Source organism: Pseudomonas sp. CFBP 13710, from assembly GCF_014842235.1.
Taxonomy (GTDB): domain Bacteria; phylum Pseudomonadota; class Gammaproteobacteria; order Pseudomonadales; family Pseudomonadaceae; genus Aquipseudomonas; species Aquipseudomonas baltica.
Genome location: NZ_JACYVJ010000002.1, coordinates 519,045 through 632,061 on the forward strand (window position 1 = coordinate 519,045; position 113,017 = coordinate 632,061).

The 113,017-nt window shown below is 57.6% G+C and carries 104 protein-coding genes, 5 tRNA genes and 5 pseudogenes (2 of these 114 only partly in view); 57 read left to right on the forward strand and 57 right to left on the reverse strand.

The window, feature by feature from the left end; translation table 11 throughout:
* From IFT44_RS06955 to IFT44_RS06980, 6 genes are all read right to left on the reverse strand, one after another.
* Positions 1–420, reverse strand: the 5' portion of a protein-coding gene (locus tag IFT44_RS06955) for an ABC transporter permease (RefSeq protein WP_192053784.1). The gene continues 309 nt to the left of window position 1, outside the view; only the first 420 of its 729 coding nucleotides appear in the window; the start codon lies at positions 418–420; the stop codon falls past the left edge of the window.
* Positions 421–489: 69 nt separating this feature from the next.
* Positions 490–1,272 (reverse strand): transporter substrate-binding domain-containing protein, encoded by a 783-nt coding sequence (locus IFT44_RS06960; RefSeq protein WP_192053787.1) that lies wholly within the window; start codon positions 1,270–1,272, stop codon positions 490–492.
* Positions 1,273–1,528: 256 nt separating this feature from the next.
* The gene (locus tag IFT44_RS06965) at positions 1,529–3,238 is read right to left on the reverse strand and encodes an ATP-dependent DNA ligase (RefSeq protein ID WP_122479259.1); all 1,710 of its coding nucleotides are present in this window, start codon (positions 3,236–3,238) and stop codon (positions 1,529–1,531) included.
* Positions 3,235–4,245 (reverse strand): ligase-associated DNA damage response exonuclease, encoded by a 1,011-nt coding sequence (locus tag IFT44_RS06970; RefSeq protein WP_192053789.1) that lies wholly within the window; start codon positions 4,243–4,245, stop codon positions 3,235–3,237. Before IFT44_RS06970 ends, IFT44_RS06965 begins: the two co-directional genes overlap by 4 nt.
* A 144-nt stretch (positions 4,246–4,389) precedes the next feature.
* A tRNA-Asn gene (locus tag IFT44_RS06975) sits at positions 4,390–4,465 on the reverse strand.
* A 60-nt stretch (positions 4,466–4,525) separates the two neighbouring features.
* Positions 4,526–5,722, reverse strand: a complete 1,197-nt coding sequence (locus IFT44_RS06980) for an amino acid aminotransferase (RefSeq protein ID WP_192175641.1) — start codon at positions 5,720–5,722, stop codon at positions 4,526–4,528.
* A gap of 288 nt (positions 5,723–6,010) precedes the next feature.
* Here IFT44_RS06980 and uvrB point away from each other — a divergent pair, with 288 nt between their 5' ends.
* The 9 genes from uvrB to IFT44_RS07025 all read left to right on the forward strand — a co-directional run bounded on the left by uvrB (position 6,011) and on the right by IFT44_RS07025 (position 12,641).
* A complete protein-coding gene (gene uvrB / locus IFT44_RS06985; protein ID WP_122479256.1) occupies positions 6,011–8,026 on the forward strand; it encodes an excinuclease ABC subunit UvrB in 2,016 nt (671 codons plus the stop codon).
* A gap of 219 nt (positions 8,027–8,245) precedes the next feature.
* The gene (gene gltX, locus IFT44_RS06990; protein ID WP_122479255.1) at positions 8,246–9,724 is read left to right on the forward strand and encodes a glutamate--tRNA ligase; all 1,479 of its coding nucleotides are present in this window, start codon (positions 8,246–8,248) and stop codon (positions 9,722–9,724) included.
* A gap of 242 nt (positions 9,725–9,966) precedes the next feature.
* Positions 9,967–10,042, forward strand: a tRNA-Ala gene (locus IFT44_RS06995).
* A 69-nt stretch (positions 10,043–10,111) separates the two neighbouring features.
* A tRNA-Glu gene (locus IFT44_RS07000) sits at positions 10,112–10,187 on the forward strand.
* A gap of 53 nt (positions 10,188–10,240) precedes the next feature.
* Positions 10,241–10,316 (forward strand) — tRNA-Ala (locus IFT44_RS07005).
* Positions 10,317–10,359: 43 nt separating this feature from the next.
* A tRNA-Glu gene (locus tag IFT44_RS07010) sits at positions 10,360–10,435 on the forward strand.
* A 122-nt stretch (positions 10,436–10,557) separates the two neighbouring features.
* Complete coding sequence (locus IFT44_RS07015; RefSeq protein WP_122479254.1) at positions 10,558–10,995, forward strand: acyl-CoA thioesterase; 438 nt, start codon at positions 10,558–10,560, stop codon at positions 10,993–10,995.
* 102 nt (positions 10,996–11,097) lie between these two features.
* Positions 11,098–12,042, forward strand: a complete 945-nt coding sequence (locus IFT44_RS07020) for a tRNA dihydrouridine synthase (protein WP_122479253.1) — start codon at positions 11,098–11,100, stop codon at positions 12,040–12,042.
* A 152-nt stretch (positions 12,043–12,194) separates the two neighbouring features.
* Positions 12,195–12,641 carry an Hsp20 family protein gene (locus IFT44_RS07025; protein WP_192175642.1) on the forward strand — a complete coding sequence of 149 codons (447 nt, stop codon included), beginning with the start codon at positions 12,195–12,197 and terminating at the stop codon, positions 12,639–12,641.
* Between the two features lie 71 nt (positions 12,642–12,712).
* Here IFT44_RS07025 and IFT44_RS07030 read toward each other — a convergent pair whose 3' ends face one another.
* Positions 12,713–13,798 (reverse strand): ABC transporter ATP-binding protein, encoded by a 1,086-nt coding sequence (locus IFT44_RS07030; RefSeq protein ID WP_192175643.1) that lies wholly within the window; start codon positions 13,796–13,798, stop codon positions 12,713–12,715.
* Positions 13,795–14,715: an ornithine carbamoyltransferase gene (gene argF / locus IFT44_RS07035; protein ID WP_192057556.1), complete on the reverse strand. Its 921-nt coding sequence runs from the start codon at positions 14,713–14,715 to the stop codon at positions 13,795–13,797. Before argF ends, IFT44_RS07030 begins: the two co-directional genes overlap by 4 nt.
* Positions 14,716–14,994: 279 nt before the next feature.
* Between argF and IFT44_RS07040 the strand changes: the two genes are divergently transcribed.
* The gene (locus tag IFT44_RS07040) at positions 14,995–15,288 is read left to right on the forward strand and encodes a hypothetical protein (RefSeq protein ID WP_122479249.1); all 294 of its coding nucleotides are present in this window, start codon (positions 14,995–14,997) and stop codon (positions 15,286–15,288) included.
* Positions 15,289–15,422: 134 nt separating this feature from the next.
* On the forward strand, positions 15,423–15,764 hold the full coding sequence (gene grxD, locus IFT44_RS07045; protein WP_043187303.1) for a Grx4 family monothiol glutaredoxin: 342 nt from the start codon (positions 15,423–15,425) through the stop codon (positions 15,762–15,764).
* A 102-nt stretch (positions 15,765–15,866) separates the two neighbouring features.
* Here the strand turns inward: grxD and bfr are convergent, their stop codons facing one another.
* From bfr to pyrC, 4 genes are all read right to left on the reverse strand, one after another.
* The gene (gene bfr / locus IFT44_RS07050; protein ID WP_122713240.1) at positions 15,867–16,343 is read right to left on the reverse strand and encodes a bacterioferritin; all 477 of its coding nucleotides are present in this window, start codon (positions 16,341–16,343) and stop codon (positions 15,867–15,869) included.
* A 199-nt stretch (positions 16,344–16,542) separates the two neighbouring features.
* Positions 16,543–16,764, reverse strand: a complete 222-nt coding sequence (locus IFT44_RS07055) for a bacterioferritin-associated ferredoxin (protein ID WP_122479247.1) — start codon at positions 16,762–16,764, stop codon at positions 16,543–16,545.
* A gap of 153 nt (positions 16,765–16,917) precedes the next feature.
* Positions 16,918–17,592: a ribonuclease T gene (gene rnt, locus IFT44_RS07060; RefSeq protein ID WP_122479246.1), complete on the reverse strand. Its 675-nt coding sequence runs from the start codon at positions 17,590–17,592 to the stop codon at positions 16,918–16,920.
* The gene (gene pyrC, locus IFT44_RS07065; RefSeq protein WP_122479245.1) at positions 17,589–18,635 is read right to left on the reverse strand and encodes a dihydroorotase; all 1,047 of its coding nucleotides are present in this window, start codon (positions 18,633–18,635) and stop codon (positions 17,589–17,591) included. The genes rnt and pyrC overlap by 4 nt, the downstream gene beginning before the upstream one ends.
* Positions 18,636–18,765: 130 nt before the next feature.
* On the opposite strand from pyrC, the gene IFT44_RS07070 reads away from it, so the two are divergent.
* A complete protein-coding gene (locus IFT44_RS07070; RefSeq protein WP_122479244.1) occupies positions 18,766–19,689 on the forward strand; it encodes a flagellar protein MotY in 924 nt (307 codons plus the stop codon).
* 96 nt (positions 19,690–19,785) lie between these two features.
* The gene (locus tag IFT44_RS07075) at positions 19,786–21,003 is read left to right on the forward strand and encodes an argininosuccinate synthase (RefSeq protein WP_122479243.1); all 1,218 of its coding nucleotides are present in this window, start codon (positions 19,786–19,788) and stop codon (positions 21,001–21,003) included.
* Positions 21,004–21,056: 53 nt separating this feature from the next.
* Here the strand turns inward: IFT44_RS07075 and IFT44_RS07080 are convergent, their stop codons facing one another.
* Positions 21,057–21,605: a hypothetical protein gene (locus tag IFT44_RS07080; RefSeq protein ID WP_122479242.1), complete on the reverse strand. Its 549-nt coding sequence runs from the start codon at positions 21,603–21,605 to the stop codon at positions 21,057–21,059.
* A 470-nt stretch (positions 21,606–22,075) separates the two neighbouring features.
* Here IFT44_RS07080 and IFT44_RS07085 point away from each other — a divergent pair, with 470 nt between their 5' ends.
* A complete protein-coding gene (locus IFT44_RS07085) occupies positions 22,076–22,702 on the forward strand; it encodes a response regulator transcription factor (RefSeq protein ID WP_122479241.1) in 627 nt (208 codons plus the stop codon).
* Between the two features lie 21 nt (positions 22,703–22,723).
* Here IFT44_RS07085 and IFT44_RS07090 read toward each other — a convergent pair whose 3' ends face one another.
* The 4 genes and pseudogenes from IFT44_RS07090 to metG all read right to left on the reverse strand — a co-directional run bounded on the left by IFT44_RS07090 (position 22,724) and on the right by metG (position 26,669).
* The gene (locus IFT44_RS07090; protein ID WP_192175644.1) at positions 22,724–22,903 is read right to left on the reverse strand and encodes a PA3496 family putative envelope integrity protein; all 180 of its coding nucleotides are present in this window, start codon (positions 22,901–22,903) and stop codon (positions 22,724–22,726) included.
* A 106-nt stretch (positions 22,904–23,009) separates the two neighbouring features.
* Positions 23,010–23,648 carry an endonuclease III gene (gene nth, locus IFT44_RS07095; RefSeq protein WP_192175645.1) on the reverse strand — a complete coding sequence of 213 codons (639 nt, stop codon included), beginning with the start codon at positions 23,646–23,648 and terminating at the stop codon, positions 23,010–23,012.
* A gap of 34 nt (positions 23,649–23,682) precedes the next feature.
* Positions 23,683–24,510: pseudogene (locus IFT44_RS07100) on the reverse strand (RnfABCDGE type electron transport complex subunit B); the annotation flags it as partial.
* 107 nt (positions 24,511–24,617) lie between these two features.
* Positions 24,618–26,669, reverse strand: a complete 2,052-nt coding sequence (gene metG, locus IFT44_RS07105; protein ID WP_192175647.1) for a methionine--tRNA ligase — start codon at positions 26,667–26,669, stop codon at positions 24,618–24,620.
* Positions 26,670–26,859: 190 nt separating this feature from the next.
* Between metG and IFT44_RS07110 the strand changes: the two genes are divergently transcribed.
* The gene (locus IFT44_RS07110) at positions 26,860–27,186 is read left to right on the forward strand and encodes an aspartate-semialdehyde dehydrogenase (protein WP_122479237.1); all 327 of its coding nucleotides are present in this window, start codon (positions 26,860–26,862) and stop codon (positions 27,184–27,186) included.
* Positions 27,187–27,246: 60 nt separating this feature from the next.
* Positions 27,247–27,411, forward strand: coding sequence for a hypothetical protein (locus IFT44_RS07115; RefSeq protein ID WP_163007605.1), 165 nt, complete (start codon positions 27,247–27,249; stop codon positions 27,409–27,411).
* Positions 27,412–27,418: 7 nt separating this feature from the next.
* Here IFT44_RS07115 and IFT44_RS07120 read toward each other — a convergent pair whose 3' ends face one another.
* Positions 27,419–27,889 (reverse strand): MaoC family dehydratase, encoded by a 471-nt coding sequence (locus IFT44_RS07120; RefSeq protein WP_043187336.1) that lies wholly within the window; start codon positions 27,887–27,889, stop codon positions 27,419–27,421.
* Between the two features lie 164 nt (positions 27,890–28,053).
* Between IFT44_RS07120 and fadD2 the strand changes: the two genes are divergently transcribed.
* From fadD2 to IFT44_RS07140, 4 genes are all read left to right on the forward strand, one after another.
* Positions 28,054–29,739 (forward strand): long-chain-fatty-acid--CoA ligase FadD2, encoded by a 1,686-nt coding sequence (gene fadD2, locus IFT44_RS07125; protein WP_192136913.1) that lies wholly within the window; start codon positions 28,054–28,056, stop codon positions 29,737–29,739.
* Between the two features lie 270 nt (positions 29,740–30,009).
* Positions 30,010–31,707 carry a long-chain-fatty-acid--CoA ligase FadD1 gene (gene fadD1, locus IFT44_RS07130; RefSeq protein WP_122479235.1) on the forward strand — a complete coding sequence of 566 codons (1,698 nt, stop codon included), beginning with the start codon at positions 30,010–30,012 and terminating at the stop codon, positions 31,705–31,707.
* Positions 31,708–31,808: 101 nt separating this feature from the next.
* On the forward strand, positions 31,809–35,720 hold the full coding sequence (gene hrpA, locus IFT44_RS07135) for an ATP-dependent RNA helicase HrpA (protein ID WP_192175648.1): 3,912 nt from the start codon (positions 31,809–31,811) through the stop codon (positions 35,718–35,720).
* Between the two features lie 76 nt (positions 35,721–35,796).
* Positions 35,797–36,918, forward strand: coding sequence for a beta-ketoacyl-ACP synthase III (locus IFT44_RS07140; RefSeq protein WP_192175649.1), 1,122 nt, complete (start codon positions 35,797–35,799; stop codon positions 36,916–36,918).
* Positions 36,919–37,000: 82 nt separating this feature from the next.
* Here IFT44_RS07140 and IFT44_RS07145 read toward each other — a convergent pair whose 3' ends face one another.
* Positions 37,001–38,284, reverse strand: a complete 1,284-nt coding sequence (locus tag IFT44_RS07145) for a putative porin (protein ID WP_192053818.1) — start codon at positions 38,282–38,284, stop codon at positions 37,001–37,003.
* A gap of 278 nt (positions 38,285–38,562) precedes the next feature.
* On the opposite strand from IFT44_RS07145, the gene IFT44_RS07150 reads away from it, so the two are divergent.
* The gene (locus tag IFT44_RS07150; protein ID WP_192175650.1) at positions 38,563–39,687 is read left to right on the forward strand and encodes a GNAT family N-acetyltransferase; all 1,125 of its coding nucleotides are present in this window, start codon (positions 38,563–38,565) and stop codon (positions 39,685–39,687) included.
* Between the two features lie 318 nt (positions 39,688–40,005).
* On the opposite strand, the gene IFT44_RS07155 is transcribed toward IFT44_RS07150, so the two are convergent.
* From IFT44_RS07155 to IFT44_RS07165, 3 genes are all read right to left on the reverse strand, one after another.
* The gene (locus tag IFT44_RS07155; RefSeq protein WP_122479715.1) at positions 40,006–41,835 is read right to left on the reverse strand and encodes an ABC transporter ATP-binding protein; all 1,830 of its coding nucleotides are present in this window, start codon (positions 41,833–41,835) and stop codon (positions 40,006–40,008) included.
* 61 nt (positions 41,836–41,896) lie between these two features.
* Positions 41,897–42,460, reverse strand: a complete 564-nt coding sequence (locus IFT44_RS07160; RefSeq protein WP_122479230.1) for a peptidylprolyl isomerase — start codon at positions 42,458–42,460, stop codon at positions 41,897–41,899.
* Positions 42,461–42,614: 154 nt separating this feature from the next.
* On the reverse strand, positions 42,615–43,556 hold the full coding sequence (locus tag IFT44_RS07165; RefSeq protein ID WP_122479229.1) for a LysR family transcriptional regulator: 942 nt from the start codon (positions 43,554–43,556) through the stop codon (positions 42,615–42,617).
* 212 nt (positions 43,557–43,768) lie between these two features.
* On the opposite strand from IFT44_RS07165, the gene IFT44_RS07170 reads away from it, so the two are divergent.
* From IFT44_RS07170 to IFT44_RS07190, 5 genes are all read left to right on the forward strand, one after another.
* On the forward strand, positions 43,769–44,635 hold the full coding sequence (locus IFT44_RS07170) for a carboxylate/amino acid/amine transporter (protein WP_192175651.1): 867 nt from the start codon (positions 43,769–43,771) through the stop codon (positions 44,633–44,635).
* Positions 44,635–45,825: a sugar transporter gene (locus IFT44_RS07175; RefSeq protein WP_122479227.1), complete on the forward strand. Its 1,191-nt coding sequence runs from the start codon at positions 44,635–44,637 to the stop codon at positions 45,823–45,825. Before IFT44_RS07170 ends, IFT44_RS07175 begins: the two co-directional genes overlap by 1 nt.
* A 239-nt stretch (positions 45,826–46,064) precedes the next feature.
* Positions 46,065–46,577, forward strand: coding sequence for a sigma-70 family RNA polymerase sigma factor (locus IFT44_RS07180; RefSeq protein ID WP_122479226.1), 513 nt, complete (start codon positions 46,065–46,067; stop codon positions 46,575–46,577).
* Complete coding sequence (locus tag IFT44_RS07185; RefSeq protein WP_197979685.1) at positions 46,574–47,521, forward strand: FecR domain-containing protein; 948 nt, start codon at positions 46,574–46,576, stop codon at positions 47,519–47,521. The genes IFT44_RS07180 and IFT44_RS07185 overlap by 4 nt, the downstream gene beginning before the upstream one ends.
* Before the next feature lie 167 nt (positions 47,522–47,688).
* Entirely contained in the window at positions 47,689–50,019 is a 2,331-nt protein-coding gene (locus tag IFT44_RS07190; protein WP_244652125.1) for a TonB-dependent receptor, read from the forward strand.
* Between the two features lie 155 nt (positions 50,020–50,174).
* Here IFT44_RS07190 and IFT44_RS07195 read toward each other — a convergent pair whose 3' ends face one another.
* Positions 50,175–52,118 carry a methyl-accepting chemotaxis protein gene (locus IFT44_RS07195; RefSeq protein ID WP_192057544.1) on the reverse strand — a complete coding sequence of 648 codons (1,944 nt, stop codon included), beginning with the start codon at positions 52,116–52,118 and terminating at the stop codon, positions 50,175–50,177.
* 252 nt (positions 52,119–52,370) lie between these two features.
* Here IFT44_RS07195 and IFT44_RS07200 point away from each other — a divergent pair, with 252 nt between their 5' ends.
* Entirely contained in the window at positions 52,371–53,255 is an 885-nt protein-coding gene (locus IFT44_RS07200; protein ID WP_244652107.1) for a hypothetical protein, read from the forward strand.
* 163 nt (positions 53,256–53,418) lie between these two features.
* Positions 53,419–53,700 carry a hypothetical protein gene (locus IFT44_RS07205; protein ID WP_122479223.1) on the forward strand — a complete coding sequence of 94 codons (282 nt, stop codon included), beginning with the start codon at positions 53,419–53,421 and terminating at the stop codon, positions 53,698–53,700.
* A gap of 59 nt (positions 53,701–53,759) precedes the next feature.
* Here IFT44_RS07205 and IFT44_RS21320 read toward each other — a convergent pair whose 3' ends face one another.
* The 4 genes and pseudogenes from IFT44_RS21320 to IFT44_RS07220 all read right to left on the reverse strand — a co-directional run bounded on the left by IFT44_RS21320 (position 53,760) and on the right by IFT44_RS07220 (position 57,470).
* Positions 53,760–54,545, reverse strand: a complete 786-nt coding sequence (locus IFT44_RS21320; protein WP_425311994.1) for a methyl-accepting chemotaxis protein — start codon at positions 54,543–54,545, stop codon at positions 53,760–53,762.
* Between the two features lie 69 nt (positions 54,546–54,614).
* Positions 54,615–56,057, reverse strand: a pseudogene (locus IFT44_RS21325) (HAMP domain-containing protein); the annotation flags it as partial.
* A 104-nt stretch (positions 56,058–56,161) separates the two neighbouring features.
* A pseudogene (locus IFT44_RS07215) lies at positions 56,162–56,725 on the reverse strand (mechanosensitive ion channel family protein); the annotation flags it as partial.
* 283 nt (positions 56,726–57,008) lie between these two features.
* The gene (locus IFT44_RS07220; RefSeq protein ID WP_192175653.1) at positions 57,009–57,470 is read right to left on the reverse strand and encodes a helix-turn-helix domain-containing protein; all 462 of its coding nucleotides are present in this window, start codon (positions 57,468–57,470) and stop codon (positions 57,009–57,011) included.
* A gap of 130 nt (positions 57,471–57,600) precedes the next feature.
* Between IFT44_RS07220 and IFT44_RS07225 the strand changes: the two genes are divergently transcribed.
* The 3 genes from IFT44_RS07225 (at position 57,601) to IFT44_RS21135 (ending at position 58,960) form a co-directional block, all read left to right on the forward strand.
* A complete protein-coding gene (locus IFT44_RS07225; protein ID WP_192175654.1) occupies positions 57,601–57,996 on the forward strand; it encodes a DUF6957 family protein in 396 nt (131 codons plus the stop codon).
* Positions 57,997–58,042: 46 nt separating this feature from the next.
* Positions 58,043–58,486 carry a hypothetical protein gene (locus IFT44_RS07230; protein ID WP_192175655.1) on the forward strand — a complete coding sequence of 148 codons (444 nt, stop codon included), beginning with the start codon at positions 58,043–58,045 and terminating at the stop codon, positions 58,484–58,486.
* 90 nt (positions 58,487–58,576) lie between these two features.
* Positions 58,577–58,960, forward strand: a complete 384-nt coding sequence (locus tag IFT44_RS21135; RefSeq protein ID WP_244652126.1) for a hypothetical protein — start codon at positions 58,577–58,579, stop codon at positions 58,958–58,960.
* Between the two features lie 62 nt (positions 58,961–59,022).
* Here IFT44_RS21135 and IFT44_RS07240 read toward each other — a convergent pair whose 3' ends face one another.
* The 5 genes from IFT44_RS07240 to IFT44_RS07260 all read right to left on the reverse strand — a co-directional run bounded on the left by IFT44_RS07240 (position 59,023) and on the right by IFT44_RS07260 (position 65,974).
* Positions 59,023–59,829, reverse strand: a complete 807-nt coding sequence (locus IFT44_RS07240; protein ID WP_154972624.1) for a hypothetical protein — start codon at positions 59,827–59,829, stop codon at positions 59,023–59,025.
* A 29-nt stretch (positions 59,830–59,858) separates the two neighbouring features.
* Positions 59,859–61,571, reverse strand: a complete 1,713-nt coding sequence (locus IFT44_RS07245) for an ATP-binding protein (protein ID WP_090206230.1) — start codon at positions 61,569–61,571, stop codon at positions 59,859–59,861.
* Positions 61,572–61,814: 243 nt separating this feature from the next.
* Positions 61,815–64,391 carry a DEAD/DEAH box helicase gene (locus IFT44_RS07250; RefSeq protein WP_192175657.1) on the reverse strand — a complete coding sequence of 859 codons (2,577 nt, stop codon included), beginning with the start codon at positions 64,389–64,391 and terminating at the stop codon, positions 61,815–61,817.
* Positions 64,392–64,481: 90 nt separating this feature from the next.
* The gene (locus IFT44_RS07255; RefSeq protein ID WP_090206237.1) at positions 64,482–65,462 is read right to left on the reverse strand and encodes a HamA C-terminal domain-containing protein; all 981 of its coding nucleotides are present in this window, start codon (positions 65,460–65,462) and stop codon (positions 64,482–64,484) included.
* 179 nt (positions 65,463–65,641) lie between these two features.
* A complete protein-coding gene (locus IFT44_RS07260; protein ID WP_192175658.1) occupies positions 65,642–65,974 on the reverse strand; it encodes a hypothetical protein in 333 nt (110 codons plus the stop codon).
* 247 nt (positions 65,975–66,221) lie between these two features.
* Between IFT44_RS07260 and IFT44_RS21230 the strand changes: the two genes are divergently transcribed.
* Both IFT44_RS21230 and IFT44_RS07265 read left to right on the forward strand, forming a co-directional pair.
* The gene (locus IFT44_RS21230; RefSeq protein WP_256898782.1) at positions 66,222–66,350 is read left to right on the forward strand and encodes a hypothetical protein; all 129 of its coding nucleotides are present in this window, start codon (positions 66,222–66,224) and stop codon (positions 66,348–66,350) included.
* Between the two features lies 1 nt (position 66,351).
* Entirely contained in the window at positions 66,352–66,504 is a 153-nt protein-coding gene (locus IFT44_RS07265; protein ID WP_172833024.1) for a hypothetical protein, read from the forward strand.
* Between the two features lie 45 nt (positions 66,505–66,549).
* Here the strand turns inward: IFT44_RS07265 and IFT44_RS07270 are convergent, their stop codons facing one another.
* Positions 66,550–67,671 (reverse strand): hypothetical protein, encoded by a 1,122-nt coding sequence (locus tag IFT44_RS07270; RefSeq protein ID WP_342214273.1) that lies wholly within the window; start codon positions 67,669–67,671, stop codon positions 66,550–66,552.
* Between the two features lie 89 nt (positions 67,672–67,760).
* Positions 67,761–68,555, reverse strand: coding sequence for an NYN domain-containing protein (locus IFT44_RS07275; protein ID WP_192175660.1), 795 nt, complete (start codon positions 68,553–68,555; stop codon positions 67,761–67,763).
* Positions 68,556–68,726: 171 nt separating this feature from the next.
* Between IFT44_RS07275 and IFT44_RS07280 the strand changes: the two genes are divergently transcribed.
* The 3 genes from IFT44_RS07280 (at position 68,727) to IFT44_RS07290 (ending at position 71,870) form a co-directional block, all read left to right on the forward strand.
* Complete coding sequence (locus tag IFT44_RS07280; RefSeq protein WP_192175661.1) at positions 68,727–69,857, forward strand: hypothetical protein; 1,131 nt, start codon at positions 68,727–68,729, stop codon at positions 69,855–69,857.
* A gap of 50 nt (positions 69,858–69,907) precedes the next feature.
* Positions 69,908–70,942, forward strand: a complete 1,035-nt coding sequence (locus tag IFT44_RS07285; RefSeq protein WP_192175662.1) for a hypothetical protein — start codon at positions 69,908–69,910, stop codon at positions 70,940–70,942.
* 67 nt (positions 70,943–71,009) lie between these two features.
* Positions 71,010–71,870, forward strand: coding sequence for a DUF5677 domain-containing protein (locus tag IFT44_RS07290; protein WP_192175663.1), 861 nt, complete (start codon positions 71,010–71,012; stop codon positions 71,868–71,870).
* A 188-nt stretch (positions 71,871–72,058) separates the two neighbouring features.
* Here IFT44_RS07290 and IFT44_RS07295 read toward each other — a convergent pair whose 3' ends face one another.
* The 3 genes and pseudogenes from IFT44_RS07295 to IFT44_RS21140 form a co-directional block, all read right to left on the reverse strand.
* Positions 72,059–73,096, reverse strand: a complete 1,038-nt coding sequence (locus IFT44_RS07295) for a hypothetical protein (RefSeq protein WP_192175664.1) — start codon at positions 73,094–73,096, stop codon at positions 72,059–72,061.
* Positions 73,097–73,160: 64 nt separating this feature from the next.
* Complete coding sequence (locus IFT44_RS07300) at positions 73,161–73,484, reverse strand: hypothetical protein (RefSeq protein WP_192175665.1); 324 nt, start codon at positions 73,482–73,484, stop codon at positions 73,161–73,163.
* 222 nt (positions 73,485–73,706) lie between these two features.
* Positions 73,707–73,887 (reverse strand): annotated as a pseudogene (locus tag IFT44_RS21140) (DUF7693 family protein); the annotation flags it as partial.
* A gap of 95 nt (positions 73,888–73,982) precedes the next feature.
* Between IFT44_RS21140 and IFT44_RS07305 the strand changes: the two are divergent.
* The gene (locus IFT44_RS07305) at positions 73,983–74,741 is read left to right on the forward strand and encodes a hypothetical protein (RefSeq protein ID WP_192175666.1); all 759 of its coding nucleotides are present in this window, start codon (positions 73,983–73,985) and stop codon (positions 74,739–74,741) included.
* A gap of 15 nt (positions 74,742–74,756) precedes the next feature.
* Here the strand turns inward: IFT44_RS07305 and IFT44_RS07310 are convergent, their stop codons facing one another.
* The 6 genes from IFT44_RS07310 to IFT44_RS07330 form a co-directional block, all read right to left on the reverse strand.
* On the reverse strand, positions 74,757–75,311 hold the full coding sequence (locus tag IFT44_RS07310; protein WP_192175667.1) for a DUF5677 domain-containing protein: 555 nt from the start codon (positions 75,309–75,311) through the stop codon (positions 74,757–74,759).
* 6 nt (positions 75,312–75,317) lie between these two features.
* The gene (locus IFT44_RS07315; RefSeq protein WP_192175668.1) at positions 75,318–75,560 is read right to left on the reverse strand and encodes a hypothetical protein; all 243 of its coding nucleotides are present in this window, start codon (positions 75,558–75,560) and stop codon (positions 75,318–75,320) included.
* 404 nt (positions 75,561–75,964) lie between these two features.
* A complete protein-coding gene (locus IFT44_RS21145; protein ID WP_244652109.1) occupies positions 75,965–76,558 on the reverse strand; it encodes a hypothetical protein in 594 nt (197 codons plus the stop codon).
* Between the two features lie 139 nt (positions 76,559–76,697).
* Positions 76,698–77,246, reverse strand: coding sequence for a GntR family transcriptional regulator (locus IFT44_RS07325; RefSeq protein ID WP_163005556.1), 549 nt, complete (start codon positions 77,244–77,246; stop codon positions 76,698–76,700).
* Between the two features lie 83 nt (positions 77,247–77,329).
* Positions 77,330–77,464: a hypothetical protein gene (locus tag IFT44_RS21235; RefSeq protein ID WP_258347475.1), complete on the reverse strand. Its 135-nt coding sequence runs from the start codon at positions 77,462–77,464 to the stop codon at positions 77,330–77,332.
* Positions 77,465–77,701: 237 nt separating this feature from the next.
* Entirely contained in the window at positions 77,702–77,974 is a 273-nt protein-coding gene (locus tag IFT44_RS07330; RefSeq protein WP_192175669.1) for a hypothetical protein, read from the reverse strand.
* A gap of 296 nt (positions 77,975–78,270) precedes the next feature.
* Here IFT44_RS07330 and IFT44_RS07335 point away from each other — a divergent pair, with 296 nt between their 5' ends.
* From IFT44_RS07335 to IFT44_RS07345, 3 genes are all read left to right on the forward strand, one after another.
* On the forward strand, positions 78,271–78,777 hold the full coding sequence (locus IFT44_RS07335; RefSeq protein ID WP_054091178.1) for a 3'-5' exoribonuclease: 507 nt from the start codon (positions 78,271–78,273) through the stop codon (positions 78,775–78,777).
* Positions 78,767–79,153, forward strand: coding sequence for a hypothetical protein (locus tag IFT44_RS07340; protein ID WP_038857953.1), 387 nt, complete (start codon positions 78,767–78,769; stop codon positions 79,151–79,153). The genes IFT44_RS07335 and IFT44_RS07340 overlap by 11 nt, the downstream gene beginning before the upstream one ends.
* Positions 79,154–79,244: 91 nt before the next feature.
* A complete protein-coding gene (locus IFT44_RS07345; RefSeq protein ID WP_122503020.1) occupies positions 79,245–79,613 on the forward strand; it encodes a histone-like nucleoid-structuring protein, MvaT/MvaU family in 369 nt (122 codons plus the stop codon).
* A 300-nt stretch (positions 79,614–79,913) separates the two neighbouring features.
* Here the strand turns inward: IFT44_RS07345 and IFT44_RS07350 are convergent, their stop codons facing one another.
* A complete protein-coding gene (locus tag IFT44_RS07350) occupies positions 79,914–80,516 on the reverse strand; it encodes a histidine phosphatase family protein (RefSeq protein WP_192175670.1) in 603 nt (200 codons plus the stop codon).
* A 141-nt stretch (positions 80,517–80,657) separates the two neighbouring features.
* Between IFT44_RS07350 and IFT44_RS07355 the strand changes: the two genes are divergently transcribed.
* The 6 genes from IFT44_RS07355 (at position 80,658) to IFT44_RS07380 (ending at position 86,510) form a co-directional block, all read left to right on the forward strand.
* Positions 80,658–80,960, forward strand: a complete 303-nt coding sequence (locus IFT44_RS07355; RefSeq protein ID WP_122503022.1) for a nucleotidyltransferase family protein — start codon at positions 80,658–80,660, stop codon at positions 80,958–80,960.
* Between the two features lie 414 nt (positions 80,961–81,374).
* Entirely contained in the window at positions 81,375–82,544 is a 1,170-nt protein-coding gene (locus IFT44_RS07360) for a restriction endonuclease (protein ID WP_122503023.1), read from the forward strand.
* A 5-nt stretch (positions 82,545–82,549) separates the two neighbouring features.
* Entirely contained in the window at positions 82,550–83,020 is a 471-nt protein-coding gene (locus IFT44_RS07365; RefSeq protein ID WP_192175671.1) for a RusA family crossover junction endodeoxyribonuclease, read from the forward strand.
* A complete protein-coding gene (locus tag IFT44_RS07370; RefSeq protein ID WP_122503025.1) occupies positions 83,020–83,730 on the forward strand; it encodes a hypothetical protein in 711 nt (236 codons plus the stop codon). Before IFT44_RS07365 ends, IFT44_RS07370 begins: the two co-directional genes overlap by 1 nt.
* Before the next feature lie 271 nt (positions 83,731–84,001).
* Positions 84,002–84,568, forward strand: coding sequence for a DUF6630 family protein (locus IFT44_RS07375; protein ID WP_122503026.1), 567 nt, complete (start codon positions 84,002–84,004; stop codon positions 84,566–84,568).
* Positions 84,569–85,199: 631 nt separating this feature from the next.
* The gene (locus tag IFT44_RS07380) at positions 85,200–86,510 is read left to right on the forward strand and encodes a hypothetical protein (RefSeq protein WP_192175672.1); all 1,311 of its coding nucleotides are present in this window, start codon (positions 85,200–85,202) and stop codon (positions 86,508–86,510) included.
* Positions 86,511–86,720: 210 nt separating this feature from the next.
* Here the strand turns inward: IFT44_RS07380 and IFT44_RS07385 are convergent, their stop codons facing one another.
* From IFT44_RS07385 to IFT44_RS07415, 8 genes and pseudogenes are all read right to left on the reverse strand, one after another.
* The gene (locus IFT44_RS07385; protein ID WP_192175673.1) at positions 86,721–87,323 is read right to left on the reverse strand and encodes a hypothetical protein; all 603 of its coding nucleotides are present in this window, start codon (positions 87,321–87,323) and stop codon (positions 86,721–86,723) included.
* A gap of 15 nt (positions 87,324–87,338) precedes the next feature.
* A complete protein-coding gene (locus IFT44_RS07390; protein ID WP_192175674.1) occupies positions 87,339–87,632 on the reverse strand; it encodes a hypothetical protein in 294 nt (97 codons plus the stop codon).
* Positions 87,633–88,049: 417 nt separating this feature from the next.
* Complete coding sequence (locus IFT44_RS07395; RefSeq protein WP_192175675.1) at positions 88,050–88,472, reverse strand: hypothetical protein; 423 nt, start codon at positions 88,470–88,472, stop codon at positions 88,050–88,052.
* A gap of 9 nt (positions 88,473–88,481) precedes the next feature.
* Positions 88,482–90,530, reverse strand: coding sequence for a hypothetical protein (locus tag IFT44_RS07400; protein ID WP_192175676.1), 2,049 nt, complete (start codon positions 90,528–90,530; stop codon positions 88,482–88,484).
* Positions 90,527–92,419 (reverse strand): hypothetical protein, encoded by a 1,893-nt coding sequence (locus IFT44_RS07405; protein WP_192175677.1) that lies wholly within the window; start codon positions 92,417–92,419, stop codon positions 90,527–90,529. The genes IFT44_RS07400 and IFT44_RS07405 overlap by 4 nt, the downstream gene beginning before the upstream one ends.
* Before the next feature lies 1 nt (position 92,420).
* Positions 92,421–93,767, reverse strand: a complete 1,347-nt coding sequence (locus IFT44_RS07410) for a site-specific integrase (protein ID WP_192175678.1) — start codon at positions 93,765–93,767, stop codon at positions 92,421–92,423.
* A 1,139-nt stretch (positions 93,768–94,906) separates the two neighbouring features.
* Positions 94,907–95,392: a DUF6650 family protein gene (locus tag IFT44_RS21330; protein ID WP_446730943.1), complete on the reverse strand. Its 486-nt coding sequence runs from the start codon at positions 95,390–95,392 to the stop codon at positions 94,907–94,909.
* Positions 95,393–96,256: 864 nt separating this feature from the next.
* Positions 96,257–96,961: pseudogene (locus IFT44_RS07415) on the reverse strand (mechanosensitive ion channel domain-containing protein); the annotation flags it as partial.
* Positions 96,962–97,144: 183 nt separating this feature from the next.
* Between IFT44_RS07415 and IFT44_RS07420 the strand changes: the two are divergent.
* The 4 genes from IFT44_RS07420 (at position 97,145) to IFT44_RS21270 (ending at position 100,453) form a co-directional block, all read left to right on the forward strand.
* Positions 97,145–98,488, forward strand: a complete 1,344-nt coding sequence (locus tag IFT44_RS07420) for a DEAD/DEAH box helicase (protein ID WP_163007604.1) — start codon at positions 97,145–97,147, stop codon at positions 98,486–98,488.
* Positions 98,489–98,629: 141 nt separating this feature from the next.
* Complete coding sequence (locus IFT44_RS07425) at positions 98,630–99,022, forward strand: transcriptional regulator (RefSeq protein ID WP_192175679.1); 393 nt, start codon at positions 98,630–98,632, stop codon at positions 99,020–99,022.
* 229 nt (positions 99,023–99,251) lie between these two features.
* Positions 99,252–100,178 carry a DMT family transporter gene (locus IFT44_RS07430; protein WP_122479219.1) on the forward strand — a complete coding sequence of 309 codons (927 nt, stop codon included), beginning with the start codon at positions 99,252–99,254 and terminating at the stop codon, positions 100,176–100,178.
* A 149-nt stretch (positions 100,179–100,327) separates the two neighbouring features.
* Complete coding sequence (locus tag IFT44_RS21270; RefSeq protein WP_286916280.1) at positions 100,328–100,453, forward strand: PA1414 family protein; 126 nt, start codon at positions 100,328–100,330, stop codon at positions 100,451–100,453.
* A 67-nt stretch (positions 100,454–100,520) separates the two neighbouring features.
* Here the strand turns inward: IFT44_RS21270 and glpD are convergent, their stop codons facing one another.
* The 4 genes from glpD to IFT44_RS07450 all read right to left on the reverse strand — a co-directional run bounded on the left by glpD (position 100,521) and on the right by IFT44_RS07450 (position 105,579).
* Positions 100,521–102,059 (reverse strand): glycerol-3-phosphate dehydrogenase, encoded by a 1,539-nt coding sequence (glpD, locus tag IFT44_RS07435; RefSeq protein ID WP_192175680.1) that lies wholly within the window; start codon positions 102,057–102,059, stop codon positions 100,521–100,523.
* Positions 102,060–102,300: 241 nt separating this feature from the next.
* Positions 102,301–103,056 carry a DeoR/GlpR family transcriptional regulator gene (locus tag IFT44_RS07440; RefSeq protein WP_043187404.1) on the reverse strand — a complete coding sequence of 252 codons (756 nt, stop codon included), beginning with the start codon at positions 103,054–103,056 and terminating at the stop codon, positions 102,301–102,303.
* Positions 103,057–103,181: 125 nt separating this feature from the next.
* Entirely contained in the window at positions 103,182–104,684 is a 1,503-nt protein-coding gene (gene glpK / locus IFT44_RS07445; protein ID WP_122479712.1) for a glycerol kinase GlpK, read from the reverse strand.
* Between the two features lie 55 nt (positions 104,685–104,739).
* Positions 104,740–105,579 carry an MIP/aquaporin family protein gene (locus tag IFT44_RS07450; protein ID WP_185793885.1) on the reverse strand — a complete coding sequence of 280 codons (840 nt, stop codon included), beginning with the start codon at positions 105,577–105,579 and terminating at the stop codon, positions 104,740–104,742.
* 296 nt (positions 105,580–105,875) lie between these two features.
* Between IFT44_RS07450 and ybaK the strand changes: the two genes are divergently transcribed.
* Positions 105,876–106,346, forward strand: coding sequence for a Cys-tRNA(Pro) deacylase (gene ybaK / locus IFT44_RS07455; protein WP_122479216.1), 471 nt, complete (start codon positions 105,876–105,878; stop codon positions 106,344–106,346).
* A 93-nt stretch (positions 106,347–106,439) separates the two neighbouring features.
* Complete coding sequence (locus IFT44_RS07460; RefSeq protein ID WP_192136902.1) at positions 106,440–107,234, forward strand: PhzF family phenazine biosynthesis protein; 795 nt, start codon at positions 106,440–106,442, stop codon at positions 107,232–107,234.
* On the opposite strand, the gene IFT44_RS07465 is transcribed toward IFT44_RS07460, so the two are convergent.
* The gene (locus IFT44_RS07465) at positions 107,211–108,122 is read right to left on the reverse strand and encodes a LysR family transcriptional regulator (protein ID WP_185793883.1); all 912 of its coding nucleotides are present in this window, start codon (positions 108,120–108,122) and stop codon (positions 107,211–107,213) included. The two genes, IFT44_RS07460 and IFT44_RS07465, sit on opposite strands and share 24 nt — an antisense overlap.
* Before the next feature lie 136 nt (positions 108,123–108,258).
* On the opposite strand from IFT44_RS07465, the gene leuC reads away from it, so the two are divergent.
* The 5 genes from leuC to asd form a co-directional block, all read left to right on the forward strand.
* Positions 108,259–109,692 (forward strand): 3-isopropylmalate dehydratase large subunit, encoded by a 1,434-nt coding sequence (leuC, locus tag IFT44_RS07470; RefSeq protein WP_192175681.1) that lies wholly within the window; start codon positions 108,259–108,261, stop codon positions 109,690–109,692.
* Positions 109,689–110,330: a 3-isopropylmalate dehydratase small subunit gene (gene leuD, locus IFT44_RS07475; protein ID WP_192175682.1), complete on the forward strand. Its 642-nt coding sequence runs from the start codon at positions 109,689–109,691 to the stop codon at positions 110,328–110,330. The genes leuC and leuD overlap by 4 nt, the downstream gene beginning before the upstream one ends.
* A gap of 121 nt (positions 110,331–110,451) precedes the next feature.
* Positions 110,452–111,210 carry a class I SAM-dependent methyltransferase gene (locus IFT44_RS07480; protein ID WP_192175683.1) on the forward strand — a complete coding sequence of 253 codons (759 nt, stop codon included), beginning with the start codon at positions 110,452–110,454 and terminating at the stop codon, positions 111,208–111,210.
* Between the two features lie 58 nt (positions 111,211–111,268).
* Complete coding sequence (gene leuB, locus IFT44_RS07485; RefSeq protein WP_192175684.1) at positions 111,269–112,351, forward strand: 3-isopropylmalate dehydrogenase; 1,083 nt, start codon at positions 111,269–111,271, stop codon at positions 112,349–112,351.
* Between the two features lie 66 nt (positions 112,352–112,417).
* A protein-coding gene (gene asd, locus IFT44_RS07490; RefSeq protein ID WP_122479209.1) for an aspartate-semialdehyde dehydrogenase crosses the window boundary here: on the forward strand, positions 112,418–113,017 show its 5' portion. The gene runs 513 nt beyond the window's last position; 600 of the gene's 1,113 nt are visible here — the first part of the coding sequence; the start codon lies at positions 112,418–112,420; its stop codon lies beyond the right edge, outside the window.

Consider the following 113,017-nt stretch of genomic DNA (forward strand, 5'->3'; position numbering starts at 1 on the left):
CGCTTCGAGTTGCCCGCGCGGTACTGCCAACATGGCACCGCGAAAGGTCTCGGTGAAATAGGCGCCGTAGATGAAACCCAGGGTGATGACCCCAGCGGCGAAAGGATCGATTTCGATGTAGTCCCATTCCAGCGCTTCGGTAATACCGGTCAGCCAGGTTTGCAGGCTGTAGAAAATCAGCAGCATCAGCACCAGGTCGGGCACGCCGCGAATCAGGGTGGTGTAGAGCTGCGCAGGCACGCGCAGCGCCGCAGCGCCGGACAGCTTGGCGCTGGCGCCGAGCAGGCCCAGCACCACGCTGACCAGCAGCGAGAGCAGGGAAAGCTTGATGGTCATCCAGGTGCCCTCGAGCAGCAACGGGCCGAAGCCCTTCAAGCTGAACGCAGACAACCCGAGGTACTGCAAAAGGTCATCGAACATGAATCTGGCCTTTGCCGATCAAAAAAACGCCCATCCCCGAGCGGGAATGGGCGCTGTCACAGCGGGGATTTATTTACCGCTGTACAGGTTCAGCTCACCGAAGTGTTTCTTCTGGATTTCGCTGTAGGTGCCATCATCATGTAACGCTTTGATACCTTTATCGATGAACGCCTTGAGTTCCTTGTTACCTTTGGCGATACCCACGGCCGTCTTGGCCGGCAACAGCTCGCTGTCGATAGCCTCGCTGACTTCATAGCCAGCACCCTGTGGCGACTTCAGGAAGCCAAGCTCGGCCTGCAGCATGTCTTGGATGGATGCGTCGAGACGACCCGAGATCAAGTCGGCGTACACTTGGTCCTGATTTTGATAGGCCTGGGTTTTCACCCCAGCCTTGTCGAGCACGGCCTTGGCGTAGGCTTCCTGGATGGTGCCCTGCTCGTAGCCGACGGTCTTGCCCTTGAGCGACGCCAGGTCGGTGCTCAGGCCTGCACCTTTCTTGAACACCAACGAAGTCGGGCCCGAGAACAGTTCGTTGGAGAAGTCGATGACTTTCTCCCGCGCCGGGGTGACGGTCATCGAGGAAATCACGCCATCGAATTTCTTCGCCTTGAGCCCGGGAATCATGCCGTCGAAGTCGCTTTCGACCCACTTGCAGGTCACTTTCAGTTCCTTGCAGATGGCATTGCCCAGATCGATGTCGAAACCCACCAGGCTGCCGTCGGCGGCCTTGGATTCGAACGGTGCGTAGGAAGGATCGACCCCGAAGCGCAACTCCTTGTATTCCTTGGCCATTGCGCTGCCGGCCGAAAACGCCAGGGCCAGAGCAGAAAGGGTCAGCAATGCTTTTTTCATCGTGCAGTCCTTAAAACCAGTTGAATGCGTTGGTGAGGGCGATGTGCGTTACCGGCAAGTGCCAGACATCATTTTGATAGCAATTTCCGCACCATAGTCCCAGTGCAGACCGCTCTGAGCAAGGTTGTGTCGCGTGGCAGCAAGTTTCGCCATGGCCCGAGTGACCCTGGATGTCCGCGCTGCGCGTCATTGGTACAGCAATGCCCTGAAATAATCCACGGCAAAAAAATGCACCTCGACGGTGCATTCAGAAGGGTCAGGCCAACAGGTCCTGCAGGGTCGCCAGGCTGTCCGCTTCTGCCACCGGTTTGTCGTGGCGCCAGCGCAACATGCGCGGGAAGCGCACCGCAATACCGCTTTTGTGGCGCTTGGACAAGGCAATGCCCTCGAAGCCCAATTCGAAGACCAGCGTCGGGGTCACGCTGCGCACCGGGCCGAACTTCTCCACGGTGGTCTTGCGAACGATCGCGTCGACCTTGCGCATTTCTTCATCGGTCAATCCGGAATAGGCCTTGGCGAACGGCACCAGCGTTCGCTCGGACGCTTCGGGTGGGCCATCCCACACGGCGAACGTGTAATCGCTGTACAGGCTTGCCCGGCGCCCGTGGCCGGCCTGGGCATAGATCAATACCGCGTCGACGCTGAACGGGTCGACCTTCCATTTCCACCAGGTGCCCATGTCCTTGGTGCGGCCGACGCCATACAGCGAATCGCGGGCCTTGAGCATCATGCCTTCCACACCCAGCGCGCGCGACGCTTCGCGCTGTCGGCCGAGGTCTTGCCAATCGTCGCCGGTCAATACCGGCGAGGGGCGCAGCACGGGGTCGGCGGCCTGCGCGATGACCTGTTCCATCCGCGTGCGACGTTCGTGCTGCGGGCGGTTGCGCCAGTCTTCCCCTGCCCATTCGAGCAGATCGTAGGCGAGCACCACCACCGGAATCTCTTCAAGGATTTTCTTGCTCAAGGTTTTACGGCCGATGCGCTGCTGCAGCAGGGCGAACGGCTGCACGGCGGGTGCATCGGCCGACGCACTCGATGACTCGTCCAGGCTGAAATGTTCAGGTGCCACATCGGTTGCTGGCGGGGTTTTCCAGACCACGATCTCACCGTCGATGACCGTACCGTCAGGCAGGCTCGCGGTCAGTGAGTGCAGCTCCGGGAAGCGATCCGATACCAGTTCCTCGCCGCGCGACCAGATCCACAGGCGCCCCTCGCGCTTGACCAGCTGGGCGCGAATCCCATCCCACTTCCATTCCACCTGCCAGTCGCTGCTGGGGCCCAGCAAGGTGTCGAACTGATCGACCGGTTGCTGCAGAGAGTGGGCGAGGAAAAACGGGTAGGGCTGGCCACCCCTTTGGGCATGTTCGTCCGCCGATTCCTGGGCGATGAGCTTGAGGTAACTTTCGGCGACCGGACGGTGCGACAGGTCGGTGTAGCCCACCAGGCGCTGGGCGACGCGCTTGCTGTCGATACCGGCCATCTGCGCCAGCGCGCGGGTGACCAACAGCTTCGACACACCGACGCGAAAGCTGCCGGTGATCAGCTTCAGGCACAGCATCAGGCTGGCCCGATCCAGCTGCGCCCACAGCGGCGGCAAGCGCGCGTGGAGCTCCTCGGGCGGCAGCCCGCGCAGGGGCAACAGGGCGTTTTCCAGCCACCAGGCCAGGCCTTCGTCGCTGCTTTGCTCAGCTTCGGGCAGCAACAGCGAGAAGGTCTCGGCCAGGTCACCTACGGCTTGATAGCTTTCTTCGAACAACCACTCGGGCACGTTCGCCAGTTTGATCGCCAGCTCGCGCAGGATCTTGGTCGGCACCAGCTGCCGTGGACGGCCACCGGAAAGGAAGTACACCGCCCAGGCAGCATCGGCCGGTTGCGCCTGACGGAAGTAATCTTCCAGAAACTGGCGCTTGGCATTGGTCGAGGTGGTTTCGTCGAGATTGGCATACAACTGCGCGAAAGCTTTCAAGACGCGACCTCCTGAGGTTCCTCTTCATTGCCGTACTCAGTGGTGAACCCCTGTGCGTCCAGGCCGATGTCTCGCAGATAGCGCACCAGCACCTCTACCGAGCCGTGGGTGACCATGACCCGCTCGGCTCCGGTCTGCTCGATGGCCCAGAGCAGGCCTGGCCAGTCGGCATGGTCGGACAGCACGAAGCCTCGATCCACACCACGGCGGCGGCGGGTACCGCGCAGACGCATCCAGCCACTGGCGAAGGCGTCGCTGTACTCACCAAAGCGGCGCATCCAGGTACTGCCCCCGGCCGAGGGCGGGGCGATGATCAACGCGTTGCGCAGTGCCGGGTCGGTTTTCTTGAAGTCCCCGGCGTATTGGGTTTCCGGAATATAGACACCGGCATCGCGGTAGACGCGGTTCAGCGGTTCGACCGAGCCGTGGGCCAGAATCGGTCCGATGCTGGCGTCGATGCCATGCAGCAAGCGCTGGGCCTTGCCGAAGGCGTAGGCGAACAACACGCTGGCCTTGCCTTGCTCGGCGTTGGCTCGCCACCACTGGTTCACTTCCTCGAAGATCTCCGCTTGCGGCTGCCAGCGATAGATCGGCAGGCCGAAGGTCGATTCGGTGATGAAGGTGTGGCAGCGCACCGGCTCGAAGGGCGCGCACGTGCCATCTGGCTCGACCTTGTAGTCGCCCGAGGCTACCCACACCTCACCTTTGTATTCCAGGCGGACCTGGGCCGAGCCCAGTACGTGTCCGGCAGGATGGAAACTCAAGGTCACACCGTTGTGTTGCAGGACTTCACCGTACTCGAGCAATTGCAGATTTATCTCCTGGCCCAGGCGAGTGCGCAGGATGCCTTCGCCGGGTGCTGCGGCCAGGTAGTGTTGGTTGCCCGTGTGCGCGTGGTCGCCGTGACCATGGGTGATCACCGCGCGCTCGACGGGCTTCCATGGATCGATATAGAAATCCCCGGCGGTGCAATACAGACCTTCGGGACGAGCGACGACAAGATCCATGGCAGGTCGGCCAGGTAATGGGTGTGTTGTTATGAGGGGGTGGGGCAGGGGAAAGTTCGAAGGCATACGCCTTGACGAGCGCTGCACGTGGCCCGTGACGCAGGCATGAAAAAGCCCCTACGATGAGGGGCTTGTTTCAGAATCTGGCTCCACGACCTGGACTCGAACCAGGGACCCAATGATTAACAGTCATTTGCTCTACCAACTGAGCTATCGCGGAATCTGCTGCGTATGTTACTGATTGCTAAGGGGAAGTCAAGCCTTCCCCTTAGCAAGGTTGTTACAGCACTTTGACGATGGCCTTGATCACGCCGTCGATATTGCTTTGGTTCAAGGCGGCCACGCAGATGCGCCCGGTATCCAGCGCATAAATGCCAAACTCGCTGCGCAGGCGACCGACCTGCTCGGCGCTCAGCCCGGAATACGAAAACATCCCCGCCTGGCGAGCGACGAAGGTGAAGTCACGGTTGGCGCCCTGGGCAGCCAGGCCCTCGACCATTTGCAGGCGCATGCCGCGAATGCGCTGGCGCATCTCGCCCAGCTCAGTTTCCCACATGGCTCGCAGCTCGGGGCTGTTGAGCACGTTGGCGACGATCATGGCGCCATGGGTCGGCGGGTTGGAGTAGTTGGTACGAATGACCCGCTTGATCTGCGACAGCACGCGCGCGCGCTCGTCGCTCGACTGGGTGACGATCGACAGCGCGCCCACCCGCTCGCCATACAGCGAGAACGACTTGGAAAACGAACTGGAAACGAAGAAGCTCAAGCCCGACTCGGCGAACAGGCGCACGGCCGCCGCGTCTTCCTCGATGCCGTCGCCAAAGCCCTGATAAGCCATGTCGAGGAACGGCACGTGGCCCTTGCGCTTGACCACATCCAACACGTTGACCCAGTCCGCCGCGTTGAGGTCGACCCCGGTGGGGTTGTGGCAGCATGCATGCAGCACGACGATGGAGCCTGCGGGCAAGGCGTCGAGGTCTTCGAGCATGCCTGAACGGTTCACGTCGTTGCTGGTCGCATCATAGTAACGGTAGTTGCGGACGCCGAAGCCTGCAGCTTCGAACAGCGCACGGTGGTTTTCCCAGCTCGGATCGCTGATCGCGACGACCGCATCGGGCGACAGCTGCTTGAGGAAATCTGCACCGATCTTCAGGGCGCCGGTACCGCCAACGGCCTGCGTGGTGACCACACGGCCCGCTGCCAGCAGGGGCGACTGGGCACCGAATATCAAGGTCTGTACGGCCTTGTCGTAGGCAGCGATGCCGTCGATGGGCAGATAGCCACGGGCCGCGTGCTGTGCAACGCGCTGCGCTTCGGCTTCGATCACCGCGCGGAGCAGGGGAATTCGCCCCTCTTCGTTGCAGTACACGCCCACACCCAGGTTCACCTTGTCGGTGCGGGTGTCGGCGTTGAATGCTTCGTTGAGGCCCAGGATAGGATCGCGGGGTGCCAATTCGACAGCGGAAAACAGGCTCATTTTTACCGTAGCTCTGATCGGGAGTAAGGAAGGGTGCACGCTTCATCCATGCTGCGCGAAGCGGTGCGCGAGTGGGATGTCAGTATAAAGACGCTTGGCTGACGGGGCGACAGGTTGCACCTGGTTTTACCTGTTTTTGCCGATTTATTTTCGACCATTGGTCCCGCGTTTGCCGGAGGTCTTGGGCCTTGCCCTTGAAACTCGTAGGAACAGGCGCAAACTAGGGTTAAGTACTGTCTATAAATACAGTCGGAAAATGTCCGGCTGGTGCGACTCATGAGGTGTGGCATGTCCGAGTTCCAACTCGTTACCCGTTTCGAGCCTGCTGGCGATCAGCCGGAAGCCATTCGCCTGATGGTGGAGGGGATCGAGGCAGGGCTGGCGCACCAGACATTGCTGGGGGTAACCGGATCGGGCAAGACGTTCAGCATTGCCAACGTGATTGCCCAGGTGCAGCGTCCGACACTGGTGCTGGCGCCCAACAAGACCCTGGCAGCTCAGTTGTACGGCGAGTTCAAGGCGTTTTTCCCGAACAACGCCGTCGAGTATTTCGTCTCCTATTACGACTACTATCAGCCCGAAGCCTACGTGCCGTCGTCGGACACCTTCATCGAGAAGGATTCCTCGATCAATGATCACATCGAGCAGATGCGCCTGTCCGCCACCAAGGCACTGCTCGAGCGCAAGGACGCCATCATCGTCACCACGGTGTCGTGCATCTACGGCCTGGGCAGCCCTGAAACCTATCTGAAAATGGTCCTGCACGTGGACCGCGGCGACAAGCTCGACCAGCGCGCGTTGTTGCGCCGTCTGGCCGACCTGCAATACACCCGCAACGAAATGGACTTCGCCCGCGCCACGTTCCGTGTGCGCGGCGACGTGATCGACGTGTTCCCGGCCGAATCCGATCTTGAAGCCATCCGTATCGAGCTGTTCGATGACGAGGTCGAGAACATCGCCGCGTTCGACCCGCTGACCGGCGAGGTCACGCGCAAACTGCCGCGCTTCACCTTCTACCCCAAGAGCCACTACGTTACTCCGCGCGAGACCCTGCTCGGCGCTGTGGAAGGCATCAAGGAAGAGCTCAAGGAGCGCCTGGACTACTTTCGCGACAAGAACAAGCTGGTGGAAGCCCAGCGGCTGGAGCAACGCACCCGCTTCGATCTCGAGATGATCCTCGAGCTGGGCTATTGCAACGGCATCGAAAACTATTCGCGCTACCTCTCCGGCCGCCCTTCGGGCGCCGCTCCGCCCACCTTGTACGATTATTTGCCAGCCGACGCCCTGCTGGTGATCGACGAGTCCCACGTCAGCGTTCCGCAGGTGGGTGCGATGTACAAGGGCGACCGCTCGCGCAAGGAAACCCTCGTCGAGTACGGCTTCCGCCTGCCATCGGCGCTGGATAACCGGCCGATGCGTTTCGACGAGTGGGAAGGGGTGAGCCCGCAGACCATTTTCGTCTCTGCTACCCCCGGCAACTACGAGGCCGAGCACGCCGGCCGCATCATCGAGCAGGTGGTGCGTCCGACCGGTCTGGTAGACCCCCAGGTGGAAGTGCGGCCGGCGTTGACCCAGGTGGACGACTTGCTGTCCGAGATCCGCAAGCGCGTCGCCACCGACGATCGCATTCTGGTTACCGTGCTGACCAAGCGCATGGCCGAGGACCTTACCGATTACCTGGCCGACCATGACGTGCGCGTGCGCTACCTGCACTCGGACATCGACACCGTGGAGCGGGTCGAGATCATTCGCGACCTGCGCCTGGGCGCGTTCGACGTGATCGTGGGGATCAACCTGCTGCGCGAAGGCCTGGACATGCCTGAGGTCTCGCTGGTGGCGATTCTGGATGCCGACAAGGAAGGTTTCCTGCGCTCCGACCGCTCGCTGATCCAGACCATTGGCCGTGCCGCGCGAAATCTCAATGGGCGTGCCATTTTGTATGCCGATCGCATGACCGGTTCGATGGAGCGTGCCATCGGCGAAACCGAGCGCCGTCGCGAGAAGCAGATCGCCTTCAACGAGGCCAATGGCATCGTGCCCAAGGGCGTGATCAAAGATGTCGCCGACATCATGGAAGGCGCCACCGTGCCCGGCTCGCGCAGCAAGAAGCGCAAGGGCATGGCCAAGGCTGCCGAGGAGAACGCACGCTACGAGAACGAGCTGCGCTCGCCGAGCGAGATCACCAAGCGCATCAAGCAGCTGGAAGAGAAGATGTACCAGCTGGCGCGGGATCTGGAGTTCGAAGCGGCAGCACAGATGCGCGACGAAATCGGCAAGCTGCGCGAGCGCCTGCTCAAGGTCTGACACCGCGTCGCCCCCTTCGCGGGTAGAACCCGCTCCCACAGAAAAGCACCAACCAGCCCGCCCCCATGTGGGAGCGGGGCGGGCGGCCTAGCCCTCTGCCCGCGAAGGCCGCACTGCGTTCCCAGCCGAGCACCCATGCCCGTCGCCACACGATTCTGGAGCCTTGCCCCCAAGCCCTGCTAACATCGGCGTTTCGATTCAACCTGCTCGAGACCCTTCATGACCGTTCGTACGCGTATCGCCCCATCGCCCACCGGCGACCCCCATGTCGGCACGGCCTACATCGCCCTGTTCAACTATTGCTTTGCCAAACAGCATGGCGGCGAATTCATCCTGCGCATCGAAGACACCGACCAGTTGCGCTCCACCCGCGAATCCGAGCAGCAGATCTTCGACGCCCTGCGCTGGCTGGGCATCGAGTGGAGCGAAGGCCCGGACGTAGGCGGCCCTCACGGCCCTTACCGGCAAAGCGAGCGGGGCGACATCTACAAGCAGTACGCCCAGCAACTGGTCGACATGGGTCACGCGTTCCCCTGCTTCTGCACGGCCGAAGAACTCGACCAGATGCGCGCCGAACAAACCGCCCGGGGCGAAACCCCGCGCTACGACGGTCGTGCCCTGTTGCTATCGGCCGAGGAAGTCCAGCGTCGCCTGGCAGCAGGCGAGCCCCATGTCATCCGCATGAAGGTCCCTACCGAGGGCGTCTGCGTGGTCCCGGACATGCTGCGCGGCGATGTCGAAATCCCGTGGGACCGCATGGACATGCAGGTCCTGATGAAAACCGACGGTCTGCCCACCTACTTCCTGGCCAACGTGGTCGATGACCACCTGATGGGCATCACCCACGTGCTGCGCGGTGAAGAATGGCTGCCCTCGGCGCCCAAACTGATGAAGCTCTACGAATACTTCGGCTGGGAGCAACCGGCACTGTGCTACATGCCGCTGCTGCGCAATCCTGACAAGAGCAAGCTGTCCAAGCGCAAGAATCCGACCTCGGTCACGTTCTACGAGCGCATGGGTTTCATGCCTGAAGCCATGCTCAACTACCTGGGCCGCATGGGCTGGTCGATGCCCGACGAGCGCGAAAAGTTCTCCCTGGCTGAAATGGTCGAGCACTTCGATCTTTCCCGTGTATCCCTGGGCGGTCCGATCTTCGATATCGAGAAGCTCTCGTGGCTCAACGGCCAGTGGTTGCGCGAGCTGCCGGTGGAACAGTTCGCCGCACGGGTACAACAGTGGGCTTTCAACCCTGACTACATGATGAAGATCGCTCCCCACGTGCAGGGCAGGGTTGAAACCTTCAGTCAGATCGTTCCGCTGGGTGGCTTCTTCTTCGCCGGCGGGCTGCAGCTGGACGCGCGCCTGTTCGAAAGCAAGAAACTCTCTGCGGACCAGGTGCGGCAGCTGATGCAGTTGATCCTGTGGAAGCTGGAAAGCCTGCGCCAGTGGGACAAGGAACGCATCACCGCGACCATCCAGGCCGTGGTCGAGTCGCTTGGTTTGAAACTGCGCGACGCCATGCCGCTGATGTTCGCCGCAATCACCGGGCAAGCCAGCTCGGTGTCGGTTCTGGATGCCATGGAAATCCTCGGCCCAGACCTGACCCGTTTCCGCTTGCGCCAGGCCCTCGACCTGCTCGGCGGCGTCTCCAAGAAAGAAAACAAGGAGTGGGAGAAGCTCCTGGCTGCAATCGCCTGACCCCCGACGCGGCTCGCGCCGCTGCTACAGAAGATCGCGGGCCCGGCACACCGCACGTGCATCCGATGCACCGCGATCCCTGTAGCAGCGGCGCAAGCCGCGTCGCTCCTCGCCCAAACCCAGCAAAACCGGTAAGTCCCTGTAATCGCGATAAAAAACTTCAGAATAATTCTGAAAATAAGTTTGACACCCTGGCGAGGTCGTCTTAATATGCGCCCCGTCCACACAGCAACACACTGTTTGGGGCTATAGCTCAGCTGGGAGAGCGCTTGCATGGCATGCAAGAGGTCAACGGTTCGATCCCGTTTAGCTCCACCAAATTCCAGGTTCGATGTCACGTGCTGATAACGAGCCGATCAGTTACAGACTGATCTTGGTAGAAGGTATGTCCCCTTCGTCTAGTGGCCTAGGACACCGCCCTTTCACGGCGGTAACAGGGGTTCGAGTCCCCTAGGGGACGCCAGTTGTACAGAAATGCCGAGTGAAGTCGGCATTCCGCCGCAGGGCGATAAATTCGGGGCTATAGCTCAGCTGGGAGAGCGCTTGCATGGCATGCAAGAGGTCAACGGTTCGATCCCGTTTAGCTCCACCAATTTGCCGGAGTCCGCAACAGCGGGCTTGACTGAAGGTTTTGCGTCCCCTTCGTCTAGTGGCCTAGGACACCGCCCTTTCACGGCGGTAACAGGGGTTCGAGTCCCCTAGGGGACGCCACGATTACCCGCTCTGCGGGACTTATAAGGCTCATTCGATTATTGAATGAGCCTTTTGTTTTTCTGCCCTCGCAATAATCGCCCATTCCTGAATCGCCACCGCCCAATTCTTCAGGAGCGCCCATGAACTGGGATCGGCCCACCCCCTTCGTTATCCAGCTCCAGGTCCAGTCCGACGACATCGACGGCCTCGGGCATGCCAACAACGCAGTCTACGTGACCTGGCTCGAGCGCTGTGCCTGGCAGCACTCGCAGCACCTGGGTCTGGATCTGGCAACCTACCGCCAGTTGGATCGCGCCATGGCCGTGGTGCGCCATGAGATCGACTACCTGGCCAGTGCCCACGAAGGCGATGAGCTGCACCTGGGTACCTGGATCCTCGACTGGGACCGCCGCCTGAAAATGACACGCCAATTCCAGCTGCTGCGTCCGCGCGATGGTGCGGTGCTGCTGCGGGCCCGCACTACCTTCGTGTGCATCGAGCTGTCCAGCGGCAAGCCCAAACGCATGCCGCCGCAGTTTCTGGAAGGGTACGGCTCGGCGATAGCCATCGAGCCCTAGAGCCATCAATTCTTGGCACCATCGGGTAGCAGCGCTGCCGTCGATGTGCAGGCTTTCTGCTAGAATCCGCTTCCTTTCACGCCTCTGCCCGAGAACTACCCCATGCAATTAGCTTTGGCGCCCATGGAAGGGTTGGTCGACGATATCCTGCGCGACGTCCTCACCCAGGTCGGCGGCATCGACTGGTGCGTCACTGAGTTCATCCGCGTCAACGAGCGCGTGCTCACCGCCGCCTACTATCACAAGTTCGGCCCCGAGCTGCTTACCGGTGCGAAGACCCGTGCCGGGGTGCCGCTGCGCGTGCAACTGCTTGGCTCCGACCCCTCGGCCCTCGCCGACAACGCTGCGTTCGCCTGCACCCTCGGCGCGCCCGTGATCGATCTGAATTTCGGCTGCCCGGCCAAGACGGTGAACAAGTCCCGTGGCGGCGCGGTGCTGCTCAAGGAGCCCGAGTTGCTCCACCGCATCCTGCGCGAAGTGCGCGCCACCGTCCCTGCGCACATTCCCGTGACGGCCAAGATGCGCCTGGGTTTCGATACCCCGGACAGCGCCATCGAATGCGCCACGGCCTTGGCCGAGGGCGGGGCGGATGTGCTGGTGGTGCACGCGCGGACCAAGGTCGATGGCTACAAGCCGCCTGCGCACTGGGAGTGGGTCGCCAAGGTGCAGGACGTGGTGAAGGTGCCGGTCTATGCCAACGGCGACATCTGGACCGTGGCCGACTGGCGGCGCTGCCGCGAGGTCAGTGGCGCGCAAGACTTCATGCTCGGTCGTGGCCTGGTGTCCAGGCCCGACCTGGCTCGGCAGATCGTCGCGGCCCGGCAAGGCATCGAGCTGCCTGACATGACCTGGTCCGAGCTGCTGCCATTGATCCGCGAATTCTGGCGCCAGGCCCGTGCGCAACTGACGCCACGCCAGGCACCGGGTCGACTCAAGCAGTGGCTGGCCATGCTGACCCGCACCTACCCCGAAGCGACCGAGCTGTTCACCCTCGTGCGTCGCGAGCAGGATTGCGACGCCGTGGAACGGCTGCTGCAGCCGGGCTAGCGGGTCGCCTTACCGCACGAAAAAATGGCTGCGCCGTTAAAAATTTTTTCGTGCGAACTCTTGAAAGCCCTTGGGTGGTCCCTATCTATGGGGTACGCGATGCCGAATTCGGGTCGCGGAGACAACCACTCGCTGAGATTCAGGAGAGACACATGACTACCGCATTTTCCCTTGCTCCACTGTTTCGCCACTCCGTGGGCTTCGATCGGTTCAATGACCTGTTCGAGTCTGCCGCACGCAACGAGTCGGCCAGCAGCTACCCACCCTACAACGTCGAAAAGCATGCCGATGATCAGTACCGGATCGTCATCGCTGCCGCAGGCTTCCAGGAAGAAGACCTGGAGCTGCAGGTCGAGAAGGGCGTACTGACCGTCAGTGGTGGCAAGCGCGACGCCGATACCAGTGCAGTGACCTACCTGCACCAGGGCATCGCCCAGCGCGCGTTCAAGCTGTCGTTCCGCCTGGCCGACCATATCGAGGTCAAGGCCGCAGCGTTGAACAACGGGCTGCTCAATATCGACCTGCTGCGTGTCGTGCCTGAAGAGGCCAAGGCCAAGCGGATCCCCATCAATGGATCCGTGCAGACTCGTCTGCAGTAACGCTTGTAGCCTTAGAAGAAAGGGCGCCTGGTGGGGCGCCCTTTTTTATTGGCTGAAATTTCTCCGGGTTGTCAGGCCTGTCGGCGCGTGTCGGCCAGCACCGGCACACTGCCTGCTGCAGGAAACAACACCAAATGGTCGGCGGCGACCTGAATACCAACTTCGGCCCCTGGCTGATAGTCCAGGTGACTGGGGAATACGGCTTCAAGTTGGCTGCCGGTCGGTAGCTGCAGGCGATACAGGGTAGCGGCGCCCTGGAAGCTCTTGCCGACGATGCGTGCCTTGAGCGAGCTGTCGGGCGCGTGCACGATGTCGTCGGGACGCAGCAGCAGATCGACGGCGCTACCGGCAGGCCATGTATAGGCGCGGTTGCCACGCAGAACACCCAGCTCGGTACTCACCGTCTCCGGATCCAGCAATTGACCACGTATGAAATAGCCCTGGCCGATGAAGCTGGCCACGAACGGCGTAGCGGGTTCATGGTACAGGTTGTACGGCGTATCCCACTGCTCCAGCCGACCCTCCTTGAATACGCCCACATGATCGCTGACGGCGAAGGCTTCTTCCTGATCATGGGTGACCAGGATCGCGCTGGTACCTCGGCGCTTGAGAATGTCCCGCACTTCGTGACTCAAGCGACGGCGCAGCTCGACGTCAAGGTTGGAGAAGGGTTCGTCCAGCAACAGCAGCTGCGGCTCCGGCGCCAGTGCTCGGGCCAGCGCGACACGCTGTTGCTGGCCACCCGACAATTCATGGGGATAGCGCGCATCCAGGCCACCCAGGTTGACCAGTTCGAGCATGTCGCCGATGACCTGGGCCTGACGCGGGTGCTTGCGAATGCCGAAGGCGATGTTCTGGGCCACGGTCAGGTGGGGAAACAGCGCGTAGTCCTGAAAGACCATGCCGATCCGGCGTTTCTCCGGGGCCAGGGTGTGCCCGGCCTTGGAAATGACCTCGCCATCGAGGGTGATCTCGCCCTCGTGAACCGGCTCGAACCCGGCAATGGCGCGCAGGGTCGTGGTCTTGCCGCATCCGGAGGAACCGAGCAGGCAACCGATGTCGCCTGTATTCAAGTGCAGATTGAGGTTCTGGACTACGCGTTGGGCGCCGTAGCCGCAGGCCAGGTTGCGCAATTCAAGCAGCAGTGCGGTGCTCATTCAGGGCGATATCCTGGAGCGACCAGAAATTCCAGCAGCGCCTTCTGCGCATGCAGGCGGTTCTCGGCCTGGTCCCAGGCCACAGCGCGTGGGTCGTCGAGTACGTCGTGGCTGATTTCTTCGCCGCGATGCGCAGGCAGGCAGTGCATGAACAGCGCATCGTCGGCCGCCAGGTCCAGCAGCTCTCGGTTGACCTGATAAGGCTTGAAAAGCTTCAGGCGGCGGGCGGTTTCCTCTTCCTGGCCCATGGAGGTCCAGACATCGGTGCTGACCAGGTGGGCCCCACGCACGGCCTCGCGCGGATCACGGACCACGCTGACGCGGTCCGGCGCCATGGCGAGGAATCGCGAGTCGGGCTCGAAGCCTTCGGGGCAGGCAATGCGCAGTTGGAAGTCGAACTGGATGGCCGCTTCTATATAGCTGTGGCACATGTTGTTGCCATCGCCGATCCAGGCCACTGTCTTGCCTTGAATGGCACCACGGTGTTCCAGGAACGTCTGCATGTCGGCAAGCAACTGGCACGGATGCAGGTCATCGGACAGGCCGTTGATCACCGGTACCCGCGAGTTGGCAGCGAACTCGGTCAGTGTCTGGTGGGCGTAGGTGCGGATCATCACCGCATCGAGCATGCGCGACATGACGATGGCACAGTCGCCGATGGACTCGCCACGGCCCAGCTGTGTATCGCGCGGGGACAGGAAAATCGCCTGGCCGCCGAGCTGGATCATGCCGGCTTCGAAGGACAGGCGGGTACGCGTCGACGATTTCTCGAAGATCATGCCCAGTACGCGGTTCTTCAAGGGTTCGAAAAGCACGCTGCGCTGGCGCAGGTCCTTGAGCTCGATGCCTCGACGAATGATGCTGATTAGCTCTTCGGGCGTGCAATCCATAAGGGAGAGAAAGTGCCTTGCGCTCATCATTGACTACCTTTTGCCACGGACCGCAGGTACTCGAAAACAGGTTTTTCGGAAAAACGAGTGAGACCTGCGGCGAAAGCCGCACGGGGCGACGAAATAAGGGAAGGCGCCATCCTATAAGGAACTGTCGCCTTTTACCAACAGCCACTGCAGTTTTGAACGGGGCCAACAAGTTTCACAGGGTTTCGATAGCTGGATGTTTCGCCCGACCATCTGACGTTTCCTAAACATCGGGCGTGGGTTATAAATGCGTCTTGGGAAACACACGGAGTTTGCGGAATGGAATCGAAAGAACAACAACTGCTGGAGCTGCTCGGCCTGACCGCGCGCACCCTGACCCACCTGACGGCATCCATGACCTCGATGTCGTTCGAACTGCTGCGCAGTTCCGACGAGGTCACACGCTCGGCCGGCAAGCACATGATCGATCGCATGGCGACCATCAGCACCGGCCTGGACGACCACTGGCGCCTCATCGGCGAACTGACCGGTGTGCATGTCGCCCAGGAGGAAGTCGAAACTGTCCTGGAAATCCAGCTGCAGGCACTGCCACCTTCGCTGCCGCTGAACTAGTTCGGCACACCTGGCAACGCCTTCGCTCTGAGCAACGGTCAGCGCAAGAGCCCGAGCGTAGCGCTCGGCTTTCCGTTACAATGCCTCACCGTGCCGACGACTGAGTCGGATATACAAGCCGAGCGAGGTGCTCCATGGATATTATCGAAACGATCAAAGAGCAGATTGCCAACAACACAATCCTGCTTTACATGAAAGGCTCGCCGAATGCGCCCCAGTGCGGTTTCTCGGCCAAGGCTTCGCAGGCGATCATGGCCTGTGGCGAAAAGTTCGCCTACGTCGACATCCTGCAGAACCCGGAAATCCGTGCAAACCTGCCCAAGTACGCCAACTGGCCGACTTTCCCGCAGCTGTGGGTGGCCGGTGAGCTGGTAGGCGGTAGCGACATCGTGGCCGAAATGGCCGCCAACGGTGAATTGCAGACGCTGGTCAAGGACGCTTCGGCCAAGGCCGCACAGCCCAAAGCCGACGCCTGATCCGCTTGCTGGCTGGCCTGGGTGCCAGCCAGCCATGAAAAAGCCCCGCCTGTTCACACAGCGCGGGGCTTTTTCATGGTTTCGCGTCAGGGTTGGGAAGACTCAGCTTTCTTCGCCCATGCTCGACTGCAGGTAATTCTCGATCCCGACCTTGTCGATCAGGCTCAGTTGAGTCTCCAGCCAGTCGATCTGTTCTTCCTTGCCTTCAAGGATGTCTTCGAGCATTTCGCGGCTGCCGAAGTCGCCAGCGGTTTCGCAATGAGCAATGGCGCCTTTCAGATCGCCTAGGCCCTTGTATTCGATCTTGAGATCGCAGGCCAGCATTTCACCGGCGTGTTCACCGATCAGAATCTTGCCCAGTTCCTGCAGGTTGGGAATGCCCTCGAGGAAGAGAACGCGCTTGATCAACTTGTCGGCGTACTTCATCGCGTCGATCGACGCCTTGTATTCGTGCTTGCCCAGCTTGTTCAGGCCCCAGTCTTCGTACATGCGGGCATGCAGGAAGTACTGGTTGATGGCGACCAGCTCGTTTCCGAGGATCCTGTTGAGATGCTGGATGACGCTGATATCGCCTTTCATGATCAGAGAGCCTGCGCGGGTATAGGAGTAATGGCGTGAAGTTTGGCCTCAGGAACTAAGCATGTCAAACCTAAGTTATTGAATACTATATGAAAATTAATCGGAATAAGAATGACTGAGTTCCGCGTTTGTTGCTAAGTCGTTGTATTCCAGACATAAAAAAACCGGGCGGGGCCCGGTTTCTTCAAAGACGGTGGTTTCACGCGGGTGTAAATTCTGCTGGGTAGGGCAGTGCAGAGGCTTGAGCGGTCTGGATTTGAGTCAGGGTATCGCGTACCACTTCCTTGGCTAGGCAGGCACATTTACCGCACTGCGTGGCCACGCCGAGGGTTTCACGCACGTCACGAAAGCTGCAGCAGCCTTCGTAGATCGCATCGCGAATCTGACCATCGGTGACACCCTGGCAAAGACAGACATACATACGTAAGAACCGCCGCTGTGTTGGTTTCAATGCGAACGATCCTAATGTTAATGAGAATGCTTGTCAAAGCAACTCGCGACTACGTTTGGGACAAGCGATGAACGGTTGCAGCAGGGGTCGTCGATCGTTCTCGACGTTCCCTGCTGCACCGGTTCAATCGTTGAAATCCTGCCAGCCGCCCATCTGCTTCCAGCGATTGACGATGCCGCAGAACAGCTCGGCGGTCTTCTCCGTGTCGTAGCGAGCCGAGTGAGCCTCGCGCCCGTCGAAATCGATATCGGCGGCCTGGCACGCCTTGGCCAGGACGGTCTGGCCGTAGGCAAGCCCTGCCAGGGTAGCGGTGTCGAAGCTGGAAAAGGGATGGAACGGGTTGCGTTTCATTTCGGTACGCGCAACCGCGGCATTGAGAAAGCCGAGGTCGAAACTGCTGTTGTGGCCCACCAGGATCGCGCGCTTGCAACCGTTGGCCTTCAGCGCCTTGCGGATGCCGCGGAAGATGTCGGTCAGCGCTGTCTCTTCGCTGACGGCCATGCGCAGGGGGTGGTCCAGCTTGATGCCGGTGAACTCCAGCGCAGCGGCCTCGACGTTGGCCCCCTCGAACGGCTCGACGCGGAAGAAGTAGGTATGGTCGGCAAAGACGAAGCCTTTCTCGTCCATGCCGATGGTCGTTGCGGCGATTTCCAGCAGGGCGTCGGTGGCGCAGTTGAAGCCGCCCGTCTCCACGTCCACGACTACCGGCAGGTAGCCGCGAAAACGTGCGGCCATGGGATGGCGCGAGCCAGTGCCCGAACCGCCCGTGTCTTCGTCGTCGTAGTTGTCTTCACTCACGCATCTTTCTCCAGCAGGCGCCAGCGCAGTTTTTCACCGGCGCGCAGCGGGATGACTACCTGCTCACCGAATGGCAGGCTGGTTGGGGCGGTCCACTCGTCGCGGACCAGGGTAATGGTGTCGGTGTTGCGCGGCAGACCGTAGAAGTCCGGGCCATGCAGGCTGGCGAAGCCTTCCAGCTTGTCCAGCGCATCACGCTGCTCGAACGCCTCGGCGTACAGCTCGATACCGGCGAAGGCGCTGTAGCAGCCGGCGCAGCCACAGGCCGCCTCCTTGGCATGCTGCGCGTGGGGCGCCGAATCGGTGCCCAGGAAGAACTTGGTGCTGCCGCTGGTGGCTGCGTCGAGCAAGGCAACCTGGTGCGTATTGCGCTTGAGAATCGGCAGGCAATAGAAGTGCGGGCGGATGCCGCCCACCAGCATGTGGTTGCGGTTGTACAGCAGGTGCTGCGGGGTGATGGTCGCCGCGACATTGGCCGGCGCGGCCTTGACGAATTCGGCAGCCTCGGCCGTGGTGATGTGCTCGAACACCACCTTGAGCGCGGGAAAGCGCTCTACCAGCCGGCGCATGTGCTCGTCGATGAAGATCTTTTCGCGGTCGAACACGTCGACATCACCACGGGTGACCTCGCCGTGGATCAGCAGCGGCATGCCGGCATCGCTGAGGGCTTCGAGCGCCTCGGTGATGTTGTCCAGGCTGGTCACCCCGGAATCGGAATTGGTAGTGGCGCCGGCCGGGTACATCTTAGCCGCCTTGACGAAGCCGCTGGCCTTGGCGGCGCGGATGTCGGCAGCGCTGGTGCGATCGGTCAGGTACAAGGTCATCAGCGGTTCGAAGGCGCTGCCTGCAGGGCGTGCGGCAAGGATGCGCTGGCGATAGGCATCGGCTTCGGCGGCGGTGCGCACCGGCGGTACCAGGTTGGGCATGACGATGGCGCGGGCGAAGATTCGCGATACATCGGCCACGGTATGCGGCAGCACGGCACCATCACGAAGATGAATGTGCCAGTCGTCGGGACGCAGAAGGGTCAGGCGGTCGGACATTGGGGATTCCAGGCGGTTCGAACTCGCCGCGAATGCTACCGGAAAACGCCGTGCACGGCATCCGCTATCAAGTTTTGCAGGCCATGTCCGATACCTTGGAAGTACCCTGTTCGAACCCGTGGAGCCTGTCGTGCGCCAGCGTTATATTGCCCTGCTCAGTGTGTTTGCCAGCCTTCCGGCCCTGGCGATGAATTTCCAGACCCGTCTGGAGAACGTCGAGTGGAAGGTCGCGGGTGACCAGTTCGAATGCCGCCTGGGCCAGCCGGTGACCAATTTCGGTTCGGCCGAATTCGTCCGCCGTGCCGGCGAGCAGGCCGTGTTTCGCCTGACTTCCGCCAGCCGCCTGCTGGGCACGGGTTCTGCCACGCTGATTGCGGCTGCGGCACCGTGGCAACCCGGTCGCGGCGACATCAATCTGGGCAGCGTACGCCTGGGCCATGGCGAAGCTCTGCTCACCAGCTCGCAAAGCCAGGCCAGCGGCTTGATCAATGGCCTGCTCGAGGGTCGCATGACCCTGGTACGCAGCCAGTCCGGAGGCGGCCAGCCGGTGGAGATCCGCCTGCTCTCGGCGCGTTTCGGCCAGGCTTTCGGCGAGTACCAGGCCTGTGCAGCAAAGTTGCTGCCGATGAACTACGACCAGATCCGCCTGAGCGAAGTAGGCTTTCCCCGCAACCTCGAGCTCGATGGGGCGGCCAAGGCGCGCCTGGACAAGCTGCTGGCTTTCATGAAGGCCGATCCGAGCGTCAATCACGTTCAGCTCGACGGGCACTCGGACAACAGCGGCAACCGCCTGGTCAATCGCGATCTGTCCAGGCGTCGGGCCATGGCCGTGCAGGAATACCTGCTGGCCCATGGCTTGAGCGACAGCCAGATCACCTTGCGCTTCCATGGCGAAAGCTACCCGCTGGTGACCAACAACACAGCTGCCAATCGGGCGCGCAACCGCCGTGTGAGCATTGAGTTGAGCCGAGCCGAAGCGGCCCCGAACGTCACCCCAGCTACCGATTCGCCCGCCGTTCTGGCCACGGAAAAACCCCCTGCCAAGCCTTTGTGATTGTCGCTTGTTCAACCAAAGCTGTCGCGCCCCTGTAAATTCGCGGCCTTGGGCGGTAGAATCGACGGCTTTCCGTAGAACCCGTGGAGTGATGGCATGGCGGACGTAAACAAGGTCGTTCTGGCGTATTCCGGCGGCCTGGACACTTCGGTGATCCTCAAGTGGCTGCAGGATACTTATAACTGTGAAGTGGTGACCTTCACTGCCGACCTGGGTCAGGGCGAAGAGGTCGAACCGGCCCGCGCCAAGGCACAGGCCATGGGCGTGAAAGAAATCTACATCGACGATCTGCGCGAAGAATTCGTGCGTGACTTCGTGTTCCCGATGTTTCGCGCCAACACCGTTTACGAAGGCGAGTACCTGTTGGGTACGTCCATCGCTCGTCCGCTGATCGCCAAGCGCCTGATCGAAATCGCCAATGAAACCGGTGCTGATGCCATTTCCCACGGCGCCACCGGCAAGGGCAACGACCAGGTGCGCTTCGAACTGGGCGCCTATGCACTCAAGCCCGGCGTCAAGGTCATCGCACCATGGCGTGAATGGGATCTGCTCTCCCGTGAAAAGCTGATGGACTACGCCGAAAAGCACAACATTCCGATCGAGCGCCACGGCAAGAAGAAATCGCCGTACTCGATGGACGCCAACCTGCTGCACATTTCCTACGAGGGCGGTGTGCTGGAAGACACCTGGACCGAGCACGAAGAAGATATGTGGCGTTGGACCGTCTCGCCGGAGAACGCCCCGGACACCCCACAGTACCTGGAGCTGACCTTCCGCAATGGTGACATCGTCGCGCTGGATGGCGTCGACATGACCCCCGCGACCGTGCTGGCGACGCTGAATCGCATCGGCGGCGAGCACGGCATCGGCCGCCTGGATATCGTCGAGAACCGCTACGTGGGGATGAAGTCCCGTGGTTGCTACGAAACTCCGGGCGGCACCATCATGCTGCGCGCCCACCGTGCGATCGAATCCATCACCCTGGATCGCGAAGTGGCCCACCTCAAGGACGAGCTGATGCCCAAGTACGCCAGCTTGATCTACACCGGCTACTGGTGGAGTCCTGAACGTCTGATGCTGCAACAGATGATCGACGCCTCCCAGGTCAACGTGAACGGTGTGGTTCGACTCAAGCTGTACAAGGGCAATGTGATCGTTACCGGTCGCAAGTCCGATGACTCGCTGTTCGACGCCAACATTGCGACCTTCGAGGAAGACGGTGGCGCCTATAACCAGGCCGATGCCGCAGGCTTCATCAAGCTCAACGCGCTGCGCATGCGCATTGCCGCCAACAAGGGCCGCACGCTGTTCTGATACAGCGCAGGCGTGTCGGCAACCCCGGTTTCGACCGGGGTTTTTTTTATCGATCAGCTCAGCAGTACCGTCCACTTCAAACGACCGGGCTGTAGCGCCGCCACTTGGCAATGCAGTCCGGTCAGGCGCGTGACCAGTGCACTGGGCAAGGGTGGCGGTGCAGCCTGGCCCACCAGCACGATCAATAACGGTCGGACGTGCTTGCGCGTTTCCAGAATATCAGCCAGCCGTTCCAGATGGGCTGCCACGCGGGTGCGCGTGGGCAACGTGCTGGTGTCGATGATATGCAGATCATTGTGCGCCAGGCGTACCCGGTTATCGGCTCGGTATTTATAAGCGTCCACTTCGTTGTCGAGACTTTCAAGAAAATACGCTGAACTCTCGAAGTCCGAGGGCGAGTAAAGTGCACGTCGATTGAAGTTGAGCGTTGCAAAGAAAAGAATGGCCAGGAAAGTTGGAAAGCCTACCAGAAACCATATATAGATGGTCTGGCTGGTGTCGTCCAGAAACGGCAGGCTCGCCAAGGCCGATGCCTCGACCATGGCCGTGAACAGCGCGATGACGCCCAGCGGATTGGGACGGGTGATCTTCTTGTTAGCCACGTGTGCCTCGCAGGGCCGTGTCCGGCCGGTAGTTGCTGGGCCAACGATAGTAGTAGGGTCGCCGGGCCGCGCAGGATGCATAGTTATCTGCCTGCCGCTGTCGTGGTGCCCACGGGCATGCGCCGCTGCACGCGGTCGCCAAGGCTCTGGCCCGGTGTTTTCCAGCTGAAGTTGTGTAGATCGATTGCCGGTATTTATCCTGCAACAGCTTGGCCGGTTCGAGGTGCACGGCTCAATTGAAGCGGCTGGTCAATTATGCAATGCTCCTGCTCCTTGGTTTTATAAGCAGAGCTCGATGCCGCCAAACACTGTACAGAAATTTTCACCGGCTTAATATGTAGGAATATTCGTCGGGTGTTGTAGGAAGTGTCTTAGTTATTGCCTGCCCAGATTCTCTATCGTCCAAGGCGGCAGTTGTCTGGGGTAATGTGCGGGCTCTAGAATTCGAACAGCGAAAATTGGATCTTCCCATGAATAAAGTGCTGATCGTGGACGACCATCCGGTCATCCGCCTCGCCGTGCGGTTGCTGATGGAGCGCCACGGCTACGAGGTAGTGGCCGAGACCGACAACGGCGTCGACGCGTTGCAACTGGCCCGTGACCACGCCCCGGACATCGTCATTCTCGATATCGGTATTCCCAAGCTCGACGGGCTGGAAGTCATCGGTCGGCTCACGGTCAGCGAGCCTCAGCTCAAGGTGCTGGTGCTGACTTCGCAGGCACCGGGGCATTTCTCCATGCGTTGCATGCAGGCAGGTGCGGCGGGCTACGTGTGCAAACAGCAGGACCTCACCGAACTGCTCAGTGCGATCAAGGCCGTATTGTCCGGCTACAGCTATTTCCCCAATCAGGCGTTGCACTCGGTGCGAGCGAGCCTGGGCAATGCCTCGGAAGCCGATATGGTGGATCGCCTGTCCGGGCGAGAAATGATGGTGTTGCAGCAATTGGCCAAGGGCAAGTCGAACAAGCAGATCGCCGACGGCATGTTCCTCAGCAACAAGACCGTGAGTACCTACAAGACGCGCCTGCTGCAGAAACTCAATGCTCGCTCGCTCGTCGACCTGATCGAGTTGGCTCAGCGCAATGGGTTGGCCTGATCTGCAGGCAAGCCATGTGGCCTATATATCGAAATCGTAGTCAGCCAACTGCCGTTGCAGACGTTTTTCCTCGAGCAGGTTATCGATCGTACGGCGCTTGCTCAGATTGCTCTTGACGGGCTCGACGACGGGCTCGGCTTCTTCACTTTCTACGGCGGTGAAGTCGTCTTCCGTTTCCAGCACTTCGTTATCGGTACTCATGATGTCAGCTCCAGGCATGTGCTGCCAATGGCGGACCTTATAGCGATATTCGAAGACGGCGTAAAAAAGATTTTTTCAATCGAGAGCTGAGCTCTTACAGGCAACCTCAATCGTCGCTGGTCTTGTGCTTGTATTCACACAGGTCTTCGATGCGACAGCTACCACAGCGGGGCTTTCGCGCCTGACAAACGTAGCGTCCGTGCAGGATCAGCCAGTGGTGCGAGTCGAGCAGGTACGCGCGGGGCACGAACTTCATCAGTTTCTGCTCGACCTCGACCACGTTTTTCCCCGGCGCGATCCCGGTGCGGTTGCTGACACGAAATATGTGAGTGTCGACGGCCATGGTCAGTTGCCGAAACGCCGTATTAAGCACCACGTTGGCGGTCTTGCGTCCAACGCCAGGCAGCGCTTCGAGAGCTTCGCGGGTCTGCGGCACCTGGCCGTCGTGCCGTTCCACGAGCAGGCGGCAGGTTTCGATGACATTGCGCGCCTTGCTGTTGTACAGGCCAATGGTCTTGATGTAGCTCGACAGCCCTTCGACGCCCAGCGCATGGATCGCCTGGGGAGTCGGTGCGACGGGGAATAGTTTCGCGGTGGCCTTGTTCACGCCCACGTCAGTGGATTGTGCAGAGAGAATGACGGCGATCAGCAGCTCGAAGGCAGACCCATAGGCCAGTTCCGTCTTGGGCTCTGGATTGTCTTCGTGCAGCCGACGGAAGATTTCCTGGCGTTTCGTCGCGTTCATCGGGTGAATAGATCCTTGGCAGGCCGGGCTAGAGTGTTTGCAGTGCGGCGAGCTGACGTTCGGCGGCCTCATGCTCGCGGCCCAAGGTGTCGAGCACGAGGAATTGCTCGAATGTTGGCGGGGTCACGAAAGCCTTCCGGGTTTTCACCAGCTGTGCGCGGGTCATGGCCACGGCAATCTTCGCCTGTTTCAGGGCGCTATCGCCACCGCTGGCCTTGGCCGCCTTCGCTGCCTTGATCCGTTCGAGTGCCGACAGGGCTGGGCCCTGCGCTAGCGCAACGGTCGCTGAACGCAGGGGCCTTGGCGCTCGCTCGGCCTGTCGAGCAGTCTCGACCCGTTGCAAGCGCTCGTTGCGGGACTGGTAGCGTTGTCGGGCCTGGTCGCGCTTTCGCAGCCGAGCGCGTTGCTGTTCGGGACTGCACGAAGGGTCGTTCGCCAGCGACGTGAAGGCCGATGTCGGCACCGGGCGCATCTCGATGCAGTCGACGGGGCAGGGCGCCACGCACAGGTCGCAACCCGTGCATTCGTCTGCCAGTACGCTGTGCATCAACTTGGCCGCGCCGAGAATGGCGTCCACCGGGCAGGCTTGAATGCATTTGGTACAGCCGATGCATTCCGCCTCGCGTATGTAGGCGACCTGGGCGGGTGCCGTGCCGCGTTCCGGGTCCGGTGCCAGTACCGGCAACTGCAGCAACTGCAGCAACTGCGCCAGGGCGACGATGGTCGCATCACCCCCTGGCGGGCAACGGTTGATCGGTTCACCGGCGGCAATACCGGCCGCGTAGGGCTTGCAGCCGGCATGGCCACATTTGCCGCATTGAGTCTGCGGCAGCAATGCGTCGATGCGTTGGATCAGGGTCATGGGCCGGCCGGAGTGCGGATGAGGGCAGATGGCAAGGGTGACGTTGGCAGCAGCCTGGCCCGTCGTCATGCGCTGAAGATGACGGGCAGGGTGCGCGAGCCGCGGACCTATTTGATGCGCTGGCCGGGCTTGGCGCCGCTGTCGGGGCTGAGCAGGTAGATTTCTTCGCCGCCAGGGCCCGCTGCCATGACCATGCCTTCGGAGATGCCGAAGCGCATCTTGCGAGGCTTGAGGTTGGCAATCATCATGGTCAATCGACCTTCCAGCGCGGCCGGGTCAGGATAGGCGCTCTTGATCCCGGAGAAGACGTTGCGCTGTTCATCGCCGATGTCCAGGGTCAAACGCAGCAGCTTGTCTGCGCCTTCCACCGCTTCGGCCTTGAGGATCAGCGCGACACGCAGGTCGACCGCAGCGAAGGCGTCGAAGTCGATCTCGGCGGCCAGTGGCTCCTTGGTCAGCTCACCGTTGCCAGTGGCGGGCGCAGGCGCGACAGGGTCCTGGGCAGCGGCGAGGTCTTGCTTGGAGGCATCGGTCATCGCCTGCACCTTGACCAGGTCGATACGGGTCATCAAGGCCTGGAACGGGTTGAGTCGATGGTCGGCGAGCCAAGTGGCATGGTCGTCCCAGCCCAGGGGTTCGACATTGAGGAAGCGTTCGGCTTCGCGGGCCAGCTCGGGCAATACCGGCTTGAGGAAGATGATCAGCTGACGGAACAGGTTGATGCCCACCGCACAGACGGCCTGTACCTCGTCGCCGCGGCCTTCCTGCTTGGCCAGCGACCACGGCGCTTTCTCGGCAATCCAGGCGTTGGCACGGTCGGCCAGTGCCATGATTTCGCGCATGGCACGGGCGAAGTCGCGGACTTCATAGGCTTCGGCGATGCTTGGCGTCGCATCGAGGAACGCCTGGGTCAGCTCCGGCGCGGCATTGACGGTGACCAGCACGCCGTCGTTGCCCTTGTGGACGAAACCGGCGCAGCGGCTGGCGATGTTGACCACCTTGCCCACCAGGTCGGAGTTGACCTTCTGCACGAAGTCATCGAGGTTGACGTCCAGGTCGTCCACGCCACGGCCCAGCTTCGATGCGAAGTAGTAGCGCAGGTATTCGGGTGCCAGGTGATCCAGGTAGGTACGGGCCTTGATGAAGGTGCCGCGCGACTTGGACATCTTCTCGCCATTGACCGTGAGGAAGCCGTGCACGTTCAGCGCGGTCGGCTTGCGGTAGCCGGCGCCTTCGAGCATGGCTGGCCAGAACAGCGCATGGAAGTTGATGATGTCCTTGCCGATGAAGTGGTACAGCTCTGCCGTCGAATCCTTGCCCCAGTACGCATCGAAGTCGAGTTCGGGGCGGCGGGCGCAGAGGTTCTTGAAGCTGGCCATGTAGCCGATCGGCGCATCCAGCCACACGTAGAAATACTTGCCTGGCTCGCCGGGAATCTCGAAGCCGAAATACGGCGCGTCGCGGGAAATGTCCCACTCCTGCAGGCCGGCATCGAGCCACTCGGCGATCTTGTTGGCCACTGCGTCCTGCAAGGTGCCGCTGCGAGTCCAGCCTTCGAGCATCTGCTGGAAGTCAGGCAACTTGAAGAAGAAGTGCTGGGAATCCTTGAGTACGGGCGTGGCGCCCGAGATCGCCGACTTCGGATCCTTGAGCTCGGTGGGTGCGTAGGTGGCGCCGCACTTTTCGCAGTTGTCGCCGTACTGGTCGGCTGCCGCACACTTGGGACAGGTGCCCTTGATGAAGCGGTCGGCCAGGAACATCTGCTTCTGCGGGTCGAAGTACTGGGTGACCGAACGCTGGGCAATATGACCGGCTTCGCGCAGTTTCAGGTAGATCTCGCTCGACAGCTCGCGGTTTTCTTCACAGTGGGTGGAGTGGAAATTGTCGAAGTCCACCAGGAAGTCGGCGAAGTCGGCGCTGTGCTCGGCCTTGACGTTGGCGATCAGCTGTTCCGGCGTGATGCCTTCCTTTTCCGCGCGCAGCATGATGGCCGAGCCATGGGCGTCATCTGCACAGACATAGACGCACTGATTGCCGCGATGCTTCTGGAAGCGCACCCACATATCGGTCTGGATGTACTCCAGCATATGGCCAAGGTGGATGGAACCGTTGGCATAGGGCAGGGCGCTGGTGACGAGAATCTTGCGTGGCTCGGACATGGGGCTCGGCTACTGGAAGTGAAACGAAGACCGAACACTATAAAGGGGCCAAGGGATTTTTTCACCTGTTGTCAGGGCTTGCGAGCAGCGTTCGGTGATCCGTCCGCGTCAGTGCGATCATGCCAATGCGACAAAATGCCTCAAGTCGCTGCGAGGACGGCCGACAACCTGAGATTAGGAGACTTCCCTCATGATTCCGCCCCTGATCCCGATCAGCGTCGTGCCGGTGACCTCGCAACTGGACCCGGTCAAGTCCACGCCCAGCATCGCGCCGGTCGCGCCAGCCCAGCCCGGCTCGAACGAAACCGCCATCGACCTGCGCCATCACGATGCCGACCAGACCGCCCTGCTCCTGCGCGAGGAGCAGCGACGACGCCAGCGTGAGGGCCGGCAGCCAGACCCCGACGAGCACACGCCGGTGCCGGGTGACTCGCTCAACGCCGACAATACGGTTCCGGTGGCGCCTTTGGTCGAGGACCCGCCGCGCCAAGGGCTGTGGGTCGATATCCAGGTCTAGTCAGAGCCGTTCGCGCGCTGCATCATGGACCATCCTTTCGCCATCCGACCCGACACTGCCATGAGCCAAGACGACAACCTGATCGATTTTGCCAGCGAACGCGGCAAGCGCATCCATGACCTCAAGGACAAGCGCCTCAACGAAATGCGTCAGGCATTCGAACAGGCGCTGCCACTGGCCCAGGCCAAGGCCGGGAAGAAAGCCAAGAAGCCGAAGAAGCGCTGAAGGCCCTTCAGCCGATGCTGATGGGTGGCGGGCTGACCAGGGTCACGGTCTGCTGCTTGCGTGGCGCAAGAATTTCCGCCTCGCCGTCGACCACCAGTTCATCGCGCTGATTGAACACGCGAGTGGCAATGCGGACGCGGAACTTGGGCAGTTTCTCGAGGATTTCCAGGCGCACGGTCAGGGTGTCGCCCAGTTTCACCGGCTTCTGGAAGCTCATCTGCTGGCCCAGGTAGATGGTGCCGGGCCCTGGCAGCTCGCATGCCACTGCGGCGCTGATCAGCGCACCACTGAACATGCCATGGGCGATGCGTTCCTTGAACATGCTGCTGGCGGCGAATTCTGCGTCGAGGTGCACCGGGTTGTGGTCGCCCGACATGGCGGCGAACAGCTGGATGTCGCGTTCCTGCACGGTCTTGCTGAAGCTGGCGGTCTGGCCGACCTCGAGCGCTTCGTACGGGGTATTGGTGACTTGGGTCATGAGCGGTGGGTCCTTGGCTTGGCGACGGTCGTGGCCGCGTCAAATAGATTCACGATGTTAACAGCGGGGTCGTGCGCATTTGCGTCGGTTGCGGCAGCTGCTAACGTCGGCAGCATACCGCAGGCGCAATGGCCGGGCGGGCTTCGAATCAGAGGACAATAATAATGCATCCTGATTTCTGGAACGACAAGCGCCCACCGGGCGTGCCCCACACGCTCCCCGTCGATGAATTCACGTCCATTGTCGATGTGTTCGACCGCTCCTGCAGCACCTTTGCCGATCGTCCGGCCTTCAGCAACATGGGCGTTACCCTGACCTACGCCGAGCTCGACCGGCACTGCAGCGCTTTTGCCAGCTGGTTGCAGCAGCACACCGATCTGGTCCCCGGCGATCGCATCGCCGTGCAGTTGCCCAATGTCCTGCAGTACCCGATCGCGGTGTTCGGCGCGCTGCGCGCGGGCCTGGTCGTGGTCAATACCAACCCTCTATATACCGTGCGGGAAATGCGCCATCAGTTCCGCGATTCCGGCGCGCGGGCGCTGGTCTACCTCAACCTGTTCGGCGACAAGGTCGAACAGGTGCTGCCGGACACCACGCTGCACTACCTGATCGAAGCCCGCCTGGGCGATCTGATGCCCACTGCCAAGGGTTGGCTGGTCAACACGCTGGTGAGCAAGGTGAAGAAGCGCGTGCCTGCCTACCATCTACCCCAGGCGGCGTCGTTCAAGACGGTTCTGGCGCGAGGCGCAGAGCTTGCGCCACGTCCGGTAGCGCCGACCCTCGAAGACCTCGCGGTGCTGCAGTACACCGGCGGCACCACTGGCCTGGCCAAGGGCGCCATGCTCACCCATGGCAATCTGGTCGCCAACATGCAGCAGGTACGGGCGTGTTTCCATCAGCTCGACGAACAGGGGCAGACGATCCTGCAGCAAGGCCACGAGGTGATGATCGCGCCGCTGCCGCTGTACCACGTGTATGCGTTCACCGCGAACTGCCTGTGCATGATGGTCACCGGCAACCATAACGTGCTGATCAGCAACCCCCGCGATATCGGTGCCTTCATCAAGGAGCTGAAAAAATGGCGGTTCACCGCGCTGCTGGGCCTGAACACGCTGTTCGTGGCATTGATGGAGCACCCGCAGTTCCGTTCGCTGGACTTCTCCCGCCTCAAAGTGACCAACTCCGGCGGCACGGCTTTGGTCAAGGCCACTGCCGAACGCTGGGAAAGCCTTACCGGCTGCCGCATCGTCGAAGGCTATGGCCTGACCGAGACTTCGCCGGTGGCCTGCACCAACCCGTATGGCCAGAGCGCGCGCATCGGCAGCGTGGGTATTCCTGTGGTTGGCACGGCGTTGAAGGTGATCGACGAGCAGGGCTGCGAGTTGCCGTTGGGCGAGCGGGGCGAGCTGTGCATCCAGGGGCCCCAGGTGATGCGCGGCTACTGGCAGCAGCCCGAGGCGACCGCCGAGGCGCTGGACGCGCAAGGCTGGTTCAAGACCGGCGACATCGCCGTCATAGATCCCGATGGCTACGTGCGCATCGTCGATCGCAAGAAAGACCTGATCATCGTGTCCGGTTTCAACGTCTATCCCAACGAGATCGAGGACGTGGTCATGGCCCATCCGCAAGTGGCCAACTGCGCGGCCATTGGCGTGGCGGACGCGCGCTCAGGCGAGGCGGTCAAGCTGTTCGTCGTGGCTCGGGATCCGCAACTGACCACGACCGAGCTGATGGCCTACTGCAAGGCCAATTTCACCGGCTACAAGCTGCCACGGGAAATTGTCCTGCGCGATGCCCTGCCGATGACGCCCGTGGGCAAGATCCTGCGGCGTGAGCTGCGCGACGAGTGACGCGCAATGCAGGCGCCAGGCCTTGGTGTCACAGCCCGCGAACGCTGACGCCTGCTGGCCTGCGTCCTGTGAAATCGGGTGTGACCGGAATTGACGATCCGGTCACAATGGTTACCGGCGAGCCACCTTCGGCCTCTAGTCGCCTTATGGCAAAGCTGCTACTCTCGGCGCGCTTTTCGGCATTCGGACCTGTAGCGGTCGTGCTGACATATCAATAATAATCGCATCGAATGCGGTGAAGATTCGCTGGCGCTGGAGGAGTGGGCTTCCATGATCGAAAATTTCTGGAAGGATAAGTATCCGGCTGGAATCGCGGCGGATATCGATCCAGACATGTATCCCAATATCCAGGCGGTGCTCAAGCAGTCCTGCCAGCGCTTCGCCGACAAGCCGGCGTTCACCAATCTGGGCAAGACCCTCAGCTACGGCGAGCTCTATGAGCTGTCCGGTGCCTTTGCCGCGTACCTGCAGCAGCACACCGACCTGGTGCCGGGTGATCGCATTGCGGTGCAGTTGCCCAACGTCCTGCAGTATCCGGTTGCGGTCTTCGGTGCCATTCGCGCAGGCCTGGTGGTGGTCAATACCAACCCGCTGTACACCGCGCGGGAAATGGAACACCAGTTCAAGGACTCCGGCGCCAAGGCCCTGGTCTGCCTGGCCAACATGGCGCACCTGGCAGAAAAGGTCGTGCCCAAAACGGCCGTGCGCCACGTCATCGTCACCGAAGTCGCCGACCTGCTGCCACCGCTCAAGCGACTGCTGGTCAACAGCGTGATCAGGTACGTGAAGAAAATGGTCCCGGCCTATCACCTGCCGCGTGCGGTGAAGTTCAACGACGTGTTGAGCAAGGGTCGCGGCCAGGCCGTCACCGAGGCCAATCCGGCCAGCTCGGAAGTAGCGGTGCTGCAATATACCGGCGGTACCACCGGGGTGGCCAAGGGGGCGATGCTCACCCACCGCAACCTGGTCGCCAACATGCTGCAGTGCAAGGCCTTGATGGGCGCCAACCTCGATGAAGGCTGCGAAGTGCTGATCACGCCGCTGCCGCTCTACCACATCTATGCCTTCACCTTTCATTGCATGGCAATGATGCTGATCGGCAACCACAACGTGCTGATCAGCAATCCGCGCGACCTGCAGGCGATGGTCAAGGAGCTTTCCAAGTGGAAGTTCAGCGGCTTCGTCGGGCTCAACACGCTGTTCGTGGCCCTGTGCAACAACGATGCGTTCCGCAAGCTCGACTTCTCGGCATTGAAAGTAACCCTGTCGGGGGGCATGGCCCTGCAGCTGGCGGCCGCCGAACGCTGGAAAGAGGTGACGGGCTGTGCCATCTGCGAGGGCTATGGCATGACCGAAACCAGCCCGGTCGCCTCGGTGAACCCCAACCAGCGCATCCAGATCGGCACCATCGGCATTCCAGTACCGTCCACCCTGGCCAAGATCATCAACGATGCGGGCGAAGAGCTGCCGTTGGGCGAAATCGGCGAGTTGTGCATCAAGGGTCCACAGGTCATGAAGGGCTACTGGCAGCGCCAGGACGCCACCGCCGAGATCCTCGATGCCCAGGGCTGGCTGAAGACCGGCGACATCGCACTGATACAGCCCGACGGCTACATGCGTATCGTCGATCGCAAGAAGGACATGATCCTGGTCTCCGGTTTCAACGTGTACCCCAACGAGCTGGAGGATGTCCTTGCGACCCTGCCGGGCGTGCTGCAGTGTGCCGCCATCGGCATACCGGACGAAAAGTCCGGCGAGTCGATCAAGATCTTCGTCGTGGCCAAGCCGGGTGTCACCCTGACCAAGGAGAAGGTCATGGAGCACATGCGTGCCAACGTCACCGGCTACAAGGTGCCGCGCACGGTGGAATTCCGCGACGTGCTGCCGACCACCAACGTGGGCAAGATCCTGCGGCGTGAACTGCGCGACGAAGAACTGAAGAAACTGGGCATCAAGAAATCGGCCTGATCTCTGTCCAGCTCCGGGGGCTGCCGACACAACCCCCGCAAATCTGCGACAATCGCGGGGTGTAACCTTCGACGTACCCCACCAAGACCTCTGCGTACCTGATGACCGACCAAACCGTTTCGATTGACCAGCTTCTGAAAAACCTCGACCAGGCCATGATCGGCGACCGTCACCGCCTGCGCAGACAGTTGCACGAACTGCGCAAGCGTCCTGACGAGGCGAAGCTTGGCCAATGGGTCGAGAAAGTCCAGGCCTCGTTCGCCCGCGTCCAGGCGCGTCGGCTGAGCGTGCCAAACGTGCGCTACGACGACAGCCTGCCGATTGCCGCCAAGCGCGACGAGATCAAGAAAATCCTCGCCGAGCACCAGGTGCTGATCATTGCCGGTGAAACCGGCTCGGGCAAGACCACCCAGTTGCCCAAGATCTGCCTGGAAATGGGCCGCGGCCAGCATGGTCTGATCGCTCATACCCAACCGCGCCGGATCGCCGCGCGCAGCGTGGCCAGTCGGGTCGCCGAGGAATTGGCCACGCCGTTGGGCGGGTTGGTTGGCTATCAGGTGCGCTTCGAAGACCAGAGCGATGCCAATACCCTGGTCAAGCTGATGACTGATGGCATCCTGCTGGCCGAGACCCAGCACGACCGCTTCCTCGAACGCTATGACACCATCATCGTCGACGAAGCGCACGAACGCAGCCTCAACATCGATTTTCTGCTGGGCTACCTGAAGACCCTGCTGCCACGACGGCCCGACCTCAAGGTCATCATCACCTCGGCCACCATCGATCTGCAGCGTTTCTCCGAGCACTTCGACGACGCGCCGATCATCGAGGTGTCCGGGCGGACCTTCCCGGTGGACACTTGGTATCGGCCGCTCACTGCCGAGCAGGACGAGGAAGGCAATCAGATCGAGAACGACCTGACCGTCGACCAGGCGATCCTGGCGACGCTCGACGAAATCGCCGCCTTCGAGCGCAGCGAGCGCAAGACGCCGGGCGACGTGCTGGTGTTCCTGCCCGGCGAGCGCGAGATTCGCGATGCCGCCGACATGCTGCGCAAGGCGCAGCTGCGGCACACGGAAATTTTGCCGCTGTACGCGCGCCTGTCGCCGGCCGAGCAGCAGCGCATCTTTCAGTCCCATCCCGGGCGCCGTGTGGTTTTGGCCACCAACGTGGCGGAAACGTCGCTGACCGTGCCAGGCATTCGCTACGTGATCGACAGCGGCACCGCACGCATCAGTCGCTACAGCTACCGTGCCAAGGTCCAGCGCCTGCCGATCGAGGCGGTGTCCCAGGCCAGCGCCAACCAGCGCAAGGGTCGCTGTGGCCGGGTCGAGCCGGGCATCTGCATCCGCCTGTACAGCGAAGAGGATTTTCTCTCGCGCCCCGAATTCACCGATCCGGAAATCCTGCGCACGAACCTTGCGGCGGTGATTCTGCAGATGCTGCACCTGCGCCTGGGCGAAATCGACCAGTTTCCGTTCATCGAGCCGCCTGATGGCAAGGCTATCAGCGATGGCTTCAATCTTTTGCAGGAGTTGTCCGCGGTCAACCGCGAGAACCAGCTCACGCCCATGGGCCGCCAGTTGGCCCGGTTGCCGATCGACCCGCGGCTGGGGCGCATGCTGCTCGAGGGCGCGCGCCAGGGCAGCCTGCAGGAAGTCTTGATCATTGCCAGCGTGCTCTCGGTGCAGGACCCGCGCGAGCGCCCGCCCGAGCGGCAGCAGGCTGCCGACCAGGCGCATGCGCAATGGAAGGATGCCGATTCGGACTTCGCCGCGCTGGTCAATCTGTGGCGCGGTTTCGAAACCCAGCGCCAGGAGCTGGGCGCAAGCGCATTGCGCAACTGGTGCCGCAAACAGTTCCTCAATTACCTGCGCCTGCGCGAATGGCGCGATGCGCATCGGCAACTGAGCCTGATCTGCCGTGACCTGCAGCTGGAAGTGAACAAGGACGCTGCGGACTATCCCAGGTTCCACAAGGCGGTGCTGTCCGGCCTGCTCAGTCAGATCGGCCAGAAGACCGAAGACGGCGACTACCTGGGCGCACGCCAGCGTCGCTTCTGGGTCCACCCGTCCTCGGGCATGGGGCGCAAGAAGCCTCAGTGGCTGATGGCCGCCGAGCTGGTCGAGACGACCAAGCTGTATGCGCGCATGGTCGCCAAGATCGAACCTGACTGGATCGAACCGCTGGCCGGGCATCTGATCAAGAAGAACCATTTCGAACCGCACTGGGAGAAGAAGCGCGGCCAAGTGGTGGCGTTCGAGCAGATCACGCTCTACGGCATGATCGTGGTTGGCCGGCGCCCGGTGCATTTCGGCCCCATTGACCCGGTGACGTCACGCGAGCTGTTTATCCGCGAAGGCTTGGTACGTGGCGAGATCCAGTCGCGGGCCAAGTGCCTGACGGCCAATCGCCTGCTACTCGAGCAACTCGACGAGCTGGAAGCCAAGGCCCGCCGCCGCGACATTCTCGCCGACGAAGAAACCCTCTACGGCTTCTATGAGGCACGCCTTCCTGCCGAGATTCACCAGACCGCGACCTTCGACAGCTGGTACAAGGTCAACAGTCAGAAACAACCCGATCTGCTGATCATGCGCGAAGAGGACGTACTGGCCCGCGAGGCGAGCGAAGTCACTGCCGCGCAGTACCCGGACACCCTGCGGCTGGGCGACCTGAGCCTGCAGTTGAGCTACCACTTCGAGCCCAATCACCCGCGCGATGGTGTCACTTTGTGCGTGCCCGCGCCGCTGTTGCCCGCGTTGCCGGGTGAGCGTCTGGAGTGGCTGGTGCCGGGGTTGCTGGAAGCCAAATGCATTTCGCTGGTGCGCAACCTGCCCAAGGCCTTGCGCAAGAACTTCGTGCCGGTGCCGGACTTCGTTCGCGCAGCGCTCGCACGCCTGACGTTCGGCGCAGGCTCGTTGCCGCAGGCGCTGGGGGGCGAATTGCTGCGCATGACCGGCGCGCGCGTCAGCGACGAGGCGTGGGCCGAGGCGGCCCAGCAGGTCGACAGCCATCTGCGCATGAACATCGAAGTGCTCGACGGCCAGGGCAAGTTTCTGGGTGAAGGGCGTGACCTGGCCGAGCTGACCGCGCGCTTCGCCGAGGCCAGCAGCGCGGCGTTGGCCGTGCCGAGCACGGCCAAGAGCCAGCAACCGGTGCAGGCCAAGGCGTTCGCCAAGGTCGAGCAGACTACCCAGCAGAACATCGCCGGACTGTCGATGACGGTGTATCCCGCATTGGTCGAAGAGGGTGGTACGGTCAAGGAAGGGCGCTTCTCGACAGCGGCCGAAGCCAAATACCAGCATCGCCGCGCCCTGCAGCGCCTGTTGCTGCAGCAATTGGCCGAGCCTGCCAAGTTCCTGCGCGGCAAGTTGCCGGGCCAGACCGAGCTGGGCCTGTTGTACCGCGAACTGGGCCGTGTCGAAGCCTTGGTCGAGGATATTCTGCTGGCCAGCCTCGACAGCTGCGTGCTCGAGGGCGAGGCCAGCCTGCCGCGCGATGGTGTGGCACTGGCAGCACTGGCCGAACGCAAGCGTGGTGCCTGGACGGAGCATGCCGAGCGTCTGGCGCGCTTGACCCTGGATATTCTCAAGTTGTGGCACGGTTTGCAGAAGCGCTTCAAGGGCAAGATCGATCTGACCCATGCCGTGGCGTTGAACGATATCAAGCAGCAACTGGGCAATCTGGTCTATCCCGGTTTTGTGCGCGACACCCCCGCGGCGTGGCTCAAGGAAATGCCGCGCCTGCTCAAGGCTGTCGAGCTACGCTTGGAGAAACTGCCCAGCCAGGTGCAGAAAGACCGGGTCTGGAGCGGTGAGCTGTCCAATCTCTGGAGCCAGTATCAGGCACGCCTGAACAAGCATGGCCAGGAAGGCAAGCGTGATCCACAGCTGGCGGCCTACCGCTGGCTGCTGGAGGAGTATCGAGTGTCGCTGTTCGCGCAGCAGTTGGGCACCAAGGTGCCGGTATCGGACAAGCGCTTGAGCAAGCAGTGGAGCGCAGTGGACGCTTGAATCTGCCCCGGTCGATTGACCTGGGCCTGCGTGGCGTCCATTTGAATGAGTTGCCCCTAACAATAGAGGAACGAGCGTGCATAACGTCGTCATCAGCGGCACCGGCCTGTATACGCCGGCCCAGAGCATCTCCAACGAAGAGCTGGTCGAGTCTTTCAACCACTACGTCGAAGCGTTCAATGCAGACAACGCCGCCGCCATCGAGCGTGGCGATGCACAGGCGCTGGCGCCGTCCAGCGCGGCTTTCATCGAGAAGGCCAGCGGCATCAAGAGCCGCTTCGTCATGGACAAGGCCGGGATTCTCGATCCGCAGCGGATGAAACCGCACCTGCCTGAACGCGGTAACGACGAGCAGTCGATTCTGTGCCAGATGGCGGTCGCAGCCGCCGAGCAGGCCTTGCAGCGGGCTGGCCGCACGGCCGCCGATGTCGACGCGGTGATCGTCGCCTGTTCCAACCTGCAGCGTCCCTACCCGGCAGTGGCGATCGAAGTGCAGCAGGCACTGGGTATCCAGGGTTTCGGCTTCGACATGAACGTGGCCTGTTCCTCGGCCACCTTCGGCATTCAGCAGGCCAGTAACAGCGTTCAGTTGGGGCAGGCGCGCGCGGTGCTGGTGGTGAGCCCGGAGATCTGCACCGGGCACTTGAATTTCCGCGACCGCGACAGCCACTTCATCTTCGGCGATGCAGCAACGGCCGTATTGGTGGAACGGGCAGACCTGGCCACTTCGACGAACCAGTTCGACATCGTCAGCACCCGTCTGCAGACGCAGTTCTCCAACAATATCCGCAACAACTTCGGTTTCCTCAATCGGGCCGAAGCGTTGGGGGCAGGAGGCGACGACAAGCTGTTCGTGCAGGAAGGCCGCAAGGTGTTCAAGGAAGTCTGCCCGATGGTTGCCGAACTGATCAGCGCCCATTTGGCGCAGAACGACATTGCCGTGCAAAGCGTCAGGCGCTTCTGGCTGCATCAGGCCAACCTGAGCATGAATCACTTGATCGTGAAGAAGCTGCTTGGCCGCGACGCCAGCGTCGACGAGGCGCCGGTGATTCTCGACCGGTATGCCAATACCAGTTCGGCGGGATCGGTGATTGCCTTGCACACCCATCAGGATGATCTGGCGCCAGGCTCGCTCGGGGTGTTGAGCTCCTTCGGCGCAGGCTACTCCATCGGCAGCGTGATTCTGCGCAAGCGCTGATCGACTGCCGCAACACCAGTGAAAAAGGCGCAACCTGCGATGAACTCGCACGTTGCGCCTTTTTCAGTAGGGCGATGTGGAGTTAGAACTTGGCTTCCAGGTCCAGTTGCAGGGTGTTCACGTCGGCATCGGTGCGGGTCCGGCTGGCAACGTCGGATTCGGCCAGGAAGTAGGTGGCACCCACGGCGAAGTTCTTGTCGATTTCGTAGCCCAGCTTGACCTTGTGGCCGCGTGAGCCGGTGAAGCCGTTGGCGAAGTCGGAGTCGGTGAAAGCCCCCACCACGGCGTTGCGCTGCACGTCGCGGTAGTTGTAGTCCAGGCCGAAGCCGGCAAACTTGGTCTTGAAGCCGGCCAGCCAGGCAGTGTCCTGCTTGCCGACCAGAGCGGTGGCTTCGGCATCACCGTTGACCACGTACTGACCATAGACCGACAGCGGCAACGGCAGGCCGGTGATGTCCAGTTGACCAAAGCCTTCGTACAGGGTGAATTCGGTGGAGGCGTTGCCGTTGACGGCCAGCACGGCGGCGGCGTTGGTGGCGTTGTCATTGTCGTAGGAATAGACGCTGCCGCCCAGGGTCATCTTGACGTTGTCGCCCAGCGCAAAGCGCGCGCCGGCCTGGCCGGTGTACATGCGCAGGTCGTGCTCGAACTGGCGACCTTCGCCGTCGATGTTGTCGGTCAGTACGTAGTAGCCCGTGCTGCCGAACAGCTCAGCGCCGCCCAGAGGCAGCTTGTAGGTGGCGGCTACGCCCTCGGGGTTGATGTCGCCGTCCCAGATCACGTCGCCCATGCTGACCCAGGGTTGGCTCATCTTGCCGCCGATCAGGTGCAGGTCCTTGATGGCGGTAGGGTGCCAGTCCAGGTAAGCCTGGTCGAGCCAGATGGATTTCTTGCTGAAGGCGCCGTCCAGGCTCTGGTTGGTGGAGCGGGCGTCGGCGCTGCTGCCGGTGGCGACGCGGATGCCGGCATCGACCTGTGGGTTGATTTCACTGTAGACGCCGATGCGGGCGCGGATGCGCTGGCGGTCCTGGTTGCGGTCGCCGCTGGAACCATCGCGCTCGCCATCGACGTTGATGCTTTCGTGGCGCAGGCGTACGTCGCCCTTGATCTGTGTCTTTGCGGCCCAGGCGACTTTCTGGTCGAACGCGCTCATCTTCTTCGATTGTTCGGCGGCGGCCACTTGCTGGGCCTGTTTCTCACCGTCTAGCTCGGTCTTCAATTCGGCGTATTGCGCAGCGTTGATCGAGCCATTGGCGCGCAGCATGTCGAGCAGCTTGGCATCGACCGCGGCACTGGCCTGGGTGCTGATGGCCATGAGGACGGTGGCGCTCAGGCTGACCTTGGTGAGTGTTGAAACACGACGCATGACATTCTCCCTATCGCAAAAAAGGCCGGCAAGCGCCGAGCCTGAAAGTACTTCCGGACGCGCCTGGCAGACGGCGTGGCTGACCCCGGAAAACTGGCGCAAGTATTGCGAGGGGTGATGACAAAATAATGTCAGAACAATGGCTTAGCGATGACACTGAAATGACTGAATAGCTTGAGCCAGAGCCTTTGCCGAGTGATGGCACCGTATTCGCGGGTGACCGCGACGAGAGCCTGCGCGATACTGGGCGGCACGTCCCGTCAATTGGAGCCCTACCGATGCCGCTGCATGTAGCTGCCAGCTTGTCCGCCATCGACGCCGCGCAGTGGGACGCGCTGCTGCCTGAACCGCAGCCGTTCCTGCGGCATGCTTTTCTCAGCGCGCTGGAGGACAGCGGCAGCCTGGGCGAGCGCTCGGGCTGGGCGCCCGAGCACCTGGTGCAGATCGAAGAAGGGCGGCTGGTGGCGGCGTTGCCCAGCTACCGCAAGTGGCATTCCTACGGGGAGTACGTGTTCGATCACGGCTGGGCCGACGCTTGCGAGCGCGCCGGTATCGACTATTACCCCAAGCTGCTTGGCGCGGTGCCCTTCAGTCCGGTGAGTGGTCCGCGACTGCTTGCGCGTCTCCCTGGGGACGGGGTCGAGCTGCTGCGCTGTGTGCCGGGCTATCTGGAGCTGGAAGGCCTCAGTGGTGCCCACGTCAATTTCACCGACCCCGCTCTCGATGAACTGTTGAGGGCCGAGCAGGGCTGGATGGAGCGGTTGGGTTGCCAGTATCACTGGCACAACAGAGGCTATCGGGACTTCGATGATTTTCTCGACGCACTGAGCTCGCGCAAGCGCAAGCAGATGCGCAAGGAGCGGGAGCAGGTGCGAGCCCAGGGTATCGAGTTCGAATGGCGCGAAGGCGCGCAGGTGAGCGAAGCCGAATGGGATTTCGTCTATGCGTGTTATGCCAATACGTACTTGGTACGCGGGCGTTCGCCGTACCTGACCCGGGATTTTTTCAGCCTTTTGGCCGAACGGATGCCCGAGGCGATTCGCCTGGTGCTGGCGACTCACGAGCGGCGTCCGGTGGCCATGGCTTTCAGCCTGGTGGGTGGGGGCAGTTTCTACGGCCGTTATTGGGGCTGCCTGGCCGAGTATGACCGCTTGCACTTCGAAACCTGCTTCTATCAGGGCATGGACTATGCCATCGCCCACGGCATGAAACGTTTCGATGCGGGGGCGCAAGGCGAACACAAGCTGATTCGGGGTTTCGAGCCGGTGATCACGCGCTCATGGCACTACCTGCGCCATCCTGGGTTGCGCGATGCGGTGGAGAATTTTCTGCAGGCCGAGCGGGCAGGGGTGCTGGCCTACGCCGAGCAGGCACGGGAAGCCTTGCCGTATCGGCAGGCCTGAACATTCCACGGGTATGCCTGATGCATCGCGGCGCGCCTTTCGCGGCCGATGACCGCTCCTACAAGGGGGTGGGTGTGACATGCGGTCATGCGATCAACTGTGGGAGCGGTCAGTGGCCGCGAAGGGTGCACTGAGGTGTGTCTGGCAGACCGCAGCGTTGCCTTCGCGGGCAGAGCCCGCTCCCACAGGAGGGTGGGTGTGACATGCGGTCATGCGATCAACTGTAGGAGCGGTCAGTGGCCGCGAAGAGCGCACTGAGGTGTGTCGGGTAGACCGCAGTGCTGCTTTCGCGGGCAGAGCCCGCTCCCACAGGGGTGATCAGTCCATGCCTACGAAGCCACCGGTCTGGTGATGCCACAGCCTTGCGTACAGACCGCGCTGCGCCAGTAGCTCGGTATGGCTGCCGATTTCGACCACCTTGCCTTTCTGCAGCACCACCAGGCGATCCATTTTGGCGATGGTGGACAGGCGGTGAGCAATTGCAATTACGGTCTTGCCTTTCATCAAGGTTTCCAGGCTTTCCTGAATCGCCGCTTCGACTTCGGAATCGAGCGCCGAAGTCGCTTCGTCCATGATCAGGATCGGCGCGTTCTTCAGCAGGACACGGGCGATCGAGATGCGCTGGCGCTGGCCGCCGGAGAGCTTCACGCCGCGTTCACCCACATGGGCGTCGAAACCACGGCGGCCTTCGCTGTCGGACAGCAGCGGCAGGAAGTCATCGGCGCGGGCTTTGCGTACCGCTTCCCAGACCTGCTCCTCGGTAGCATTGGGCTTACCGTAACGTAGGTTGTCGAGGATCGAGCGGTGCAGCAGCGAGGTGTCCTGGGTGATCAGGCCGATCTGCTCACGCAGGCTCTCCTGGGTCACCTCGGCAATGTCCTGGCCGTCGATCAGGATGCGGCCGCTGGGCAGGTCGTACAGCCGCAGCAGCAGGTTGACCAATGTGGATTTACCCGCTCCTGAGGGGCCGATCAGGCCGATCTTCTCGCCCGGTCGGATATCCAGGGTCAGACCCTCGATGATGCTGTCGCCCTTGGGGTAATGGAAGTGCACGTCTTCGAAGCGCACGTTGCCGCGGTCGACCTTGAGCCGTGGAGCCCCTTTCTTGTCGGTCACGCTGACGGGCTGGGCGATGGTCTGCAGGCCATCCTGCACCATGCCGATGTTTTCGAAGATACCGTTGACCACCCACATGATCCAACCGGACATGTTGACGATACGGATGACCAGGCCGGTGGCCAGGGCAATCGCGCCCACCGAGATGAGCGACTGCGTCCACAGCCACAGCGCCAACCCCGTGGTGGCGACGATCAACAGACCGTTTATGGTGGTGATGGCGAAGTCCATGGCGGTGATCACGCGGCTTGCCAGTTGGGTTTTCTCGGTCTGCTCGCTGATCGCATCACGCGCGTACTGCTGCTCCATGCTGGTATGGGCGAACAGCTTGAGCGTGGCAATGTTGGAGTAACCGTCGACGATGCGGCCCATCAGTTTCGAGCGCGCGTCCGAAGACACTACCGAGCGTTCCTTGACCCTTGGAACGAAGTAATAGAGCGCGATCACATAGGCGACGATCCACAGGATCAGCGGGATCATCAGCCGCCAGTCGGCCTCGGCGAACAGCACCAGGGCGCTGATCGCGTAGATCAGTACGTGCCACAGGGCGTCGACTGCGGCGACCGCCGAATCGCGCAACGAGTTGCCGGTCTGCATGATGCGTTGGGCAATGCGCCCGGCGAAGTCGCTGTGGAAGAAATTCATGCTCTGCTTGAGCACATAGTTGTGGTTCTGCCAGCGAATCAGGCTGGTCATGCCGGGACTGATCGCCTGGTGTACCAGCAGATCATGCAGGCCGATGAAGATAGGCCTGAACACCAGCGCCACCACCACCATCCAGGTCAGCTCCAGCGCGTTGTCGCTGAAGAAGTGCACGTTGGGCGTGCCTTGGGCCATGTCGATGATGCGACTGAGGTAGCGGAACAGTGCGACTTCGATCAATGCACCGATCAAGCCCACCACCAACAGGGTGGCGAAGCTGGGCCACACCTGCTTGAGGTAGTAGATGTAGAAGGCCAGGACTTTGTTGGGGGGCGTTTCCGTAGGCGCTTCGCGGAAGATATCGATCCATTGTTCGAAGCGGCGATAAATGCTCAAGCGTGCTCTCCTGTGCGGGTTGACGGTCCTGGCCGGGGCCGACGTGGCGTGCGGATCAGTCCACGCGTTTCGCCGACTTGATCATCACCGGATCACTGGGCACGTTCTGCATGCCGCGTGAGGTCGTGGTCGGTACGTTGGCGATCTGGTCGACCACCTCCATGCCCTTGACCACCTTGCCGAAGACTGCATAGCCAAAATCACGGCCACCATGGTCGAGGAAGTCATTGTCCTTCTGGTTGATGAAGAACTGGCTGGTGGCCGAGTCCTTTACTTGAGTGCGAGCCATCGCGAGGGTTCCCCGGACGTTGTGCAAACCGTTGTCGGCTTCGTTCTTGATCGGACCCTGGGTTGCCTTCTCACGCATGTCTGCGGTGAAGCCGCCAGCCTGGACCATGAAACCCGGAATCACGCGGTGGAACACGGTGTTGTTGTAGTGGCCCTTGTCGACGTAGGCAAGGAAGTTGGCGGTGCTGATCGGTGCCTTGGCTGCGTCCAGCTCGACTTCGATCGGGCCCATGCTGGTGTCGAGCAACACGTGAGGGTGCTGGGCGTCGGCGGCCATCAGGTGGCCCGCCAGGGACAGGGAACAGGCGGCCAGAAGGATTTTTTTCAGCATGGGTGTGAAGTCCTTGAAAAGGGGAGGCAAATGCTTTGAGCCAAAAGCGGCGCAAGCGTTCGGGGCAATGTGTGGCAAGCGTGCCGCCAAAGGACGGCCACGGCGAGCCGCAGTGGAAAAATCAATGTTACCGAATGTTCGCAGAACGAGGGGGTCAGGCGCCCTGATCCAGCACCACCTGCTCCAGCGCCAGGATCGGCACGTCCAGCGGGGCGGTATCGAAAGTGCGCAGCAGTTCGACGAGAATCTGCGTGGCCGGACCCAGCGGCTTGTCCTTGTTCGAATACAGATAGAACGTGGGGTGCCGACTGCCGCCCTGTTCCAGAGGCAAGGCGGCGAGGGTGCCCTCGCGCAGCTCGCGTTCGATCATGTGCCGGGGCAACCAGGCAAAGCCCAGGCCACTGCCGACGAAGCTGGCGGCTGTGGCCAGGCTGCCGACGGTCCAGCGCTGCTCTGCGCCCAGCCAGCCGACGTCGCGCGGTTGCTGGCGGCCCGAGTCACGGATCACCACCTGCATGTGGCCGTGCAGGTCCTGCACGCTCAGCGCCCGGCCCATGGCCAGCAGGGCATGTTCGGGGTGCGCGACGGCAATGAATTCGATGGCGCTCATTTCGGCGCCCAGGTAGCCCGGAATGCTGTAGCTGCTGATCGCCAGGTCGGCGACGCCTTCCTGCAGCACTTCCTCGACCCCCGACAGCACTTCCTCGCGCAGCCGCACTCGGCAGCCGCGGCTCTGCGGCATGAACGCGGTCAGGGCACGAATCAGCCGCGCGTTGGGGTAGGCCGCGTCGACCACCAGGCGGACTTCGGCTTCCCAGCCCTGTTCCATGTGGTGCGCAAGGTCTTCCAGCTGGCTGGCCTGCTTGACCAGTTGCCGGGAGCGGCGCAGCAGCACGCCTCCGGCGTCGGTGAGCACCGCCTTGCGGCCGTCGATGCGCAGCAGCGGTACCCCGAGCTGGTCCTGCATGCGGGCCACGGTGTAGCTGATCGAAGACTGCGAGCGGTGCAGGGCTTCGGCCGCCTGGGCGAAGCCGCCATGGTCGACCACGGCCTGCAGGGTTCGCCATTGATCAAGGGTGACGCGCGGCGCTTTCATCTTCGACTCCTGTGTCTTGTGCGCACCGCCCGCCCGAGGGTGCAGCGATCCGTCCCGATGCGCCACAGGGTAGAGGAATGATCGGACAAGACAACTTATTTGATGGGTCGTAGCAGGTATCCAGGGGTCTTCCATCGATCCCACGCTGGCTTCACTGGCCTGACCTGCCCCAGATGCGCTAAGGTCCGCGCCTCGCAAATTCGGGGCGCACCATGCAATACCTTCTGATCGTCACCCTCATCCAGGCCTTCTCTTTCAGCCTGATCGGCGAATACCTCGCCGGTCATGTCGACAGCTATTTTGCCGTCCTCGCGCGGGTCCTGCTCGCCGGGCTGGTGTTCCTGCCGCTCACCCGCTGGCGCCAGGTCGAACCGCGCTTTCTGCGCGCCATGCTGCTGATCGGCGCGCTGCAGTTCGGTATTACCTACGTGTGCCTGTACCTCAGTTTTCGCGTGCTGAGCGTGCCGGAAGTGCTGCTGTTCACCATTCTGACGCCGGTGCACGTGACCTTGATCGAGGATGCGCTGAATCGCCGTTTCAACCGTTGGGCGCTGGTAGCGGCCCTGGTCGCGGTGGCAGGTGCCGCCGTGATCCGCTTCGACCGCGTCAGCCCGGACTTCTTCATCGGTTTCCTGCTGTTGCAGGTGGCCAACTTCACCTATGCTGCCGGTCAGGTGCTGTACAAGCATCTGCTCGCGCGCCACCCCAGCGATCAGCCGCAATACCGCCGCTTCGGCTATTTCTATGTCGGCGCCTTGCTGGTGGTACTTCCGGCATTCCTGCTGTTCGGCAACCCCGACCACCTGCCGCAGGCGCCCTTGCAATGGGGCGTGCTGGCGTTTCTCGGGCTGGTGTCGACGGCGCTCGGCATGTATTGGTGGAACAAGGGCGCAAGCCTTGTGCCGGGGGCGACGCTGGCGGTGATGAACAACCTCCACGTACCGGTCGGTCTGCTGCTCAACCTGCTGATCTGGAACCAGGACGAACCACTGGGACGGCTGTTCCTGGGGGGCGGGGTAATCCTTTTCTCGGTGTGGTTGAGCCGTCTGGGCGTGCGTGACAGCAAGGTGCGAGCATGATGAAAACAGGATCCACAGAAACGTCCACACGCAACTGGTCCAGCGTCATCGCGCTGGCACTGGCGGCGTTCATCTTCAATACCACGGAGTTCGCGCCGGTCGGGCTGCTGACGTCCATCGGTCAGAGCTTCGCCATGCCAACGGCGCAGGTGGGGCTGATGTTGACGGTGTATGCCTGGGTGGTGTCGCTGATGTCGTTGCCGATCATGTTGCTGACGCGCAACGTCGAACGTCGCCGGTTGCTGATCGGGGTGTTCATGCTGTTCGTGGTCAGCCATGTGGTGTCCAGTGTCGCCTGGAGCTACGCAGTGTTGCTGGCCAGTCGCATCGGTATCGCCTTTGCCCACGCCCTGTTCTGGTCGATCACGGCATCGCTGGCGGTGCGGCTGGCGCCACCGGGCAAGCACACCCAGGCGTTGGGGTTGTTGGCCACCGGGACGTGCCTGGCCATGGTGCTGGGCGTACCGCTGGGGCGGGTGGTGGGCGAGGCGCTGGGATGGCGCACCACGTTCGTCGGAATCGGTGTGGTGGCGACGGCGGTGGGGCTGTGGCTGGCGAAAAGCCTGCCGGCGCTGCCGAGTCAGAACTCCGGTTCGCTGCGCAGCCTGCCCATGTTGCTCAAGCGCCCGGTGCTGGTCGCGCTGTATGTAACCACGGCGCTGGTGATCACTGCGCAGTACACGGCCTACAGCTACATCGAACCGTTCGTGCAGGCGGCGGCACGCATGAGCGGGGAGATGACCACGACCTTGCTGCTGCTGTTCGGCGGCGCGGGGGTGATCGGCTCCCTGGTATTCAGCCGCTACAGCGGCCGTTATCCGCGTAGCTTCATGGTGGTGTCGATCGCCCTGCTGGGCCTGTGCCTGATGCTGCTGTTGCCGCTGGCGCGCCACGCCACCTACCTGAGTGTGGTGAGCGTGGTCTGGGGCATATCGATCATGTGCTTCAGCCTGGCGATGCAGTCCAAGGTGCTCGAGCTGGCGCCGGATGCCACGGACGTGGCCATGGCGCTGCATTCGGGCATCTATAATGTCGGCATTGGCGGTGGGGCGCTGCTGGGTAGTGTGGTGATCACCCAGTTGGGGGTGGCGAACATCGGCAGCGTCGGTGCGCTGATGGCGGGGGCGGGCTTGTTGCTGTGCTGGCACACCACGTATCGGCGTGGTCATTCGGCCCCCGCCTCGGGTTGACCGGTCTGCAACACCGCGCCGATCCCGGACGCGGCTTGCGCCGCTGCTACAGGGGAATGCGGTGTTTCTGGGGCAACGCGGTCCCTGTAGCAGCGGCGCGAGCCGCGTCGGCGGCGCATGCGGTTTGCCTGGGTGACCGCGTGCTGGTCGGATGCAGCATCGAGGGCGTAACTAACGGTTCCGCTTGCAACCCTTTTTAAAATACAATCGATCTCATTTACATCTGACAGGTGCCGATGATGGTCGATCTTGCGGGGGCGGACGTTCGGGCGTTCGAAACGCTCTACCGCGACAATCGCAGCTGGCTGGAGCAGTGGCTCAGCCGCCGGCTGGGCAGTGCCTGGGATGCGGCGGACCTCAGCCAGGATACGTTCGTCCGGGTGCTGGCCAGCCCTCAGTCGGTGGCTGACCTGCAGGAGCCCCGCGCCTATCTCAAGACCGTCGGCAAACGTCTGCTGGTGAACTTCTACAAACGGCGCAGCCTGGAGCAAGCTTATCTGGATGCGCTCGCCACGCTGCCTGCAGACGTCGCACCTTCGCCGGAACAGCGCTGGCAGGTGCTGGAAACCCTGCACGCCCTGGATCAGCTGCTCGATGGCTTGCCCACCGCAGTTCGCCGCGCCTTTCTGCTCAGCCAGCTGGAGGGGCTGGGGTACCGGGAAATCGCCGAACGGTTGCAGGTCAGCGAGCGCAGCGTCAAGCGCTACATGGCGCAGGCCTACGAGCACTGCCTGCTGGCCGAGCTGTGCTGAGCCCCGAGCCGAGCGACGAAGCACGCCGGGTCGCCCGGTCGGCGGCACGCTGGTGGGTGTGCATCGAGTCCGGCGCGGTCAGCGAGCAGGATCTTGCCCGCCTGCAACGCTGGCGTGAAGCCAGCGACGCCCACGAGTCGGCCTGGCGGCGGGTATCGGCGCTCAAGGGCCGCTTTCAGATCCTGCCGCCAGCGCTGGCCATGGCCAGCCTGGATCGTCCGGCGCCAGGCCGTCGCGACATGCTCAAGGGCTTGCTGGGCGTAGCCGTAGTGGCCCCCGCCGGCTGGTGGCTCGCGCGCGAGCTGCCCCTCGACGCCTGGCGCGCCGATGAGGCCACCGGGACTGGCGAGCGGCGCCGACTGACACTGGCCGATGGCAGCGTGTTGCATATCAATACCTCGACGGCGGTCGATATTGATGCCGAAAAACGGCAACTCAGGCTGCGGCGCGGAGAAATCATGTTGCGCCTGGCCGACGCCACGCCGTTCCACATCCGCACGGCGCTCACCGACGTGAGGCTCGACCAGGGTGAGATCAACGTCCGCGAGGGCAGCGGCGTCTGTCGGCTGTCGGTGCTTGCCGGGCAGGCAGAGGTTCGCCCCACAGGCTTTGCCGCGCTTACCTTGCGCGCGGGGCAACGTATACAGTTATCCGACGCAGGGCCTGGTCCGATCACCGGTTTCGATCCTCGCCAACCGGGTTGGCGCGAAGGCGTGATCGTTGCCCTCAACCAGCCCCTGGGGGAGTTTCTGCGCGAGCTGGACCGTTATCGCCCCGGCATTCTGCGCTGGCAGCCCGAACTGGACGCCTTGCGCGTGACCGGCAGTTTTCGCCTGGACGAGCCGGATCAGGTATTGAATCTGTTGGCGGTCAGCCTGCCGCTGCGCGTGCAGTGGCGCACGCGCTATTGGGCCACCTTGGTGCCGCAGGAAAAATCCGCGTAGCGCCTGTCCCCTTTTGCGCGCTCGCTTGTCATGGAAAGGTAAGCACACTCAAAGAGCCTTCAGCCATGCCCGCACGGCCCCCTCGTTCGTTTCCCCGGTCCACCCGCAAGCCACCGACCCACTATGCTCGTGCGCTGCATCTCAGCGTGCTGCTCGGCCTGGCGCCGATGCCGTTGCAAATGGCCCTTGCCGAAGGTAGCGCTCGCGTCTACAGCGTGCCGCAGGGCGATCTCGCTGCTTCGTTGACACGCTTTGCCAGCCAGGCCGGTGTCAGCCTGTCGGTCGCCCCCGCGTTGGTCGACGGTCGGCGCAGCGCCGGGCTGGCCGGTGAGTACAGCGTCGAAAGCGGTTTCGCCCAGTTGCTGGCCGGTAGCGGTCTGCGTCTGCAGGCGGTAGGGCAGAATGCCTATATCCTGGTAGCTGCGCCCCAAGGGGCAGACGTCGTGGAGATCACCCCCACCACGGTGACCGGTGCCGCGCAAGGCAGCCTTGCAGGCGAGCCGTATGCCGGTGGACAGGTGGCGCGGCGTGGCTCGCAAGGCCTTTTGGGTGCGCGAGACTTCATGGACACGCCGTTCAGCATGACCAGCTACACCAGCGAGACCAGCAAGAACCAGCAGGCCCGCACCCTGGGCGATCTGGTGGCCAGCGACCCGGCAGTGCGTACCACCAACCCGGCAGGCGGGCGTTTCGAACAGTTCACCATTCGTGGCTTCAGCCTGTTCAACAGCGATGTGTCCTACAACGGGTTGTACGGAATACTGCCCACGTATTCCATCGACATGGAAATGGCCGACCGAGTGGACATCCTCCGTGGGCCCAGTCAGTTGATCAATGGCATTTCCCCGCGGGGCAGTGTCGGTGGCGGCATCAACGTGGTGCCCAAGCGTGCCACCGATACGCCGATCAACGAGTTCACCGCCAGCTACGCTTCCGACAGCCAGGCCGGCGGCGCGGTGGATGTCGGCCGCCGCTTTGGTGAAGATCAGCGCTTTGGTGTCCGCCTCAATGCGGTGAAGCAAGCAGGTGATACCACGTGGGACCAGCAGAGCGTGGACCGCGAGATGGCCGTGATCGGGTTGGATTTTCGCGGCGAGCGCCTGCGGCTTTCCACCGACCTGGGGCATACCGAACGTGATACCGATGCGCCGCAGGAGCGCGTCCAGGTCGGTGTCAACGCGCGCGTGCCGGGCGCCAACCACGTTCGCGACAACTATGCGCAACGCTGGAGCAAGGCGCGTACCGAGGATACGTTCGGGGCGTTCAATGGCGAATACGATTTGAATGATTCGACCCTGCTGTACGGCAGCATCGGTGCACGGGAAAGCAACCACGATTTCCTCCGGCACAACGTGTCCGTCACCAACGATGCCGGTGACTTCGAGGTACTGCCCCGCGACTTCACCCGCGACGAGAGCGTGCGCACGGCCACGGTGGGCGTGCGCAACTGGTTCCAGACCGGCCCGGTCAGTCATGAAGTGAATCTGGCCGCCAGTCATTTCTACATGGACTTCACCAATGGCGGCGCGCGGTACGCCAGGGGGCGCAGCAACCTTTACAACCCGATAGCGACGCCGACTCCGAACAATCCCACTCGGCAGGACGCGAAGGTCTATACCGAGAACAGGTTCGACGGCGTGGCGCTGTCCGACACCCTCGGCTTCTTCGACGACCGCTTGCTGCTGACCCTGGGCGGGCGCTGGCAGCGGGTCAAGGTCGATGACTGGAGCGATGGGGTGAAAGGCGATACGGGCTACGACGAGGAGAAGTTTTCGCCTTCGGCAGGCGTGCTCTACAAACTCACCGACGAGCTGTCGCTGTATGCCAACTATCTGGAAGGCCTGAGCCAGGGCAAGATCGCGCCTTCCACCTCGATCAACGAGGACGAGATTTTCCCGCCTTTCATCAGCCGCCAGGTGGAGGTGGGTGCCAAGTACGATCTGGGCAGCCTGGCTATCACCGCGGCCGCGTTTCGTATCAAGCAGCCGGCGTACGAAACCAACACCGTCACCCGCACCTTCGGGCCCAATGGCAAGCGCGAAAACAACGGCGTGGAATTGAGCGTGTTTGGTGAGCCGCTTGCTGGCGTGCGCCTGCTGGGCGGGGTGATGTACATCGACAGCGAGCTGAGCGGTACCACTGCAGGCGCCTTCGATGGCAACCGTGCACCCGCCACGCCCGAGCTCAATGTCAACCTGGGTGCAGAGTGGGACGTGCCGGCCTTGCCAGGGTTGACGCTCAGTGGACGCGGGATCTACTCCAGCGCGCAGTACCTGGATCAAGCCAACAGCAAGGAAATCGACAGTTGGGAGCGATTCGACGTGGGTGCGCGGTACGCGTTCAAGGTGCAGGGCAAGGCCGTCACGCTGCGCGCCAATGTCGAGAACGTGCTGGACAAGCGCTACTGGGCGTCGGCTGGCGCTTCGGACGATAGCGAGCCGGGGTTGACCTTGGCCACCCCGAGAACCTACCTGGTCTCCGCCACGGTTGGCTTCTGACTGTCCGTGGGACCAGCCATCTGTGGGAGCGGGCGCTGTGGTGTGTCAGACGGTATGCGATGAAGCCTTCGCGGGCAGAGCCCGCTCCCACAGGTTGAAGCGGGACCCTGTGGGAGCGGGCTCTGCCCGCGAAAAAGACACTGCGGTGTATCGGCTTAAACCTTGAAGCGTCCGACCAACCCTTTCAGATGTCCGGAAATGTCTGTCAGCCGCCCCGATCCCGATTGTGCCGTGTGCGCGTACTCTTCGACCAACTGAGCATCGGCATGGATCTGCGCGATGTGCCGGTTGATTTCTTCGGCCACCTGGTGCTGCTCCTCTGCCGCCGTGGCGATCTGGTTGTTCTGATCACGGATCGAATCAACCGAAGTCCGAATCTTGTCGAAGCTATCCCGCGCCTGCTGGATGCATTCGACGCTGTCCTGGGACACCTGCAGGCTCCCCTGCATCTGCTGGGTGATGACCTGGGTACGACGAGCGAGATTGCCCAACAGGCCGTCGATTTCCCCGGTCGAGTCGGCGGTACGACGGGCCAGCGCCCGCACCTCGTCGGCGACCACGGCAAAACCACGCCCCTGGTCTCCGGCCCGCGCCGCCTCGATGGCGGCGTTTAGCGCCAGCAGATTGGTCTGCTCGGCGATGGAGCGAATGGTGTCCAGAATGCTGTTGATGTTCTTGCTGTCCTGCTGCAGCAGCTGCATGGTTTCGGTCGACTGTTGCAGCTCCGAACTCAGTTTGAGCACGCAGGTGGTTGCCTCGCCAATACGCTGCTGACCGTCGCTGACCTGTTGGTAGCCATTGTCGGCGCTGGTGGCCGCTTCGCCGCAGGAACGCGCCACTTCGTTGGCCGTCGCGACCATTTCGTTGAACGCCGTGCTGACCAGCTCCACCGCTTCGCGCTGGCGCCCAGCCACTTCATCCATATTGCGCGCGACCTCGTGCGTGTCGGCGGCGGCCACCTGCAGGTCGGACGATGCGGTGCCGATACGTTGCACCAGCTGCGAAATCATCCCGATGAACTGGTTGAACCACCCGGCCAACGCCGCCGTCTCGTCCTTGCCCTGAACCGTCAGCTGACGAGTCAGGTCGCCTTCGCCTTCGGCAATTTCCTGCAGGCCGTTGGCGACGCCCCGGATCGGCCGCACGATGACCCCGGCGAAGCTTGCACCGACGATGGCGAATACCACGGCAAGGGCTGCGGCGATGGCTGCGATCAGCCAGGTCAGGTTCGATGCCCGGGCCATCACCTCTTCACGCTCGATCAGGCCGATGAAGCGCCAGCCAAGCCCGGACGAGCTGACGATGTTGGCCATGTACACCTTGCCGTCGATCTCGACCTGGGTCGAACCGTCGCCGTGCCTGGCCAGCTCGGCGTAGTTGGCGCCCAGGTCGGCCAGCGGCTTGAAGTTGTGCTGTGCATCGCTGGGGTCCACCAACACGTTGCCGTTGGCTTCGATCAGCATCAGGTAGCCACTGTTGCCCAGCTTGATGTTTTTCACCAGTTCGGTCATCTGCTTGAGCGAAACATCCAGGCCCACCACGCCGACCACCTTGCCGGCAGCGTCGGTGACGCTGTGCACCGTACCGATCAACGACACATCATCGGCCGCCCAATAGTAGGCGTCCGTGCGCACGGTGGTGCCGGGTGCGGCCATCGCCGCCTTGTACCAGGGGCGCTGGCGCGGGTCGTAGTTGGCGATCTTCGGATCGTTGGGCCAACTGGCGTAGCCGCCATCGCTGAGCCCCAGGGACAGGTAGGCGGTGCTCGGATGGGTTTTGGCGAAACCGTTGAAAATCTCCAGCAAACGCTGGTTGTTTTCGGTCAGGGGAATCTGTGGGGCGTCTGCGCCCGAGTAATTCTTCAGACCCGTGGCGGCGACGATACGTGGGTCCTTGGCCAGGTACTCCACGTTCTGGCTGATGCCATCGAAGAACTGCTTCATGCCATTGTCGATCTGACGGATCTCCCGCCCGCTGCTGTCGACGAAGTCGGCCCTGGCAGCTTCGCGCAAGTTGAAGACGACGAGCACGGCGACCACGATCACTGGCAGGCAGGCGATGATCGCGAACCCCCAGGTCAATTTTTGCTTGATGTTCATGGTGTATTCCGCTGGTTTTATAGGTGTTGGTCGGCAGAAGGAAAGGCAGTGTGCTGCGTGCAGTCTCGGGAATTGTTCTTCGCATCGCTTTCAACCTATCGGCGACGAAAGGTCAAGCTGAACCGCGTCCGGCGGGCGACGGACAGGCGGTCGCTTCGGCACGCAAAACGGTGATGGGCTGGCAGGCAGCTCGCGGTACTTTTTCAGTCGTGCAGAGTCTACACAGTGACTTTTCTGACAGAGCTTTCGCGCATGCCCACCGTATCTCGTCTTCCACTGTTCGCCTTCGCGCTGGTCGCAGTCATCCAACCAAGCGTGGCGGCACCGCGCAGCGTGCCTTCCATCGATACCGAAGATGCCGCACTGGGCAGTGTCGAGATCGGCGAGGCATCAGGCCGCTTTCACCCGCAACTGAGTGTGGATGTCCGCAATGGCGATTTCGCCCGCGGCAACTATGACGATGACGCGGCGAGCCTGGGTCGCGTGCCATTGCATGCCCAGGCCGGTTTTGCCCTCGACCTGCACCAGGCTGTCGACGGTCGTGCCAATGCCTGGCTGGTGTTCAGCACCAGCAACGGTTTTCATGATCCATCGAGCGATGAAAGGGTAAGCCCGCGGCGCTGGTACGAGAGCAACAACCTGCTGGGATTGGTGATATCGCCCGTCGAGGGGTTGAGGCTGGGGTTTGTCTACACGGTCAAGACCAGCCCGAACGATGTCGCCGACACCACTCAGGAGGCGAGCTTTACCTTGGCCTACCAGGCTGATTCGGGGTTTGGCGCATGGCGCCCGGGTTTGGCGATCACCAGCCGTACGCAGGGGGACAGTGGCCTGTATACCCAAGGCAGCGTGGAGCCGGGCGTGGACCTGAGCGATGCCGGTCTGCGCTTGAGTTTTCCCAGCACGGTCGGGATCGGCTGGAATGGATTCTATGGTCCCGATTCCGGCGACCGTCTCTATGCCCGCAGCGGGCTGGCGCTCGAGCAGCCCTTCAAGTGGGGGGAAACACGCTGGAGCGCCCGCGCCGAGGCCCTGGCAATCTACCGCGATGGCACCCTGCGCGAACTCAGCGGCCCGAACGGCGAAACCGACAGCGTGGTGCCTCAGGTGACCATGAGCCTGTCCATGGCGTACTGACCATTACCTGTGGGCGCGGGCACCGACCGCTCCTACAGATGAATCTGCTTCGGGGCCAGGGCCTGGTGCCTCTACCAGGACACACCTTGATTCAGAATCCCTGCTTCGGCAAAAACCTGTAACGGTATGATCTGGCGCATTCCCATCCCTCCCAGAGGTTTCCATGCAGTCCAGACTCATCGCTTACCCGGCCATGGTCGCGCTGACCGTCCTTCTTGCCGGCTGTGACGCGGCCGAAACCGCGGCGAACAAGGTCATCGAAACCTCCAAGACGCAACTGGTCGAAGCAGCGCGTGACACCTTCAGCGAATCGGCCAAGCAGATCAACGAGACGATCGACAAGGCGCAGCAGAGCGCCAAGCCGTGGATGACGGAGGGTGACGAGAAATCCGAAACCCGACACTCTGCAGCCGAGCAGGAAGCTAAGGAAAAGTCGGAAGGGTAAGCCTTTCCGCCTCTTCACAATTTATCAAGCATCAGGCCTGAATGCCACAGCGGGCATGACTAGATCTTGAAGCTGTCCACCAACTGCTTCAAACGGTTGGCCTGCTGGGAGAGCGCATCGCAATTTCGCAGGGTTTCGGTGAGGTTGGTCACGCCCTGCTGATTCAGCATGTTGATTTGACTGATATCCACATTCAGCGCCTCCACCACCGAAGTCTGCTCCTCGGTAGCGGCAGCAACGGATTGGTTCATGCCGTCGATCTCGCCGATTCGCTGGGTCACGATGGCCAGACGATCGCCGGCCTGGTTGGCCACCGTCATGCTTTGCTGACTGGAAGCCTGGCTGGTATTCATGGTCACCACCGCTTCGCGCGAACCCACCTGAAGCGCCGTGATCATCTTGTGAATCTCTTCTGCAGACTCCTGGGTGCGATGCGCCAGGTTTCGCACCTCATCGGCCACGACTGCAAAACCACGGCCCGCTTCACCGGCCCGCGCCGCCTCGATGGCAGCGTTCAAGGCCAACAGATTGGTTTGCTGGGATATACCCTTGATCACGTCGAGGATGTGGCCAATGTTGTCGGTGCCCGCGTTCAAGGTTTCAATCTGCTCGCACGACAGGCTGATTTTCTCGGATAACGTGCTTATTGCCTCGATGGTCCGCGTCATCACTTGGCGACCGTCGTCGGCCTGACCGCTGGCATCGCTGGCCTGACGCGACGCTTGCGCGGCGTTGCGGGCAATCTCTTGGGCGGCAGCACCCAGCTCGTTGATTGCAGCTGCAACGCTTTCGGTACGGGCGCTTTGCTCGTCGGAGCCTGCGATGGACTGGTTGGAAGAGTGCATGACCCGTTGGGCCAATGCATGCACTTCCCGGGTAGCCGACGACACCTCGCCGATGGAGGCATGGATGCGCTCGACGAACTGGTTGAACGAGGTACCGAGTTCACCGAATTCATCACGGCTTTCAACGACCAGGCGACGCGTCAGATCGCCTTCGCCCTGCGCGATGTCACGCATTGCCCGGCCCATGGTCACCAATGGACGCATTAAGAATTTGATGAGCAAGGTCAGCAACAAGGCAATGGCGAGAACGGCAACGACCATGGCGATCACGGCCGACGTACGGAACTGGCGCAGTGGGGCGTAGGCTTTGTCCTTGTCGATCGACAGACCCACGTACCAATCCGCCGAAGGCAACCCTGTGACCGGCGTGAACGACAGCAGTCTCGCCTGACCATCGAGGGTGACCTCCTGCAGATTCTTCTCGATTCGCGGCGTGCTGCCGGGGTAGATGTCTTTCAGGTTTTTCATGACCTGATCCTTGTCCGGCGACACCAACACTTGACCGTCTGCGCTGACGAGAAACGCCTGGCCGATCCCGCCAAAATCCACCGAATTGATGATCTGCACCAATGTGTCGAGGCTCAAGTCGCCGCCGACTACGCCCATCAACTGACCTTGGCGTTTGACGGGCGCTGCCACCGTGACGACCAGGCCACCCACCGATGCCAGATAGGGCGGCGTCAGCATGACTTGATCCGCTGTCACTGCAGCTTTGTACCAGGGCCGCTGACGCGGATCGTACCCGTCAGGCATCTTGGTGTCGGGCCGCTGGATGAAGGTGCCGTCGGCCACACCCATGTAGGTGAATTGAAAGTTGGTCGTGATCACGGGCTGGTCCAGCAGGCCCGGGTAGTCCGCCTTATCGCCTTGATAGGCAATGTTCTGGCGCAGGTTTTCAATCACCAGCATCCGGCCGCTGAGCCAGTTCTTGACGCTGCTGGCGGTCAGCTCGCCCGACTGCTTGACCGATGCGCTGAGGTTCTGCTGGATGGCGCTGCGCTGCAGGTAGTCGTTGTAGAGCGTGAACAGTGCGAACGCCAGGATGACGATGCTGCACCCGGCGATCAGGATTTTATGGCTGAATTTCAAGTTCATGGACGCTAGAGGTTCCGGGGCATGAGGGGGCGAAAGCCAGGCGCCGTGCTGGGGATGCAGCAGCGCTGTCAGGCAGCAGGTCGGGCTGGGGTGCGAGCACCGGATAGCGGCAATCGAGTTGCGCCGATAACCGTCGTCTTCAGCGTTTCGGCTGCGCGCGCGCGAACATGAGAACTGATCGTGGTTTTCCGCCACATGGTCACCGGCCGAGGAGGGCGCGCTGTGCAATGCTCGGTACACCGCGGCGGCCCATTCGCGGGCAGAGCCCGCTCCCACAGAAAAAACTGACCCACCTGGGGGAAATATCGTCCCAATTGTGGGAGCGGGCTCTGCCCGCGAAGGGCACACCGCGTAGTCCCTGATACACCGCGGCGGCTCATTCGCGGGCAGAGCCCGCTCCCACAGGGGGTGCGGCATCTCGTAGGAGCGGTCAGTGGCCGCGAAGGGCGCGCCGCGTGGTACCTGACACACCGCGGCGCTTGTTTCGCGGCCACGGACCGCTCCTGCGAAGGGAGTTGCTTTCAGTGCGGGCCGGTCACTGCGGTCAACCCACCGCGCAAATCCGCGCCGCTGGGCTTCTGGTAGACGCTCAACCCAAACTCGGGCAGCACGGCCAGCAGGTAATCGAAGATATCGCCCTGGATCCGCTCGTACTCGGCCCAGGCCGTGGTGCGCGTGAAGCAGTAGATTTCCAGCGGCACGCCCTCGGCGGTGGCTTCCATCTGGCGCACCATGCAGGTCATGTTCGGCTGGATGTCCGGGTGGGCGTTGAGGTACGCCAGCGCGTAGGCGCGGAAAGTCCCCAGGTTGGTCATGCGCCGCTGGTTGGCGGACAGTTCCGCGACCTCGCCCTGCGCCGCGTTCCACGCCTTGAGTTCGGCCTGCTTGCTGCTGACGTAGCCGCTGAGCAGGCGAATCTGGGTCAGGCGCAATTGCTCCTGTTCGTCGAGAAAGCGTATGCCGCTGGCGTCGATGTGCAGGCTGCGCTTGATGCGCCGGCCGCCGGACTGCTGCATGCCGCGCCAGTTCTTGAACGACTCGCTCATCAGCCGCCAAGTGGGGATGGAGACGATGGTCTTGTCGAATCCTGCTAATAGTGAGCTTTTTAGAATCCGGACAGCATTTCAGTCAATAAAACCGGGCTATAAGAGAAAAGAGCGTTGTCTGGAATTTTTAAGGTGAGAATGGACAGCTCTAAGTCGAGCGAAGTGGCTTCTGGTTGGCGATCCCTTTGGCTGACACTGATCATGGCGTAGGGCAAGCTTCGCTGGGGCACATTGGGTATGAGGCAGATGCTTGAGCCAGGACGCAACTAGCCTTCGATTTAAGACAAAAGGTCGTCGGGACTAAACTATCGCTATCCGATATTCATTTCTTTGGTGGTTGGTGCCATAACCGACGCAACGTCGATTCAGGCATCCCTAGTTGTCTCGCCGCCTCACTTTGACTAAGTCCTTTCGCCTTAAGCCCCTGCACCGTCAACCACTTCTTCCTAGCCTCCACGACGCTAGGCGCGGCCAAGGCTTGCGGCTCTGATGGGAGTAGGGTGTCTGCTAGCCCTAGGGCTTCTGCTTCGGCCAGTGCAGCCAGCAGAGCTTCGCGCACTGAGCGCTTCTCGTGAGATGCGACAGCAAGTGCCAGCAAGGTGATTGGCTCTACTTTCAGCGCTGTGGCTATTTGGGCACTCATATCAACAGTCGCAGAGCTTTTGCCAAGCTCCAGTACGCTGATGTGCGATTGCGTGACGGAACCCGAAATATCTCTCTGGGACAGTCCTTTCTGAGAACGAAGCAGCTGAACTACTGCTGCATAAGATTTGCGCAGCGACATTTCACTATCCCGATAAAAGGAGACGGTATGTCGCATTTGCCTGCCGCCACACAAACATATATATTTGTCGTTGTGGCGATATTGTGCCCTAACAGCTAATTATTGGATATTGACGAAGAGGGTCTGGGCAGTGGATGGGATCATCGAAGACGGTCTGCTGGGTGATCCTGGGATCGGTTTAATGGGCTCCGAGCTTTCCCTCGACGAAGCCGTCGCGTTGGCCAGAAAGCGCTACAAATGGATGCCCCTCTGCGCCGTCGAGGAGTGGATCATCCTTGACGCCATCGTCACCGACGACGAGCGAGCCAAAGTAGCCGCCGCAGGCTGCCAACCAATGTTTATGTTTGCCCACAAGGTCGTGGACGACGAGCAGAGGCGTTTTGAGCCTGGTCACTGGGTCAGATCGAGTATGGGCACTGCGTTCAACGACGGCTTTCTGTTCGAAACTCGGAATACCGTCTACGTCCTTCTCGGGCCGGGTAATCGCAAGTCAGCAACCATCAAAGAGATTTTCTCTCTATTTTGAATTACCAACCGGGCTGCTTTGCGTCCGCAGAAAATTGAGGCACCTGATGTTCAGAACACAAGACTCAGATCTTATCGGCGTCCCGGGGATCTTCGGTGAAGGCCTTGCGCATTGGCATAGCGTGTCACGGATTCTCAGGACTCACTGGTATCACCTTACTATTCGCTTGACTGAACAAGGTCGCAGCACTGAATGCGTTGAGATGATTGAGGGGGAGCACAAGTTGCAAAGCATGCTCGTCACCCAGAGCGCTGAACGAGAGATAACTGATGTTCAGGTCATGACCCCCGCATGGATGAACAAAGGTGCCGGGTGGGACATGGAGCGCGTAACTAAAGTATCCCTCGGCTACGACGGTGATTTTGAGGTCTGCCTAATAGCGGTTGAGGGAGGAGCTGTCTACCACAGCTCTCACCGACCAGACTTTCAAATCGATTTGCTAGCAGACCTTCGCCCGATCTTTCTCTCGAGCATGATTCGATCAGCCTGAAATTTACCAGTAATCCCTCACGATACCAGCGCTCCTGGTTACGTGCGCAATTCTTGATAACTCCATACCGACAATGACTGGAGCGGAATGATGCTCGACACGATAGACGTAAACTTCCACGGAAAGCGCCATACAGATTTCGATCTTAAGCGAATCATCAAAGCTCAGGAGCAAGGTTTTGATTTGCCAGTGACCGCTTACCTCTGCGGAGTATCCATCAGGGCGCGAGCAGGCATCGGTGTGGTGTTTGGCCACAAGCGAAAAGACCAGTACGGGCGGTTCGGCGATGGTCATCTGATTCGTACTTCAGACGTGTTGAAGGTCGAACGCGAGGGGCGGTTCTGGGTGATGACAACCGAAAACTCGAGATACGTCCTAGCAACGTTTCAGAGGGGCAATGGGCGAGCGTCCTTACGTGACTATCTCCGAGTCGCAAAGGGGCAGCACCATCTCACTCCGCGCGTGTTGCAGTAACACTCAGGAGCTAGGGGCGCTGCAGTAGCTCTGAGCTGCTGGCCGCTGCAAAAAAGCTGCAACTAAGGGTATATGGGCAGTTCTTCATTTGAGAGATACTCTATGAACTCTTCATTTTCGAGCACCGACAAGTAGAAGATATACTCCCAAGAGTTTTTAGTTGGGTACTCCAGCTCCTCGCACTTGGATTCGATAGCGTCAAACACATCCTGTCCTTTTCGTCTTCTAATACTTGAGTGGCGAATTAGTCTTATGTTTTCGGCTTTGAAAAAATTTACGTAGCGCTTTTCGATTTCAAGCTCTCGCATGTGTGAGGTAATAAGCTTGAGGCGCCAACCCGTCCAGCGTGGGTGAGGGCTTAAAATAAAAGACGGCTGATTAAAAGGTGGTGAAATCTTTAATGTCAGGATCTGAAACTCAGTAAACTTATGAAAATACGGATGAATAAAAAACTGGGGCTCTTTCTTATTTCCGGTTTTTTCACCTTTTAGTCCTTGGCACTTTGTGCACATTGGGCTTAAATTAGCTGGGGTTATACTAAAGTGAGGGTATTTGGCCTTGGGGAGATAATGGTCGAGGGTAGTTGGAGATCCTATATTTCCACAGGCCGGACAGAGCTTGAGTAAATGCTCATCTCGTAAGCTTTTTAGCATAATGCCCTGTGAAGATTCTTCGGCAGGGTAGTCATAAAGGTTTAAAAATTTAACCTTATGGGCATCAATTGCGGGCCATGTTGGAACCAGATTGGGAGTTCCACCATGCGTTACGTAGACTGAAACTCTCGACCTCCACTCTGCAGAGATGCTGTTGAAGTAAGCGCGATTAATTCCATTTTGCCGCTCTTGGATAGCCTTATCAAGCATTTGCATGCTACAAAAGTCAGGCTTAGTTAATCGCATCACCATTGATCGTTACCCAATGCTTTAATTTGAATGACCATTTCGTCGTTGAGTTCGTCACGACACTCTTCCAGTAACTGCTCAGCCGACCCAAAAGTCTCGACTTGTTGTTTAATCCATTTTTCAAAAGGCTTTGAAGTGTTTTGATCATTAAAAACATATGAGCTAATTCGTTGATTATCACCTCCAAATGTTTGAAATGGGGGGTTACTGATCGTAAGCCCGTCCCTGGTGCGCTCGAGTACGTGGACGCAATCAGCAGGCATTTCCCGTACGGTCACGACTGAATGCGTAGCTAATAGTGCTTTTGAATTAAATTCTGCTAGAATTTCCTTTAGCATTTCTATGAACTGTATTTCAAGGGTAGGGTGAAGAAAAAGCTCCGGTTCGTCAACGAGGATCAAACTGCTTCTTCTAATTATTCCGAGAATATTAATTACGATGTACGTGAATAGTCGTTGTCCCGAGCTAAGTTGAACTGGTTCTCCGTTTTTGAAGAACGTTAGTCCGTCATTTATTTCAACGTACTTTCTTAGGCCTGTAACCTTTAAGTTAGCGACTTGCGCAGAAGCTATCGGGATAAAGGTCTTCTCAACTCCATTGATGGTGGTCGTGAGATACAATGGATCGCTTAGTGGTGCGCTGTCAGTATAGAATCTGCTAGCCCTGGTATATTCGCTGACGCAGACGGCAGCAAAGTCAAAGTCAAAGGCAACCCTCAAAACCCTCTCTGCGACCTCGATTTTTTTTACCCACTTAGGGACATTTATATACAGCTTGTCGTGGTCAAGGCAGTCTAGAAAAGAAGTAACTGCGTTTCGCTTTGGAACTGTTTGGGATAGCCTGATTTTGCCCTTTTCAGCGCTCCCTTGGGTGGTAGCTCTTCCTCGGAACCCAAAGTAACGATATGCATCCTGATCTTGGAATTTTCTCCCGTGAAGATCAACGGGAAACTGTTCGAATGGACTATATGACACTACTACTACTTGACTCAGATTTGGCTGCTTGACAAAGCCGGTCTCCCCAGTTTCATCTTTATCTATCCAGCTTTTTACGATCTGATGAAGTAGTTGCGATTTACCTGATCCATTCGCTCCAATCAGGACGTTTATATCGTGGGGAAGTGGGCTATCTGATTGGTATTTTAAGCTAAGAAGAGACGTCTGATTGAAAACGTCGTGGAACCTAAATCCCAAGTCAAGGACTGCAATATCTTGTTTTGCAAAAATCTTCCATGTGTCTAGGTAAGATTGGATTGCGCCTCGTTCACGCTGTAGAGAGTCCTTGAATCCTTGGCTTTGGATAAGATCCAGAGAATCTGCATCTTGCTCGACTCTAACTAACAGGCTGGCGTCTCTGAGCTTTTTAGCAATTTTTCTGGTCGGTGCCGTGCCAAGTAGAGCATCGAGCTGTTCGTAAAAACTTATTTCTACCGCGACCGAAATATATCGTGTGTCAGGTATCGGGAATTCGCCATCCCAGCCGTTATCTAACAAAGTTTTTAAGTGACTTCTGGTAGATTTCGCGTCCTCGACGAGGATTTTTATTGAACCTAAGTTGATGGTCTCTCCGTCGACTCTACAGCTTGTCATAAAAGTTGTGCCGTAGCCGTAATCGTCCCAGTCATTAGATAATAATTCAAGTATGTCCTCATCACCTTCAGGCACATATCTAGAACGACGACTTGCTTTGCCTAAGTATATAACTTTCATTATGTTCCTTTTAATGACGAAAGAGCGTTTAGGTCATCGAGTCGGTTCGGATGAAGAAAAAGCCCACGGACAAGCGTTATAGGCATTGTTTTTGACTGGCCTCTTAAGGCGCTGTCGGTCGTGACAATCTTATCTCTGATTTTCTCAGGGTCGATACTCCTGCCTCTGCGAGGTGTAATCTAAAGCTCTTACATCAACTTGAGTGTATCTTAAGAGGAGAAGGTTGGGCTCCTCTTAACCACATTATCGACTAGGAAAGCTTCTTTCATCGCGTTGTTTGGTAAGTCCTGAGCGCTCGAGATATCTGCGCAGTAGCGGCGATAGGCGAGCAGTATTAAACTTCCTCAGCCATTCCTCTAGATTTTCTACATCTTTTGGAAGATCTTTTCGCAGTTTGAGAGCAATGCTACGATTGATTCCCAAAGACATAAGCTCAAGAACTCGGGGGTCGTAACTACCCAGCTCAATCATTGATGGGAGGCTTAGGAAGTATGCTAAGGTTTCGTGCTCTTCTTCTGGTATGCATGCCTTTGTGATGTCACCCCATAATGAAAAATATTTCACAAGCTTGAATGTTATGTTGCTGCTGATGTTTTGAGTCACATGCCTGGCAGCTTTGTCGACTTTGTTGCGACCGTCCGATTCTTCTGAGTTATTCTCAACAAGGGATTCGCCAAACCCTGTGTAAGCATTATCTAAGTATTTTTCGATGAAATATCTATGCGATTTTCCGGACATCCATTGGAATGCATCATAAATTAAGTTTCCAATGCCTATGTAGTCACCGAAACGAGAATTAACTTCAGATTCTATAAAAAATATCCGGTCGAGCTTCTTGGCAATCTCTTCAAATTGTCCGTAGAAATTTTTGTCCTCAAAGTCAATCTCGTCCGTTGGGGTAAATGCTCTTCGAGAGTTTGGGTAGCTGGTTGGGATCCAGGCGTAAGGATCTTTTTTAATGCTTCGGTACAGCTCTTCCTGAAGCAACGGGTCAACGTAGGGGTTTTGCCTGAGTAAATCAAGAGGGATGGTAAGTTGAACCTGGATGTTGAGAAGCTTCGATTCCAGCTGGTCACGCTGGTGATCTTGTAATTGTGCCGTATTCAAGATTCTATCGTAATGGACTTTGTCGGAGACGAATAAATGCCTCAGGTAGCATATAGTCGTGTATAAATTTGGACTCTCAAGGTCTGCAAGTATTTGCTCCCTGTCTGAGTCTGCAAGCCGAATTATTGAATCGGTATGCTTCTGGAGGACAGAAGTTGTATTAGGCTTGATCTTTGTCTTGTCATTATTGGTGAGCCTCTCTTCACCCCACTCTTCGTCTTTTACCTCCAGGCAGTACACTTCACCGTATAAATTGGTGCTAATCCTACCTGCTCGACCGATCAAATTTTTGAATTCGAATGGCGTTAATGGAGTGGTATCATTCTGGGGAGTAATAATAATTAGTTTGTCTGCAGGGAGGTTTACACCTTGCAAAAGGGTAGATGTACATACCAAGTTGGTGATTTCGCCTTGAGAATATAAGTCCTCGATTTCTATTCGCGCGATGTCAGGAAGGCCAGCATGGTGAAAGGCTACGCCTTTTTTCAGTGTCCTTATCAGTGAGTAGTCGGGGTGAATTTCTTCAGCTAAGAACTCAATGAGCTCTGCAATCGCCTCAGACTGACAACTATTTGCTCTGATCGAACTAGGTAGCTTAAGAGCCCAATTCTCTGCGGTTGTTTTTCGTGGTGCGAAAATAATGCAGCTTTCATCCTGCTTGAGGTTCTGCAGAAATGCGGCGATTGCTTCCCCTTTCTTATTTTTTGCTTTGGAAAATAGCTTTTTATTTAATATCGTCTGTCCAGATAATACGTTTCCCGTTTGACTAAAGATTCGGTACTCAGCTGAAAGACTCTTGGATAGAAATGTGATCGCAGCTCTAACCTGGAATACTGGGGTGGCGACGGTTGTCTCGTCCACAAGTTCGAGCCCTGACAGCTCTTTTAACGGTGTAACGATATCCTCAATGAATGGCCCAGCGAATATGAACTGGCTTTGAGGGAAGCGGGAAACTAATCCATACAGGCAATTCTCGAAAACCATGCCTCGGCCTTCGGCCTCTAAGTTATGAATTTCGTCAATAAATATGATTGAAGGGCTTTTTAGTGTCTTATCTTGGAGGAGTTTGTTGCAACGTTCCGGTGTTAAAACGAAAATTATGGACTTTTCATAGGTTTCGGGTTGGCGATAGGTGGTATACACATGTGCGAGGTCTTTCAGGTCTGCCTTGAAATCCATGCTGACCTGGTTGATAAGGGCTTTAGTAGGTACCACGAAGACTGCGATGGCAGCATTGGCGGTGAGTCTTTCTACAATATACCTTCTTATAATGAATGATTTTCCTGCAGAAGTCGGTGCGGAAATTGCAACATTTGAACCGCTTTGGATAGCCGACCAAAGTTTCGCTTGGTAGTCTGTGAACACAAACTCTCCCGAGCTTTTCAGGTTGTGCGTCAGCCTTCCTCTGGTTGATCCAAGCTCGACATCAAGCAATGTCCCAAAGCTATTATCATATCTACCATTGTTGAAGATGTTAGGAACGTGCTTACTGGACAGCAAATTTCCAGATCTTGATTGAAGAACATAACACGCACGCTGGTATGCCGGGTTTTCCGGAGCATACAAATGAAGTAGTGCGCCGAAAGAGTTGGCTAGGTTCTTCAACGCGTCAGAGTTGCCCAATGCTATGATTGAGGCAAGCCAGGTTGCGTGCTGAAGCCTATCAACCGGAATACGAATCTGATCGTTCGCTGCCCCGTTCTGTTTGCTCAAGAACAAGTGTCTTAACAGTTGGTCGTACGTGGCCACAAAATCCACGTCGCGGGACGCTTCCATTGGCAAGCTATCTGAGTCTCGAGACATCTACTTATTCTTCCTTGACGCCTTCGGCTTCGCTTCCTTATGGGGCTCTTTATACTCGAGGCCGTGAATTTGTTTGAACAATGTTTTTTTAAACTTTTCGACACTACTCATCGGAATCAGGAAAAATTCCATAAACAGCTTTCTAAGCTCTGCCTGAGTTTCAAGGCGCCCTCTGATATTGGCTATGGCCTCGGAAGAGTGGGCTAATATCCATTCGGAGATTAATTCTTCTGCGTGATCTCTGTTAGTTGCTTCTTCTTCAATTTTGTCAATTTTGGCATCATCGTAAATCAGAAGAACAGGGAAAATCTTATTGCAGGATTGATATTCTTCAGTTCCGGGGCGGAAAGCTTTAAAAAGGGCGTTTGCCTGAGCTAGGTTGAAATTTTTCGATATGTTGGATCGCGCAATGAATAGCTCGTGATCAAAAGAACTCGCCATATGGTCTTGATTGAACCGATCTACCGAGTCTAATGAGCTGCTTATCGCGCCACTTAGGCTTTGGTAGATTTTTGATTCTCCGATCAATATTGCAAGGTTGTCACCTCGTGTTCCAAAAAATATGCCATCACCACCTTTGACTTGGTCGTTCACGTTAGTCAGGAGCGTGAGTTTATGGCATACCATTGGAGTCTGAAATATTGCTTCAACCAAAAGGTAGAGGATTAGCTCTCCATATTTTCCGTCTTTTACCGGGTTGGTGTTTCCGAAGAAGCTCGAGGCTTTTGGATAGGCAGTGATCTCTTCGTTTTTGAATTGCTCAAGTGTCCGCTGATCAAATACGTAGTTTTCAATTCTATTGCCTACGTATTCTGCGAACGCAAGACTTTCCTGCCGGTTACCTGAAAACTTCAGAGACAGCGCATGAGCCTTAATCTTGAGGTCGACAACCTCTGGGATTCGATGAAAAAATTTGTCTACCCATTCGGTCTTTACCGTGAGGTGCTCACTCCACGTGATACCTTCGAACAGCTTCTGCATCTGAATCCCTTCTGGATGGTCGCGTCATGCCAGAATGATACTACAAGATTTTCGTTAGGTAACTGCCGCACGACCCCATGAAAGACAGGACATCGCTTCCCCTTGAGATAAGGGTTTGTGATTAACGGCAACGATAAGGGCAGCGACCTGCTTGCCCACAAACCTACCAGTTAACTGGCCTACATCGATTTCACCGCAACCACTTCCACGTATCGATATCTTTTCCTAGCTGCCTTCACTGCTTCGTGCTCGGCCAGGAGGGTACTCAACGTATCTGTCTCGTGGGTCATCTCGAATGTTTTGCCCTCAAACTCGTTACCGACCTGCATCGTTACTCGGAGACGAGGGGTGAACGCTTTCGCGACCTTCCGTTTCGTCAGCGGTTTTGCCGGTGGTGCTGCTGCTATATCGAGTATCGGTGTCGATGCTGGGGATATAGTCACTTGTGTCGCCGGCGCAGGGCTGCCGAAGAGGGCTCGGCGCATCTCTTCTTCGGTCAAATCTGTGTTCATGAGGTTTCTCGTGGGAAGGGATGTCGCGGGACTGATTCTAGCATTGCATGATGCAGTGCGGATGTTGGGCCTGCCGAGCCGCTAGCACTCCCTGAGGGGGGCAAGCCGGTGCGGATTCCGGGCGAACTGACGCTCGGGTGAGCAAATTTCCTTCCCAGTTCCCTATTGGTTCGCGGTCAATCCTTGAAGAATGAAGTCGTCCTAAGGCAGCCGCCATAGGGGTTAACTCAGCTTACGAGGCAAAACTATGAGCACCAAAAGCGACGATGACAACCGGGCCAACCAACTCAACGACAACAACGACGCGTACTGGCAATCACGCGGATACGACGAGCGCCCAGAAGATTGGGAAGATCGCTCTGAGGAGGAGAACTGAGATGGCCAACACACCTAAATCGCCCAAAGATGCTAACTCTGATCGGAAGAATCCTAATCGTGGTGCACTAGGAACTAATGCAGTCTGGGATAAGGCGCAAGGGAATCGCGGCAAGCAACTGAATCCGAATCAAGGCGGCGGTAAAGGCTCCTGATTGATGTTCATCAGATATCGAGGCTGCACAGATGCAGTCTCGGTCTCAGAGCGGACTCATAGGTTTTCCAAGCGCCTCGCGGGCAATGCGATACTCCTGCCTATAGGCATCCATGATCCCCACGATGTGAGTTGCTTCGACACCGAGTGTGTTGAGTGCGTATAGGGTCTCAGTAAGCGTTTCCCCTATGCGAAGAATTACAGCTTGCATCCAAGTGTCGTAATCTCGACCTTCTGGGGACTCACCTGCAAGCAGCGCCTGCTCCACCGTCACTGCATTCGCCAGGCTGCATAAGGTTTCGAATTTTGGTCGCCCCTTTCTACGTTGCTCCCAATTTCTCAATGACCTGATGCGCGAGCCTGGTTCTTTCTGCTCTGCATCGTGACGATCCCACAAATTTCCCAGGAATGTGATTGCTCGCTGTTTGCCTTGCCATCCTGCCCGTTTAGCCAACTGCTCGAGGGCTCTAGTTGTCGGGTTGTTCCACTCGCCAGAGACCGGATCGATGGCAGGTAGCAGGCTATCAAATGGAATGATGTCCTGCATGCCGTCATGCTGAATCATCTCCCAGATATCTATGACTATATCTGCGACAAGCCACGCAAGCATGCGTAAAAGGACGGCAAGCCTGTCCACAACGACAACGTGCTGGACGATCTGGTCATTTTCGGCAACCTCTTCTGCAGGATCGGAGTTCAGCCTGGCGTGTAAAACTGCACGCACAGCAGAGCAGCCGAAGCGGTGAACCAGTGGTGAGTCGGCGTATGCGCAAAGCTTTTCGAAATGCCCCTTGTCAGAGTGCATATCAACGGCATTGAGAATTTTCGCGTTCTGGACGAAATCCATCCAGAAGCCCCGTGCCGTCTGGTGAATGAAGAGAGAGCTGTGGAAGAGTGAGTGCCATGCCTCGCCCGTTATCCAGACATAGCCCTGTCGGTCTTGATCAACAAGAGCATGAAGCATTAGCTGATGTGGCGCTTCCCTAAGCAGACGTGAAAGCATTCCCCGAGCCGGAACCCGTTGCGGCTCCTTCAGCAATCTTGAAAGCGTTTTGTCCACCGGCAGGTGGGGCCTGTGAACTCTTGCTGCACGCATCAACTCTAGAAGAGAGGTATTAAGCAGCTTGAGAACGGCATCGAAGGGAATCAGCAGGGCATTGTTGTTCACACCCCGAAATGTCCTTTGCCCGTCTAGCCCTTCAATGTAATCGCAGAGCGTTTCGACGGTTACAATGGGTGGCACGGAGGATGGACTCATCATTTGCACTGCTGTTTGTGTCGCGCGTACATGGCAGCGCTGCCACCCGTTGCGCCGCGCGCCTGAATTTCGAAGGTGTGCGGATAGCCTTTGATTAGATCGCTTAGCTTCTTGTATCCGTGGGTGCGAGGATCAAACTCTGGCCGTAGCTTTGTGATATTTGCGCCCAGCGCACCCAGGTGTGCCCAACCATCTTCATCAGCGATATCGTCCAGAATTTTCGCGATGAATGCGACCGGTGCCTTCGGCTTCTTTGTTTTCTCCATCGCGGCAGGTTTGACGGCGTCTGCAGGCAGGCTCGGGTCGGGAATTGGTTCTTCGTTAGCCGGCGTCAGGCCGTCCTCGCGAAGCAGCTCGATGTAGACGAATTTGTCGCATGCGGCCACGAATGGCCTTGGTGTTTTCTCTTCCCCGAACCCATATACCGTGAGTCCTTCTTCGCGTAGGCGAGAGGCAAGGCGGGTGAAGTCGCTATCGCTGGACACTAGGCAAAACCCATCAAAACGCCGGGTGTATAGCAAGTCCATTGCATCGATGATCAGCGAGCTGTCCGTCGCGTTTTTCCCTTTGGTATAGGCGAACTGCTGGATTGGTTGAATCGAGTGATCGAGAAGGACTTTCTTCCAGCCGCCTAGCTGTGGGCCAGTCCAGTCGCCGTAAATGCGCTTGACGCTGGCTACTCCATACTTGGCGATCTCTTCGAAGAGGCCCTCAACGATTGCTGCTGGAGCGTTATCAGCGTCGATTAGGACAGCGAGGTGCTTTTGAGCATTGGAGGCGGTGTGAGTGGCCATGGATCATCCTTGAATGAAAGCATCACCTTACCACTGCATGCGCGATGAGATAGGGTTATGGGACAACGCCGATGCCATAGTTAGCCTAGCAATCAGCTGCCACCCAGTGTCGTCCTGCCACCATATGGTTCGAACCACTGGATGGTTTTAGCATTTAATTGGAGCTTTGATATGCCGTTGACCGCTTTCTCCGTTTCCCGCCAGCAGGAACTGGATGTGGATCAGTTGCTCCAGCTTTTTGCTGACCAACACCAGCGACCGAAGCTGAAGCGCTCTGAGCCCATTCCGGAAATCTGGAAGCAGGTCATTCACGCTGATGTTGAATGCCCCGCGTGCTTTGCGAAGGGGGCCGAGCTGGTTCGTGCCACCAGTTCCAAAGTCACTGGTGAGGCCATCAAACAGGCCTACTTCCGGTTTCCAGGTGGTCATCATGTGTTCTGCGACTTTGCCGCTCTGTCACCTGGGGAGGCTCCGGAAGGCTTGGTGCAGTTCAGCTCAACTGCTCGCGATGGTTTGTCACGGGCAGTCCGAGATCTGGTATGCAAAGGTATTCACCTAGGACTTCTTGATCAGGCGAGGATCAGGAGCATGCGTGAATGGTTCCATAATAAGAAAGCAAGTGCAGGGTTTCAGGTAACTCTCGATCCCAAGGTTTTCCAGTGGGTAGCGGCGGTGCAAGCGGCTGCCTGGCCTGTGCGGTATCAGCCGCAATGGCTGACCATAAGCAACGAGCTTCTGGGAGTACCAGGCTTCCAGATGAAGACGGCGATGGAGGTGATGCTATGTCGTCGTCACGAATCTCTACTGACTTTCCTGAGCGAATGTACAGTGATGCTGAGGCCTATGGTGAGTCGAATTGAAAAGCTCCTGAACGCCAACAGTTCGAGGCTCGTGTTCGATCCAACCATCCTGAAGGCAGAGTACGGCGCGACCTTTGAGCTCTCTCGCTTTATTTCCAACCATTATCATCCGATTCAGAAAGCACTTGGCAGGAGCTACGTCGATGTCAAGGCGTGTAAGCCGCTCATGGCGTTTACCGCTCTTCTGCTTTTTTTGAGCGACTGGGATCTGAATAAAGCGGCCTCGCTTTTTGCCCAGATCGCCAGCTACCGAGGCGATGCCGACCAAAATCTGGGTAATGTCATGGGTCTCAACCCATTCCATGATTACGATTCTTGGGCGGCGCTAAAGGTGCTGCAGGAAATCCCTGTTCAGGAGTACGAGGCTTACGATCTCGACCACCGCCCCAAAGAGTGGATGATTGAAGCGAAGGCCGCCTTGGCAATGGGCCAGTCGTTTTAAAGAGTAGAAATTTACTAAAGTTGCTTGGTGCGGTTCAGGGAAAACATATTGTGGAGATTCTGCTGGTAGCTTTCAAAATTGTCGGGATTCTGATGTCAGGGGTTCTCGGCGTCTTGAGTAGTGTCTTGAAAATCAGAGATGCCTCTGGGCAGTTGACGATTAAAGGGAAGATTTTTATCGCTGGTAGTGTCGCTGGCTTGTGTATTGCTCTGATTTCGCAAATTCTGGAGACATATATTCAACGTCAGTCACAGGCTGTCTCGCAGGCGGAAAGTTTGGAGTCTGCTCGAAAACTTCAACAAATCATGTTCGACCTGAACCGATCTCTTCAGCCGCTTGGGAAATTCAGTGTATTTGTTTATAAGGCGGATGTGTCATTGGATGATCCTGCTTTTGATGGATATAAGGAAAGGTTGGGGAAGGCAATAGAAATTTATTTGCGAAAAGGTCAGCGGGAGCGAATGAAGGAACGGGATATTTCCGCTCCATTTGGAATTGGGCAGAAAGAAGATGGCTATCGACCATCCTACGTTGAGGTTGAGCCCGGTGGTAAATATTATCCTTCTACTAAGGATGGCAAGAAGATAAGCTCAATGGTATTTCCCCTGTGCTATCGTTTTGTGTTTTTTAAAGATCCTATCGAAGCCTCTGATTATCATCCTATACACCATTTCGGTAAGGGGTTGGGCGATTTGCGTGCAGATAACTTTATGCCAAAGCCCTTTCCGCTCAAAAAAGACTTAGTAACTGGTGCTTATTCGATTACTGGTCGTTTGGAGTTCCGCACTTGGGAGGATGTCAGTGGGAAGATTTTTTCGATCCCCGATCTCCGTGGGTCGCAGCTTCTGGTTTCTACTTGTGGTAAACCTATGCGCAGTTGGACGTGGCAAGGAAGTAAGAAAGTTTATCACAATCCTGTTGATACTAAGTTCGAGCTTGGTTCGATGAGTCTCCAGTTTGATAAGCGAAAGGCAAATATTTCAAAGGAGGAGCTAAAGCGGTTTGAAAGAAAAGGTGAAGTGTATTGGGAGTATCGATTTCCAACGACTCAAGAGGGTCTGGCTAAATTGTTCAGTGGCTCTTGATGACGGTAGTCAAGTACAAACTTCCTCAGGATCAAGAACCTTAACTCATTTCATTTGAGGATATCCAATGCCATCGACTGGCCGCACTCCGTCTCAGCGCGATCCAGAACAAGACTTCGCCACCCTTACTGAGCTGTTCGCGGCGATGATTGAATCACAGCACGGCCAACCCCTGACACCGGATGACGCCTGGGTCAACTATGCCCAGATTCTGGCGGTGAAGCTGTTCAAGCAAGCGTGCTCGGTCAGAGTGCTCATCAACACGACTCAGCTGAATTTCCAGGATGGTAAAGAGATCATCTTCGTGGATCATTCCTCCGCTACGATCCTTGCCCGGGCCTGCCTCGAAACCTTCATTGTGTTCCATTGGATTTTCCAGAGCCAGGATCCCGGCCTGAGGAAATTCCGGCACGGGGTTTGGCGGTTGGGTGGTCTCAGAGATCGGTTGAGGCTGCACCCGTCAACAGAGCAGGCCAAGGAAACGATTGATGCCACACGACTACAGGTTGCACAGCAAGTCGCTGAGATCGAGGCCTCACCGTACCTTGGAGACTACAAGCCGGAGCAAGCAAAGCGGCTGCTTAAGGGGGACTGGAGGGTAGGATGGTCGTGGACGGACGAGGCGGTGAGGGCGGGCTTCAATAAGAAGTATTTCCAGAACGTGTACTCCCATTTCTGCGGGTATGCCCATAGCTCCTACATCAGTTCCATGCAGATGGGGGAAGCGCAGTCGTTGGAGGATCAGCGGATGCTGGCTCTAGTAGCCTTGCAGACCTCCGTGCACGTCATGGCGAGAACGGTGGCGTTCTATGCGGAGCTGTTCTCAAGAGGCCGGGCTATCTTGGAGTCGGCGCCGGCAGAGGCTCAGAAGGCGGTCTACTTCTGGGGCTTCACGAGTGAAGATATGGATCACCTTTTTGACGAGTGATAGTGGGGAGGGCAATGCCGCTTCGCGGCCGGACTGTCGTAAACGGAGCCTCTGCGTTCCGAATCGTCTCGGCCACTTTCGAGCTGACATTCTTTACGCCTTCGGCCTTCCTGGCCGGCGCGCTCCGCTTGCTACGAAAGCCCTTTAACAAAGGGCTTGTTACAATCTGCGAAAGAATAATCAGTGCCTTAAGGCTTTGAAGTGTTGCCCTCTTGCGCTCCCCACATCAGTCTGTGGGCTCGAAAGTTTGGATGGAAAAATAACTTGTAGAATATGTTTCTTTTTTCTGCAGCAAATACTCCGTCGCGGATCGTATCGAATTTTGGATGTGATGCTTCTTGTTTGTTAAAGTCAAAGTCCGCCAAGGTTCCGGCAATGTAGTCAGGAACTCTAACGAAGCTATCGTAAGCGAGTTCTCCTGCGGCTTCGGGCTTTGTTAGAATTAATTTTCCTTTAGGGTCTATGTTACTGTTTACACAAAAAATGTGGTAAAGGTTGCTGACTTGCTCAAGCAAGTAGTCGCCTATAAATTTATGCTTGAACGTAAGCATGCTGTCACGGTCTGACAGCCAGGCTATAATTTCAACATTGGCCCTTTCGCTTATTTCTGTAAGCAAGTAAGCAGCTAGGCTTGCGATAATCTCAATATCTCGGAGTATGCGTAAATTTAATTTTGATGACTTGACAAGTTGCTTGAGCTGCTTTAGCTCTTTTATGGTTTTTTTATATTTCTCTTTTCCATTTGGTGTTGACGTGCACCAGCATTCAAGCATGTCAATCATGGCGTCAATTCGGCTTATGTGATAGAGCTTTTCATCACTGTGCATTCGGCGCTCACGGTCTAGTATCAAGGTGATATTGAAGACCGGCCCTTCTTTAAGGAATGAAATGAACGTATCATTTACTGACCTTACTTTTTTAAGGTCTGATGGAGCCATTATGTTTATGCAGTCTGACATTGTCTCAAAGGATGCTAGATGCGGGAAAAGAGAGAATGTTACTACATCGCTATTTTTTTTTGAGTCATAAAAGGCATAGTCTGACGATAGAATCCACTTTTTAGTTTCTTCATGTTCTTTTATGAAGTCGTCAAGAAGCTTTGCACCGCTTTGCAAGAAGCTATTGTTAAAGTGGGTAATGGACTCATGGATGCCGAATCCAAGCAAGGGCTGGTCAGGATTGGCTTCCTCAAGAGAGTGCGGCTTCATAAATTTTGAAAAATCCATTGCTAGCCCAGTTTGGCGTAAAAATTTCGGATGGTTAAGCCCGCTTTATGTTGGCAAAAAAACTTTATTTTTTGACGTTACACAAAAACTGGTAGTCACTCCTCGCACCCTTGCGGCTGATCACATTGGGCCACTGACCATACCATCTCCATTGGATCTTGAGATCCTCTTTCTCGTTATTGTCCATCTCGTAGCCCTGTCCGCCCCTCCTAGCGTCTTCAAGATCATCCTCTGTATAGAGGTTGAAATACTCAGTAGCTGTGTAGGATGAAGTCTCGGTGAAAGCGTTGCCCATTCCGCATGCTGAAAGCCTGGAGAACCCGCTGATGGTCAACTGACAAACTACACATTCAAACGTGGAGGGCAGCATGCCTTGACGTTGAATCACCTCGTCATCCCCGATTGGCGCGTCGACGGTTCCAATTGGGTCACCGTTCAGCAGCCCAGGGGAGTGACAAGCTGGGCATTCCTCTCTGTGACCGGATTGCGTGCCATCGATGTCCTCATGGACGTCCACTGATCGCAAGCGGAGCGCGCAGGCGCGCGGATGGAAGCCCGGAGGGCCAAGACGCGGCGGTTCAGCAGCTTGGTTTACGACAGCCGGCCCCTGTTAGGATGCGCCCTCAGCTCCCCACGCTATTTGAAGGCGTTTCAGCATCCGTTCTAGAGTTTGATGCTCCCACGTGCTTAGCAGAGCTATAGGGTCAGTGTGTATCGATTTCCCGAGTCGAACGACCAACGCCGTCCATCCGGACTCACGCACGCTTCGCATCAAGCTCATCACAGTCGTTGCAGCATCATAATGCTCAACCTGATCGCCACTTTGGTGTCCACGGTATCCTGGTGTAGGGTGTAGTCTGAACCCTCCATAGGGAGTCCCAATTTGATGATCGAACAGCTCTTCAGAGCGCTACATCACTACAACGAAGCATACCGCGAACTGATCAACGAAAAAGCGATGCGGCACACGCCTGATCACGGCGACTTCGAAATCTTTATTCAAACTGCGCTCAAGCTTACAAGGCCAGAAGACTGGGGCTTCATTTGCTCATCGATGGACATTATCAACGACAGCCTTTTAGGCATTGAGCATTTTTGCAAGTATGGCCTTGATGGCCCCACGAAGTATGACGACTTCGGGGAAAAATACATCCGCTTGTATGGCGTCTTGAACGCCACGTACATCCAGCAACAAGCCCTGCTCAACCTACACCGGATTGCAAACGTCATGAACCTTCGTGATATTGAGAGCAAAGTGGCAAACCTTCAGGTACGTGAAGTCAGGAATAAACTTGGCGCGCATAGTGTCGATTATGCTAATCGCGAAGCTGGAAACACTGAAAGCTTTGTTCCCGTTCGATTTACCCTTTCAGGTATGCGCTGTGATTACTACAACAATACAACGCTACAACACACTGAAGTAGATCTAAAAGTAATTCTCGGTGAGCATATCGAACTGATGAATGATATGTATGAGGCCATATATCGGAAGTCAGTTAACACAATATATAAATCCAACAAAGATAAAATTGAAGAACTTCTAGAGAAAATCGACGATGCCAAGGTACTACGAAATGGCGGCATCGTCATGAGAGCACCGGACGGGAAAAGAATCTTTATTACAGCATTCGAGTCAGATAAATAGGAGTAAGGCTCACAATCACCTAGACGTAATAGAGGTAAACCTATCCAGGAGAAGGGTTAGCTCTTCATCATATGATGTATCTTCTGTCGCCTCCAAGAATCCAACTATGATTGCTAAAGTAGGCTGCGTACAAAAGTTAGCTGCACTAAATACCTCATCTTTAGTGCCAGGCCCAAACCTGTAGCCACTCCACGTGTGATTTTCCTTGTCGGAAACTATATAGCGCTTAAGAGAAGATGCTGAATAGTGCATGGCATCGTCGGAAAGATGCTTGTACATTAGGTAATGGTTAGAGAGCGACGACATTTCGGCAATGTCTTTCCAGTTAAGATGGCGGCCCTTTTCCCCAGATATTCGTTCATCCATAGCGGCTTCAACGTTAGCAGTTAGGGAATAACTGCCATTCTTTAAAGCTACCGCCTGACCCCGTTTGGCTGCTAGGTTGTCGTGCTTCAGTAATGGGACGAACTTATCCGGATTATCTATCAGGGCACCGATACAAAATGAATTCTCATATAAACACCTGGCCATGATTCTTGCTTCTACTACCATGCCGCGCTCAAGATTCATGACTGCCTACTGAAAATTGCTCAGTGACCTAATGGCAGAGAACATGGTTAGCACCTTTACATCCATGGTTTTACCATGATGCTTTTCAAATCCTGAGATGACTATTTTTTGCAGGAGCTGGTTGATATCCCTGAGCAGAGAAAACCACTCTAGATTTTCACCAGTAACATGATCAATGGTTTCTTGTATGTCACCGGTCAGAAATCCATGGATATCAAATCCGGTATGCCCTGTCGCTTCGGTGCTCAAATCGATCTCCCTTCCTGGTGATTGCATAATCAGCTTAGGGTAGCAAAAGCTAAGGAATGCGTGGCCTGCATTCAAGTATTACCAGGCAGATGCTCCATTCTTCCTGCGGATCAAGCGCAATGTCGGAACCTAGCCCCCCGGTTGAACCGGGGGGGGCGGATTAACAGTGGGGATAGGTGATGAGGATGATCGGGATTGGTTGAGTTGTGGGCACGGTAGGTGGAACGATGGCTACAGTGATGTTAACGGCCAGAAGAATGGCATTAAGAAGGCCGGTGATAGAGTTGATGAATTTGGACATTGTTTTTTCTCATAGTTGTCCTTTATTTAGTGTTCCTATCACAGAGCTGACCATTAAACTGATACTTTTTTGTAAATAAATTTACCATCCACCTCTAATCGGTTCAGAAGAATTCTGGTACAGCTTTCGACGCTTCGAATTTGCGATACACATCCTGTGCAACAGCATAATTTATAATATGCCAGCCGTGTGCAGTGGGATAAATAAAGCTTTTAATCTCAATCGGGGTAAAGGTAAAGTTTTCAGGCAAGCCGAGCTTTTTCTTTGCAGAGGAATCTACGGAGTTACACTGCTCGCAAATTATTACCGGAACGAATCTTGCAGCTGCAGCCCCTCGGAAGGTATACATGCCTCCATAGGAATCACTGGCATGATCATGATGGGTATGAAGACCAACAACCCAGCCTTCAAAACGTGATGGGCTTTTAGGAAATCGCATAGTCCAGCGGAGTACCTGGAATTTAGTCCGGTTGCAACACGGGCACCGCCAATCCTCGGTTAATGACTTATATTTCTGCTTGCAGTGACCGCCATCAAATTCTAAATACTCAATTTGTGTTGGAATCTTTCTGTCTCGATTACGGAGAATTGTAGCTTCGCGATCTTTATTGCGTATCTTGCTACCATCGCAAGCTATGCAAAACTGGTTGATCAGGAAATCTAGGTGACAACTGCAACTAGCGTCGAGAGATTTCATATCGTCTCCATTGACCACATAGCCCGCTTGCTAAGTGGTTAAATTGTAGATCAGCTTGGCATATCGTTCTGGGGGCCTCCATCTCGCGTCTCCACACGTTTTCCGGCGACAATACTTCCTCACCTAGCGCGGCCATGGATCATGCCGGGATTTCTCTGACAATGTCCCCCTTGATCACGTATTGGTTTTTCACGTACTCACCATCATCACCAGGGGCTTTATCGACAACGATCATGCCGTGCGTAGCGAGGATCGATAAGCCGTCTCTTAGAGAAGTCCACTGCACAGCAGCCCTATTTCTCAAGTTCTCGACATTGATGCTCGAGATCCTTGCTTGATTTGGTCGTACGATCAGTAGCACGGCGTAGATCTTAAGCGCCGCAAGCGCCTTCTCCCCTCGGCGAGAGATCTTCGGAAGGTTCTTAACAACCTCTTTGTTTGGGATTTTGTAGTAGTAGCCGTCCTTTTCTGCCTCGAAATGTGGGCATGCCAGCGTGTACTCGGACTTGAGCTTGCCTCCACCAGGCTTGTGTCGAATCCACCCCCGCGCTTCCACGTCAACCAAGGCCTGGCGAACCATTGGCCGGCTTAATCCTGTGCGCTCCATCAGCTCGCTGACAGAGGAGACGACTGTGTATGTCTTCGCCGTAGGGGTCATTGTCGCCAGCGCGAAGACGACACGAAGCATCGCCTGAGACCGACCTGCATGAGCCCCTCCTCGAAGGAGCGCAATCTCATCAGACCACCATGCCGGCACTTTCGACCAGGGCCTCATTCCTTGTCCTTCTTTTTCACTGATTCCAGCACTGATAGAGCTTTCCAAGCTACGCCGAATGCTGCGAATGCCAGCAAGGCGATAACTCCCGAAGGCCCGCTACTTACAATCTCTTTAGCTAATTCCAACATGGTTGCTAACCCTGCTTACTCTACGTTGGCTCCTTTGTACTTCAAGGCGCAGGGTAGCTTCTAGAGAGGCCTATAGTTTCAAGCTACATAAAATACGTTGTATATCATGTGGTTAAAAGATTATTTAGAGATTTTCAGGGGGCAATGAGAGGTATACGAATTACCCCTAATTTCCTCCTCATTACCCCCTTGAGCGACCCGTGAATGCCAAAACTGGTATTACTATGTCACTCCAAATCACTCTCGATCATCGCGCCGTCCTTGCTCAAAACTTTTAGCAATGGCGTTGAGTTCCTCCTGCAAAGTGATCGGCGTGGACGTCTCATACAGAGCCAAAAGCGCTTCCTGAGCATCCATGACTCGTTTGATTTTGCACTGCTGTTCGGTCTCGCGTCTTTTTTTCAGAAAATCAAACATCTTCAGTACCTCGTCATGTGAGAGGTAATCATAGGCCGCAGAAAATGGGCCTTTTTGGGCGGGTTTCCCAAAATAAAAGAAGATCTTGGGCATCTATACATCGATGCGATGATTCGGCCATCAAGCACGCATTGGATCTGTGACATCGCTTTCGTCGGCATAGAGTTGATCGCGAATCCATGCGATCAATGCCTCTCGTCCACCAGGGTAACCATCATGCGCCTCCCAAGATGGCATCGCGCAGCACTTGGTAAACCTCCCTTGCTGTGAGTGCAGGCATAGGCTCGTCAGGACAATCGGTAAAAATCATAAAAGAAACCAGTCGGCGTTGATCATTTCGTCAAAGATACACCGGCATGCATGAACGAGGTGCTAACAGGGAGAAGAAGATGAAGCTTTTTTTGGACTGTGAGTTCACGCAGCTCAACCGAGATACGAAGCTGATTTCCTTGGCACTCGTGTCCGAAGCCGGCCACGAATACTACGTCGAGCTCACAGATACCTACCTAGTGGAAGACTGCAGCGATTTCGTGATCCAGAATGTGCTGCCTCAGCTCAACCTGGCTGCACACGGACAAACCTTGGTCGAAGCCCAATCCTCCTTACTCGCTTTCCTGAGCAGCCTGGAATGCCCTCTCGAGGTTTGCTCCGATGCTCCGGATTGGGATTGGGATCTCTTCTGCGATCTGGCCTATGTCGACAACCGTTGGCCAGCTCAGGTCGCCAATCGCGCAACCAACCTGATCTTGCTGTTAAGGCATCTCGAAGCGGATGATATCGGCGACGTGGTGCTGCCAGAACTTCCACACCACGCGCTGTTAGATGCTCGCATCCTGGCCGACCTTTATCGTCGGCTGGAAACGGATTCAAAACGAGGCATTGGGCATGGTCGATGATCTTAATTCGCGCGAGTCTGTCAGGCGAAAAGCGCTCTGGACACTGTCGCACCTGATACCGGGTGATCCGAAGGCTGCCGCGATTGTGGATGTTCTCGACGAGATCGAAGGCCAAGAGCGCGTCGACTTGAACCGGAATCATCAAAGCCTGGGTATCGATGCTGTCCGCAAAGCAGTGCTGATTGAGCGCCACAGTACCGGTATCAGTATTGTGCGCGAAGCAGGCATTCCCCAGCCATGGCGTGAGCGCTTTCTGCAAGCGAGCATCGGATCGACGCGCCTGGTCGATGGCCCGTACGCCCATGATTGGGAAAATTTTCTGACTCAATGGCAGGCTGAGATGAAGCACTTGGATGCTCACAGGTCTGCAAGGTGAGCGCTTCAGCGTTTAGCCTCAGGCGCCCCTTCGATTGTCTACAGTTGACGGCGCTGACTATACTGCCAGCACTGAATATCTGAGGTGATCCATGTCCCGTCTTGCTGAATTCCGCGCGCTTGAACAGCAGCTTGCTGCCCAATTGGCCGAGCTTGAAACATTGAAAAACGATGATGGGCTGAAGCGCGAGATCGAGTTTGAAAAGAAGCTCCGCGATCTCTTGGGCGAGTATGGCTACAGCTTGCGCAACATCGTCGCGATTCTCGACCCGCAGTCTTCTAGCCGCCGTGCGCCTGCAGCCGCTGAAACCAAGGGCACCCGAAAGGCTCGCGCAGTTAAAGTTTACAAGAACCCTCATTCGGGTGAAGTGGTTGAGACTAAGGGTGGCAATCACAAAGTGCTGAAGGAGTGGAAAGCCGAACACGGTTCCGACACAGTCGAGAGCTGGCTGGCCCATTAACATCTGTTGAGTACAAATGGAGGGCCCTGCGGGGCCCTTCTTTATGGGGGATAGGAAATGCTTCGTGGCGCAGCGCTTGAGCTGGCAACGAGCTTCAGGTTGGCAGTCGAGATAGTCGTACAGACCGGCGATGTCCCCATGCACATCCAAGGTTTCCAACGCGGATGCTGCGGAATCATTTCTGAGCTCATGGATTAGACGCCCTTAGGGGCGGCTTGGTTTACGACCGCCGCGCTTGAAGATCCGCGTCCTCAGCATTCTTTGGCATAAGCCTCCAGCCGGAACTCCCCTGATCGTAGATCAGCCGGAACTCCCCTGATCGTAGATCAGCCGGTACCCGCCGCAATTCTCCACGTGATTAGCGATCTCGTACTCTCGCCAATCTATCATCGCGTGACTGTTGATCACCGTAGGCTGTCGCTCGATCAACCACGCCACTGCATTGATGAACTGCCCATGCGAGAAAACCACAATGTCCTTCGCCGGATGGGCCTCAAGCCGCTCTAGGAACGATTGCGCCCGTGATACAAATTCAATGAATGACTCAGCTCCATCACCATCTACAAACAAAGGATTGGCTTGGTTCCAATACTCTCTCACCCAGTCCCGCCGCTGAGCCACTGTAGTATTCACGCACCTCGCCGGGTCTAGGTACGTGAACTCCTGAGTTGGCCACGTCTCCATAGGAACAACTGGGAAAGCGCTTGCCATGAACTGAGCGGTGGCCATAGCGCGAGAAAACGGCGAAGTGATTATCAAGTGTGGGGCTTTGCCGAGTGAAAGGGCGACTCGGCGTGCCTGATCGACACCATGCTTAGTGAGAGGAATGCTCGCGTGATCCTGAGTGGGCGCACCGGCGTTTGCGGCACTTTCACCATGGCGAATCAGCCTGACCAACTTCATAATTTGTCATATCCTCGGAGAGGCTGTGAGAGGGCTGACCTACGCGAGAAGTCAATTCTGGAGCCGGGCGGCAGACCAAATCCTAACATCGACAAGGCCAACCTTGGCCGGATGATTCCGGGGCGAACGGAGGGCAAATCTATGAAACCGTCTCACGCAATCCAAGGTAAAGCCAGCCTGATCAAACAGCTCATCGAGTCTTATGGATTCGCATCGCCTGCCATTTTTGGATCGACCGCAAGAGGAATGGACGTGGATGGTAGTGACCTCGACATCTTGGCCACCATAGCTCCCAACAAGCGAGGCAAAATTTCCCTTTTCGACATCCAAGATTTGGAAGCTAATTTAGAAGCCCTGACTGGAGTGACGGTCGATTTCAACGTCGATAACAACATGCCTGATGACCGGAGAGCCTCGATAGAGCGCGACCTGGTAATGCTGTAGTTAGAGGCCTCCCGCTTGGTCTGTAAACGGAGCGCCCCTCTCTCATCCACACGCGCTCCAAATAGCCGGTATCTGAGGCTATAAGGATCGCGACCACATGGAGTGCTGCTGCGCCGACGCTTAACGCGGCTCCGATTATCGATGCCGGGTTGTAATTTGCGGCCATGCATTCCACCTGCTCCATTATCACTGTCAGCTTGGTTCCAGGCACTTGCTCTACCGAGTCCGGTTTGCTCCAGACCAGCGAGGCTTGGCCTTTTCAAGTCTGCGCTGAGCTCAAAGAGTGGGTGTCGTGCTCCCTTTCACCTGCGTCCGTTCACCAACGGAAACCGTAATGCGGCATACGAATAGACGATGGTGTGGCACTAGGCTATCTTCCGGGCTCTGCTTACCCGTGACCAAGGAAGGACAACTGTGATCTACCAATGTAATGCTTGTCACCGAACAACCTTTGAAACAGCCTGTCCTCGATGCAATCCCAAGGTTGTTCCTTCAATCGCCCAAGCTAGCGAGCAAAGCCTCACGCCGCTCGACCCCTCGTTTTATCCTGACTTTCAGTACCAGTCAAAAGGCTTCCTGAAAGACTTCTTGGGCAAGAAGAAGGAACAGGCTCAGCTCAACGATCTACTGAACAATGTGCTGCGTAAGTACGCTGAACTGAAGACACCATATTTCACCAATTTCATTCACACCACTCGCGACACTGCCGCAAGCGGGGGAGATGAGGCTGCTGTTCCTGGTGCACGGATGGACGGTGTCTACACCGAGCGAGAACTCTTCAGGGAGGTCTTGATTCGTAAAGGCTTCGATGAGCTTGAACAGCTTCCGACGCTGCTCGACAAGCTATTGCTGACCACGGCTTTCAACTCGGCGTACGCAGGTTTTGCAAGGGAGGTCACCCGCCACATCAGACCAGACCTAGCGAGCACGCTGCGCTCGTGGATCGAAGAGGCGGGCACGTCTTTCAGAGCTGACCTGGCACTGTTCTTTTACTACGTCTGGGAAAACGACATCGACTTTCCCGAGATCCAGTTCAACCGCCAAGCAGCCACCACTGCTGGACAGCCCTTGGTGGCACTGCTGAATTTCCGTTCTGGCCTTAGCCACTGCGAATCGATCTACTTCGACATCTTGGTTGAGCGTCTGGGCAGCCAGCTCGAGCACTTCAACCCCAACCGCTTCATCACGATGTACTTGGTCGACGCTATGGACGGATTCCAGTTCGAAGCCTTCCTGGTTGAGATCTTCCAGACCATCGGGTATGACGTTAAAGGCACTCAAAAGACCGCCGATCAAGGTGCCGACCTGTTCGTGAGTCGCTTCGGTAAAACTATGGTGATACAGGCCAAGAACTACACCAGCTCGGTGGGCAACTCTGCCGTCCAGCAAGCGATTTCTGCTAAAGCATTCTACGGCTGCGATGACGCAATGGTCGTTACCAACTCTTGGTTCACGAAGTCAGCGAAGGAGCTCGCCACGACTGCGAATGTTCGCCTGGTTGATCGTGAAGGCCTCCAAACGTACTTGGATGACTACAACCAGAAGCTGATCGAGATATTCCAAGCCGAATCTGAGGAGGCGTGAAAGCGATGACGATACCGATTGAATTTACGGTGTTAGGCAATCCATCCTCTGTCAACTCGACAGCCGGCAAAAAGGCTGCATGGAAGACGCTTGTCGAAGCTGCTGCAAAAGGCGCTGTCGCGCTTCACTACCCAGGAAAAGCGAAGTCCACAGCGGCTCTCACCGTGAAGGTTTTCTATTTTCCCATCAACCAACAGTACATCGATGTTGACAACGGTTTGAAACACACCATCGATGGTCTTGCGACAGCGATCTTCGAGAATGATAAAGCGGTGACTCGCATTATTACCGAGCGATTTCCCCCCGTACCTAAAGCCAGTCTCTTGGTTCCCATCGGATTCGCTCGCGAAATCAGCAGTGCCCTGATGATCGCCAATGGGGCTGGCAACTCGGCTACCGGAGCACCTCTCCCAAAGCAACATGCAACTGCAGTTAAGGTCGAGCCATACGTGGATAGCAATGGGAAATTCTGGTAATGAGAGAATACGAGCGGTACCAACTTGATTCGATAGCCAGTGAGTACAGGAGCCGAGGCTACGTCGTCGATGTAGAGGCACTGCTTCCAGACACCGGTGTGCGATTCGATGCGATAGCAAGAAGGGGGGATGATAAGGAACTGGTTTTCGTCGAGATTGTTAATCCTAGACTTTCTGACGATGAGATAGCTGCTCGGAGATTGGCAATCGCCGATGCCGCCTTGCGGTTCCCAAATGCGCTGATTGACTTCCGCTACATCGACATCAAGCAGTCAGCATTCCTAGAATTCAACACACGAGACGATAACTCCAGAGATCAGCAGTTTCGCGAGCTGCTGAAAGCGAGGTTTCCGGTATTTAACAAGAAGCCTAAGGACGCAGCCCGGCAGATGCTTAGTCTCTGGGCAGGGTATGTGTCACTGCTTCGTGGGCTGGGGCGCCTTTGCCGTCATCCCGAGAGTGAAGAAGCCTCGATTCTCGACCTCTACAATAGTTTCCTTGAGCGCCGCATCTTGGTGTCAGCGGAGACCACTGATGATTCAGTGAGTCATGATCTGTATCAGATGCATGAGGTAGTGATCGCTGCAACTCAGGGAGCTCTAGTGGACATCGAGTACGTGAAACAGCTGCGAGGACATTACCAGGCTCTCCGCAAACAGGCCAAAGACTGCAGCAAGAAAGGTTGGCCCATAGACACGGCTCGTTGGTAACTGTCCTATTGGCGCTGAAGCAGGGGAACGGCACATAGTTATTCTCTGGGCCGTTTGCAGTAGCTGAGCGCAATGAAAGCGGACGCATATGGTGCAAGGCGAGTCTCCCTTTGTAAGCACATACGACCGCGTGAGGATGGAAGCCCGCAGGGCCAAGACGCCCGTGCCGAAAGCCACGCCAGACTGGTGTACCCTCTAACGCTCTGACCCAGGCAAACACCGAATATCGATGGGGCATGGCGCAAGCGTTCAGCACATGGAAGAGAGATGTATGGGATTTCTGGATAGATTGTTCGGTGGCCGCTTCACTCAACCGCCCCCAGATGAGCCACCATTGAGTGACGCTGCGATCATGCGCGAGCTTCACCCTTTCCGCGCCGAGCTCAAGGCTTTCACTCAGAGCCTGCTGGCCCGTCTACCTGAAAAGGAACAAGCGCGTCTCGTTCGACGAGTCATGGGTTTCTACGGCCAAGGTGAAGAGCCATCGAGCGCGCTGACAGAAGGTGTGCTGGATCCTGACAAAGGACAATCGCTAGAGCACATCGTCCTGCTCGCCATAGACTGGAAAGGGTTCGATGGCTTCAAATATTTGGCCCCTTGTCTGACCAAGGCCTGTGGCATTCGGGAACTGTATCCGTACCGACAACGCGAGGGGCTAACCGTTGTGCAAGTGCTGGCTGAGTATGATGAGTGGCTCACCAGTTTCGGCAAACGCTACCTGCACCTGAACACCGGCGGTGACGAGTACGTAGGCTTCATCGTGGACGCCGACCGCGTCGACGTCATGATTGCGATGGCCAAAGATGCCGGCATTGAGGCGAGGCTTGAGGCTTTCTAAAGAGCTAAAGCTTCAAGCAGGTTGCCTGCTTACTACTGTTATTTTTGAACTAGGTCTTTGTATGACTCTCGCGCCGCAAGGATCTGATCCCTGAGTTCCTCGGGGTCAATGCGCATGCCACCGCGAGGCGTTACCTGAAGCGTCTTTAGGCGGTTCGCAGCCTTAATGAATTCCCGTTCCTCTGCCTGAACCCACGCGGGCCGCTTGTCTTTCCAAAATAGCCAACCCATTTGCTCGGCCTCATCTTTGATCGGATGCTCAGCAGTATGTGGGAGCGGTAGCCAATGTCCAAGCTGGGAAGTGAACGAAGGCTGATGCAGAAAGACCAGCGAGCATTCGCCAGGCAAAAGCCGCGAACTGCGTATTGGCGGTACCATCTTGATTTTCAAGTCCGACGCGTGCAAGCAGGTGCTCCGGAGCGCTGATTTCACGGCCAGGAAGCACATCAGCCTATCCGTAGCAACCCTTTACCCCCAGCAGTTATGGCCTTTTCTGCAAATGTGGCAAGTGGAGCGTTTTGCCTTCCCTTCATCCGCAAAGCTTGATGGTAGTGAATGGACATGTCATGAAGCGGGTAGTAGCATAGGGCCATCAATTAATTGTTCGCCTAATGCGAAATGGAGTTTGCAGATTGAAGAAGGTAGAAGAAGTCTTTGGCGTTAGCAGTGAAGATATTTTCAGCTACGTAGAACGGACTCATGTTGATGATAAATTTGCGTCAGCGCTAGAGGCTGGGCATCAAATAATCGTATACGGCGCGTCTAAACAAGGTAAAACAGCGCTTGTGAAGAAGCATCTAAACTACGATGAAAATATTGTCGTCAGCCTGTCTCCTAAGACAACTATTCGAAACATCTATCAATCCATCTTGCGAAAGTCCGGTGTGACTCTACAGACTTCTTATACTGAAGGTACGGGCGATACTTCCAAAGTAAAAGGAAAAGCCTTTATTGAAGGTGCAATCGCGTTGGTTCTCAAGGGTCGTGCTGAAATTGCTACCGAAGATGAGAGCACATATAAAGTTGAGGATAAGTACGAAGAAATCGAGTTAAATCTCGATTTGCCGGATGACGTCGCTAGCTTGATGGTTAAGTTTGGAACGAAAAAAACTGTTATTCTCGAAAATTTTCACTACTTACCTGAGAGTGTGCAAAGAGACTTTGCGTTTGATCTGAGAACATTTCACGATCTCAAAATACGTTTCGTTATACTCGGTGTATGGAAAGAAGCAAACCGGCTAATACAGTTTAATGGTGAGTTACAGGATAGAGTTGCAGAAGTTCCTGTAGAGCCTTGGCATGAGGATGACTTTCTTAGAATTGTCGATAAGGGTGCACCGGAACTAAACGTTCAGTTTTCGAGAGTTCTCGTTCAAGAGTGCATAGACAATGCTTTCAGGAGTGTCGGTGTTTTCCAGGAGTTACTTAAGGTCACCTGCTTGGAAGCTGGTATCACCGAAACGCAGGCAGCTAACCAGTTTATAGATGATATGGATGTGGTCGCCAGAGCAATAAAACAAAAGTCCGACGATTACTCTGGTAGGCATCTGAAAAATCTTGAAGCTATCGCTTCCGGAAACACTTCCGTCATCGACAAGTCAAAGCCGCTTCCGTATTTCTTGAACTACTACATCGTTATGCATATCCTTGATATAGGATTTGCGGGGATTAATGGTGGCATTAGCAAAGAGGCGTTATTGCATGCGATCAAGCAGATACATCATCGCAAGGAAGATCTGAAGGGTTCTCAATTGACCTCAGTCCTAAAAGGTCTAGCAGAAGTTCAGTCTGGGAAGGGGATCAGTCCGCCTGTTCTGGCGTATGACTCCAACTCCAGGCAGTTGAAGGTCGTTGATTCCACCTTCTATTTTTTCCTGAAGAATGCAGACTTGGCGCTGGTCAAAGAGGAAATTCTTTATCCTCTTGACGGGCTGGACTTGTAAGCAATCCGTCAACAGCCGGCGACATCGAGGATCCCCCAGGAGCTATTTGAATGGGGGCGTTTCGGGGATTTCGTAAGCGGAGCGCGCAGACCAGGAGGGTCGAAGGGCATGAGGATGTAAGCCCAAAGGGCCAAGACCTGTCGTAGACAGGGCTTGGTTCACGACAGCCGTCCCTCCTAGGGCATGCCACAACAACCGTAGCGTCGATGGCTAACGAAAGGTGCGCTGCCCGAATGACCTTGGCATAACGCCCTGCGCGTAGAGGTCATACGTTTTGCGCAACGCTACTTCGTCGCCAGAAGACACCCTCGCTTGGGTAAAAATCGTGGATAAAAAACGCTTCCTCTCGCCATTGCTGAGCTCAGACCAGACCCTCGGCTGACCTTGTGCATCTGGCACCGCAAGACGATCAAGGAAATACTCTTCAAGGCTGTGAAGCCGTTGCTGACCATCGACCAGAATCTCGCTGTTCTCCGCCAATGCCCTGCCTGTGTCAGCCGGCTCGCACCAGTCGTTTGTAAGGTAGCTTCCCAAGTCCGCCCCTGACCAAGCAGCGCTAATAAACCGAGCCTGCTGGCCTACGTTCCACTCCAATCCACGGGCCCACGTTGGTACGGGCATGCCCATGACAAACCGCTCAGCCCACGGAAATCTATCGCGAGCAGAGGAGGGGTCTACCAGGTACTTTTCCCAGTGACCTACTAGAACATCAATTGGGTAATGACTGACGGTTGTAGCCAGAACCCGCTGCGGCATCTGGATGCGTAATTCAGACGGTTCTTCGTCGGCATAGCGTTGAAAAATAGAAGTCATGGTACTCACTGGTGACTACAAATAGGTGGAGGTGCTGGAGCCAACACGGGCGCATCGCCAGGCGTTGACAGTTCCGATGATCAGTACATCTCGTTCGATGGAAATGTCGATCTGGTCGCTGTCGACCAGTGCATGTGCGTAGCCCTCTACATAAGCTGCTGCTTTATCAAATGCAGAAAGGGTTTCTGAAGACTTGATGACGCTGATCAGACGTTGCCAGGCACCGTGCTGGCGGTTGCCCAGGATCGGCTTGGGAAACGGAATGGCGGCACTCAAACGCTGTGCGTAGTCATCGGTTGGTGGGATCAAAGCGGTTGCTCAAAGGGAGTACATACCTATGACAAACGGTTGGTTTTGGAAAACCTTGAGCCTGAAGCGAAAAAATTTGAAGGTGAGAAAGGCCGGGCACAGTCTCCGCCTATTGATAGTAGTCGCAAAGCATGTAATCTGTCAGGCAGGGGCCAAAGACCCCCGCCCAGGGTAATGGTGATCGGAGCTACTTATCTACAATATTTTTTTGGCGGGCAGGCACTTAAGGCTGTCCGGGAATACTTCCTGGGATGAATTGGAATTCCCACATCCCCCCATTGGGGTTTTTGAATAATACTCAGTCATTTTCTGCATGCTGTGAGAGTGTAAAAACATTTTCTTGAATATTTCAGATGCAATGGTGGATGTCTTATGGTCTTTCATTTGGTATCTCCATTAACATGATAGGTATTAGTTTTAGGCTGGCGAGCCGTTAGGTACAAAATCAACAACGTTTGTATACTTTTTCCATCGGTGTTCGTATTCATCAAGCTGTTCGAGAAGGAACAGTTCGCGAGCCAAGGCGGCTTTCCAAAGATCCTCAAAGCGTTCCGCTTCACTACGGAGCTTCGCAATGCGAGCTTTGAGCTCGGCAACCTGACCGTTTTTCTTGGCGCTCTTCTCCCTCTGAAAGGCGGCGTAACGTTCAATGTCCGCGATCAGGTGCTGGTAGATATCACGATCCTTCCTGATAAGGCTCGGATCTTTTCCGGCTTCGAGGGCAACGGTGCGAAGCGAGATCTTGAATCCTTTTTCTATTCGCTCTGGCTTATTGTTCACTAAGCGGATTAGGGCGTCGTAGAGCTCTTGCAGTCCTGCGCCTTTGATGTTGCTGTTCATAGATATTCTTTAGTTCAAGTGGCTGAGGATGGTTTCGTAATCTTGAATGTTGCGTTGCTCCATGCGGTATTCGAAAGATTTTGGATCTAGATCCATGAGATCAATCTGAGCATTCTCAATGACCGATTTAACATTACTCACCTTGAGCACCGAGCTTGCGCATCCGAAACAGTTTGTGAAATTACCATGAGCTCGCTCGTCGCAAGGTTTGCTGCTGGCGCATCCACCCAATGGAGTACGTTGGTAGGAAATCAGGCCATTCTTGGCCTTCTTCATCGTTTCTTCGGCGGTCTGCCGATAAATAATCCTGTCAGGATCATTCGCTTTGCTCATTGTTGTCACACGTTCACCATGACCGCCATGAAGTTTCTCAGTCGAATACAGAACTTCATTAAGGTATGAGATCCACTGGGCGTCATTCATTGCCTTATTCAATTCCTTATCGAGTTCTGGACTTTTGAGCTTCATGTTGTAGCCGCCCGCAGAGCAGCCACGTTGATAGTAAATGCTCATGGATTCAGTAAGATGAGTTAGGAGCCGTTTGAGTTCGGGGATGTCCAACACCTGACTCTGAGCGCCGAAGACAGTCATTGTCCTGCGGAATTGGTGAGATGCAATTTTCCATGGTTTACCTACCTTGTATCTTGGATCTGAGCGCCGGTCTGCAAGCGGGTCAATCGCTTCGAGTTCCAGGATGTCAGCTTCTTCAATTGGGATAGGAGGTAGATATTTCTCGTACCGTGTGAAATTTTTAATGATGATCGTGTCGCCGGGATCGCTCTTGCAGAAGGGTAGGAAGCTTGGAGTAAGAAGCAAGCAGTCGCTGCCATTTGTACCATCAGGGACATAGGGGGTGATGATCGATTTAATGATCTGAAGGCATTTAATAGGTTCAACGATTAGCTCGTTGGCAATCCAGGCCGTGTCTTTTGCTTGTCCTGTTAATTTGGTGGAAATACCCATCAGGTACAGGCCTTTAGAATTCCAGCCTTCTGCTTGTTCAACGCATTCGTTCTCTAAAAGTTTTGCTTCGTGATCTCTTACAAGCGTATAAATGTGCACTAAGCACTTCGCGCTGTGTTGAACGAGTGCCATATGTCGGGCCAGACTTCCAGGTTGGAGGATGTTGTACTTTTCACAGAAATCATTAAGGTTGTGGTCGCCAATCGCTTTAGAAAAATTCGGTCGCTTTTTTTCTAATGCGTATTGGTGGCCAAATTCCATCTCATATCTGGAAGCCTTACTAGCGTCTCGGCCATAAAGAGGATCCTCGGCCAATTTTTTTGAAAGCGCTCCAATCATGTCTCCAGACTGAATGAAGTCGAGAACAATGTTATTGTAGTGATGATAGCGCGCATGAAGAATGCGGCTTGGAATGACGGGTGTTTGCTTTTCAGTGTTATACCTCTCTCCATGTCGCTTGCGCAACACATTGAAGAAAAGCTTGTGCGGATTTAGATTGAGCGCATTGGAGGTCAGTTTATGGTAATCAGTAACCATTTTTACTAAGCGAGACGCATTGTTGGCCGTGATGCCCTCTGCGAAGTCCATATGTGCCGGTGAGGAGATCATCTCCTGGATCGTAATGTTTTTTTGGTCGGCACATTTAGTCAGGATGCCAAGCGCATTAAAGGCTATAGTAATAGTTGAGATCCTTAACGCCGATCCTCGATGACCAAGCGAGAAGATATTTGTCGCCAAAAGAATTTGCGAGGTTAGGATATTGGAGGCATTGAATTTACCCTTTGATCTGTAGCGTTCAAAATTCAATGAGGTTGAATCTGTTGGCACAAGTGCCAATTGTGGGAAGTCCCAGTACATGTCTGCCAATAGAATCGCCAGCCCAGTCTGACTGTGGCTGATGATGCAGGTATCACTCAGATTGTCTAAATTCATTCCGACATAAGCCACGTTGACAGTTGGCTTGCTGTGTTCACCATGCGGGAGAATTGCGTTGCATGGACGACCCTCAATATTTTCTGTAAGGCTCTCCGTATTGTCGACAAGGCTATGAATGTCGAGGAAATAGGATTCGGAGCTGCTTGTGATTCTGTTCATGCAATTACCTTTAATTGGGCGAGTCGTTCGAGGTGTCGCTGCCAGTAGCCGGTCAATGTATTGTTTTCATAAACTTCGGATCGCAGTTCCGTGAGGGTTTCGCTAAGTGATGGGTGGACGGCCAGCATTTCATTTAAAAGTTTTTGGATCTGGTCTAAAGTCGGGCCGTGGATCAAATTAAAATGTTCCAGGCTAGCGCTCGAGTGGATCATTTCTTTGGTTACAAATTCTAAGCTCAGCAGCTTCCAGGCATCCTCGCGGTTCGCATGAACCTTGTGATGTACGCAGTTCAAACAGCCGACTTGGCTTTTGCAGTCCGGTGCAGCAGTGATATGCGAGGTTTCACCTTTCGATGGCGAACCTTCACTCATGCATCCACCAACTGGGCTGGCACATGGGTGTGGGCTTCCAAAAAACTCGTTGACTACGGCATGGAACTTTCCAATTTGGTCGACCGCGCTTTGCTCATTGGCTTTTAAGTAGCTGGCCCTTTGCGTCCGTGCACTGTGACCTAGCAGAATTCGTGAGGCTTCGTGACCATGGTTCTTAGCCACATAACTGTCTTTGTAGTTTCGGAAGCTTTGGTAACTTAGGCAAGGTACATCAGGATCAACCAGCCTACGTATGCGATCATAAAGGCGCCTAAGAATGTTGGTGTCGAGAGTTCTATAATTGGACAGTTTGTTGCCATCAAATCCTATAAAGAGGTATGGGTGGTCAGAGCCTTGGCACAGGTAATCTCTAAGGGTGACGTATTTGCGAAAGTGCTTGATGAAGCTAGCCTTTACGCGAACAATAACTTCCTTGTTGTTGGCTCGGAATTTGATAGATCTGAATCCAATTTCTTCAGTGTTAGTAATTTCGAAGTCCGAATCCCATGGGATTTCGCGCAGTGGAGATTCATTGATGGCTGTTGCTGCGACGAACATCGAAACAAAACTGTCGTGAGCAATCCTTGCCAGGGATACCCGATACTTGATGTCCTTGCACGAATTGGCGAGCTTGAGTCTGGATTGATATTGTTCTTTTGCAATGTAATAGTCTTTGGAGTTCTTTGAAGTGGATCGGCTTCGAAACTCTTCAAAAGTTCTCAAGCGGGCCTGGCCGTAGTCAAAGTATCGAGATCCAGCAGTCTTCTCGCCACCTTTGGTAAGTATCTTGTCGGTTATGAGCGGATACTGGTCGTCTGGTAGTATCCATGCGTAGCCATCTTTCACCTTCAATTTGCATGGCATTGCTTCCTCTTTGATCAAGAAATCCGTGAGTCCAGTGAAGAGAGGTTCGCATGTCTGCAGGTGGTATTTCACTGAGTCTGGGGTAGGGGGCTCTATTATCTTCTTGGTTTTGCCTAGGGGGCGTTCAATCAAAGGTATTCGTGCAAAGAGTAAATTCTCCTCCGGAAACATTTTCTCACCGCACGTTTTGCACACAGTTTGCATACGCTTGCGCGTCATGTATGCTCTCTTGTCAGTGTTCAGATGTTCACTGAACGCCACCAATGCTTCGTGGTATGATTCTGAATCATCAAGAAAATCTTCGAATCCGTTTTCTTCGCACCACTTAACCATGAGCACCCAATCTGCGACTGCGGAGTAACCTGAGCTAAGAGCTACTGTAGTGAGGCTTATCGTCATGATATGACTTGCCAAGTTTTGCACCCTCACTAGCCGCTTTGGCAGGTGAGTCATTACATTTACCTCCCTTCTTGCTCTCCCCCCTGAACGTTCGCCAAAGCAAATAGCTCCAAAATCAAAAGCGTGTCGATGGTTGAACCGCACTAAAATGGATTCAATTGGGTTTCTTGCCAATACGTTATGAACATTAGTAAGAAGTTCGGCGTGGTTAACGTGGTCGTCCAGGCGGATTTCGCAATATGGCCTGTATTCCATTTCAGTTCTCCACGAGGCTCATGATGTGCATTTGATAATCACTGTCAGCTTCGTGCACCATTTCATTGACGCGCCTGTAGTCCAAGTAACTCATCGTCGTTTTACGGCTTGAGTGGTGCAGGCGCTTAGCAACGTAGTCGATAAGTTCCAGGTAGCCGATTTTTCCTTGGGCAAGGAGTTCTCTGCGTTCATCTACCAAATTCATGCCGAATGAAGCTCTTAGGTCGTGAAAGCTGAATGTGAAATGGTGGTCGTCTGCTTTTAGCCGTGGAGTCAGTGTGTCTCTAATAAATTTCCGTACCGCAGAACCTTTTTCGTGGCTCTTGTATTTGTCTTTGTCGAGGTGACTTACATACATTGGCTTTCCAGTTCTGCTCAGAAAAACATACTGCTCAGACTCATCTCTTTTCAACGCTCTGGCTTTGCGGCTCTGGTAGCGGTCGGATTGGAGGTAGGTGAAAAGCCGATGATGCACCCAGCCAGGAACCTGGATACTCTGTTTCTTTCCATACTTGGTGTCTACGAGAGAGCCCTGGCCCGCACTGATCGAATACGTGCCAGTATCATCTGCGGAGGCCTCAATAATGTTACCGACTCGGATTGTTAGTACCGTTTGTATTCTCATGCCCGAGAAAAGCGCTAGGATAAACAGGAGCAGCATTTCAATATTGCTCACGAGGAGAAGTGCTTTGACCACCGCGTCTTGTTCAAATTTGTGGAGTGGACGAAGCTTTCCGCCGTCATAAATGAAATCGCTCGACTCATCCTTGTTTTTTGGGAAGGTTAAGTCTGTGGTGATGACCTCTCGTGTTCTTGTAAATCCGTGTCTGTCAAGGCGTGATATGTGAGCGATTGTCTCTTTCCATGGCGGCTTCGCAGGTGTGAAGTTTCGATACCTCATCCGCCATCGATAATATCGAATGACGGCGCGTATCTTGTTATTTACGCCCTCGGCACCCCTCTCGCTCCGTGCGACAGCAAACTTGAAGTTTGCTTTGAACCGGTATGTCGGTCTTTCAAACTCCCTTCCGCTAAAATCTAGGTGATCTAGATTATGATCGAGCATTACATTCTTGAACTCTGCTAGGTTGGCAGCCTCTGCGCCTAAAGTTTCCGCAGCGAGTTTGGGGTACTGCTTGGCCCGCCAAAAAAGATAGAGGTTTCCTTCTACCCAGGGCGTTCCGTCAGGCTGAAGAATGATCTTCATCCCTTGAATGTAATCTTCGTCTTGGTAAGAGATCGGGTAAACCAAGGGAGGCTCAGTTAGGACAGAGACCATCGCCTCGATGGGTACTTTGTCGCTTTTGGTGAAAGGGGTAAGGCCTTTCAATTCTACAGTTGTGTACATGTTGTTCTTTCGGGGCGGTCTTCGGGAGGGGAGTCAGAGTTAGTTCCGGCCCCCCGTTTCAGTGGGTGGGCAGAATATCGAGTGTCGAAAGTTTTGCAAGAGGTGGTTTTGTCGAACGATCAATCGAGATTTTTTAATTAGATTGATATTGTCATGGGGATTTCATTTTGTGTGACGGGCTTTTTAATTATTAGGAGGAGGGGGGCGCGGCTGGAAGCCCCATAATTCATGGGGCTGCGATTTTTTGTTTTCGAGAATTGACGTTTTATTGTGTCTTTTTTTATAATTTAAATTACGAAAGGCACGATGCTTCTTTGCTATATGTCAATTAATTCAATATGAGGCATTGGAGAATGCCATAAGGTCTGGCTTGTGTTCTTATCAAACAGCGTGTCAGGTGGGCTTTAGTAAATTTAAGGCCTTCTTAAAATAATTATTTAAAATTGCCCAGGCTGCTGTCACAGCCCTGTTTATCCATGAATTGACATAGTTTTATAAAATGGTTGGAAAAAGTGATGGGCGGTCGAAAAAAATCGACTGATGAACGTTTTTTGATCGGTCTATCATCCCTCACGGCTGGCTCAACATCGACCTGAAGCGCGTTTGGGCCAGTTGATTGACGGTGTCGGCAGCGTTCGGAACTGGCCTGTAAGTAGAAACTGTCGCCTCGGGGTGGCACTGAGGCTTATCGGGACTTACGGATATGGCCTAGCGGAACTGCTGCTACGATTTTGCCATTCTGCTTCAGGACGGAGCGGTCACGATGAAGTTTGGATGGGGGGCGTGGACTCTCAACCCCGCTGAAGCAGAGTGGCTAGCTGAATAGGTATGGACTGCAGCGCTTATGGCAGCGTAGCAGCTAAAGCTCAGCAACCAGGTTGAGTCATGCTAGCTAAAACGAACTCATCTCTGTAGAGGGTGACTCGGACGCTTTTGTACACGAAATTATATTAATACCAATCGCATCTCGACTCGATGCATGGCGTTCTGCAGATCAATGCGGTGCGCTAGTCGTAAGAAGTTTAGGCTGTCAGGGATGTGAATGATCACATCTCTGATCTTTATTTGTCTGAGTTGAATCTCTGAAATAAGCTCAAGCGACGGTTGCCTGCTACATCATCATGCCATTTCATAGCTGTTTATAGTTTAAATTGTTCTAGGTCAGATAGCTTTACATTGTCTGGGAGTCGTCTTTGAAGTAGGCGATACAGTTGATTGCCTGGGAATAGTTGCACGTTTCGGCATAGGGAGTATATGCATAAAGCCATATCCCTAAGCCAAACATTGAGTTGCATGAAGTGATCTTCGTCTTTTTCGTTAGACTCAAGCCAGGAGAGAAAGTTGTTGCATGCGCACACCATTGCTCTCATGATCTCTTCGGCGGGACGAGATAAGGACATCGTTTGCATCGACGATACCGTCTGATCTCTAATTTGGATCACAGACATCGATAGCCATTCTGGGCGAACGGGCTTGCCATGGCAAGAATCTCCTTGCTGGTTAAGAGCAAGTGATCTCTTACTATCTAAGTGCATAAGTAGCCTTATAATTACTTCGGCCTCTGTGTTAGAAGGTTGCCAAGAGATGCCAAAAAAAGTGGTGGAAATCCCTGTTATTTTTGACATTGCATTGGTTATCTGTTTTTTCACTATTGGCTCCGTTTTAGGCAACTACGTCCATGCTTGAATAGTTGGGAGTCAAGCAGATTTTTTTGGGTGGTGTCAATATAGCACTGCGCTGCAGTATCAGCTCGCTGAGGTCTTGGATCGGATTAAATCGGGCGAGCCGTAGATGCTGGCCTGGTTTGGCCTCCCCGTTCGTTCATTAGGCCTAACTCCAGCACCTGGTATGACTACCCATTTCACTTGCCTGAAATCACTTCGCTAAGTCAGTAGTACCTCGGTGGCGTCCCGCTGCTTTGCGCCTAACTCACTGAGTTCTGCTGCGTGGTTACTGGCGACGCGATCATGCTTGGCCTGGTTCAAGAATTCAGGTCGAGCGCGGCTCTGCTTGCGCTCCAACGCCACTATGAATGCATCACTTTTGCCGCTGGGAAAGACAAGGCGATACGTCACTGCAGATGAGGGGCTGAACGTACGCAGCGACTGGGCACCCATAATCCACTCTCCACCCTTTTTCCACTCCCCGTGAGTCATCACCAGCGTATGTTGAATAGAGGGGTGGATAGATGTGTCGGTGGAAGTTTTGCTTGCTCCGGAATGAACACCCCGCAATGGGATCACCACGCCCGCTCAGACATCCCCACCCACCCACTGGTGTTGCTGTCCACATAATCACTCTCGCTTCTCTCAGTCTTTGCTTAGGGAGAGGGCTTCAGCGAAGTCGGTTTCGGAGGGAAAGGAGTGCTGCAAGGCTTGAGGTAGGAGAACAGGGCTCAGGTCGCCCCGCATGCATTCCCTTAGAGGAGGCTTGTTGCTGTCAATATCGCTGGGAGCTCACGATACGTCGAAATAGGCTTCAACTCACGCGTAATTCTGGATCTTCACGGTGTGCAGGGTGATGTCGACGACGTCGCCGTCGGCGCCCACCTGGGGCATCTCGATCCAGTCGCCGACGCGCAGCATGTCGTTGCTGGTCAACTGCACGCTGGCCACGAACGACAGCAGGGTGTCCTTGTAGACCAGCAGGATGACCGCCGACATGGCGCCCAGCCCGGACAGCAGCAACAGCGGCGAGCGGTCGATCAACGTGGCGACGATGATGATGGCACCAAAGATGTACAGGATCATCTTGGCCAGTTGCACGTAGCCCTTGATCGAGCGGGTGCGGGCATGCTCGGTGCGCGCATAGATGTCGATCAGTGCATTGAGCAGGGCCCCCAGGGTCAGTACCAGGAACAGGATGGTGAAGCCCAGCGCGATGTTGCCGATGACGTGCTTGCTGTTGTCGCTCAGCACCGGGATCAAGCCCAGACTGAACTGCACCACCAGCGACGGCGTCATTTGCGCCAGGCGATGGAAGACCTTGTTGTGCAAAAAGTCGTTGAGCCAGTGCAGCGATGGCCGGCGACTGAGCAGCTTGACCGCGTGCAGGGTAAGGAAGCGCGCCAATCGGCCCAGGGCGAAGGCGGCGATCAGCAGCAGGAACAGCGACACACCGGCCTGCAGGACCGGCTGGTCGTCCAGGCCAGTGATGAAAGTGACGGTTTGGTGCCAGAGCGATTCGATGTTCATGGGGTGGCGTGCAGCTCCCGGATTGAAAAGGGGCGGGGATTAAAGCCCATCGAGTGGGGCAATCGCCACGCCTGGAAAGATTTGCACGCAATTTACCGACTTACGGGTAAAGAAATTCGGCTAATCGTGCGCAAACCGGTACCCTATGCAGTCGAATTTATGTACTCCGTCGAGGTAACACCCGTGTTTTCCCAATTCGCCCTGCATGAACGCCTGCTCAAAGCCGTCGCCGAGCTGAAATTTGTCGAGCCGACGCCGGTGCAGCTGGCCGCCATTCCCCTGGCATTGCAAGGGCGCGACCTGCGGGTGACGGCGCAAACCGGCAGCGGCAAGACTGCCGCATTCGTCCTGCCGATTCTCAACCGCCTGATGGGCCCGGCCAAGGTGCGCGTCGACATTCGCGTGGTGATCCTGTTGCCGACCCGCGAACTGGCCCAGCAAACCTTGAAGGAAGTGGAGCGCTTCAGCCAGTTCACCTTCATCAAGGCGGGCCTGATCACCGGCGGTGAAGACTTCAAGGTGCAGGCCGCCATGCTGCGCAAGGTACCGGATATCCTCATCGGCACCCCTGGCCGCCTGCTGGAACAGCTCAACGCTGGCAACCTGGACCTCAAGAAGGTCGAGGTGCTGGTGCTCGACGAAGCCGACCGCATGCTCGACATGGGCTTCTCCGAAGACGTGACGCGCCTGAGCGACGAGTGCGGCCAGCGTGAACAGACTCTGCTGTTCTCGGCCACCACCGGTGGTGCCGGGCTACGCGACATGATCGGCAAGGTGTTGAAGGATCCCGAGCATCTGCTGATCAACAACGTCAGCCAACTGGCCGAGGGCACTCGCCAGCAGATCGTCACCGCCGACCACAACGTCCACAAAGAGCAGATCCTCAACTGGCTGCTGGCCAACGAGACGTACCAGAAGGCAATCGTCTTCACCAACACCCGGGCCATGGCCGACCGTATCTACGGGCGCCTGGTGGCGCAGGAATACAAGGCGTTCGTGCTGCACGGCGACAAGGACCAGAAGGACCGCAAGCTGGCCATCGATCGCCTCAAGCAGGGCGGCGTGAAAATCCTCGTGGCTACCGATGTGGCGGCCCGCGGCCTGGACGTCGACGGCCTGGACCTGGTGGTCAACTTCGACATGCCGCGCAGCGGCGATGACTACGTGCACCGCATCGGCCGGACTGGCCGCGCCGGCAACGAAGGCCTGGCGATCTCGCTGATCTGCCACGGTGACTGGAACTTGATGTCCAGCATCGAGCGCTACCTCAAGCAGACCTTCGAGCGCCGGGTGATCAAGGAAGTCAAAGGTACCTACGGCGGACCGAAGAAGGTCAAGGCGTCGGGCAAGGCGGTCGGCGTGAAGAAGAAAAAGACCGACAAAGACAAAAAAGGCGACAAGAAAAGCGTTGCCAAGGGCCCGACCAAGCGCAAGAGCGTCAACCGTCCCAAGGCCGATGCACCGGCGTTGGTAAGCCAGGACGGACTGGCACCGCTCAAGCGTCGCAAGCCGGCTGTCAGCGAGTAAACTGCGCCAGGCAGGCTGGCCTCCCGGCGGAGGCCAGACCTGCCAAAACACCCCGCAAAGCTGTCTTCGCGCAACTCCCCCTCACCCACCCGGTCCCATACCTGGCAAGCCCTTTCACTCATGTGTTGGAGGTTCTTCCGGATGACCACTTACGACTGGCAGTTGATCGAACGGCTGTTGCACGAAGTGCAGAACGGCGCCAATCAGGATTTCACCCCGCACCGCTATGCCCAGGACCACGCCGATGCAGCCACCGCTCAGGGTGACACGACTGCTGCTGTCGACCAGTTGCAAACCCAGGCCCGCGACTATGAGAAGCTGTTGCTGGAGCGCGGGTTCATCGAGCAGCGTCCTGACAGCGAAGGTGGCACGGGCCGCAACTTTCAGTTGACCATGCGGGGTTCCAGCCTGTTGAGCCTGCTCGACAGCAGCATTCCCGACAACGATCACGGGCTGGAAGTGCTCGACGAGCAGGACGATGCGCTGGACCCGGCTACCTTCGATGAGTTGGCCAGTAAACCGCAGATTGTCTGAGCCTTTGGCATGGATTGAAACCGTGTTGCTCTCTTCGCGGCCGCTGACCGCTCCTACAAGGGCGGAATACGGTGTGCCGATGTAGGAGCGGTCCGCGGCCGCGAAGCAGGCGACATGGTGTGCCTGTGTGGGCGCAACCTTCCGCCGCGAAAGCCTTGTGACGCGTGGCTTGTTACACTGGCGATTCCTCATTGCCTGAAGGCATCGTCATGTCGTGGTCAATTCGCCGATGAGCATCGAACGCCGTCAACCCGATGGATTCGCGCTCAAGGTCATGCTCGGGTTGTGCCTGATCTGGGGTATCCAGCAGGTCACCATAAAGTGGGCCGCGCCCGATATCGCTCCGGTGATGCAGGCGGCCATGCGCTCGGGCATTTCCGCGGTCCTGGTGGCCGCACTGATGTGCTGGCGCGGGGGCTGGGCGCACATGCCCTACACCTGGCGCGCCGGGTTGCTGGCCGGTTCGCTGTTCGGGCTGGAATTCTTGTTCATCGCCGAAGGCCTGAAGCTGACCTCGGCAGCGCACATGTCGGTCTTTCTCTACACCGCCCCGGTGTTCACGGCGCTTGGCTTGCACGCCCTGCTACCCGGAGAGCGCCTGCGGCCCCTGCAATGGCTGGGCATTGCCCTGGCGTTCAGCGGTATCGCCTTCGCTTTCGCCGGCGGAATTTCCTGGCAACATCTGGACCGACGCATGCTGCTGGGTGATGCACTGGGCGTGATGGCAGGCTTGTGCTGGGGCGCGACCACGGTGGTGGTGCGCACCTCGCGCCTCTCAGAAGCACCCGTGACGCTGACGCTGTTCTACCAGCTAATCGTCTGCGTGATCGGATTGTTGCTCATCGCCCTGGCCACGGGGCAGTTCACGCAGGTCAGTTTTACCCCGGTCGGCATCGCCAGCGTATTGTTCCAAGGGGTGGTGGTGTCTTTCGCCAGCTTCCTGATCTGGTTTTGGCTGCTGCGACGCTACCTGGCGTCCAATCTGGCCGTGTTCTCGTTCATGACCCCGCTGTTCGGCGTGACGTTCGGTGTGCTGCTGCTGGGCGAACCGCTGAGCGTGAATTTCATTCTGGGCGCGCTGTTCGTACTGCTGGGCATCACCTTGGTCAGCGCCGAGCAGTGGGTGCGCCGACGATTACGAACGTGGATAAGGTAATGAATTACTTGCCCGGCAGATGATCAATACGTAGGACTGCGACTTTTCGACACAAGTGCGTGAATGCATCCTACGTCGCTTAGCGCTATGATCGAACAGAAGCGACGGACCATGACCGTCGTTCGGGCTTTTCCCTGAAGGGGGGCGATATGAACGGTAACTTGTACAACTGGCTCCACGATCTGGCTGTCGCACTGGGGCTGGTGCCGCCGCCACCACAGCCTGTGCCTATCCCGGCCGACAACCACCGGCCTCGGCAGCGCCCTCGGCGCTGAGCCCTCCGGGCCCGTCGCGCGCCATGCAAAACGCCCCTTACGGGGCGTTTTTCGTTGCTGACAGCGCTCAAGCCGCCTGGGTATTGGCCCGGCTGGCGTCGACTTTCGCCAGGTAAGCATCCAGGCGAACCGTGGCCGCATCATCGACGAACAGCCCCAGCTTGCTGCGACGCCACAGCACGTCTTCGCTGCGGGTGGCCCATTCCTGCTCGTACAGGTAATCGACTTCGCGGCTGAACAGCCCCGTGCCCAATTCCTCGCCAAGATCGGCTACCGACTGTGCACCTTCGATCAAGCGCCAGCTGCGGCTGCCGTAGCTGACCGCCCAACGCTCGGCCAGGCCGTTTGGCAGCCAGGGAGCTTTCACCCGCATGTCCTGAGCCAGGGCCTGCGGCGTGCTCATGTCTTCGCCACCGGGCAGGGCACTGGTCGCCGTCCAGCTACCGCGCATCTGCGCGAAGAATGGCTTCAACTGTGCCATGGCCGACTCGGCCAGCTTGCGGTAAGTGGTCAACTTGCCGCCGAACACCGAAAGGATCGGCGCCTCGCCCTGGCCGCCGCTGAGCGACAGGGTGTAGTCGCGGGTGATGGCCGATGGGTTGTCCGACTCGTCGTTGCACAGCGGGCGAACGCCCGAATAGGTGCGCACCACATCGCTGCGGCTGACCTGTTTCTTGAAGTGGGCGTTCACCACTTTGAGAATGTAGTCGGCCTCGGCCTCGGTGATCTCCACCTTGGACGGGTCGCCCGTGTATTCACGGTCGGTGGTGCCCAGGATGGTGAAGCGATCCAGGTACGGGATGGTGAAGACGATGCGCTGGTCTTCGTTCTGCAGGATGTGCGCCTGCTCGCCTTCGTACAGGCGTGGCACGATCAGGTGGCTACCCTGGATCAGGCGGATGCCGTATGGGGATTGCAACTGCAGGTCGTCACGAATGAACTTCGCTACCCAGGGCCCGGCCGCATTGACCAGCGCGCGCGCCTTGAGGGTGAACGTGCTGCCGTCCTCACGCTGCAGATTGACCTGCCACACACCGTCTACACGCTTCGCGTCGACACAGCGGGTGCGGGTATGGATGTGTGCGCCTTTTTCTCGCGCTGCCATGGCGTTCAGTACCACCAGGCGAGCGTCGTCGACCCAGCAGTCGGAATATTCGAAACCGCGGGTGATTTCCGGCTTCAACGCACTGTCGGCGCCGAAGCGCAGGCTGCGCGAGCCTGGCAGCTTTTCTCGCTTGCCCAGGTTGTCGTAGAGGAACAGCCCGGCGCGGATCATCCAGGCAGGACGCAGATGGGGCCGGTGCGGCAGGACGAAACGCATGGGCTTGACGATGTGCGGAGCCTTGGCCAGCAACACTTCGCGTTCGGCCAGTGCCTCGCGTACCAGGCGGAATTCGTGGTGTTCCAGATAACGCAGGCCGCCGTGGATCAGCTTGCTGCTGGCCGAAGAGGTGTGGCTGGCCAGGTCGTCCTTCTCGCAGAGAAACACGGAAAGCCCACGCCCGGCAGCGTCGGCGGCAATCCCCACGCCATTGATGCCACCACCGATCACGGCGACGTCGTAGATTTCAGCCAGCGGTTGGCGGGGCAAGGTCGAATGGGGCATGGCAGCCTCCTGCGTTTATCAAGGAGCGTTCGAATGAGTGCTTTGAATTCGAACATCAATGTTCAATTTCGAAAATACTAGCCCAATACGAAGGGCTTAGCCAGTCGAAGATGATTGAAATTGTTGATCGAAGGGGGTCAAAGCGAAGAAATACGAACATCAGAAGCGAAGCTGATGCGCCGTGGGCGTTGCCAGGTGGGGATTGTGGACGGGCAGGGCGGCTTGCGCCGCTGCCACAGGGTCAGACGATCTCGAGGCGGATCTTGTGTTGCTGCAGCAATTGCAGCAAGGCGGGCACGGGCGGTTGGTCGGTGACCAGGCAATCGATCAGGCTGATCGGGCCCAGGCGGACCATGGCATTGCGGCCAAACTTGCTCGAGTCGGCGGCCAGAATGACTTGGCGCGCATTGGCGATGATCGCCTGGCTGACGCGAACCTCCTGATAGTCGAAGTCCAGCAGGCTGCCGTCTTCGTCGATACCACTGATGCCGACCAGGGCGAAGTCGACCTTGAACTGGGTGATGAAGTCGATACTCGCCTGGCCCACCACGCCGCCGTCACGGCGTACGTTGCCGCCGGCCAGCAGCACGTCGAAGTCGTCCTTGCCGCTGAGGATCGAGGCTACGTGCAGGTTGTTGGTGATGATCTTCAGGTGGCTGTGGTTGAGCAGGGCGCGGGCGATGGATTCGGTGGTGGTGCCGATATTGATGAACAGCGAGGCGTGGTCGGGGATCTGGGCGGCAATCGCCTCGGCGATGCGCTGTTTCTCGTCGCGCATCTGGTCGGCACGCATGGCGTAGGCCGTGTTTTCGATGCTCGAATCGTAGGCGGCGCCACCGTGATAGCGACGCAGCAGGTTGACCTCGGCCAGCTGGTTGATGTCACGCCGGATGGTTTGCGGCGTCACGACGAACAGTTGGGCCATTTCCTCGATGCTGACATAGCCGCGTTCGCGTACCAGTTCAAGGATCTGCTGTTGGCGGGGAGGCAGGTTCATGGGGCTTCCTTTGGCTGCCATGCAAAAGCATGCATGATGCCGCAGGAACGGGCCCCATCGCCAGAAGTGATTCCATGGACCGCACTTGCGCAGGCCGGAACCGCCCGGTCTGCGCCTTCACTTGGTCACTGCTCTTCGTGCGGTTCCCAGTCACGGGTGCGTTCGACGGCCTTTTTCCAGCCGGCGTAGAGTTTTTCCTTGCCGGTTTCGTCGAGCAGAGGCTCGAAGGTACGCTCGATCACGGCCTTGCCGCGCAACTCATCCAGGCTGCCCCAGAAGCCGCACGCCAGGCCCGCCAGGTAGGCGGCACCCAAGGCCGTGGTTTCGCGCATCTGCGGACGCTCCACCGGAGTGCCGAGAATGTCGGCCTGGAACTGCATGAGGAAATTGTTGGCCACCGCGCCGCCGTCCACGCGCAAGGCGCTCAGGCGCTCGCCGGAGTCCTGTTGCATGGCGTCGAGCACGTCGCGGGTCTGGTAGGCAATCGATTCGAGCGCCGCGCGAATGATGTGGTCGACGCGTACGCCGCGGGTCAGGCCGAACAGCGCGCCACGGGCATAGGGGTCCCAGTAGGGCGCGCCCAGGCCGGTGAACGCCGGCACCAGGTAGACACCGTTGGTGTTCTTCACCTTGCTGGCGAAATATTCGGTGTCGTAGGCGTCGTTGACGATCTTCAGTTCGTCGCGCAGCCACTGCACGGTCGAGCCGCCGTTGAACACGGCGCCTTCCAGGGCGTAGGCGACTTCGCCACGCGGGCCGCAGCCGATGGTGGTGAGCATCCCGTGCTGCGACGTGACGGCCTTCTTGCCAGTGTTCATCAGTAGGAAGCAGCCGGTGCCATAGGTGTTCTTGGCCTGGCCAGGCTCGACGCACATCTGACCGAACAAGGCGGCCTGCTGGTCGCCGGCGATCCCGGCAATGGCGATGCCGCTCTTGGTATGGCCGTAGATTTCCGACGACGACTTGACCTCTGGAAGCATCTCGCGCGGGATGTCCAGGGTCTGCAGCATCTTCTCGTCCCACTCCAGGGTGTGGATGTTGAAGAGCATGGTGCGCGAGGCGTTGGTGTAGTCGGTGACGTGCACCTTGCCGCCAGTGAATTTCCAGATCAGCCAGCTATCGACGGTGCCGAACAGCAGCTCGCCGTTGCGTGCGCGCTCGCGGCTGCCTTCGACGTTGTCGAGGATCCATTTCAGCTTGGTGCCGGAAAAGTACGGGTCGACCACCAGGCCGGTGGTCTGCTTGATGTAGTCTTCCAGGCCGTCGCGCTTGAGCTGCTGGCAGATCTCGGTGCTGCGTCGGCACTGCCAGACCACGGCATTGTAGATCGGGCGACCGCTGTTCTTGTCCCACACTACGGTGGTTTCACGCTGGTTGGTGATGCCGATGGCCGCAACCTGGGCGTGGCTCAGCCCGGCCTGGGCCAAGGCCTCGACCATGGTCGCGCTCTGGGTGGCGAAGATTTCCATCGGGTCGTGCTCGACCCATCCGGCCTGCGGATAGTGCTGGACGAATTCGCGCTGCGAGGTGCCGACGACATTGGCGTCGCGGTCGAAAATGATCGCCCGGGAGCTGGTGGTACCTTGGTCCAGGGCAATGATGTAGTTCTTGTTGTCGGTATCGGTCATGTCGATGGCCTTGCGCAAGTGTGCAATAAATGCGGAATGTGGTGTTTGTGCAGGCTCAGGAGGCCTGCACCTTCGATGCGGACGCTTCGGCCGACCCGTTGTTCGAGTTTGGCAAATGGCGTGCGATCAGTACCCGGTACGCGCCGGCGCCCAGGCAGGCACCTACGATCGGCGCCACGATGGGAACGATGAAATAGGGAATCGTGCGGCCACCGGTGAAGGCTATTTCACCCCAGCCGGCGATGAACGTCATCAGCTTTGGACCGAAATCCCTGGCCGGGTTCATGGCAAAGCCGGTCAGCGGGCCCATGGCACTGCCGATCACGGCGATCAGCAAGCCCACCAGCAGGGGCGCCATGGCCCCGCGCGGAAGACCGTTGTGCTCGTCGCCCAGGGCCATGATCACCGCCATCAGGATGGCGGTGATGACCATCTCGACCAAAAAGGCCTGACCGATAGACAGCGCCGCATGGGGGTAGGTGGAGAAGATGCTCGCCGTTTCGAGGCTCGCTTGCGTGCCCCTGACGATGCCGTGGGTTTGTTCGTAATCGAAGAACAGGCTGCTGTAGAGGGTATAGACCAGTGCTGCGGAACAGAACGCGCCTGCCACCTGAGCCAGAATGTAGAAGGGCAGCTTGCGTTTCTCGAAGCCGCCGAACAGGCACAGGGCGATGCTGACCGCAGGGTTCAGATGGGCACCGGACACGCCCGCCGTCAGGTAGATCGCCATGCTCACGCCGACGCCCCAGATGATGCTGATTTCCCACAGGCCGAGGCTGGCACCTGCGACCTTGAGCGCCGCGACGCAGCCTGTGCCGAAGAAGATAAGCAGTGCGGTGCCGAGAAACTCGGCAGTGCACTGGCCCGACAGGGTCGGTTGTTGCTGTGCGGTCATCGTGTATTACCCCAATTGTTTTTTTTGTCTGACGCCGTTTTCGGCGCCTGGAATCTGTCGTCGTACGATCCCCATCGCACGTCGCAGTACAGCCTTTGAGCACATTGTACTATCGTGCCTATCTTCACAAACGAAAAAATATAGACAAGAAACGCCGCTGTCAAAGGTCGAAAGCGAACGAGTTCGTTCATTGCCTGCGAACTTTTCCGCGCATTTCCGGCAAAGCCACGGTTGGCGTGGCTTGCCCGCCTGTGTCCTAATGCCGGGCATGTTTTTTATTTGTCTGGAGTCCCTGCATGACCCCCGCCCTGGACCTCTTGAAGAAACACCGCGCCGAGCATCGAGTGCATGCCTATGAACATGATCCCAAGGCAGCTTCCTATGGACTCGAAGCGGTGGAAAAGCTCGGTCTGACCGCCGCGCGGGTGTTCAAGACACTGCTGGCGGCGACCGAAAGAAGCGAGCTGCTGGTGGCAGTGGTGCCGGTGACCGGCACCCTGGATCTCAAGGCGCTCGCGCATGCGGCCGGCGTGAAGAAATGCGAGATGGCAGATCCGCAGGCTGCGCAGCGGGCCACGGGGTATCTGCTGGGCGGGATCAGCCCGCTGGGGCAGAAGAAGCGCTTGCGGACCTTCATCGACCAAACCGCCGAGGCATTGCCCAGCATGTTCGTCAGCGCCGGTCGGCGCGGGCTGGAAGTCGAGCTGGCGCCGCAGCTGCTGGCCGAGCACACCCAGGGTCGCTTCGCCGATATCGGCCGCCCTTGATGCACCAAGGAAATTATTCATCGACTCGACGAGTCGAACGCCGATAGCCAGACGGCTTGGCCGCCACCCCTTTCCGCAACAGCGAGGATTGCCATGCAACTGGATTTCCATCAGGTCGATGCGTTTACCCAACAGCCTTTTGCTGGCAACCCGGCAATGGTCTACCGCCTCGACAGCTGGCTGGCCGATGAGCTGATGCAGAAGATCGCCGCCGAGCACAACCTGGCGGAGACCGCGTTTTTGGTTCGCGAAGCGCAGGGCTGGCACATCCGCTGGTTCACCCCGCGCACCGAAGTGCCCTTGTGTGGCCATGCGACTCTGGCCAGCGCCTACGTGCTGTTTCATGTCTATGGGGAGACAGCGTCGAGCCTGTCGTTCGCCAGCCGCTCGGGCAACCTTACCGTCAGCCGTGAGGGCGACCGGCTCTGGCTGGACTTCCCGGCGATGATGCCCGAGGAGCAGTTGGGCCTGACCCTGGAGGTCGAGCGTGCCTTGGGTTGCGAAGCGGTCGACGTAATGGCGGCGGCGTCGCTGTTCGTCCTGCTGGAGTCGGAGCAGGCGGTACGCCAGTGCCGCCCGAACATGGCGGCCCTGGCACGCTTGCCCTGGCCCGGGGTGATCATTACCGCCCGGGGCGACCATCAGGACTTCGTTTCGCGCTACTTCGCACCTGCCATCGGCATCGACGAGGACGCGGTCACCGGCTCCACCCATTGCAGCCTCATCCCGTACTGGTCGAGGCGTCTGGTCAAGACCAGCCTCACTGCCTACCAGTGCTCGGCGCGGGGTGGCGAGCTGTTTTGCCGGATGGAAGGCGAACGAGTCAAGATCGGCGGCTACGCCACGTTGATCAGCAGCGGCCGGCTACTGCTCGGTGCCCAGCCCTGATTGCGCCGAAGCCAGTGTGCCGGCCTGGTCGTCGAGCAGCGCCATGAAGGCCCGCGCCGCATTCGACAGGGTCCGTTCGGTGTGCAGGATATAACCCAACTGGCGGCTCAGCTGCACACCGGGTAGCTGGAAGCGCGCCACTTGCTCGTCGAGCATGGTGCGCGGCAGCACACTCCACGCCAGGCCGATCGACACCATCATCTTGATGGTTTCCAGGTAGTTGGTGCTCATGGCGATGTTCGGGCTCAGGCCTTGCGCCTCGAACAGGCGGCTGACGATGTGGTGGGTGAAAGTATTGCCGCCCGGAAACACCGCTGGATGTTCGGCGATATCGCTCAGCTTCACCACCGCCTGCAGGGCCAGCGGATGTTCCGGGGCGGCGACGAAATCCAGCGGGTCATGCCACACCGGTACCGAGCGCACCAGGTGATGGGGCTCGGGCGCCAGGGTGATCACCGCCAGCTCCGCACGTCCGTGCAGGATCTCCTCATAGGCCACTTCCGAATCGAGAAACTGGATGTCCAGGGCGACCTTGGGGTACATCCGCGTGTAGGTGCGCAGCAGCGAGGGCAATCGGTGCAGACCGATGTGGTGGCTGGTGGCGAGGGTCAGGCGGCCCGTCACGTCGCCGCTCAGGTTGGTCAGGGCGCGGCGGGTGTCTTCCAGCACATCGAGAATCTGGTAGGCGCGTGGCAGCAGGGCCCGGCCGGCCTCGGTCAGATTGACTTCGCGGCCCAGGCGATCGAACAAACGCACGCCCAGCTGCAATTCCAACCCGGCGATGCGTTTGCTGATCGCCGGCTGGGTCAGGTGCAGCCGATCCCCGGCCCTGGAAAAACTGCCCACTTCGGCGATGGCTATAAAGGCATTGAGACTGGCCAGGTCCATGCGCGAATTCCTTTTGGTTATCCAAAGTATGAAAATTATGAATTTGAGTTATTCAAGATAACCTCATAGCATCACCCCTACAAGCCAAGCGGTTATAGGCATAGAAAAGACAGCAAGACTGATGAGGAAACGTCTGATGGCCGGCAAAACGCTCTACGACAAGCTCTGGGATTCGCATTTGGTCAAGCAGCGCGACGATGGCTCGGCGCTGATCTACATCGACCGTCACATCATCCACGAAGTGACTTCGCCCCAGGCGTTCGAAGGCTTGCGCCTGGCCGGCCGCAAACCGTGGCGCATCGACGCCAACATTGCCACGCCCGACCACAACGTGCCGACTACCCCGGAACGCAAGGGCGGCATCGGCGCGATCGCCGACCAAGTGTCGCGTCTGCAGGTGCAGACCCTTGACGACAACTGCGACGAGTACGGCATCACCGAATTCAAGATGAACGACGTACGCCAGGGTATCGTCCATGTCATCGGCCCGGAGCAGGGCGCGACCTTGCCCGGCATGACCGTGGTCTGCGGCGATTCGCACACCTCGACCCACGGTGCCTTCGGTGCCCTGGCCCATGGCATCGGTACCTCGGAGGTCGAGCACGTGCTCGCCACGCAGTGCCTGGTGGCCAAGAAAATGAAGAACATGCAGGTGTTGGTCGAAGGTGCCTTGCCGTTTGGCGTGACCGCCAAGGACATCGTGCTGGCCGTGATCGGCAAGATCGGCACCGCCGGCGGCAATGGCCATGCCATCGAGTTTGCCGGCAGCGCCATTCGCGACCTGTCGGTGGAAGGCCGCATGACAATCTGCAACATGTCGATCGAGGCCGGCGCCCGCGTGGGGCTGGTGGCTGCCGATGAAAAGACCGTCGCCTACGTCAAGGGTCGGCCGTTCGCGCCCAGCGGCGCTGATTGGGACAAGGCGGTGGAGTCGTGGAAAGGGCTGGTATCCGACGCCGATGCCCACTTCGACACCGTGGTGCGCCTGGATGCCGCGCAGATCAAGCCGCAGGTCAGCTGGGGGACCTCGCCGGAAATGGTCCTGGCCGTTGACCAGAACGTGCCGGACCCGGCGCGCGAGTCGGATCTGGTCAAGCGCGGTTCCATCGAGCGCGCGCTGAAATACATGGGCCTGACCGCCAACCAGGCGATCACTGACATTCAGCTCGACCGCGTGTTCATCGGCTCGTGCACCAATTCACGCATCGAAGACTTGCGCGCCGCCGCAGTGATCGCCAAGGGCCGCAAGGTGGCCTCGACCATCAAGCAGGCCATCGTCGTGCCAGGCTCGGGCCTGGTCAAGGCGCAGGCAGAGCGCGAAGGCCTGGACAAGATTTTCCTCGAGGCGGGCTTCGAGTGGCGTGAGCCGGGCTGCTCCATGTGCCTGGCGATGAACCCGGACCGGCTGGAGTCGGGCGAGCACTGCGCATCGACCTCCAACCGCAACTTCGAGGGCCGCCAGGGCGCCGGCGGGCGTACCCATCTGGTCAGCCCGGCCATGGCCGCCGCAGCCGCCGTCGTCGGTCGTTTCGTCGACGTTCGTGAATTGATCCAGGGGAACGCAGCATGAAAGCCTTCACTCGACACACCGGCCTGGTCGCTCCGTTGGATCGTGCCAACGTCGACACCGACCAGATCATTCCCAAGCAGTTCTTGAAGTCGATCAAGCGCACCGGCTTTGGCCCGAACCTGTTCGACGAATGGCGCTACCTGGATGTCGGTCAGCCTTACCAGGACAATTCCAAGCGTCCATTGAACAAGGATTTTGTCCTCAATCACCAGCGCTACCAAGGTGCCAGCGTGCTGCTGGCGCGGGAGAACTTCGGTTGCGGTTCCAGCCGCGAGCATGCGCCGTGGGCGTTGGATGAGTATGGCTTTCGCGCCGTGATCGCGCCGAGCTATGCAGATATCTTCTTCAACAACAGCTTCAAGAACGGCTTGCTGCCGATCATCCTCAGTGATGAGCAAGTCGATGAGCTGTTCAAGGAAGTCGAGGCCGCGCCGGGTTACCAGTTGACCGTGGACCTGGCGACCCAGAGCGTGACCAGCCCGAGCGGCAAGGTCTACAGCTTCGAGATCGACGAGTTTCGCAAGCACTGCCTGTTGAATGGGTTGGACGATATCGGCCTGACCTTGCAGGACGGTAAGGCGATTGCGACGTTCGAGGCCAAGCATCGGGCCAGCCAGCCTTGGTTGTTTCGTGATTGATTGGTGTAGGCAGGTTTGGCCTCTTCGCGGGCAGAGCCCGCTCCCACATGGGCGGCGAGTCCTCTACGCGCGAAGAGGCCCGCAAGGCCACCGAAAACCCAGGCACAAGGAAGCCCAGCCCATGACCCAGCACACCCAAGTCGTGCAGAAACAGTTCGGTGAACAGGCTTCGGCCTACCTGAGCAGCACCGTTCACGCCCAGGGCGCGGAATTTGCGCTGCTTCAGGCGGAGCTGGCGGGCCAGTCCCAGGCTCGGCTGTTGGACCTGGGGTGTGGCGCCGGCCACGTCAGTTTTCATAGCGCGCCACTGGTCAAGCAGGTGGTGGCCTATGATCTGTCGCAACAGATGCTCGACGTGGTCGCCAGCGCTGCCAGCGAGCGGGGGCTGGGCAATGTCAGCACCGAACTCGGCCCGGCCGAGCGGCTGCCGTTCGCCGACGCCGCCTTCGACTATGTGTTCAGCCGCTATTCGGCGCATCACTGGAGCGACCTCGGCCTGGCCCTGCGCGAAGTGCGCCGTGTGCTCAAACCCGGTGGCGTGGCCTGCTTCATCGACGTGATGTCGCCGGGCAGCCCGCTGCTCGATACCCATCTGCAAAGTGTCGAAGTGCTGCGCGACACCAGCCATGTGCGCGACTACAGTGCCGGCGAATGGCTGAGCCAGGTCAATGAAGCGGGCCTGCAGGTACGCGGGCACACTCGCCAGCGCCTGCGCCTTGAATACGCCTCGTGGGTCGAGCGCATGCGCACGCCCGAGGTCATGCGTGCGGCCATCCGCGCCTTGCAGCAAGCCGTGGGCGCCGAGGTGCGCGAGTATTACCAGATCGACGACAATGGCTCGTTCAGTACCGACGTGCTGGTGTTGTGGGCCCAGCGTTGAGCATTTATTCACGGCCCGCCCGAGGGCATGCCGTATTACCGGAATTAACGAGGAACGCATGAGCAAGCAGATTCTGATTCTCCCAGGCGACGGCATCGGCCCGGAAATCATGGCCGAAGCGGTCAAGGTGCTGGAACTGGCCAACGCCAAGTTCCAGCTGGGCTTCGAACTGGCCCACGACGTGATCGGCGGCGCTGCCATCGACAAGCATGGCGTGCCGCTGGCCGACGAGACCCTGGCACGTGCCCGTGCCGCCGACGCGGTGCTGCTGGGCGCGGTGGGCGGGCCGAAATGGGACAAGATCGAGCGCGATATTCGCCCGGAACGCGGTCTGCTGAAGATTCGCTCGCAGTTGGGCCTGTTCGCCAACCTGCGTCCTGCCATTCTCTACCCGCAACTGGCCGATGCTTCCAGCCTGAAGCCGGAAATCGTTGCCGGGTTGGACATCCTCATCGTCCGTGAGCTGACCGGCGGCATCTACTTCGGCGCGCCGCGTGGTGTGCGCGAACTGGAAGGCGGCGAGCGCCAGGCCTACGACACCCTGCCGTACAGCGAGAGCGAAATCCGCCGCATCGTGCGCGTCGGCTTTGACATGGCCCAGGTGCGCGGCAAGAAGCTGTGCTCGGTGGACAAGGCCAACGTATTGGCTTCCAGCCAGCTGTGGCGCGAAGTTGCCGAGGAGATCGGCAAGGATTATCCCGATGTCGAGCTGAGCCACATGTACGTCGACAACGCCTCGATGCAGTTGGTGCGCGCGCCGAAACAGTTCGACGTGATGGTCACCGACAACCTGTTCGGCGACATTCTTTCCGATGAGGCGTCGATGCTTACCGGCTCCATCGGCATGTTGCCTTCGGCCTCGCTGGACGCCCACAACAAGGGCATGTACGAGCCCTGCCACGGTTCGGCGCCGGACATCGCCGGGCAAGGCATCGCCAACCCGCTGGCGACCATTCTGTCGGTGTCGATGATGCTGCGTTACAGCTTCAACCAGCACGATGCTGCCGCTGCCATCGAGCAGGCGGTCAGCCTGGTGCTGGACCAGGGCTTGCGCACCGGCGATATCTGGTCTGAGGGCACCACACGGGTCGGTACGCAGGAAATGGGCGATGCAGTAGTCGCCGCGCTGCGGAATCTGTAATCTCTTGGGCCCGCTGCGACTTTCCATCGACAGCAGCGGCCCACTTTTCAAGAAGGTGTAGTTGCGATGAAACGTGTAGGTCTGATCGGTTGGCGCGGTATGGTCGGTTCCGTGCTTATGCAGCGGATGCTGGAAGAGCAGGACTTCGATCTGATCGAGCCGGTGTTTTTCACCACTTCCAATGTCGGCGGCCAGGGCCCGGCGGTCGGCAAGGACATTGCCCCGCTCAAGGATGCCTACAGCATTGAAGAGCTGAAGACACTCGACGTGATTCTGACCTGCCAGGGTGGCGACTACACCAGCGAGGTATTCCCCAAGCTGCGCGAGGCCGGCTGGCAGGGTTACTGGATCGACGCGGCTTCCAGCCTGCGCATGCAGGATGACGCGGTGATCGTGCTCGACCCGGTCAACCGCCGGGTGATCGACCAGCAACTGGATGCCGGCACCAAGAACTACATCGGTGGCAACTGCACCGTAAGCCTGATGCTGATGGGCCTGGGCGGGCTGTTCGAGGCCGGTCTGGTGGAGTGGATGAGTGCCATGACCTACCAGGCGGCTTCGGGCGCCGGCGCACAGAACATGCGCGAGCTGATCAGGCAGATGGGCAGCACCCATGCCTCGGTTGCCGATGACCTGGCCAACCCGGCCAGTGCCATTCTGGACATC

What these genes read in the sequence shown, in the direction of transcription:
- IFT44_RS06960 (WP_192053787.1), bottom strand. Translation starts at nt 1,272, where the DNA reads ATGAAAAAAGCATTGCTGACCCTTTCTGCTCTGGCCCTGGCGTTTTCG.
- IFT44_RS06970 (WP_192053789.1), bottom strand. Translation starts at nt 4,245, where the DNA reads ATGGATCTTGTCGTCGCTCGTCCCGAAGGTCTGTATTGCACCGCCGGG.
- IFT44_RS06980 (WP_192175641.1), bottom strand. Translation starts at nt 5,722, where the DNA reads ATGAGCCTGTTTTCCGCTGTCGAATTGGCACCCCGCGATCCTATCCTG.
- uvrB (WP_122479256.1), top strand. Translation starts at nt 6,011, where the DNA reads ATGTCCGAGTTCCAACTCGTTACCCGTTTCGAGCCTGCTGGCGATCAG.
- gltX (WP_122479255.1), top strand. Translation starts at nt 8,246, where the DNA reads ATGACCGTTCGTACGCGTATCGCCCCATCGCCCACCGGCGACCCCCAT.
- IFT44_RS07015 (WP_122479254.1), top strand. Translation starts at nt 10,558, where the DNA reads ATGAACTGGGATCGGCCCACCCCCTTCGTTATCCAGCTCCAGGTCCAG.
- IFT44_RS07020 (WP_122479253.1), top strand. Translation starts at nt 11,098, where the DNA reads ATGCAATTAGCTTTGGCGCCCATGGAAGGGTTGGTCGACGATATCCTG.
- IFT44_RS07025 (WP_192175642.1), top strand. Translation starts at nt 12,195, where the DNA reads ATGACTACCGCATTTTCCCTTGCTCCACTGTTTCGCCACTCCGTGGGC.
- IFT44_RS07030 (WP_192175643.1), bottom strand. Translation starts at nt 13,798, where the DNA reads ATGAGCACCGCACTGCTGCTTGAATTGCGCAACCTGGCCTGCGGCTAC.
- argF (WP_192057556.1), bottom strand. Translation starts at nt 14,715, where the DNA reads ATGAGCGCAAGGCACTTTCTCTCCCTTATGGATTGCACGCCCGAAGAG.
- IFT44_RS07040 (WP_122479249.1), top strand. Translation starts at nt 14,995, where the DNA reads ATGGAATCGAAAGAACAACAACTGCTGGAGCTGCTCGGCCTGACCGCG.
- grxD (WP_043187303.1), top strand. Translation starts at nt 15,423, where the DNA reads ATGGATATTATCGAAACGATCAAAGAGCAGATTGCCAACAACACAATC.
- bfr (WP_122713240.1), bottom strand. Translation starts at nt 16,343, where the DNA reads ATGAAAGGCGATATCAGCGTCATCCAGCATCTCAACAGGATCCTCGGA.
- IFT44_RS07055 (WP_122479247.1), bottom strand. Translation starts at nt 16,764, where the DNA reads ATGTATGTCTGTCTTTGCCAGGGTGTCACCGATGGTCAGATTCGCGAT.
- pyrC (WP_122479245.1), bottom strand. Translation starts at nt 18,635, where the DNA reads ATGTCCGACCGCCTGACCCTTCTGCGTCCCGACGACTGGCACATTCAT.
- IFT44_RS07075 (WP_122479243.1), top strand. Translation starts at nt 19,786, where the DNA reads ATGGCGGACGTAAACAAGGTCGTTCTGGCGTATTCCGGCGGCCTGGAC.
- IFT44_RS07085 (WP_122479241.1), top strand. Translation starts at nt 22,076, where the DNA reads ATGAATAAAGTGCTGATCGTGGACGACCATCCGGTCATCCGCCTCGCC.
- IFT44_RS07090 (WP_192175644.1), bottom strand. Translation starts at nt 22,903, where the DNA reads ATGAGTACCGATAACGAAGTGCTGGAAACGGAAGACGACTTCACCGCC.
- nth (WP_192175645.1), bottom strand. Translation starts at nt 23,648, where the DNA reads ATGAACGCGACGAAACGCCAGGAAATCTTCCGTCGGCTGCACGAAGAC.
- metG (WP_192175647.1), bottom strand. Translation starts at nt 26,669, where the DNA reads ATGTCCGAGCCACGCAAGATTCTCGTCACCAGCGCCCTGCCCTATGCC.
- IFT44_RS07110 (WP_122479237.1), top strand. Translation starts at nt 26,860, where the DNA reads ATGATTCCGCCCCTGATCCCGATCAGCGTCGTGCCGGTGACCTCGCAA.
- IFT44_RS07115 (WP_163007605.1), top strand. Translation starts at nt 27,247, where the DNA reads ATGAGCCAAGACGACAACCTGATCGATTTTGCCAGCGAACGCGGCAAG.
- IFT44_RS07120 (WP_043187336.1), bottom strand. Translation starts at nt 27,889, where the DNA reads ATGACCCAAGTCACCAATACCCCGTACGAAGCGCTCGAGGTCGGCCAG.
- fadD2 (WP_192136913.1), top strand. Translation starts at nt 28,054, where the DNA reads ATGCATCCTGATTTCTGGAACGACAAGCGCCCACCGGGCGTGCCCCAC.
- fadD1 (WP_122479235.1), top strand. Translation starts at nt 30,010, where the DNA reads ATGATCGAAAATTTCTGGAAGGATAAGTATCCGGCTGGAATCGCGGCG.
- hrpA (WP_192175648.1), top strand. Translation starts at nt 31,809, where the DNA reads ATGACCGACCAAACCGTTTCGATTGACCAGCTTCTGAAAAACCTCGAC.
- IFT44_RS07145 (WP_192053818.1), bottom strand. Translation starts at nt 38,284, where the DNA reads ATGCGTCGTGTTTCAACACTCACCAAGGTCAGCCTGAGCGCCACCGTC.
- IFT44_RS07150 (WP_192175650.1), top strand. Translation starts at nt 38,563, where the DNA reads ATGCCGCTGCATGTAGCTGCCAGCTTGTCCGCCATCGACGCCGCGCAG.
- IFT44_RS07160 (WP_122479230.1), bottom strand. Translation starts at nt 42,460, where the DNA reads ATGCTGAAAAAAATCCTTCTGGCCGCCTGTTCCCTGTCCCTGGCGGGC.
- IFT44_RS07165 (WP_122479229.1), bottom strand. Translation starts at nt 43,556, where the DNA reads ATGAAAGCGCCGCGCGTCACCCTTGATCAATGGCGAACCCTGCAGGCC.
- IFT44_RS07170 (WP_192175651.1), top strand. Translation starts at nt 43,769, where the DNA reads ATGCAATACCTTCTGATCGTCACCCTCATCCAGGCCTTCTCTTTCAGC.
- IFT44_RS07175 (WP_122479227.1), top strand. Translation starts at nt 44,635, where the DNA reads ATGAAAACAGGATCCACAGAAACGTCCACACGCAACTGGTCCAGCGTC.
- IFT44_RS07180 (WP_122479226.1), top strand. Translation starts at nt 46,065, where the DNA reads ATGGTCGATCTTGCGGGGGCGGACGTTCGGGCGTTCGAAACGCTCTAC.
- IFT44_RS07190 (WP_244652125.1), top strand. Translation starts at nt 47,689, where the DNA reads ATGCCGTTGCAAATGGCCCTTGCCGAAGGTAGCGCTCGCGTCTACAGC.
- IFT44_RS07195 (WP_192057544.1), bottom strand. Translation starts at nt 52,118, where the DNA reads ATGAACATCAAGCAAAAATTGACCTGGGGGTTCGCGATCATCGCCTGC.
- IFT44_RS07200 (WP_244652107.1), top strand. Translation starts at nt 52,371, where the DNA reads ATGCCCACCGTATCTCGTCTTCCACTGTTCGCCTTCGCGCTGGTCGCA.
- IFT44_RS07205 (WP_122479223.1), top strand. Translation starts at nt 53,419, where the DNA reads ATGCAGTCCAGACTCATCGCTTACCCGGCCATGGTCGCGCTGACCGTC.
- IFT44_RS21320 (WP_425311994.1), bottom strand. Translation starts at nt 54,545, where the DNA reads ATGCACTCTTCCAACCAGTCCATCGCAGGCTCCGACGAGCAAAGCGCC.
- IFT44_RS07220 (WP_192175653.1), bottom strand. Translation starts at nt 57,470, where the DNA reads ATGTCGCTGCGCAAATCTTATGCAGCAGTAGTTCAGCTGCTTCGTTCT.
- IFT44_RS07230 (WP_192175655.1), top strand. Translation starts at nt 58,043, where the DNA reads ATGTTCAGAACACAAGACTCAGATCTTATCGGCGTCCCGGGGATCTTC.
- IFT44_RS21135 (WP_244652126.1), top strand. Translation starts at nt 58,577, where the DNA reads ATGCTCGACACGATAGACGTAAACTTCCACGGAAAGCGCCATACAGAT.
- IFT44_RS07240 (WP_154972624.1), bottom strand. Translation starts at nt 59,829, where the DNA reads ATGCAAATGCTTGATAAGGCTATCCAAGAGCGGCAAAATGGAATTAAT.
- IFT44_RS07245 (WP_090206230.1), bottom strand. Translation starts at nt 61,571, where the DNA reads ATGAAAGTTATATACTTAGGCAAAGCAAGTCGTCGTTCTAGATATGTG.
- IFT44_RS07255 (WP_090206237.1), bottom strand. Translation starts at nt 65,462, where the DNA reads ATGCAGAAGCTGTTCGAAGGTATCACGTGGAGTGAGCACCTCACGGTA.
- IFT44_RS07260 (WP_192175658.1), bottom strand. Translation starts at nt 65,974, where the DNA reads ATGAACACAGATTTGACCGAAGAAGAGATGCGCCGAGCCCTCTTCGGC.
- IFT44_RS21230 (WP_256898782.1), top strand. Translation starts at nt 66,222, where the DNA reads ATGAGCACCAAAAGCGACGATGACAACCGGGCCAACCAACTCAACGAC.
- IFT44_RS07265 (WP_172833024.1), top strand. Translation starts at nt 66,352, where the DNA reads ATGGCCAACACACCTAAATCGCCCAAAGATGCTAACTCTGATCGGAAG.
- IFT44_RS07275 (WP_192175660.1), bottom strand. Translation starts at nt 68,555, where the DNA reads ATGGCCACTCACACCGCCTCCAATGCTCAAAAGCACCTCGCTGTCCTA.
- IFT44_RS07280 (WP_192175661.1), top strand. Translation starts at nt 68,727, where the DNA reads ATGCCGTTGACCGCTTTCTCCGTTTCCCGCCAGCAGGAACTGGATGTG.
- IFT44_RS07290 (WP_192175663.1), top strand. Translation starts at nt 71,010, where the DNA reads ATGCCATCGACTGGCCGCACTCCGTCTCAGCGCGATCCAGAACAAGAC.
- IFT44_RS07295 (WP_192175664.1), bottom strand. Translation starts at nt 73,096, where the DNA reads ATGGATTTTTCAAAATTTATGAAGCCGCACTCTCTTGAGGAAGCCAAT.
- IFT44_RS07305 (WP_192175666.1), top strand. Translation starts at nt 73,983, where the DNA reads ATGATCGAACAGCTCTTCAGAGCGCTACATCACTACAACGAAGCATAC.
- IFT44_RS07310 (WP_192175667.1), bottom strand. Translation starts at nt 75,311, where the DNA reads ATGAATCTTGAGCGCGGCATGGTAGTAGAAGCAAGAATCATGGCCAGG.
- IFT44_RS21145 (WP_244652109.1), bottom strand. Translation starts at nt 76,558, where the DNA reads ATGAAATCTCTCGACGCTAGTTGCAGTTGTCACCTAGATTTCCTGATC.
- IFT44_RS07325 (WP_163005556.1), bottom strand. Translation starts at nt 77,246, where the DNA reads ATGCTTCGTGTCGTCTTCGCGCTGGCGACAATGACCCCTACGGCGAAG.
- IFT44_RS21235 (WP_258347475.1), bottom strand. Translation starts at nt 77,464, where the DNA reads ATGTTGGAATTAGCTAAAGAGATTGTAAGTAGCGGGCCTTCGGGAGTT.
- IFT44_RS07330 (WP_192175669.1), bottom strand. Translation starts at nt 77,974, where the DNA reads ATGCCCAAGATCTTCTTTTATTTTGGGAAACCCGCCCAAAAAGGCCCA.
- IFT44_RS07335 (WP_054091178.1), top strand. Translation starts at nt 78,271, where the DNA reads ATGAAGCTTTTTTTGGACTGTGAGTTCACGCAGCTCAACCGAGATACG.
- IFT44_RS07340 (WP_038857953.1), top strand. Translation starts at nt 78,767, where the DNA reads ATGGTCGATGATCTTAATTCGCGCGAGTCTGTCAGGCGAAAAGCGCTC.
- IFT44_RS07345 (WP_122503020.1), top strand. Translation starts at nt 79,245, where the DNA reads ATGTCCCGTCTTGCTGAATTCCGCGCGCTTGAACAGCAGCTTGCTGCC.
- IFT44_RS07350 (WP_192175670.1), bottom strand. Translation starts at nt 80,516, where the DNA reads ATGAAGTTGGTCAGGCTGATTCGCCATGGTGAAAGTGCCGCAAACGCC.
- IFT44_RS07355 (WP_122503022.1), top strand. Translation starts at nt 80,658, where the DNA reads ATGAAACCGTCTCACGCAATCCAAGGTAAAGCCAGCCTGATCAAACAG.
- IFT44_RS07365 (WP_192175671.1), top strand. Translation starts at nt 82,550, where the DNA reads ATGACGATACCGATTGAATTTACGGTGTTAGGCAATCCATCCTCTGTC.
- IFT44_RS07370 (WP_122503025.1), top strand. Translation starts at nt 83,020, where the DNA reads ATGAGAGAATACGAGCGGTACCAACTTGATTCGATAGCCAGTGAGTAC.
- IFT44_RS07375 (WP_122503026.1), top strand. Translation starts at nt 84,002, where the DNA reads ATGGGATTTCTGGATAGATTGTTCGGTGGCCGCTTCACTCAACCGCCC.
- IFT44_RS07385 (WP_192175673.1), bottom strand. Translation starts at nt 87,323, where the DNA reads ATGACTTCTATTTTTCAACGCTATGCCGACGAAGAACCGTCTGAATTA.
- IFT44_RS07395 (WP_192175675.1), bottom strand. Translation starts at nt 88,472, where the DNA reads ATGAACAGCAACATCAAAGGCGCAGGACTGCAAGAGCTCTACGACGCC.
- IFT44_RS07400 (WP_192175676.1), bottom strand. Translation starts at nt 90,530, where the DNA reads ATGAACAGAATCACAAGCAGCTCCGAATCCTATTTCCTCGACATTCAT.
- IFT44_RS07405 (WP_192175677.1), bottom strand. Translation starts at nt 92,419, where the DNA reads ATGGAATACAGGCCATATTGCGAAATCCGCCTGGACGACCACGTTAAC.
- IFT44_RS07410 (WP_192175678.1), bottom strand. Translation starts at nt 93,767, where the DNA reads ATGTACACAACTGTAGAATTGAAAGGCCTTACCCCTTTCACCAAAAGC.
- IFT44_RS21330 (WP_446730943.1), bottom strand. Translation starts at nt 95,392, where the DNA reads ATGTCAAAAATAACAGGGATTTCCACCACTTTTTTTGGCATCTCTTGG.
- IFT44_RS07425 (WP_192175679.1), top strand. Translation starts at nt 98,630, where the DNA reads ATGACCACTTACGACTGGCAGTTGATCGAACGGCTGTTGCACGAAGTG.
- IFT44_RS07430 (WP_122479219.1), top strand. Translation starts at nt 99,252, where the DNA reads ATGAGCATCGAACGCCGTCAACCCGATGGATTCGCGCTCAAGGTCATG.
- IFT44_RS21270 (WP_286916280.1), top strand. Translation starts at nt 100,328, where the DNA reads ATGAACGGTAACTTGTACAACTGGCTCCACGATCTGGCTGTCGCACTG.
- glpD (WP_192175680.1), bottom strand. Translation starts at nt 102,059, where the DNA reads ATGCCCCATTCGACCTTGCCCCGCCAACCGCTGGCTGAAATCTACGAC.
- IFT44_RS07440 (WP_043187404.1), bottom strand. Translation starts at nt 103,056, where the DNA reads ATGAACCTGCCTCCCCGCCAACAGCAGATCCTTGAACTGGTACGCGAA.
- glpK (WP_122479712.1), bottom strand. Translation starts at nt 104,684, where the DNA reads ATGACCGATACCGACAACAAGAACTACATCATTGCCCTGGACCAAGGT.
- IFT44_RS07450 (WP_185793885.1), bottom strand. Translation starts at nt 105,579, where the DNA reads ATGACCGCACAGCAACAACCGACCCTGTCGGGCCAGTGCACTGCCGAG.
- ybaK (WP_122479216.1), top strand. Translation starts at nt 105,876, where the DNA reads ATGACCCCCGCCCTGGACCTCTTGAAGAAACACCGCGCCGAGCATCGA.
- IFT44_RS07460 (WP_192136902.1), top strand. Translation starts at nt 106,440, where the DNA reads ATGCAACTGGATTTCCATCAGGTCGATGCGTTTACCCAACAGCCTTTT.
- IFT44_RS07465 (WP_185793883.1), bottom strand. Translation starts at nt 108,122, where the DNA reads ATGGACCTGGCCAGTCTCAATGCCTTTATAGCCATCGCCGAAGTGGGC.
- leuC (WP_192175681.1), top strand. Translation starts at nt 108,259, where the DNA reads ATGGCCGGCAAAACGCTCTACGACAAGCTCTGGGATTCGCATTTGGTC.
- leuD (WP_192175682.1), top strand. Translation starts at nt 109,689, where the DNA reads ATGAAAGCCTTCACTCGACACACCGGCCTGGTCGCTCCGTTGGATCGT.
- IFT44_RS07480 (WP_192175683.1), top strand. Translation starts at nt 110,452, where the DNA reads ATGACCCAGCACACCCAAGTCGTGCAGAAACAGTTCGGTGAACAGGCT.
- leuB (WP_192175684.1), top strand. Translation starts at nt 111,269, where the DNA reads ATGAGCAAGCAGATTCTGATTCTCCCAGGCGACGGCATCGGCCCGGAA.